Origin of the sequence: Colwellia sp. 12G3, assembly GCF_002836775.1 — a bacterium.
GTDB lineage: Bacteria > Pseudomonadota > Gammaproteobacteria > Enterobacterales > Alteromonadaceae > Colwellia.
In genome coordinates this window covers 57,672-165,062 of sequence record NZ_PJAQ01000006.1, presented here as the reverse complement: position 1 = coordinate 165,062, position 107,391 = coordinate 57,672, and the positions used below count along the sequence as shown (strand labels likewise).

The 107,391-nt window shown below is 38.2% G+C and carries 81 protein-coding genes, 1 tRNA gene and 2 pseudogenes (1 of these 84 cut by a window edge); 45 read left to right on the top strand and 39 right to left on the bottom strand.

All coding sequences use genetic code 11. The features are described 5' to 3' along the window. Positions 1-259: 259 nt before the first annotated feature. Positions 260-1,165 carry a transcriptional activator NhaR gene (gene nhaR / locus CXF71_RS02410; protein ID WP_101231398.1) on the bottom strand — a complete coding sequence of 302 codons (906 nt, stop codon included), beginning with the start codon at positions 1,163-1,165 and terminating at the stop codon, positions 260-262. 234 nt (positions 1,166-1,399) lie between these two features. On the opposite strand from nhaR, the gene CXF71_RS02405 reads away from it, so the two are divergent. The 3 genes and pseudogenes from CXF71_RS02405 (at position 1,400) to CXF71_RS02395 (ending at position 5,206) form a co-directional block, all read left to right on the top strand. Next, entirely contained in the window at positions 1,400-1,837 is a 438-nt protein-coding gene (locus CXF71_RS02405) for a phosphate-starvation-inducible PsiE family protein (protein WP_101231397.1), read from the top strand. A 437-nt stretch (positions 1,838-2,274) separates the two neighbouring features. Next, positions 2,275-3,216 carry a universal stress protein gene (locus CXF71_RS02400; RefSeq protein ID WP_101231396.1) on the top strand — a complete coding sequence of 314 codons (942 nt, stop codon included), beginning with the start codon at positions 2,275-2,277 and terminating at the stop codon, positions 3,214-3,216. Between the two features lie 378 nt (positions 3,217-3,594). Further along, positions 3,595-5,206 (top strand): annotated as a pseudogene (locus tag CXF71_RS02395) (SulP family inorganic anion transporter). A gap of 305 nt (positions 5,207-5,511) precedes the next feature. On the opposite strand, the gene CXF71_RS02390 reads toward CXF71_RS02395, so the two are convergent. Further along, positions 5,512-5,961, bottom strand: a complete 450-nt coding sequence (locus CXF71_RS02390) for a hypothetical protein (protein ID WP_101231395.1) — start codon at positions 5,959-5,961, stop codon at positions 5,512-5,514. Positions 5,962-6,595: 634 nt separating this feature from the next. Between CXF71_RS02390 and CXF71_RS02385 the strand changes: the two genes are divergently transcribed. Then, on the top strand, positions 6,596-7,243 hold the full coding sequence (locus CXF71_RS02385; RefSeq protein ID WP_101231394.1) for a tetratricopeptide repeat protein: 648 nt from the start codon (positions 6,596-6,598) through the stop codon (positions 7,241-7,243). A gap of 431 nt (positions 7,244-7,674) precedes the next feature. On the opposite strand, the gene CXF71_RS02380 is transcribed toward CXF71_RS02385, so the two are convergent. Next, on the bottom strand, positions 7,675-8,073 hold the full coding sequence (locus CXF71_RS02380; RefSeq protein WP_101231393.1) for a hypothetical protein: 399 nt from the start codon (positions 8,071-8,073) through the stop codon (positions 7,675-7,677). A gap of 516 nt (positions 8,074-8,589) precedes the next feature. Between CXF71_RS02380 and CXF71_RS02375 the strand changes: the two genes are divergently transcribed. Together CXF71_RS02375 and CXF71_RS02370 are read left to right on the top strand one after the other, a co-directional pair. After that, on the top strand, positions 8,590-10,740 hold the full coding sequence (locus CXF71_RS02375) for a response regulator (RefSeq protein ID WP_198559811.1): 2,151 nt from the start codon (positions 8,590-8,592) through the stop codon (positions 10,738-10,740). A gap of 487 nt (positions 10,741-11,227) precedes the next feature. Then, positions 11,228-12,058 carry an SDR family NAD(P)-dependent oxidoreductase gene (locus CXF71_RS02370; protein WP_101231391.1) on the top strand — a complete coding sequence of 277 codons (831 nt, stop codon included), beginning with the start codon at positions 11,228-11,230 and terminating at the stop codon, positions 12,056-12,058. Between the two features lie 300 nt (positions 12,059-12,358). Here CXF71_RS02370 and CXF71_RS02365 read toward each other — a convergent pair whose 3' ends face one another. The 5 genes from CXF71_RS02365 to CXF71_RS02345 form a co-directional block, all read right to left on the bottom strand. Further along, positions 12,359-13,930: a tetratricopeptide repeat-containing sulfotransferase family protein gene (locus CXF71_RS02365; protein WP_101231390.1), complete on the bottom strand. Its 1,572-nt coding sequence runs from the start codon at positions 13,928-13,930 to the stop codon at positions 12,359-12,361. Between the two features lie 343 nt (positions 13,931-14,273). Further along, on the bottom strand, positions 14,274-16,670 hold the full coding sequence (locus CXF71_RS02360) for a TonB-dependent receptor (protein WP_101231389.1): 2,397 nt from the start codon (positions 16,668-16,670) through the stop codon (positions 14,274-14,276). A gap of 377 nt (positions 16,671-17,047) precedes the next feature. After that, entirely contained in the window at positions 17,048-18,460 is a 1,413-nt protein-coding gene (locus tag CXF71_RS02355; protein WP_101231388.1) for a YfcC family protein, read from the bottom strand. 34 nt (positions 18,461-18,494) lie between these two features. After that, complete coding sequence (locus CXF71_RS02350; protein WP_232771349.1) at positions 18,495-19,625, bottom strand: NAD/NADP octopine/nopaline dehydrogenase family protein; 1,131 nt, start codon at positions 19,623-19,625, stop codon at positions 18,495-18,497. A 212-nt stretch (positions 19,626-19,837) separates the two neighbouring features. Continuing rightward, positions 19,838-20,746 (bottom strand): LysR substrate-binding domain-containing protein, encoded by a 909-nt coding sequence (locus CXF71_RS02345; protein WP_101231387.1) that lies wholly within the window; start codon positions 20,744-20,746, stop codon positions 19,838-19,840. A gap of 409 nt (positions 20,747-21,155) precedes the next feature. Between CXF71_RS02345 and nhaC the strand changes: the two genes are divergently transcribed. Continuing rightward, a complete protein-coding gene (gene nhaC, locus CXF71_RS02340; RefSeq protein WP_101231405.1) occupies positions 21,156-22,655 on the top strand; it encodes a Na+/H+ antiporter NhaC in 1,500 nt (499 codons plus the stop codon). Between the two features lie 399 nt (positions 22,656-23,054). Further along, the gene (locus tag CXF71_RS02335) at positions 23,055-24,911 is read left to right on the top strand and encodes a TonB-dependent receptor (protein WP_198559810.1); all 1,857 of its coding nucleotides are present in this window, start codon (positions 23,055-23,057) and stop codon (positions 24,909-24,911) included. A 12-nt stretch (positions 24,912-24,923) separates the two neighbouring features. On the opposite strand, the gene CXF71_RS02330 is transcribed toward CXF71_RS02335, so the two are convergent. After that, the gene (locus tag CXF71_RS02330) at positions 24,924-25,940 is read right to left on the bottom strand and encodes an AraC family transcriptional regulator (RefSeq protein ID WP_101231385.1); all 1,017 of its coding nucleotides are present in this window, start codon (positions 25,938-25,940) and stop codon (positions 24,924-24,926) included. A 244-nt stretch (positions 25,941-26,184) separates the two neighbouring features. Between CXF71_RS02330 and CXF71_RS02325 the strand changes: the two genes are divergently transcribed. The 6 genes from CXF71_RS02325 to ggt all read left to right on the top strand — a co-directional run bounded on the left by CXF71_RS02325 (position 26,185) and on the right by ggt (position 33,527). Beyond that, a complete protein-coding gene (locus CXF71_RS02325; RefSeq protein WP_101231384.1) occupies positions 26,185-27,783 on the top strand; it encodes a parallel beta-helix domain-containing protein in 1,599 nt (532 codons plus the stop codon). A gap of 90 nt (positions 27,784-27,873) precedes the next feature. Then, positions 27,874-29,169 carry an SO2930 family diheme c-type cytochrome gene (locus CXF71_RS02320; protein ID WP_101231383.1) on the top strand — a complete coding sequence of 432 codons (1,296 nt, stop codon included), beginning with the start codon at positions 27,874-27,876 and terminating at the stop codon, positions 29,167-29,169. Positions 29,170-29,562: 393 nt separating this feature from the next. Then, complete coding sequence (locus CXF71_RS02315) at positions 29,563-29,799, top strand: hypothetical protein (protein WP_101231382.1); 237 nt, start codon at positions 29,563-29,565, stop codon at positions 29,797-29,799. A gap of 148 nt (positions 29,800-29,947) precedes the next feature. Continuing rightward, positions 29,948-30,724 (top strand): substrate-binding periplasmic protein, encoded by a 777-nt coding sequence (locus CXF71_RS02310; RefSeq protein ID WP_101231381.1) that lies wholly within the window; start codon positions 29,948-29,950, stop codon positions 30,722-30,724. Between the two features lie 215 nt (positions 30,725-30,939). Then, positions 30,940-31,410, top strand: coding sequence for a hotdog fold domain-containing protein (locus CXF71_RS02305; RefSeq protein WP_101231380.1), 471 nt, complete (start codon positions 30,940-30,942; stop codon positions 31,408-31,410). 305 nt (positions 31,411-31,715) lie between these two features. After that, complete coding sequence (ggt, locus tag CXF71_RS02300; RefSeq protein ID WP_232771348.1) at positions 31,716-33,527, top strand: gamma-glutamyltransferase; 1,812 nt, start codon at positions 31,716-31,718, stop codon at positions 33,525-33,527. A gap of 163 nt (positions 33,528-33,690) precedes the next feature. Here ggt and CXF71_RS02295 read toward each other — a convergent pair whose 3' ends face one another. Next, the gene (locus CXF71_RS02295; RefSeq protein WP_101231378.1) at positions 33,691-34,239 is read right to left on the bottom strand and encodes a hypothetical protein; all 549 of its coding nucleotides are present in this window, start codon (positions 34,237-34,239) and stop codon (positions 33,691-33,693) included. Positions 34,240-34,803: 564 nt separating this feature from the next. Here CXF71_RS02295 and CXF71_RS02290 point away from each other — a divergent pair. Together CXF71_RS02290 and CXF71_RS02285 are read left to right on the top strand one after the other, a co-directional pair. Continuing rightward, positions 34,804-35,487: a 2OG-Fe(II) oxygenase gene (locus CXF71_RS02290; RefSeq protein ID WP_101231377.1), complete on the top strand. Its 684-nt coding sequence runs from the start codon at positions 34,804-34,806 to the stop codon at positions 35,485-35,487. 44 nt (positions 35,488-35,531) lie between these two features. Then, a complete protein-coding gene (locus CXF71_RS02285) occupies positions 35,532-35,996 on the top strand; it encodes a hypothetical protein (RefSeq protein WP_232771351.1) in 465 nt (154 codons plus the stop codon). 22 nt (positions 35,997-36,018) lie between these two features. Here CXF71_RS02285 and CXF71_RS02280 read toward each other — a convergent pair whose 3' ends face one another. Further along, the gene (locus CXF71_RS02280; protein WP_198559809.1) at positions 36,019-36,894 is read right to left on the bottom strand and encodes a LysR family transcriptional regulator; all 876 of its coding nucleotides are present in this window, start codon (positions 36,892-36,894) and stop codon (positions 36,019-36,021) included. A gap of 127 nt (positions 36,895-37,021) precedes the next feature. Here CXF71_RS02280 and CXF71_RS02275 point away from each other — a divergent pair, with 127 nt between their 5' ends. Then, a complete protein-coding gene (locus CXF71_RS02275) occupies positions 37,022-37,999 on the top strand; it encodes an aldo/keto reductase (RefSeq protein ID WP_101231375.1) in 978 nt (325 codons plus the stop codon). A gap of 70 nt (positions 38,000-38,069) precedes the next feature. On the opposite strand, the gene CXF71_RS02270 is transcribed toward CXF71_RS02275, so the two are convergent. Genes CXF71_RS02270 through CXF71_RS02250 form a run of 5 tightly spaced genes read right to left on the bottom strand, consistent with a single transcriptional unit; the run spans position 38,070 to position 42,472 of the window. After that, positions 38,070-38,729 (bottom strand): tetratricopeptide repeat protein, encoded by a 660-nt coding sequence (locus tag CXF71_RS02270; RefSeq protein WP_101231374.1) that lies wholly within the window; start codon positions 38,727-38,729, stop codon positions 38,070-38,072. A gap of 2 nt (positions 38,730-38,731) precedes the next feature. After that, the gene (locus tag CXF71_RS02265) at positions 38,732-39,529 is read right to left on the bottom strand and encodes an SDR family oxidoreductase (protein WP_101231373.1); all 798 of its coding nucleotides are present in this window, start codon (positions 39,527-39,529) and stop codon (positions 38,732-38,734) included. 3 nt (positions 39,530-39,532) lie between these two features. Beyond that, a complete protein-coding gene (locus tag CXF71_RS02260; RefSeq protein WP_101231372.1) occupies positions 39,533-40,216 on the bottom strand; it encodes a TenA family transcriptional regulator in 684 nt (227 codons plus the stop codon). A gap of 25 nt (positions 40,217-40,241) precedes the next feature. After that, positions 40,242-41,774 (bottom strand): AMP-binding protein, encoded by a 1,533-nt coding sequence (locus CXF71_RS02255; protein WP_101231371.1) that lies wholly within the window; start codon positions 41,772-41,774, stop codon positions 40,242-40,244. Continuing rightward, positions 41,771-42,472: a thermostable hemolysin gene (locus tag CXF71_RS02250; RefSeq protein WP_101231370.1), complete on the bottom strand. Its 702-nt coding sequence runs from the start codon at positions 42,470-42,472 to the stop codon at positions 41,771-41,773. Before CXF71_RS02250 ends, CXF71_RS02255 begins: the two co-directional genes overlap by 4 nt. 243 nt (positions 42,473-42,715) lie before the next feature. Between CXF71_RS02250 and CXF71_RS02245 the strand changes: the two genes are divergently transcribed. The 3 genes from CXF71_RS02245 to CXF71_RS02235 all read left to right on the top strand — a co-directional run bounded on the left by CXF71_RS02245 (position 42,716) and on the right by CXF71_RS02235 (position 45,487). After that, positions 42,716-43,558 carry a DUF417 family protein gene (locus CXF71_RS02245; RefSeq protein ID WP_101231369.1) on the top strand — a complete coding sequence of 281 codons (843 nt, stop codon included), beginning with the start codon at positions 42,716-42,718 and terminating at the stop codon, positions 43,556-43,558. Between the two features lie 150 nt (positions 43,559-43,708). Next, entirely contained in the window at positions 43,709-44,686 is a 978-nt protein-coding gene (locus tag CXF71_RS02240; RefSeq protein ID WP_101231368.1) for a hypothetical protein, read from the top strand. A 93-nt stretch (positions 44,687-44,779) separates the two neighbouring features. Beyond that, entirely contained in the window at positions 44,780-45,487 is a 708-nt protein-coding gene (locus CXF71_RS02235; RefSeq protein WP_101231367.1) for an MOSC domain-containing protein, read from the top strand. 57 nt (positions 45,488-45,544) lie between these two features. On the opposite strand, the gene CXF71_RS02230 is transcribed toward CXF71_RS02235, so the two are convergent. Further along, the gene (locus tag CXF71_RS02230; protein ID WP_101231366.1) at positions 45,545-45,967 is read right to left on the bottom strand and encodes a rhodanese-like domain-containing protein; all 423 of its coding nucleotides are present in this window, start codon (positions 45,965-45,967) and stop codon (positions 45,545-45,547) included. Positions 45,968-46,131: 164 nt separating this feature from the next. Here CXF71_RS02230 and CXF71_RS02225 point away from each other — a divergent pair, with 164 nt between their 5' ends. Beyond that, positions 46,132-47,001 carry a LysR family transcriptional regulator gene (locus CXF71_RS02225; RefSeq protein ID WP_101231365.1) on the top strand — a complete coding sequence of 290 codons (870 nt, stop codon included), beginning with the start codon at positions 46,132-46,134 and terminating at the stop codon, positions 46,999-47,001. Positions 47,002-47,369: 368 nt separating this feature from the next. Next, positions 47,370-48,083: pseudogene (blaOXA, locus tag CXF71_RS02220) on the top strand (class D beta-lactamase); the annotation flags it as partial. Between the two features lie 95 nt (positions 48,084-48,178). Here blaOXA and CXF71_RS02215 read toward each other — a convergent pair. Further along, positions 48,179-50,116 carry an ATP-binding protein gene (locus CXF71_RS02215; RefSeq protein ID WP_101231363.1) on the bottom strand — a complete coding sequence of 646 codons (1,938 nt, stop codon included), beginning with the start codon at positions 50,114-50,116 and terminating at the stop codon, positions 48,179-48,181. 795 nt (positions 50,117-50,911) lie between these two features. Here CXF71_RS02215 and CXF71_RS02210 point away from each other — a divergent pair. Continuing rightward, positions 50,912-52,099, top strand: a complete 1,188-nt coding sequence (locus CXF71_RS02210) for a YbfB/YjiJ family MFS transporter (protein ID WP_101231362.1) — start codon at positions 50,912-50,914, stop codon at positions 52,097-52,099. Between the two features lie 445 nt (positions 52,100-52,544). Here the strand turns inward: CXF71_RS02210 and CXF71_RS02205 are convergent, their stop codons facing one another. The 3 genes from CXF71_RS02205 to CXF71_RS02195 form a co-directional block, all read right to left on the bottom strand. Beyond that, on the bottom strand, positions 52,545-53,231 hold the full coding sequence (locus CXF71_RS02205) for a glucosaminidase domain-containing protein (RefSeq protein ID WP_198559808.1): 687 nt from the start codon (positions 53,229-53,231) through the stop codon (positions 52,545-52,547). A gap of 214 nt (positions 53,232-53,445) precedes the next feature. Further along, on the bottom strand, positions 53,446-53,877 hold the full coding sequence (locus CXF71_RS02200) for a GlcG/HbpS family heme-binding protein (RefSeq protein WP_101231361.1): 432 nt from the start codon (positions 53,875-53,877) through the stop codon (positions 53,446-53,448). 86 nt (positions 53,878-53,963) lie between these two features. Continuing rightward, positions 53,964-54,752, bottom strand: coding sequence for an IclR family transcriptional regulator (locus CXF71_RS02195; RefSeq protein ID WP_101231360.1), 789 nt, complete (start codon positions 54,750-54,752; stop codon positions 53,964-53,966). 391 nt (positions 54,753-55,143) lie between these two features. Here CXF71_RS02195 and bhcB point away from each other — a divergent pair, with 391 nt between their 5' ends. The 11 genes from bhcB (at position 55,144) to CXF71_RS02145 (ending at position 65,770) form a co-directional block, all read left to right on the top strand. After that, a complete protein-coding gene (gene bhcB / locus CXF71_RS02190) occupies positions 55,144-56,121 on the top strand; it encodes a beta-hydroxyaspartate dehydratase BhcB (protein WP_101231359.1) in 978 nt (325 codons plus the stop codon). A gap of 70 nt (positions 56,122-56,191) precedes the next feature. Further along, on the top strand, positions 56,192-57,340 hold the full coding sequence (gene bhcC / locus CXF71_RS02185) for a 3-hydroxy-D-aspartate aldolase BhcC (protein ID WP_101231358.1): 1,149 nt from the start codon (positions 56,192-56,194) through the stop codon (positions 57,338-57,340). 88 nt (positions 57,341-57,428) lie between these two features. Then, positions 57,429-58,448 carry an iminosuccinate reductase BhcD gene (gene bhcD, locus CXF71_RS02180; RefSeq protein ID WP_101231357.1) on the top strand — a complete coding sequence of 340 codons (1,020 nt, stop codon included), beginning with the start codon at positions 57,429-57,431 and terminating at the stop codon, positions 58,446-58,448. Positions 58,449-58,638: 190 nt separating this feature from the next. After that, a complete protein-coding gene (locus tag CXF71_RS02175) occupies positions 58,639-59,025 on the top strand; it encodes a hypothetical protein (RefSeq protein ID WP_101231356.1) in 387 nt (128 codons plus the stop codon). 164 nt (positions 59,026-59,189) lie between these two features. Then, positions 59,190-59,747, top strand: a complete 558-nt coding sequence (locus tag CXF71_RS02170; protein ID WP_101231355.1) for a GNAT family N-acetyltransferase — start codon at positions 59,190-59,192, stop codon at positions 59,745-59,747. After that, positions 59,744-59,920, top strand: coding sequence for a hypothetical protein (locus CXF71_RS21480; protein WP_198559807.1), 177 nt, complete (start codon positions 59,744-59,746; stop codon positions 59,918-59,920). Before CXF71_RS02170 ends, CXF71_RS21480 begins: the two co-directional genes overlap by 4 nt. A 101-nt stretch (positions 59,921-60,021) precedes the next feature. Next, entirely contained in the window at positions 60,022-61,233 is a 1,212-nt protein-coding gene (locus tag CXF71_RS02165) for an ABC transporter substrate-binding protein (RefSeq protein ID WP_101231354.1), read from the top strand. Between the two features lie 2 nt (positions 61,234-61,235). Beyond that, the gene (locus CXF71_RS02160; protein WP_101231353.1) at positions 61,236-63,641 is read left to right on the top strand and encodes a PAS domain-containing hybrid sensor histidine kinase/response regulator; all 2,406 of its coding nucleotides are present in this window, start codon (positions 61,236-61,238) and stop codon (positions 63,639-63,641) included. A 103-nt stretch (positions 63,642-63,744) separates the two neighbouring features. Then, the gene (locus CXF71_RS02155) at positions 63,745-64,176 is read left to right on the top strand and encodes a GNAT family N-acetyltransferase (protein ID WP_101231352.1); all 432 of its coding nucleotides are present in this window, start codon (positions 63,745-63,747) and stop codon (positions 64,174-64,176) included. A gap of 67 nt (positions 64,177-64,243) precedes the next feature. Continuing rightward, positions 64,244-65,089 carry a helix-turn-helix transcriptional regulator gene (locus tag CXF71_RS02150; protein ID WP_232771346.1) on the top strand — a complete coding sequence of 282 codons (846 nt, stop codon included), beginning with the start codon at positions 64,244-64,246 and terminating at the stop codon, positions 65,087-65,089. A gap of 123 nt (positions 65,090-65,212) precedes the next feature. Next, positions 65,213-65,770 (top strand): YbhB/YbcL family Raf kinase inhibitor-like protein, encoded by a 558-nt coding sequence (locus CXF71_RS02145; RefSeq protein ID WP_101231351.1) that lies wholly within the window; start codon positions 65,213-65,215, stop codon positions 65,768-65,770. Between the two features lie 149 nt (positions 65,771-65,919). Here the strand turns inward: CXF71_RS02145 and CXF71_RS02140 are convergent, their stop codons facing one another. From CXF71_RS02140 to CXF71_RS02130, 3 genes are all read right to left on the bottom strand, one after another. Beyond that, the gene (locus CXF71_RS02140) at positions 65,920-67,107 is read right to left on the bottom strand and encodes a PepSY-associated TM helix domain-containing protein (RefSeq protein ID WP_101231350.1); all 1,188 of its coding nucleotides are present in this window, start codon (positions 67,105-67,107) and stop codon (positions 65,920-65,922) included. A 296-nt stretch (positions 67,108-67,403) separates the two neighbouring features. Continuing rightward, positions 67,404-68,651 carry a malic enzyme-like NAD(P)-binding protein gene (locus tag CXF71_RS02135; RefSeq protein WP_101231349.1) on the bottom strand — a complete coding sequence of 416 codons (1,248 nt, stop codon included), beginning with the start codon at positions 68,649-68,651 and terminating at the stop codon, positions 67,404-67,406. A 332-nt stretch (positions 68,652-68,983) separates the two neighbouring features. Next, the gene (locus tag CXF71_RS02130) at positions 68,984-69,814 is read right to left on the bottom strand and encodes a hypothetical protein (protein ID WP_101231348.1); all 831 of its coding nucleotides are present in this window, start codon (positions 69,812-69,814) and stop codon (positions 68,984-68,986) included. A gap of 194 nt (positions 69,815-70,008) precedes the next feature. Here CXF71_RS02130 and CXF71_RS02125 point away from each other — a divergent pair, with 194 nt between their 5' ends. Together CXF71_RS02125 and CXF71_RS02120 are read left to right on the top strand one after the other, a co-directional pair. After that, positions 70,009-71,130 carry a pyridoxal-phosphate-dependent aminotransferase family protein gene (locus CXF71_RS02125; RefSeq protein ID WP_101231347.1) on the top strand — a complete coding sequence of 374 codons (1,122 nt, stop codon included), beginning with the start codon at positions 70,009-70,011 and terminating at the stop codon, positions 71,128-71,130. 315 nt (positions 71,131-71,445) lie between these two features. Then, complete coding sequence (locus CXF71_RS02120) at positions 71,446-72,378, top strand: alpha/beta hydrolase (RefSeq protein WP_101231346.1); 933 nt, start codon at positions 71,446-71,448, stop codon at positions 72,376-72,378. Positions 72,379-72,416: 38 nt separating this feature from the next. Here the strand turns inward: CXF71_RS02120 and CXF71_RS02115 are convergent, their stop codons facing one another. The 3 genes from CXF71_RS02115 to CXF71_RS02105 form a co-directional block, all read right to left on the bottom strand. Beyond that, positions 72,417-74,756, bottom strand: coding sequence for a response regulator (locus CXF71_RS02115; RefSeq protein ID WP_101231345.1), 2,340 nt, complete (start codon positions 74,754-74,756; stop codon positions 72,417-72,419). Beyond that, entirely contained in the window at positions 74,743-75,765 is a 1,023-nt protein-coding gene (locus CXF71_RS02110) for a cytochrome-c peroxidase (RefSeq protein ID WP_101231344.1), read from the bottom strand. Before CXF71_RS02110 ends, CXF71_RS02115 begins: the two co-directional genes overlap by 14 nt. 190 nt (positions 75,766-75,955) lie before the next feature. Then, a complete protein-coding gene (locus CXF71_RS02105; protein WP_101231343.1) occupies positions 75,956-76,582 on the bottom strand; it encodes a TetR/AcrR family transcriptional regulator in 627 nt (208 codons plus the stop codon). Positions 76,583-77,073: 491 nt separating this feature from the next. Between CXF71_RS02105 and CXF71_RS02100 the strand changes: the two genes are divergently transcribed. Continuing rightward, positions 77,074-77,859: a sel1 repeat family protein gene (locus CXF71_RS02100; RefSeq protein WP_101231342.1), complete on the top strand. Its 786-nt coding sequence runs from the start codon at positions 77,074-77,076 to the stop codon at positions 77,857-77,859. Positions 77,860-78,120: 261 nt separating this feature from the next. Here CXF71_RS02100 and CXF71_RS21600 read toward each other — a convergent pair whose 3' ends face one another. Beyond that, positions 78,121-78,366 carry a PEP-CTERM sorting domain-containing protein gene (locus CXF71_RS21600; protein WP_232771345.1) on the bottom strand — a complete coding sequence of 82 codons (246 nt, stop codon included), beginning with the start codon at positions 78,364-78,366 and terminating at the stop codon, positions 78,121-78,123. Between the two features lie 485 nt (positions 78,367-78,851). Continuing rightward, on the bottom strand, positions 78,852-78,971 hold the full coding sequence (locus CXF71_RS02085; RefSeq protein WP_157826681.1) for a reverse transcriptase N-terminal domain-containing protein: 120 nt from the start codon (positions 78,969-78,971) through the stop codon (positions 78,852-78,854). Positions 78,972-79,966: 995 nt separating this feature from the next. Between CXF71_RS02085 and CXF71_RS02080 the strand changes: the two genes are divergently transcribed. Together CXF71_RS02080 and CXF71_RS02075 are read left to right on the top strand one after the other, a co-directional pair. Beyond that, positions 79,967-80,755, top strand: coding sequence for a DsbA family protein (locus CXF71_RS02080; RefSeq protein ID WP_101231341.1), 789 nt, complete (start codon positions 79,967-79,969; stop codon positions 80,753-80,755). Positions 80,756-81,619: 864 nt separating this feature from the next. Next, positions 81,620-83,698 carry a hypothetical protein gene (locus CXF71_RS02075; RefSeq protein WP_232771344.1) on the top strand — a complete coding sequence of 693 codons (2,079 nt, stop codon included), beginning with the start codon at positions 81,620-81,622 and terminating at the stop codon, positions 83,696-83,698. A 124-nt stretch (positions 83,699-83,822) separates the two neighbouring features. On the opposite strand, the gene CXF71_RS02070 is transcribed toward CXF71_RS02075, so the two are convergent. From CXF71_RS02070 to CXF71_RS02055, 4 genes are all read right to left on the bottom strand, one after another. Then, the gene (locus CXF71_RS02070) at positions 83,823-86,882 is read right to left on the bottom strand and encodes an Ig-like domain-containing protein (protein WP_232771343.1); all 3,060 of its coding nucleotides are present in this window, start codon (positions 86,880-86,882) and stop codon (positions 83,823-83,825) included. Positions 86,883-87,269: 387 nt separating this feature from the next. Next, positions 87,270-88,631, bottom strand: a complete 1,362-nt coding sequence (locus CXF71_RS02065) for a sigma-54 interaction domain-containing protein (RefSeq protein ID WP_101231340.1) — start codon at positions 88,629-88,631, stop codon at positions 87,270-87,272. Positions 88,632-89,456: 825 nt separating this feature from the next. Further along, positions 89,457-90,308 carry a TIGR02285 family protein gene (locus CXF71_RS02060; protein WP_157826680.1) on the bottom strand — a complete coding sequence of 284 codons (852 nt, stop codon included), beginning with the start codon at positions 90,306-90,308 and terminating at the stop codon, positions 89,457-89,459. A gap of 148 nt (positions 90,309-90,456) precedes the next feature. Beyond that, a complete protein-coding gene (locus CXF71_RS02055; RefSeq protein WP_101231338.1) occupies positions 90,457-91,242 on the bottom strand; it encodes a tetratricopeptide repeat protein in 786 nt (261 codons plus the stop codon). 538 nt (positions 91,243-91,780) lie between these two features. Between CXF71_RS02055 and CXF71_RS02050 the strand changes: the two genes are divergently transcribed. Together CXF71_RS02050 and CXF71_RS02045 are read left to right on the top strand one after the other, a co-directional pair. After that, positions 91,781-91,844: transfer RNA gene (locus CXF71_RS02050), tRNA-Pro, on the top strand. 690 nt (positions 91,845-92,534) lie between these two features. Continuing rightward, the gene (locus CXF71_RS02045; RefSeq protein ID WP_101231337.1) at positions 92,535-93,845 is read left to right on the top strand and encodes a diguanylate cyclase; all 1,311 of its coding nucleotides are present in this window, start codon (positions 92,535-92,537) and stop codon (positions 93,843-93,845) included. Positions 93,846-93,947: 102 nt separating this feature from the next. Here CXF71_RS02045 and fghA read toward each other — a convergent pair whose 3' ends face one another. The 3 genes from fghA to CXF71_RS02030 form a co-directional block, all read right to left on the bottom strand. Further along, positions 93,948-94,799, bottom strand: coding sequence for an S-formylglutathione hydrolase (gene fghA / locus CXF71_RS02040; protein ID WP_101231336.1), 852 nt, complete (start codon positions 94,797-94,799; stop codon positions 93,948-93,950). A 97-nt stretch (positions 94,800-94,896) separates the two neighbouring features. Further along, entirely contained in the window at positions 94,897-96,027 is a 1,131-nt protein-coding gene (locus tag CXF71_RS02035; protein WP_101231335.1) for an S-(hydroxymethyl)glutathione dehydrogenase/class III alcohol dehydrogenase, read from the bottom strand. Between the two features lie 214 nt (positions 96,028-96,241). Further along, entirely contained in the window at positions 96,242-96,568 is a 327-nt protein-coding gene (locus tag CXF71_RS02030; protein ID WP_101231334.1) for a DMT family transporter, read from the bottom strand. 171 nt (positions 96,569-96,739) lie between these two features. Between CXF71_RS02030 and CXF71_RS02025 the strand changes: the two genes are divergently transcribed. Continuing rightward, positions 96,740-97,606, top strand: coding sequence for a LysR family transcriptional regulator (locus CXF71_RS02025; RefSeq protein ID WP_101231333.1), 867 nt, complete (start codon positions 96,740-96,742; stop codon positions 97,604-97,606). A 79-nt stretch (positions 97,607-97,685) separates the two neighbouring features. Here the strand turns inward: CXF71_RS02025 and CXF71_RS02020 are convergent, their stop codons facing one another. Then, positions 97,686-98,747 (bottom strand): SPFH domain-containing protein, encoded by a 1,062-nt coding sequence (locus tag CXF71_RS02020; RefSeq protein ID WP_101231332.1) that lies wholly within the window; start codon positions 98,745-98,747, stop codon positions 97,686-97,688. A 60-nt stretch (positions 98,748-98,807) separates the two neighbouring features. Beyond that, positions 98,808-100,529 (bottom strand): TIM44-like domain-containing protein, encoded by a 1,722-nt coding sequence (locus CXF71_RS02015; protein ID WP_101231331.1) that lies wholly within the window; start codon positions 100,527-100,529, stop codon positions 98,808-98,810. 297 nt (positions 100,530-100,826) lie between these two features. Here CXF71_RS02015 and CXF71_RS02010 point away from each other — a divergent pair, with 297 nt between their 5' ends. Further along, the gene (locus tag CXF71_RS02010; protein WP_101231330.1) at positions 100,827-101,231 is read left to right on the top strand and encodes a hypothetical protein; all 405 of its coding nucleotides are present in this window, start codon (positions 100,827-100,829) and stop codon (positions 101,229-101,231) included. Positions 101,232-101,994: 763 nt separating this feature from the next. Further along, positions 101,995-105,249, top strand: a complete 3,255-nt coding sequence (locus CXF71_RS02005) for a collagenase (RefSeq protein ID WP_198559805.1) — start codon at positions 101,995-101,997, stop codon at positions 105,247-105,249. 121 nt (positions 105,250-105,370) lie between these two features. Here the strand turns inward: CXF71_RS02005 and CXF71_RS02000 are convergent, their stop codons facing one another. Beyond that, positions 105,371-106,132, bottom strand: a complete 762-nt coding sequence (locus tag CXF71_RS02000) for an MBL fold metallo-hydrolase (RefSeq protein WP_101231328.1) — start codon at positions 106,130-106,132, stop codon at positions 105,371-105,373. Between the two features lie 202 nt (positions 106,133-106,334). On the opposite strand from CXF71_RS02000, the gene CXF71_RS01995 reads away from it, so the two are divergent. Then, positions 106,335-107,391, top strand: the 5' portion of a protein-coding gene (locus CXF71_RS01995; RefSeq protein WP_101231327.1) for an HDOD domain-containing protein. 44 nt of this gene lie beyond the right edge of the window; the window shows 1,057 of its 1,101 coding nt (coding positions 1-1,057); the start codon lies at positions 106,335-106,337; the stop codon falls past the right edge of the window.

Here is a 107,391-nt window from a genome sequence, read left to right as displayed (position 1 = left end):
AAAACGGACATTAGCCTTGGCTTATCTAGCGACATTCGAACCGACACAAATTAGCTCTGCGTTGAATAATAGAATTGTTCTAAATTTCATCAAAAGCCTGTGAAGTCAAAAATTCTAATTTGATTAAAAACACCAAAAGCTGACATTAGATTAATATGATTTTAGGTATTAAAATTTTTATGATTCTATGGTGCTCAGGGGCATAAAGTGAGACAGCGTTCATGCTTGTTTTATTATATTTTTTGCCTTGACTCAAATTTTAGTCATTGTAGCTAAACAGTTTTTTTCCTTCTTTTAAAAGGTGCTGAACCGCAGGGTGTTTGACTTTTCGTTCAGGTGAAATTAAGTAGTAGTATTCAGTGATTTCGGTTGTTCTGCCAATTAATTTAACGCCAAATTGCTCCATCACATGTTCGTCGATTATCGTTGGTGCACAGAATACGCCATACCCAGCTTGACCAAAGTATTTTGTTAAAACGGAGTCATCAAACTCCCCAATGATTAAAGGCGAAATATTGATGTGCTCGAACCATGACAGTACGCTTAAGCGTTGATTTGAACCTTCACCAGCGATAAAAAATGGCTTGTTATCTAATGATTCTGGGAAGTTGTCTTTTAATTTATCTGCTATGTCTTTATGAGCAAAGAAACTAAGTCCACATGTCCCTACTAAATGATTATATGCTTTTAATGGGGAGCCAGCCGGTAGCGATTTATCACTTAACACCGCATCTAATTTATTTGTTGCTAACTCGCCTAGTAATACCTCTAAACTACTTTCTTTACACACCAATTTAATTGAATCATCCATGTTGTAAATTGTTTTTAGAAAGTTGAATGAAAAAACTTTAGCAATAACATCAGTCACGCCGACAGAAAATTTAAATGCAAAGTCAGTTGAATGATTTTTAAGCGAGTGTAACAACTCATCCCCTAAACTAAATATTTCTTGGGAATAGCGGAAAGTGATGTGTCCCATTTCGTTCAATATGAGTCGCTTTCCTTTTCTCTCAAAAAGTTTATAGCCTAATTGATCTTCTAATAAACTAAGCTGAGCGCTTAATGTTTGTGGTGTAATATGAATAACACTAGAAGCTTTAGCAATACTTCCATGCGTAGCAATCGCGTGAAAATACTGTAAGTGATGATAATTTAACTTTGCCATAGTGACTTCTTTAATTGAATGTTTGTAGATTATAGAAAACTTGTTATCAACGTTAAGTTGATAGCAAGGTAAGTATATACGACTTTTATTGTTTTTATGGTTCAGTTATAAGTTACGTTTTATAAAGTATGTGGTAGTGCTAGCAATGGATGTAGCTCTCATTGATATTTATAAATGACAGTAAACCCTTATTTAAACTACCTATAAAAAACTCACACTCGTTTAAGGAACTTGATGACTAAGCATGATGAATTACCCGAAGATCACGATGACCCCCTGATTTCTTTTTTACATAAGTCTATTAAAGTTGCGATAAGAATATTAGCTATTTTAATGGTCGCCGTGATTTTTTTTGGCGTCGCTGATGTCGTCTATGTATTTTATCAGCAGCTAATACAGCCACCGTTCATGCTATTAATGCTTTCCGACATTTTTAAAGTATTTGCTGCATTTTTAGCGGTTTTAATAGCTATCGAAATATTTCAAAACATTGTTTTATATTTAAGAACCGATGTGATTCCCTTAAAGTTGGTTGTAGCAACCGCTTTAATGGCAATGGCACGAAAAATTATTATTATCGATTTTAATGAAGTCATGCCTATGCATATATTTGCAGTTGGCTTTGTTGTACTGGCACTAGGCGTTACTTATTACCTTGTAGGTAAAAAATAAATTTAGTTATTTAATACTTCACCATAAATTAGGGGGATATTCTAATATCTCCCTAATATTAAACACCTACCTATCGTTTCAATCAGCTTTATGCAGATAAACCCTCAATATATTTAAATAGGTCTTTGATAGTTTCCTCTATTCAAAATTTTTAATGTTATCTCTTGTGATAAAAGCTAATTGTCAATTTAAAGTTGATAAAGATGAAGGTTTATACTGCTTTTGTTGTTATTAAGGTTTAGGTATAACTTCATCTACGGATTTGGTTTTTAGAAAAATCACTACATTAATTCTTATTAAAATTACAATTTTTTGATAATTAGTAGTGAGATTTACAATCCGACCTTTTCTAAACTTGAGTCGCAATAAATCTGCAGTAAATATTAATTTTACGGTGTGGAATCAAGGGTAGATTTTTGTAAAAATTTAGGAGATAGATGATGGATATTTTCAAAAAAATATTGGTTGCGACCTCTGCAAATTCAATTAAACCCTCTGTTATTTCACAGTCAAATAGGATCGCTAAAAAACAACATTCACACGTGACATTTTTTAGCGTTACAGAGGAAATTCCTAAAGATCAACTTGCATGGGGTAGTAAGTTGCCACTAGAAGCGTTGATGGCTAACTTACATGAAGAGCAACAAGTCTCATTACGTAAAATAGTTGAAAAATTCCAACGTGACTTCACTTCAATCGATACATTCAACGCCGTTGGCTTACCCTTTATAGAAGTGGCGAAGAAAGTACAGAAAGATAATTATGATCTTGTTATTTTAGCCGCGAAGGCTAATAGCCACCGACGTAAAAGGTTTTTTGGTAGCACTGCAGTTCATCTTATGAGGAAATGTCCATGCCCTGTATTAGCGCTTGGTTCAAATAAATCAAAGCCATTAAAACGTATAGTTGCTGCTATTGATGCCTATGCACCAACAGAAGAAGGCCATAAGCTTAACGAGAGTATTTTACGTATGGCTTCTAATATAGCAGAGATAGAAAATGCAGAACTACATGTCATTCATGCCTGGAAGCTTCCTGATGAAACCTATTTGAAAGGGTGGGGGGCAACGTCAGAGTTTGAACGCCTCGAATTAGTGATGAAAAAACAGCAGAGTATACAAAAGTATATTGATGAAGTAATTGAAAAGACAATATTTCATATTAATCCTCCAATCATTAAACTTCTCGAGGGGGATGCTCAAGAAGAGATACCACTGTATGTCCAGGAAAACGAAATTGACCTTGTTGTAATGGGGACTGTCTGTCGAGTTGGTATACCAGGGAATTTTATCGGCAATACAGCTGAATCTATCTTAAGTGAAGTTTCATGTTCAGTATTAACACTAAAACCGGAAGGGTTTGTTTCACCTGTTGCGTAGTAATGACCGAGATTAGTTCTATGACATAACCTCATTCATGTCACCTATATTAGGAGTATTAAGAGATTATTTAATGTTAAATTAAATGTCGATATTATCAAAAGCCGATAAGCGAAAAAATCGTCATTGAGAATCTATTCTTATAGCTATCAGTGGGTAAGTCAAAAATGTATTAACAAAAGAGTTAAAGCGCAATAAGGTGCGTGGTTTTAATTTTATGGGTAAAAGTCAAAACAATATTTGCTAACGAATAGCCTTTTTTGAATGAATACAGCAAATTTTAACCGCCAGTATTAAAAGGGCAATGATATACTTAAACGCGGTTTAATTAATATTTATACAGGAGTTCCTTTCTTGCTTGGAAATCGTTTTGATAATATGAATTTAAAGGGTGATATCTTTGGTGGTGTTACCACTGCGATCATTTCTTTACCTTTAGCGCTTGCCTTTGGTGTTGCTTCTGGTGCAGGGGCTGAAGCTGGCCTTTGGGGCGCCATCATGGTTGGTTTTTTTGCCGCTCTTTTTGGTGGGTCAACCTCTTTAATTTCAGAGCCAACCGGTCCAATGACCGTGATTATGACGGCTGTGTTAACCAGTATGATGGCTAAATACCCAGAAACAGGTATGGCAATGTCATTTACAGTGGTAATGATGGCTGGCGCTTTTCAGATACTTCTGGGCACATTAAAACTTGGAAAGTATGTAACTTTAATGCCATACAGTGTTATTTCAGGCTTCATGTCAGGCATTGGTGTCATATTAATCATCCTACAGTTATCACCCTTGCTAGGACATTCAGCGCCCTCCGGTGGTGTTTTAGGTACAATTTCAGCGCTTCCTGATACTTTGTCTAATATAAAGTTTAGTGAGTTACTGCTAGGTTTATTGACTTTAGGGGTATTATTTTATTTTCCTAAACAATATCGAAAATATGTGCCAGCTCAATTGGTCGCACTGGTCGCTGTAACACTACTATCAATGTTGTTGTTTGATACTGACAGCATTCGTCGAATCGGTGAAATACCTGCGGGATTACCGTCTATTGTCATCCCTCATTTCAACGCTGATATGTTTACCACTATGGTAATAGATGCTTTAGTTCTAGGTACTTTAGGCTGTATCGATACTTTACTCACTGCTGTTATTGGAGACTCATTAACACGTAAAGAGCATGATTCAGATAAAGAATTACGAGGGCAAGGATTAGCCAATATGATCTCAGGCTTGTTTGGTGCATTACCTGGCGCAGGTGCAACAATGGGTACAGTCACAAATATACAAGTAGGAGCCCGATCTCCGCTGTCAGGTATGATTCGAGCTTTGGTGCTTGCCTTGGTTGTTTTAGTTGCGTGAGCCTATTCCAATGGCTGTATTAGCAGGTATTGCAGTGTACGTGGGTCTAAATATTTTAGATTGGAGTTTTATTCAACGAGCGCACAAAGTCAGTATTCAGGGCATGGTCATAATGTATGGTGTAATGCTACTTACTGTTTTTGTTGATTTAATTGCCGCAGTTGGGTTAGGTGTCTTTATTTCGAATATCATCATCATAGACAAACTCAGTAAGGTACAAGCACGAAAAGTGAAAGCAATAAGTGATGGAGATGATAACGTTGTTCCACTTAGTATTAGTGAGCGTGAAATATTAGATAAAGCGGAGGGTAAAGTTCTATTTTTCTATTTATCAGGTCCCATGATATTTAGTGTATCCAAAGCGATATCACGCCAACATGCGAGTATTTCTGATTATCAAGTCATGATTTTAGATTTAACCGATGTACCTATGATTGATGTAACCGTAGGTCTTGCACTTGAGAATGCAATAAAAGATGCATTAGATGCTCATTGTGAAGTGCTACTAATATGCCCAAATACTGAAACCAGACAACAATTGGATAAATTCCAAGTATTAACTTTGGTTACAATAGAGAACAATTATTTAGATAGAGAACAAGCTTTACAAGCAGCGCTTATCTATGTTTCAACGTAAAATTATCAAATGGTAAGTCTAACGTATTGTTAATAAAAATGAAGTTAGCAAACAATGGGACGATCACTTACTTTTACATGGCAACTAACTGGTAATAGTAAACCTACGTCTATCTCACAATGGGGCACAAAGCGCCTTAGGATCTTTAACCCCATTTTGTTCCGCTCCTAGCCAAAGAAGACGTTATAAAATTGATTGATTACGACAAATTCATTTGATAAAACGAGATATTGAAGTGACTTGAAATTGCTATAACCAGATACAGTTTCTATATAAGAAATTAGTTATAGCAAAATTAAAAGTTGTTATTTAAAAATTATTTTTCTTAATCGATACTCACCGGTTAACTCTCTCACTTCAGGATATTTTGCGGAGGTTTCTTGGGATATTTTTTGATTTTCTTCCCCCCATTTTTTCATGAATTTATCATATTTCGCTTTATTGGGATCTAAATCTTGGGAGCTTGCAAATGTGACTGTCAATACCAAATTAAAATCGCCACTTTGCGGTAATTCACTAGCCCATATATTCCAGTCTTTTATGTGGCCTAACTCCTTTTGAATTTTTACTGCCTTTATCCAACTTTTTGTTAAACCGGCTAAATAAACATCTTCCATATTGGGATCAACTTTGACTGTAGTTACAGAAAGTACTTCTTTACTTAGGTCATAGTCTTGAAATATTTCCAATCGGTCTTTAGCAAAAACATTTAAACTGATTAATAGCGTTAATATATAAATACTAATTTTTTTCATTGTTATTTCTCCTTGGATTAGTTTCCCTAATACACAACATAAATCGCATTAAGCTCAGCAAGTATAGAACAACACATGTATTTTGCTCGTTTGAGAAAAATACATAATAGATATGAAAACAAGTAGGCACCTCAAATATAATGGTTTTATGAATGGTTTTTAATTAAATATTCTTCATGTCAGTTTTTACTTATACATTACATATAATTATCTACACTTGAGTTTGAATAACAATGTCAACTAACGTATCAAAGCTGCCTGCGGTGTATCATCTCTAAATACTAAATTTTACAATAAAGTCTTCATGTCTAGAAACGTATCTCGATTCAAATCTATTGTTTACTGCGGCAACTTTACGGTCGTTAACATAACTCCAACCTGAATTGCTGCTGTATGAAGTAAAGCTGACATCGAATATTAAATATAAGCTGTTCTGATAAAAAATTGGGAAAAAAAACTAGTTTACGTTAATTTATTTATAAAAATAATAAGTATATTTTTGGGTTAGTAGTAGATTCTTGCTCTAAATATTTTATATCGCAGAGATAATGTGATGTTACAGTTTAATTGTGTTGATCTTGTACCTATGTTGTCGTAGATTATTTATTCATAACAAAAATAAGGATGATTTTTAATGCGTTTACTCACCCTCTTTTTATTTATACTTTTGACTTTTTCTTCAGTTGCTAATGATGACTTTGACAAAGGGAAGACTGCATATAAAAATAATAATTACGCCGAAGCTATCACTCTTTTTAAATTAGCCGCAGAACAAGGTAATGCAGGGGCTCAAAGTTACCTTGGCTTTATGTATACTAAAGGACGTGGGGTTACACAAGATTACCAGCAGGCTGTTGTCTGGTATAGAAAAGCTGCTGAACAGGGTAATGCAGGGCATCAATACAGCCTTGCTATCATGTATGAAAAAGGAAAAGGGGTCGCTCAGGATTTTATACAAGCGATTGAGTGGCATACTAAAGCAGCTGAACAAGGTAATGCAAGATCTCAGTATCACCTTGCACTTATATATTATAATGGGAAGGGGATTGCACAAGACTACAAGCAAGCTTTTAAGTGGTATAGCAAAGCTGCTGAGGACGGAAATGCTGGGGTTCAATATAGCCTTGGGCTTATGTATGAAAAAGGGCAAGGTGTTGCTCAGGATTATAAGCAAGCTCTTGGTTGGTATACAAAAGCAGCCGAACAAGGTGATGAAAATGCTAAAAGAAACCTTGGTTTAATTTATGCCGATGGAAAAGAAATTACACAAGTTCAAAAATAGGCCATTGTCTGATACTGAAAAACCGCTGAGCAAGATTATGTAAGCGCTTAAAAAGAATGTTTTTATTTTTATACACTAATTCATGTCCGCTGGCCTGCGCTTTGTTATCATGATTGTAAGAGTTTTCGTTATCGAGGAAGGTCAACTAAATGGTAAACGTGTCGATAACCTAGTGTAGAATTTTTTGTTGTTCACTTCTGTTTAACAAAGCCGTCCTTTTGAGGCGGCTTTTTAGTATCTGACGTATGTCTTTGGTGGCTTTGTTCTCATTCAGTCTTAACAGGTTATTGGCAAAAAGTTATCATCAATAGACCATGTTTTTATCTTTTGGGAGCGTCCGCTATCGTATCTTTGTTAACATAGAACCAGTGAGAATTAGAGCATTCTTTAGCTACCGAGAAATGTACAAAATATCTAGATGATTCGGTTGCTTAATTGTCTTGAGATTCATTAACTTCTTCAAATGTTACAACATAATAACCGTCAATTAGAACATTCTTCAACTCAGTGCAAACATTAAACCGCTTAACACCATTGTGCTTTGTTTTAATATTAACCGTCATACTAACAAAACTATCGTTGTCAGAGTCTAAGGACTCCATACTCAATTCCCATAAGCTCTCAACAACTTTTTGATACTGTACATCTGGGTAGACCTTTTGCCACCAATGATCCTTATCTGGTATTTCTTTAAGACTCCAGCCAATAATGCTATTAAACTTATTATTTAAAAAGATAAAAGTATGATTAAGTGTCTCCTCAGTAAATTCTACCACTATAACAGGCAACGGTAACATATCTAAAAACTTAGTTGGAATTGGCTGAGACAAGATGGACCTCCTTAACATCATACTTTTCATATTTATAGCACACATTTAATTCAAACTTTACGTTATGTAGCGGTTAAATAATTTTGTCCACGGATTTGTATTCAGTATTTAGTGGTCAACTTTAACGGAAATGTCATCATCCTTGCAGTTCAATCATGTCAGCTATCGTCTCTTTGTTAACATTGAGCTAGTGATTATTAGTGACTTCTTCAACTAGCCATAAGTTGACCTTATCCATATAATAAAAGTCTTTCGGGAGTATGTTACCGAAATGGCTCTATAGCCAAATTATTTACAGAACTTTCATAGTGAAATATTTGATTATATTCTTTTTATTGTCAGCAAGTTTTTGTACTATCTTAATGTGCTTTATTTTATAAACAGTATCTACATAGAATAAACACTAGGGGTTAGCATGATATGTTTAAAAATCCATTTAATTAAATCCCCTAATAAATTGGAAAGTGAAATAGTAATGTTATTGTCATTTATATGTTAATTTTTAAGGACAGAAGAATGAATCCCTCTACTAATGCAAATAACGTTGAAGTGCAAAAAACACACGGTCAATTTCGTTCATTAGTTGCTTCTTTACCCTTTTGTGTACATGAAATAGACCTTGATGGTAATTTAATATCAATGAACCCAACAGGACTCCGTATGGTTAACGAGACGGAAGAGAGTGCCGTTTATCTAAAGCCTTACCTTGATTTTGTCGCAGAGAGAGATAAACCAAGAATTTCCGCATTGCTAGATAAAGCCTTCAATGGAGAAGGCTCTACTTTTGAATTTGAGGTTATGTCAGAATTACCAATTTTTTATTCATCCTGCTTTATCCCATTGTATGATGCAGCAGGCTCTCAACAGAGTGTTTTGGGTTATACACAGGAAATCACCAAGAATAAAAGTAAGGAAAAAGAGTTAAAGCAAGAAAAAAAACGACTAGCTAAACAACGAGATGCACAGGTCACTTTTTCAAAACTTAGTTATTCAAAAAAGAACCCTGCTTTCGATATTATTAAAAATATTCTTCAAATCAGCGCATCAACTTTAGATGTTGCGCGAATCAGTTTATGGGAAGTAGTTGATAATACATCTTTAAGTTGTGTTGCTTTGTACCATAGAACTTCAGGAGAATTTGAGTATGATATAAATTTAAGTGCTGATAATTATCCTAAATATTTTAACGCCTTATCAATCAGTCAAGTAATTGATGCTAGTGATGCCCATTCGGATCCAAGAACCTCTGAGTTTAGTGAAAATTACCTTTTGCCATTAGGTATAACTTCAATGTTGGATACTATCGTTACTTCAGGCGAACACTTTACTGGCGTTTTATGTTCAGAGCACATTGGAAAGAAAAGAGAATGGCAAGTTGATGAGATTTCATTTTCTTCTTCTGCTTCCTACCATATTGCTCGTTGTCTTACAGAAGAAAGAAAAGAGCAACTTGCTTTTGAAAACCAAGAGCAAGCTCAAAAAATGCATCACACTCAAAAGTTAGAAAGTTTAGGTTTATTGGCTGGGGGAATAGCTCATGATTTTAATAATATATTGACGACGATCATGGGGAATGCTGATTTAGCTTTGAGAACTCTACCAGAACATTCTAATGCTACAGCTTTAATTGAATCAGTTAAAAAAAGTACGGTACTAGCTGCTGAATTAGCTCAACAAATGTTAGCATATTCAGGTAAAAGCCCTTTTACTAAAACTCCCATTCATATCAACCCATTTATTGAAGATATGATACATTTATTAAGAATATCTATTTCTAAAAATGCCGTCATTAAGTTGAATTTAGCCGAGTCACTGCCTGTTATTGACGTTGATAAAACTCAATTGCGACAAATTATAATGAATTTAGTAATCAATGCTTCTGATGCAATATCGAAGAAAAGCGGCGTTATCGCAATCTCTACTGGTTTGATGTATTGTGACAAAGAATATTTTGATTCGACTGAATTATCTAGTTGGAAGTCGCCTACCACTAATCAGCCTAATAGTGACGCATATCTTTTTATAGAGGTATCAGATTCTGGATGTGGAATTAACAAAAATAGCTTAAATCAAATTTTCGATCCCTTCTTCACTACAAAGTTTACAGGAAGAGGGTTAGGTTTAGCCGCAGTATTAGGAATTATCAGGGCACATAAAGGTACAATTAAAGTTTATAGTGAAGAAAATATAGGAACTACATTTAAGATTTTATTACCACAATCAGAAACAAGTGCCAACGTAAAATTACATAGGATCACGGACGAAGATGTTCTCACTGAATGTCAGTTTAGTGGCACAGTCTTAATCGTTGATGATGAAGAAATAATCAGAAGTATGACGCGTGCAATGTTAGAAACTGTTGGTTATCAGGTGCTTGAAGCTGCAGATGGTCTAGAGTCACTATCTGTCTATAAAGAGCATCAGCAAAGCATTGATGCTGTTTTAATGGATCTAACTATGCCTCATATGGACGGAGAAGAAGCTTTTCGAGAACTACGTCGAATTAACAAGAATGTTAAATTGATATTGTGTAGTGGGTTTAGTAAACATGACATTCAAGAAAAATTTTACGGTAAAGGGGTTGCGGGATATCTTCAAAAACCCTTTCAAATGAATAAAATGTTAAAATTGGTATCTGAAACTATTAAACTGAACGTATTGGAATAATCAATCATCTAAACGTCATATCGTATTTAAGTGAACATAAAACAGGATTATTTCAATCGATTATTTAGGTCAGCAAAGTGGTATTAGTGAAAATTTAAGTACATAACTCTTATGGACAAACCTTAATATCCCCCCACTAAAGACAAACTTTATTGTTATTATAAAACGGGTTATATCTTGCTATTAACTTGTGCTATTCAGCATTGAGTTTAGCTCATCGGCTAATGCTCAGGCGGCTATATCGTCATCGGTGATTGAATTTGATGTTGATGCAAATATTTAGTCGTTCTTTCCAGTACTTAAACTCATATAGAAAGAATTCGCTATATCCATATCAATAGTGTTGAGCTTTTCTGTAAGGTTATATGCAACATAAACGATGTGTTTTTAGATAGTTTTAAAGACCCGTTTTCTGGCATACTGACTTCTAATTCAACAATAAAAAAACCTTGTCGACATTATCTGTAAACCACATAGGAAGCATTAAATGACAACTTATTTTCAAGGGAAAACTGTCATCATCACTGGTGCGTCAGCGGGTGTCGGTGCAGAAACCGCTAAAGCATTTGCGAAAATGAACGCAAATCTTGTTTTATTAGCTAGGGGGCAAAAAGCACTCGATGAAATTAGCAAAGAACTTTCAATTAGCACTTCAGTGTTAACCATAGCAATGGATGTGTCTAGCTCTTCAGATTGTCAAAAAATGTTGGTAAGTGCCGAGAAAAAGTTTGGCGCTATTCATTACCTCATTAATAATGCTGGCTACCATAAACGAGGTGAAGTTGAAAACAATTCGCCAGAACAATTAGCTAAGATGGTGGATGTTAATTTACGTGCTCCTATAGAATTAACCGCATTAATATTACCGTATATCAGAAGGAGTATTGCTAAAGGGGGAGTGGGAGGAATAGTTAATGTAGGCTCTTTAGCTGGCCGTACCCCATTGCAAGGTGCGGCAACTTACTCAGCAACTAAGTCAGGCTTGCGTGCTTTTAGTTACGCACTTGCTGATGAATTAAAAGGCTCTGGTATTAGCGTAGGTGTAGTTTCTCCAGGGCCAATTAATACCGGTTTTATTATGTCTGAAATAGATGAAGTAGAAGACATTGTCTTTTCCCAGCCGATGAGCAGCCCGCAACAAGTTACTAATGCCATCATTAGCGTAGCTAAAGGAGAGAAAATAGAAATATCACTGCCCAATTCAAGTGGTTGGCTAACGACTATTTCTTACTTGTTTCCTACATTGAGACGCCTTTTGAGACCATTACTTTACGAAAAAGGGCGAAAAGCTAAAGAGCGTTACAGAAACAAAGCATAAAAAACCAAGTATTAAGTCAATTCATGTGAATAAATAACTAGGACAAGGCGCTCGATTGACCGATAGCTGGCTATCGGGAATGAGAGCAACGCAGTTGTGGAGTATTTTTGCCAGCACAAGTGAGCAATAATTTAACATGCCTATGCACATGGTTCAGGATTGTCATCCCCGTAGTGTCTTAATTGGGGATCCAGTCTTTAAAGAGCAATGGATCTTCGATCAGTGACTTCGAAGATGACGTTTACAATGATGGCCTGAGTTAACTACATAGCCATGTAATTTAATGAAATTGGTATAAGATTAGCGCGATGTTTTAGAGGCTAATATCTCTTTTACACGAGTGAGGTAAGCGTCGTATTTTTTCCAGTTACCTACCGAGCGGTTATTAATAGGACTACGTACCTGCAGCGCGCTGGCTGTGGCAACGGGGGCTGAATTTTGATGAATATTTACACATTGCTCTTGCCAAGGAAGATTGCAAAATTCAATCAGCTGTCGAGCTTCATTTACAGGGTCATTAACTAATTTTTCATAATTAATGAAATAGAAATTTTCGGGATAAAGTTTTAGCCACAAGGTCGCTAATTGTTTAAATAATAAATAAAATTCAGTGGTACTTTCTAAATCATATGAATAGCTGTAATACGATTGGTTAACGGCAAAAAGCTGTCGAAAATTACTCACAATGGTATCGAGTGGATTTCTATCTAGACAAACAATTTTAGCTTTTGGTAAAGCCTGTAAGATAAAGCCAACATAAAGTACATTTAGCGGCATTTTATCTACAAATTTTGCTGTTTTCCCTGTTATAGCCCGTGTACTTTCAATATAAGCGCTACCTAATTCTGCAAAGTTTATATGCTTTGTCGCTGTTATCGTTTCTGCATCAATGACGCGGTTACTGGTAGTTTTCGCCATTTTTTTCAGTAGTAAACCAAAGTGTTGCAATTCTCCAGCACTGGTTACTTCAGAATGCTGTGAAATAATTCTCTCAACTAAGGTTGTTCCTGATCTTGGCATACCAACAACGAATATTGGTTCATCAGTCTCAAAGCCTTTTGTCGGTGCACGATCGTCATTTTGAAAATATATTTCAAGGCTTTTAAATAACTCTTTGTCTTCATCTATGCTGTATTTAAACTGCTCTAGCTTTAACTTTTTTGCCGAATTTAAGTAGTAAAATGCTTTATCAAAGTCTTTTAATGATTCATATTCTCGCGCTAGAGCATGACCTATATATAATCTGTCATCTGCCTTTTGTGCTTGGCTAAACAGTTGCTCAAGTTGGGGAATATGATTTGAATCAGCAGATATATTACCTAAGCCGGTCAATGCCGCATGTGCTTTGTAATAATTAGGCACCATTGAAATAGTTTTTTCATAGGCATTTTTAGCACCGTCAAAATCACCGGTAAACTTTAATGAGGCGCCTAAATTAAAAAAATAATTTGGATTATTGTTGTTAATGGCAACGGCTTTTTTGAAAAAACCAACCGCTTTTTCATGTAAACCCATTTGGCTATATGCCACGCCAAGGGTATCTAAAGTTAATGATGATTGAGAGGTTAACTGAGCTGCTAGCTCGGCAAAGTGCACCGCTTGCACATGATCGTTTTCCAACGCATAGTGCTTGGCAAGTTGTGATAAATATTCGGCATTGTTAGGCGCAAGCAAATTGGCTTGTTTAATCAATTCAATGGCTTTTACTAAATTATTATGTGCACTGGCTATCATGGCTAACAAAAAATAAGCATCAGCAAAAAATTTATCTTGCTGTAAAATCAAAATCAACTGCTGATGTGCCTGTTGATACAAGCCTTGATTTAATGCTTTTTGCGCTTGTTGATGCAAGGTTTTTATTTTGTTGGACATACGTTATACCAATTCTATTAAATTTATTTACACCTCAGAACTATGTCAGAGGTTCAATAACAAATTACATTTTTTAGATCTCGTCATTCTACATCAAATGCGTTTTTGCGGTTAGTGGCTCTCTGACAAACTCCAGAAGAGCGAGTTTAAAAGGCTTAAATGCTGTGTTATTGATTTCGATAAGGGGTGTTCATTCATCTTGCCATTTTCATCACAAAAACAACATATTCTAAAGTGTTAATTATTACTTAAGGTTATGATTAAAATAGATATTAAAAAGGCACGGTATTATTAAACTTAAAATAATGCCGTGCCTTTTTTATGCTATCTGTTAAGTAAAAACTTACATATCAAACAAGTATTCGAAGCGTACACCTACTTTACGCGGCGTAATTAAATAATGTCCGTAGTTACGTTGTATTGCTGGGTCATTCGAGGTGGTTATATCACCAACATCACGACGAACCGAGCTATAAGCATACTTATCAAACATATTATCAACGTATAAGGTTACCGACCATACATCATCAGAAAATCGTGCCGATGTATTGCTTAATGAATAGCTAGGTAAAGCTTCACCATTATCACGTAGTCCTACTTTAGAATAGACATCACTTTGATAAGTTAAACCATAGTTAATATCTAAACCGATACCATCAAATACCTCAGTGGAATAAGTTGCACCGAGTGAAAATTGTTGCTCAGGTGAGCCAGGTAATCGATCACCACTTTCTGCACCAATCCCAGGCGCATCAGTGGTTAATTCAGCGTTAGTATAAGCATAAGTTGCATAGGCCATTAGGCTATCACTTAACATCGCGCGTGATGATATTTCAATACCAGATGCTTCAGCTTCTCCTGCATTAGAAGTATAAGGTTGTTGACCCACTTCCGTTGCGCCTGCTATTTGGGCATTTTGCCATTCAACCATAAATAGTGCGGCATTAAAATGTAGTTGGTTACTAAACCAAGTACTCTTAAAACCTAGCTCATAGTTAGTGGTGGTATCTGGCTCATACAATATCTCGTCTGGTTGAGCACAAATATTTTGCTGCTGGCCAAGATCTTCGGCACATGCAGGGATCCCGTTAGAACCACCAATGCGGAAGCCTTCACTCACTGTTACGTAGGCCATTATGTCATCACTGAATTGATAACTCGTGTTAATTTTAAATAAACTACCGTCATCGTCAGCTGAAGACTCAACCAGATTTAAATCAATTAATGTTGGATCATAACTCGCGTCATATATAGTGTTTAATAAAGGTAAATCAGAATCAGATCGGGCGACTACATCGTATTGATAGAATCGTGCTCCCAACATCAAGGTTAATTTATCAGTCACGCTATAAGTGATCTCACCGAAAAGAGCTGATTCTGTCGTTTCGGTTTTATCTACCGAAACATACTCTAATGAATCTGGACGTAATTGCTCTGCCCCCCAGTTATCAACAGCATATTGATCGAAGCCTGGTGTATATTCACGACTATCACCAAAGCTTTCATTTTTGTTGTAATAAGCGCCGACAATCCAAGATAATGCTGAATCACCCGTTGATACTAAGCGGATTTCTTGGGTGAAGTTTTCAGATTCATCTACTTCTCGGGTAAAGGCTGAGAAGCCAGGGAATTCTTCATAGCTATAATCTAAGCGAATAAGTAAATCGGTTTGATCTCGTTGCCCAAGCGCTTCAAATTCTGAATAGCCCGTTGCTGACGTTAATTCTGCAAAACCTAAATCAATAGACATCTCTAAGCTCAGTAAAGTGTCTTCCTTATCTCTTGGTTCTTGATAACGATAAGCTGATTCATATTCTCCCATGACAGCAGATAATGGGTTGCTCTCACTTAAGCTGTTATTATGAACAATAGAGCGACCACCAATTTCTTGTTTTTGATAAAAGTACGATAAGGTTGCATCAAAAGTGTCATTAGGCTGCCAGCGAATCATCGCTTTGGCAGTAGTTGTTTGCTCGAAGTTAGCGTCTTTAACTTGTTTTAGATTCGCATTTACGTCGTCTGCATCAGACCAATCAGGATCAGGTAATGAAACACCACCTTCGCGAACCACATAGTTGTAATCAACATAGCCAGGTTCATCAAGATAATTAACAGCAAAACGCACAGCTAATTCGTCGTCAATCAGTGGTGCGTTAAAAACAAAGCCGGCTTCACCACCGATATCATCACTTTCAGATAAAGTAAAAACATCGCCGTAAAGTGAACCAGAGGTTTCGTCTAATATCGGTTTATTGGGTAAATAGCGGATAGCGCCACCTAATGTGCCCGCACCATATAAAGTACCTTGTGGACCAATCAATACTTCAACTCGTTCAACATCGATGAGCTTCATATCAACCACAAGTGGGATTTCACCAAGGTAAGTCGCAACAGTTCCACCATCAGAGCCTGGGCCTGATGAATTAGTATTTAACCCACGAACAATAATAGGAGAGCCACTTCGACCACCTTGATCGGCAACACTCAAACCAGGCACCCAACGAGCGACGTCAGATAACTGTGATATGTTTTGGTCTTTCATCACATCAGCATCAAGTGCGGTAATATTTAACGGTGCTTCTTGCACTGTTGATGCACGGCGAGAGGCAGTAACTTGAATCTTTTCAATGCCTTGTATCGCGCTTTCTTCTGCGTAACTATAAGTCGGTACAGCCAATGCCGAGCTAAGTGCTATGCATAAAGCTGACTTTTTAAATACCTGCGAATTTTTTCTCTTCATGTGTAGTTCCTTAAATGCAATTTATATGGCTAATGACCATTTTTATTATTGCTTCTTAATGTTATGTGCAAATAGCATGTCATAAATAAAGATAACTGTCTTCATTAAATCCCTTTAAATAAAGGGCTGCATGGATTTATGTGTTTTTATTGAATAACTATTAACGCTTAACTATCAAATAAAAAAGGTAACTGTTATTAAGTTATCAAGCGCTCAATTAATATTACGGCTCAAATTAAGAACTAAATCTTTAAAGTCAAAAAACCATAAATAAGCAAAAATAAGTTAATATTTTTACAGTTTTCTCCCCCATTTTTATTAAAATCTCTTTTTTATCCTTCTGTTTAATTAAAAAATTCATTTATTTGCTAGATTATTTAGCTCAATACAACGCCAACACTAAGCATGATCATCACCAGCAGAATTATCATCGCTAATAAGGGCGCAATAAATTTTAACCAAGTGCTATATGAAACGCGCCCTAGAGCCAGACCTCCCATGACAATAGCGGAAGTAGGAGTAACTAAATTTGGTAAACCAGATGCTGCTTGATATGCCGTAACAACAAGTTCTCTAGGTACGTTTGAAAAATCAGCAAGTGGCGCTAAAACAGGCATAGATAATACCGCTAACCCTGAGGACGAAGGGATCAGCAACGATAAAAACGATTCAACCCCGTATATTGCGTTGATAAAAACAATAGGTGAAAGGTCACTTAGCAAATTTTCAGCATAAAATAAAAAGGTATGAGTAATATTGCCTTCATCCATTACCACAACCAATCCCCGTGCTAAGGTGATAATGAAGGCGACACCTAATAATTCTTTGGCACCATCAATAAAGCTAACGGTTAATGTTTGCTCATTTATTTTGGCAACCACAGCTACCACTAATGTCGCGGCAATAAATAGCGCTGAAATTTCTGCCATCCACCAATTACTATATGAAACGCCAATCACCATAACGACAAACACTAAGAGTAAAACCGTTAACACTAGCTTCTGTTGTATGGATAAAGATTTATCTGTTGTACTTATTGAGTGATGCAAAAAATATTTTTCGTTAGCTAATTTATGGTTGGCAACTAGTGATAGTTCGGGATTTTCTTTGATTTTTTTTGCATACCTCATGACATAAACAACACAAAGTAACCAAGCGAGAATCAAGATAACAATCCTCAATGCTAAGCCATCAGTAAAGCTAACTTGTGCTGCATTTGAGGCGATGATGGTAGCAAAAGGATTGACTGTTGAACCCAAAGCGCCCACTCCTGCGCCAATCATAACAACGGCAACGCCGGTAATACTGTCATATCCTGCAGCGATCATGACCGGGATCACTAAGGTATAAAAAGGCAATGTTTCTTCCGCCATACCAAAAATGGTGCCACCTAAAGCAAAAAAGCCCATTAGTGTTGGTATCATCCAGATTTCTCTGCCTTTAAGTTTTTTAGTAATTTGAAAAATACCACTTTCAATCGCTTTAGTTTTATTGACGACACCAAAAAAACCACCAATGATTAATACAAATAAAGCGACATCGATTGCTCTAGCTTGATTGGTTACAGGATCGTAGAAACCTTTAATGGGCGCTAATAAAATATCGGTAAAACTCTGTGGGCTGCTTTCAACTTGGTGGTATGAGCCTGAAACAGGTACTAATTTGCCTAATAATTCATTATTGACCATTTTATATTGGCCAGCCGGTATTATCCAAGTTAGCGCAGCTACCAATATGATGAGTAAAAATAATATTGTATAAACAGAAGGTAGTGTGATTTTAAGTTTCATAATTTGAACCTAACTCATTGGTCATTTAGTTTATTTAACTGACTGCCGTAGTGATTTCAGACATAGTCATATTGCTCAGACCCATTTTTTCAAGCGTTCGCCCCTGACTAAAATAATCGGTCTCGTTAAAGGCATTAGTTAAATGTAATACCGCTGTTACAATTGGCGTGTCAATATTCATTAACTTGGCAAACTCAACACAAGGCACCAGTAAATAAGGTGCATCTTCAGTAATATAACGATTTTTTGATGAATCAGGAGCACTATTTACATTGCCATGAGTTTCAGAGGTTTTATTTAACTCATAAACACTCTGTGCATCCATATTATATAACTCATTCATGGCCTGTAATTCGGACTTAAGTGTTAAACCCATTGCGTCTCCAACAGCCAACCGCTCTTTATCCATTTTTGCACAGGCTTTCGCCGTGGCTGGTGAGCAACAATCGGTATAGTAGTTAAACTTGCCAGGAAAATTTTCCAACAAACCAATATTTAACGTGGTCATTAACGGGTGACCACCAAAATTGATGTTTTCTAAGCCCACAGCAATAACATTGGCAAGTGCTGTTAGCTTTAATGGAAATATAGGTTGTAGTAATGCTAGCACCTCATCGGTTTTACTCGCTGGTAATGCCGCGATAGGTAAAAATGACTTCATTCCCAAAATAGCAATTTCTGCATTTCCTGTAATACGCGTAGCCCAAGGAATTGAGATAGCATCAACAAAGGTAAGTTTCAGTGCTTGATAACCTAAATCTTTTTTTAATTGGTTAAGCACTAATGAACCATAATTTCCAGGCATTAACACAATAGTTTGATTGTCAGTTAAATGCGGTAGCATTTCTTTAAATAACGGCACCTGCGCAAAAGAAGGCACAGGTAAAATAAGAATATCTGAATAGGCGATTGCTTGTTTAATATCAGTCGTTAGGCAATCGACAAATTCAAAGCCTGGGTAATCTAATGAAACGCCATGGTATTGGGATAAAGACGTTATGCCGCCATCAACAGAAATAGCATGAATTTGTTCATCAAAACCTGCAGACCCATACAAAGCAACCTGACAACCTTGCTGAGTAAAATGATAAGCCGCAGTTAAACCTGCATTACCTGCGCCAAATACGGCTACTTTTTGAGTTACTTTGGTATTATCTATAGTCACTTTATTTAATCAAATTAGTATAATGATGATTTAAACTTTAATGAGCAGAGACAAAGTTGTCTAATGCTTGTACAAACAAGACCTATGTTTAAATGTTATATGACGCCTTGCGTTGTAATATTTAATTGTTAATAAACAAGTGAGTATGAATATGTGTGTTTGACGGTAAAAAATGGTAAATGCTTATTTATTATATCGTGGCTGTTTTTTTGTTATTTTGAGCGTATTAGTTCAATGCCGGAATTTTTAGCTTCTTGAAAGAAAAGCTCAATAAATTGGTCAACAATTTCAGATGTTGCTCGTAATGAGGGCAATAAGATAAAAAATCTAAAAGGTATTGAAGGTTCAAATTCTTTAATCAATATACCGGCACTATTACTTGTTGTATATTTTGCAGAGAAAGGGTCAACAATTGAAGCACCAACGCCCTCAGACACTAAACTGACTATGGCTATCGCTAACGACACCTCGGCAACTTCATTACGTTTTATCTTAGCTTTTTTAAACGCTTTATCGACCTGTTGCTGAGTATGATCTTTTTCGCAACTAATAATCGCATGCCCTTCAAGATCGCTAGGTGTAATAACAGAGTGTGCAGCAAGTGGGCTATCTTGGGGTAAAATACACACACAATTGCATTCAACTTTAATACTTGTTACTCCTTCAGTGATTTCAGGTAACAAAGCAAAGCCGATATCACATGACTGTAATGCTGTTCGTCTTAGCACTTCTTCAGAGCGGTAAGTTTTTAATGAAGAATGTAAATTTTTATTATTTGAAAGAAATTTACCTAAAAGTTTAGGTAAAAAATTACTCGATAACATTGGGAATGCAGCAATATGGAGGCTGCCAAAGCTGCTATTTTTAATATCTGAAGCACTGTCAGAAAGTGATTCGAGAGCACCATAAGCTTTTGATACTTCGATATAAAAAGCTTTGCCTTTTTCTGAAGGTAATAAGCGACCTTTTACTCGTTGAAAAAGCTCAAAGCCTATATTTCTCTCTAAGCTAGCGATTAAACGGCTAACTGCTGGCTGAGTGATATGAATATAATCGGCAGCCGCAGTCACTGTTCCTAATTCATAAACCGCTTTAAATGCATTAAGTTGTTGAAATTGCATACTTAGATAATCCGCTAAATTGTGGAAGCTTAATATTGCAAAATTAATTAAGCATTACAATAGCCAAAAAATACCGAAGTCTATAGTCCATATCGAGTAAAGAATGTATTTAACCGCAGAGTATTATCAATGACAATCAGAGCAAAAATATTTTCACTTTTATCATATGGGTAGTTTGTCAGTTAAGCTGAAAGCACCATTGTTACTGATATCCATGCGAATAAGTGGCTAGCGATTGATTACGAAAATTATGGTTAAACAATTAATATGCATAACTATCCACAATTGATAATTAAGTTATGATAAATCCCTATCAAACGAAATAATTTTCACTTGCACTGAAACTAAATTACCTGCATGTTTAGCCACAATCTTGTAGTTAAAGAGCCTGTTTAGGTATAAAAAAATGATGAAAAATCTCAATGAAACAAAGTTACCCACTATGCTCGACGCTACAATTCCCGTCATTTTATTGATTGTATTACTTACCGCTTCGGTAAGTACTTTTGGTGACAATTCATCTTATGGACCTAATCAAATAGCGTTGTTACTTAGTATGGGTCTAGCCATCGTTATTGGTTTAAAGAATGGCTTTACCTGGCATTCAATTGAAAAAGCGATTGTTCATGGTATCTCTCTTTCGCTCGGTGCAATATTAATTCTTCTTGCCGTTGGCTCTTTAATTGGTACATGGCTGCTGTCGGGTACTGTACCCACCATGATTTATTATGGATTACAGATCCTATCGCCCGAGTGGTTTTATGCGGCCACCTGCATAATTTGCGGTATTGTCGCGATGAGTATTGGTAGTTCTTGGACAACAGCGGCCACGATCGGTGTTGCCTTACTGGGAATTGCTCAGGGCTTAGGGTTATCTCCAGAAATAGCCGCAGGTGCGGTCATTTCAGGTGCCTACTTTGGCGATAAAATATCACCATTGTCTGAAACAACAAATTTAGCACCTGCAATTGCCGGAAGTGAACTTTTTGCCCATATTCGCTACATGCTTTGGACTACAATCCCATCTATTTCGATCGCTTTAATTTTATTTTTACTGCTTGGTTTTTCAGAATCAGCAACGGTATCGAGCCAAGCAATTACTGAATTAAACGAACAATTGGCCAAAAATTTCTCCATCAGTCCTGTTAACTTAATACCATTATTCGTCTTGTTGACTCTGGCGATAAGGAAGGTTCCAGCTTTTCCTGCGGTTTCAATAGGCGCTATCGTGGGTGCCATCTGCGCAATGATTTTTCAGCAAGAGCTTATTCTTAATTTAGCTAAGAATACTGATTCAGTATTCTTAGCTAACTTAACCGTGGTTTGGACTACTTTGTTTGATGGCGTTGCTATTGCTACCGGCGATTTAAAGCTCAATGCTCTACTGAGTGGTGGCGGCATGTCGAGTATGCTTAATACCGTGTGGTTAATTATCTGTGCATTAAGTTTTGGCTCGGTACTTGAACATTTGGGTATGCTGAGAAAATTTCTAGATGTGATATTAAAAGCTGCAAAAACGACGGGAAGTTTAATTGCCAGTACAGTGGTAACTTGTATCGGTACTAATTTAGTTACTGCGGATCAATATATGGCAATTGTTATGCCGGGACGAATGTATAAAGAAGAATATCAGCGCAGAGGATTACATCCAGTGGTGTTAAGCCGCACGTTGGAAGATGCCGGTACCATCACTTCACCATTAATTCCATGGAATACCTGTGGTGCCTATATGTACAGTGTCTTGTTAGTGAATCCTTTAGATTATATCTTTTATTGTTTCTTTAATTTGATCAATCCTATATTAGCCATAATTTATGGGTTTATTGGTTTCAAAATTAAAAAACTCATCAGTGTAGATACTCAAGACAAACCTGCAAGTGAAGCATGTACCGTTATAAAGTCATGTTAAGCCATTATACGAGTAAAAGAAAAATAGAATGATATTGAAAAACCTTATACATATTGAGGGTCTACAATTTTTAATAAAATACTCACTGGAAAACCGCTTGCAGCAACAACAGACAAATATCAAAGGGACTTAAACAAGTCTTTTAGGCTTGTTTCATGTGTTGATGGGACATCATCAACACATAACATTAATATCTGATTTTTATTGCTAACTTATGCATAGGTTTACCTTCGCTCCAAACGCCAAAGACTCATCTATACTCATGGTACATGGAACAACATAGAGTGAACTCCTTTGCGATTACACTACCTCTTCAGCGCAGGTTTACTAATATCACCCATGCTCTATGGTGCCGATCAGGTAACTGACCAGTTATTTTCCATGTCACTGGAGGAGTTGATGGAGATAAACGTAACCTCTGCAACCCTATCCGATCAAACGCTGCAAACCGTGCCCGCTTCAATAACAGTCTTCACCCGTAAGCAAATTCAACAACTCGGTGTCAGCACGTTGGAAGCATTGATGAGTCATGTGCCGGGTTATCAAAATTATAACTCCGATGGTAATTCTCAGTCTTACTCAAGCCGAAGTCGTCGTCTAGCCGCTAATTCGCGCGAAGTTTTGGTATTACTTGATGGCATACGCCTTAATCATGACTTGTTTGGTAGTGTTGGTGTTACTGAGTTAACTGTGTCAATGAAAAATGTTGAAAGGGTGGAGTTTTTACGTGGCCCAGGATCGGCGATTTATGGTGCTAATGCATTTCTTGGGGTAGTTAATGTGATAACTGCTAGTGGTCTAAATGAAGCTGATGTCAGTGCTGGCAGCTTTGGGCAACGACAAGCCAGTATGAATATCAGTGCAGAGATCGGCAACTTTGACAGTAATCTATCGGTTGAATCACATACCATCGACGGCGAGGATCGCAGTATTTATGATCCGGTTACGGCCAGCTTTATTAACAGCCAGCAAAAAATAGAACAACAGAGTCTTTATTGGCGTGGCCACTGGAGTGATGATGTTGGCGGTGGCTTGGGCTTACAAGTCCGTTTAGTGAAGCAATCCACGGATGGTGGTTATTTTGCGGGTATTGCCAGCGATACCTTCAATAGGTTTGAAAGCAACAGCCATTTTTTTTCCTTGCATTACCAGCATGTATTCAATGAAAACTGGGAATTAAGTAGCCGGCTTTATAATTCGCCTTACCTTTACCAGCCGTCCCAATATTTGGCGGCCAAAGAGCCATTGGTTTTGGTGCATGCGTCCATCAAGGGCAATGATAGCGGCATTGATAATCAACTGCTGTGGCATCAGGGCAGCGCAAGTGCCTTACTCGGTTTTGATCACACACGTAACAGCATGGACCAGGTTGATTTGAGCTTACAATTTTTTCCTGCCCCGTCCAATCCTCCTGTGGAAGCTTTCAGTACCGAGACTCGACGGGTGAACGCTTGGTACATGCAGTGGCAAGATGAACTGTCTCAAGACTTGACCTATATCCTAGGCGTACGCAAAGATAGTTATTCAGACGTGGAAGGCCATGTCAGCCCGCGCTTAGGCTTGATCTGGCAGGCTGATGCCAACAATAGTTTAAAACTGTTGTATGGTGAAGCGTTTCGCGCGCCCTCGCGCAATGAGTTAAGCATTAAAAACAATGCCGTGCAGCTCGGTAATCCAAATTTAACCCCTGAAATATCCAAAACATTTGAGCTAGTTTGGTCTCAAACAGGAACCCAGTATTACAGCAGTGTCAGTTTGTTTAATACTGAAATTATCGACGCAGTGGAATATTACAATACAGTGGGACCCAGTACCTTTGTTAATGGTAAAACACAATACATGAATGGAGTCGAAGTGGAGTGGCAGTGGTTTTTTTTAGTCGATTGGCAGTTGCGCGCTGATCTCAGCCACTTATTTAAATCACCACTGGTAAATAATAACGATGCAGAAGAATTGTTGGGTGTAAGTCTTATCTACGAGGCTCAACAAGTTACCGCCAGTTTAAGTGGTCGTTACCACGGTAGCCGTCGTGACTCTAACACTACGGTAGAGGGCTATAAAGACTGGGGTGGTTACAGCTTGTTCAATGCGCATATCCATTACCAAATCAACCCAGAATTTCAGCTGTATAGTAACTTACGTAATATCACCGACAAAGAGTACACCACACCTGCTATTCAAAATGCTAACAACTTTTACGGTGTGCCTGGCACAGGAAGAGAAATAGAAGTAGGTCTACGCTGGAGTTTTAAATAACTATCCCATATATTAGCGTCTATAACTTCCAGGCGCTTTTCCTGTCCAGCGTTTAAATGCGTGTTGGAACGCGGTTGGAGAACCAAAACCCAACAAATAGGTGATTTCTCCTAGCGATAACTTAGTTCTACTCATGTAACTTATTGCCAAGTCGCGTCGCGTCTCATTTAGTAATTTTTGAAAACTTCCCCCTTCGTCAATTAATTTACGACGTATAGTCCAGGGGGCAACATTGAGCTGTTCAGCTACCTGGTCGAGAGTAGGAATTGATTTGTTGAGTAAAGGTGTGATTGCCCGAGTCACTTTTTCTGTAAAGCTTAGTCCCAGCTGCACATTAGCAAGTTCACTATCAGCCTGACGTTTGAGCAACTGGTAAACTGACTGACAGCTATTGAGGCAAGTCCGGTTAAGCCAATCCCCATTGATCACTAATTTGTTAGCGGGCTGATTAAACAACACCTCACAATCAAAAAACTCGCAATATTTATAACTGTAAATCGGTTCTGGGAATTCAAAACAAACCTTTTTTACCGCACTATTAGAACCTACGAGGCTGGCAATAATATACATCCAGCCCGACAGCACCGAATCGACCACAAAGTAGTTATATTCATTGTAGGGACTGAGCGAATAAAATTCGAGTATGCCATCGTTGAGGCCTTCGCCTTGATCGAGGTAAAATTTCGATTGACCACGCACGTTAAAACTACTTAATACTTCGTAGTCGGCAATCGCGCTACATGCTTGCCTAAGATCATGTGCGGATATAGCTATTAATCCAGACATGCCTAAATTGGTTGGTGCAGTCATCCGCCCCATTTCTAGCCCCAGCCAAGGAATCCCTGTTAGGCGAATGCAGGCATGACCAATATGCATAAGCTTGGGAATACTGATGCGTGCATCGGGGGATGCAATAACTACAGGGCTTAATAAATATTGCGTGAAAATATCTGACACATCAAAATCTAATCGTGCCATCGTCTTAGCAATAATCTCGAGATATGAAACCGAAATATCACCCAACTTCATTCATTATCCTTTGTTGTTACAAGTAAGTAACAATCATAATATTGTAATAGTTAGTCATTTAAAAAGTATAGCATTAGGGCTATTGTGATTGCAATTAAGTTGTAAATAGGATTTGAATCAACAGAAATAATGGAGAAGGACAAGGATATAACCCCATCCTGCTCTGATTTTTTTTGGTCTGTTCTATGTTTATTTAATCCCAAAAATAAGAACATAAATTCATAATAATAATAGAGATAATACTATGATTAATAACTGCATTATTGACAAAAAGCATTGGAAGAAATCTTTGGTTTTCTCCGCTATTTTAGCAAGTATGACACTAGCAGGATGCGGTGGCGACGATGGAGTTAATGGTGCAAACGGTATCGATGGCATAAATGGGGCAGCAGGCACAGTCGGGGCAGATGGTGCCGATGGAACTACAGATGCATCTATGGTTACCAGCTCTGGATTCGCCTTTCCAGCCGACGCTATTTTTGTACAACCCTATGCTGTAGACGGCGAGGATATAACAGATGAGCTAGTGCTGGCCTTATTTGAAGTACCCGCAGGCTCAACTGTTGTACTGCCTCAAGGAAATTTCATAGTATCTGAAACCATCGCGATTGCAGCAACAGAAAACTTTACCCTAACCGGTTACGGGATCAATGAAACAATCTTAGATTTTACTGATTCAACAGGTGATGATGCCATTCGATTCGAAGGTGGTGTTGACATATCGATTAGAGATTTTAGTGTGCTCGAGGCAAATAAAAATGGCATTAAGGTAGTCAGTGCTAATGGTGTTTACATTGCTTATACCGGCACTGTATGGAATGGGGCACTAGAAGAAAATAATGGCGCCTATGGTCTTTATCCGCTGCAAAGCCAAAACGTTATTATTGAGCACAATTATGCTTATGGTTCAGCCGATGCTGGAATTTATGTCGGTCAATCTAATAATATCGTTATTCGAGATAATGTAGCAAAAAATAATGTTGCGGGAATCGAAATTGAAAACTCTACCATGGCTGATGTTTATGACAATGTTGCGATAGGAAATACTGGCGGTATTCTTGCCTTTGACCTGCCTGGTTTGACTCAAGCATATGGCGGTAATATTCGTATTTTTCATAATGATGTTATCGCTAACAATGCAGAAAATGTTGGTTCAGGCGCCGTTGGCATCGTACCGCCAGGCACGGGTACATTAATATTTTCAGTCAGTGATGTCGAAATTTACAATAATAAGTTCACTAACAATGAAACCTCCTCTATTGAAGTCGCTAGCTATTTCTTAGCCAATGATGATGTTGCTTCTTACCCGACTACCTATGGTGCAACTATGGCCAATGGTTGGTCACCACTCACTAAGAATATTAATATACACGACAACAGTATTTCACGATCTGGCGCTAACCCACGCGGTGATTTGATTACCGATATCGTTGCTGGTTATACCTTGATGTTAGGACAAACTATGCCAGCTATTCTTTATGGTGGTATAGGTGAATCGTTAGCTAACTCAGGATTTATTGGCGGATTTAACGCTATCGTTGGAACCGATGCTTTAGCCGATGGTGTTAATTACGACCCTTATACTGCTCAGGATCTTGTTTGTGCCAGTGATAATATTGATAGTAACTCTGCTGCATCGTCACTAGAATTCGCTGATGTAAATATCGGCGTTGTTTTCACCACCGACCCTACTACACCTACTCTCGATTTTGATAAGGTACAAGGAAATAGCAATCTCCTTAACTGTACGCAACCGAGACTTTCACCTGCAGTTGTCACTTTCAGAGGGAAAAAATACGGCTGTAATGGGGATGATATTGCCACACTGGCTTGTGCTTTATAACACTAAGCAATTAGTTAACATTAAGCACTAAATATAAAACCAGCTGGCGTAAACAACATAACGCCAGCTTTAAATAAAGTGGTAATTACTATGATAAATATAAATAAATATCAGCAGTCACGTAATTTATTATTCGCTGGTATCACCGGCTTATTTCTGTCTGCTTGTGGTGGTGGTGAAAGTAATGAAATTCCAGACCCTATTGAAACGATCCCTGCTGTTATTAATGTTATAAACACTGATGCAGGTGGCCCCAACGACACTCAGGGCGACTGTGATATAGAAACTGAAGGGGTTAATTGGAATGCATTGATGACAGAAACTTGTCGCAACTTATCTGATTACAACTTATTTCAAGACAGTATGAATCCAACTGAAAATCCAACAAATGGTGGTGTTGCTTTCAATCTCGCCGTACCACTATTTACTGATTACGCGTCAAAATATCGATTTGCTTTTATTCCAGAAGGAAAGCAAATTAATTATACACAGGATGAAGTTCTCGACTTTCCTGTTGGTAGTGTTTTGGTCAAAACATTTACCATGCCAGTAGATACCGCTAATCGCGATGGTGAAGAACTCATTATTGAAACTAGGTTATTGATCCACCGAGAGAGTGGTTGGGTAGCTCGCCCTTATTACTGGGCAGACACTTCAGATGCAAAGATTGCCATAACCGGTAAAATTATCGAGAATATGACCACAACGCACAAAGGTGAAGTAAAAAACTTTAGCTATTCAGTACCCAAAGCTTCTGCCTGTACCAGTTGTCATTCAGTAGTACCGTTAATTCAAGATCAGGATGATACTCGACAGCCAATATTTAAACCTATTGGTCCTAAGGCACGTAATCTTAACATTGACCACGTCTACGATGACAGTACGGCAAATCAACTACAATATTTGGCTGATAATCAGGTATTAATTGGTTTACCTTCGGATCTATCCACAGTCGATAAAATAGATCTGTTTAACGATGATCTTGATATTGAGACACTACCTCATGAACAGGTGATGGATACAGCAAGAGCTTATCTTGATGTTAACTGTGCTCATTGTCATCGTTCTGAATTAACACTTCCTGAAGAAAACTACGCAGGGCCTGCTGGCGGTAGTGGTTTACAAGTGGAATACAACCGTGACTATGCCGAAAATCCACAACGTTTTGGTGTTTGTAAGGTAGCTGTTGCTGGTGGTCACGCAGACTATCCTGCTGATGTTATCCCAGGAAGTCCTGATAAATCGTACTTATTATTTAGAATGAGTACCAATGAACAGCGACATCGTATGCCTGAACTGGGCAGAAGTACTATCCATACAGAAGGTGTCACTTTAATTAATTACTGGATAAAATACCTTTCTTTGGCTGATTGTTCGAACCCTTAATAGTTGTTGTAAATATATTCAAGTTTATCAAGCAGAGTGATGTTAATTGCTCTGCTTTTTTTTCTGAAAAATCTAGTCAGCAGTACCAAGCTTCTTTAGATAACTCTCAAAAGAGTGTTGTACCAAAAAACCGGCTGACGTTATTGTTATCTTGGAGCAGGTTGTTGATATGGCCATAGGCTTACCAGGATTTGATGCAAGGATAAAAATGTACTTAATTTTTTCAATGTCGTAGGTTGTTTTTAGCTATTATTATTGAAAAAATATAGCTGAGTAAGTCGAAATTATATTTATTGAACAATTATTTCATCTGATTAAAATGGATTCATTTACTTATCCAATTAAACACCCTATATTCACATCACTAAATGGAATTAATATAGGGATGTTATTATGGATAATACAACTTTAGATAGACGTCACTCATCACCCAGTAGATCGGCGCTATGGAATCAGTTAACAATTCCACAGCAGTTTGCCTCAGCTAGTTTAAATAATTTCGGTTATGACCTAGCTTATATTAGAGACAGCAATACAAATCCTATGGCTATCTTACTATGTGACAGTAAAGTGGCTGTGATTGATGCCGACGGTGATATAAACACAGACCCTAGTATTACTATTAGATAACGTGCAAATATTCATCTGATAGTGTGAAAAAAGCGACTTACTCTTAGAATAGTCGCTTTTTTTTGTCGGGTGCAAGACACCCCTAAATGATTTATTAAGGCTTGTAAGCTATAGTTTGCAATACGATAGAGCAGGTAGCATAGTATTTATGATGCAAATAAAGGACACCTTCACTGTAGGTTTGGTCGTCTTCCTTGGGTTTTTTAGTGGGCAAGTATTGTCAGCTAAGCTCAACATACTTACCGAGCATTTAGCGCCTTATCAAATTGTTAGTGGGGATTCCATAACAGGGTTTTCAACAGAAATAGTTGAGGCAACGTTAAAAGAATCTCAGTATACATATGAGATATCGGCCTACCCATGGGCATTGTCTTTTAGTAGAGCGAAACACGAAAAAAACACCTGCATATATTCCCTTGCCCGAATCCCTCAGCGTGAGTCATTGTTTAAGTGGGTCGGACATATTGCTTCAAGTACAATCTCTCTTTATTCACTTAAAAATAGCCAGATAGTTATTCCTACTATACAAGCCGCTAAAAAATATAATATTGCGGTGATACGCGATGATGTAACTCACCATTTTTTATTAGCCAAAGGCTTTGTAGAAAACGAAAATCTTTACGTGGTAAATAACTATGATGCGTTATTAAAATTATTGGACTTACCTAGTCGCCATATAGATTTAGTGGTTCTTAATGATGATTTACTCAAACATAGATTAAAGGCTTTAGAAGATAAATCAAAATATATAAATGTATTTCAATTCAAAGAATTGACGTTGAACTTTCATTTCGCTTGTAGTTTGAACACAGAGCAAAAAATTGTAGATAATCTTATTCATGCAATGAAAGTGTTGGAGAAGCGCGGTGTATTGTTCGGTATTAGGGATAAATGGAAAAAAAATATGGTGAGTTTAATCCATTAGGTACAAGATCATCATCTGATTAAACATTTTTATAAGTATTTAACGTGGTAATCATTGATATTAATTTAACGGGGTATCATCGAGCGTTAACTCACAGTACTCATATTCACAGCAAGAATAGTAAATACAAGGGTATTTGTTTGTGGATAATTCAAGCTAATGCTAAGTTAACCCAGCCATTAAATATATCCTTAAAATAACGTTAAAAGCCTATTATGAACCCAAGTAATAAAACACTCTCGCTATATCATAAACTTGAAAAGTACCCTTTTGGCAAGAAAATATTTTCGATTATGGTCAGCCGGATAGCGCCTTATTTTGCAACGATTAGCCCTAAAATTTCAGAGTTAGTGCCTAACCAGTGCACCTGTATTATCAAAAAAAGAAAAAAGGTTTTTAATCATATAAAAACGGTTCATGTGATCGCAATTTGTAATGGGTTAGAAATGGCAATGGGGGTAATGGCGGAAGCGTCTGTTCCTAAACATCTACGTTGGATCCCAAAAGGCATGACGGTTGATTACACCGCAAAAGCGGGTAGTGATATTCGATGCGTAGCAGAGGTTAATCCAGATGATTGGCAGCCAGGCGATATGTTCGTAAACATCACCGCTTATGATGACAACAATGTGGTCGTGGTTAAGGGCAATATTAAGCTTTGGATATCTGAAAAGCCTAAAGTATAAATTTAGTCTTATTCCTCGAATTATCGCCTCGACACGTAATGATACCAAGCAGATATACTTAATTTTCTAGAAATGTTTTACAATCCTAGCAATCATCATTTACAAGCAGAGTGTTATCTACTCAGTTTGCTAAAGCTAATTTTCTGAATTACATACTGTTTAGTTAATACTAGGCAGTCCATTCAATCATTTTCCTTCATGGAAAGTCCGATGAAAAAGAAATAACTATGCATAATAATTTTATTCGCCGACTTCATAATTGTTTGTTCTTCTGTGCTTTTTTTAAAAGAAAACAACGGTGTAGGGTGTCAAAATCAAGCATTGTTTTATTAGCTTTCATCGCCACAAATAGCGCAGCCAATACACCAACTGAGCAAGTTAGAAACGTTGAGGTTCCCCGTCTATGGCAATTGGTTGATTATCATGATGTCTCTCATCCTGTTATCGGTAGAAAAGGCATGGTGGTTAGTCAAAAGCGTATTGCTAGTGAGGTGGGGGCCGATATTTTACGACAAGGTGGTAATGCCGTTGATGCTGCCGTAGCCGTTGGCTTTGCGTTATCCGTAGTTTTACCTCGAGCCGGAAATTTAGCGGGCGGAGGCTTTATGCTGGTTCATTTAGCGGATAAAAAGAAAACAATCGCTATAGATTATCGAGAAACGGCACCAGCGGCAGCATACAGAGATGTTTTTCTTGATAAGCATGGTAATCCTATAGTGAACAAGTCACTGAAAACATTATCGGCTTCAGGTGTACCCGGCACAGTGGCAGGTTTACATTATGCCCTTGAAAAATATGGTTCAATGTCTTGGTCTGAGGTAATTCAACCGGCAGAGAAACTCGCTAGAAATGGCATCGTTGTTGATGATGATATGGCGCGATTTTTTTACAAAGAACAAATGTTTTTATCACGTAGTGCAGAAACATGCCGCGTATTTTTAAAAGAAAATTGCCTACCTTATGTCGCCGGTGATGTTTGGGTACAAGAAGATCTCGCGGATAGTTTTGTCTATTTACAAGAGCATGGCAGGGCTGGTTTTTATCAAGGAGATATTGCAAAAAGCCTTGTCGCTGCAATGGAAAAGGGTGATGGTCTTATTACCGCACAAGATTTAGCGGATTATAAAGTCAATGAAGTGGCGCCTATTCGCGGCACATTTCGAGGGTATGAAATTTTAACCATGCCACCACCAAGCTCAGGTGGTGTACACCTTATCCAGATGTTAAATATGCTTGAAACTCTCGACTTAGAAGGTATTCAGCAAGGCTCTGCAGCCATGATACATCTGCAAGCTGAAATCTTTAAACGCGCTTATGCCGACAGAAGTACCTTTTTAGGCGACCCCGCTTTTGTCGCTGTTCCAAGTGAAGGCCTAACAAGTAAGGCATACGCACAAGCACTCAGTAAAAATATTAAGCGAAATACAATTACCCCTTCAAGTGATATTAAAGCCGGCGAGCCAAGCAAATATGAAAGCCCTGATACAACGCATTTTTCGGTGATGGATGCTGCTGGTAATGTGGTGAGTAGTACCTATACCCTAAATCACAACTACGGTAGTGGCATTATTATTCCGGGTACAGGAATTTTACTTAATAACACCATGGATGATTTTTCGGTAAAAGCAGGTAGCCCAAATAGTTATGGTTTAATTGGCGGTACCGCTAATGCTATTGAAGCAAAAAAACGTCCACTAAGCTCGATGACGCCAACTATCGTCTTAAAGGATGGTGAGCCGTATATTGCCACGGGCACACCGGGCGGTAGTAAAATTATCACCTCGGTTTTTCAACAATTGGTTAATACGTTATATTTCGAAATGAATATTGCTGAGGCGACTAATGCACCAAGGGTTCATCATCAATGGCAACCCGATGTTCTATCAGTTGAAAGAAATACCCCTGCAGATACTGTCGATATTTTAAAGGCGAAGGGTTATACCGTAAACATCTCTAGTTCACTGGGGAGTTTGCAAAGTATCATGAAACATAATGGCGTATTTTTAGGGGCAGCAGATCCTCGCAGACCAGGTTCAGCGGCTATTGCAGTTGATGTTATCGAGCAGCCAACTAAATCTGCACAAAAAATAATCGCTAAACCAGTGACAGTTGAATAATGATGACCGATTAGTTGTAAATTGTAGAAGTTGCATAAGTCAAAAAACAGTCTTTATAGACTGTTTTTTACTTGGAAAGGTTACTGTGTTGGTATTGCCGTTATCTAAACGTGCAAGGCATTATTTTTTTAGGTACTAAAGGTACTAAAGGTACTAAAGGTACTTAAGCCGTTAACCTTCGTTGCTCTTCGAATTCATCAAAAGGAAAAATAAAACTACTACCTTCACCTTTGTCGATAACTGGCTGTTTTTCTAAGGCTATCTTGATTATTTCAAGTTCATTTGAATCGACAAACATTAAAAATTTACCGGTTGTTAGGTCGTCTTTGAATCGAAAAATTTTATAATTAACATGAAGTAAACCAATGAATGAACCTATAAAGCCACCTAACATCAAGGAACTTAATAAGGTAAATGCCATCACAGCTTGCTTGGTCAGTTCACTCACCCCCCAGAAGGGCATGCTCATAATAAGGATAGCGCAACCGGTTATCCCAGCCACTATTCCCAATAGTGCGCCGTGCTCTCCACCGCGTACTAAATCTGATTTTTCTAGAATGCTTCCTTCATGCAAATTATGTTGTTTAATACCTTTGCTATCATTACAGATCACATGAATATTGTTTTCATTAATATGTAATTGGTCATGTAATATTGATGCTGCTTTATCTACATCTTCTAAAGACTCAGCAAGAAAGTACTCGCGTCTCATGTTTTCTCTCCTTATTTGGTTATGCTACCAACATAAAAACTGAGCAATGAGTAAGTAAATACGCGAACTGAAGATATTCAACGATTAATTAGATGGGACCATGCCCTCTTATAACATTCAAATAACTTGCTTAGGCTACTTTTTTGCTACCTGTAAATAGCTTGATTTTTAATCTACATAAATAAGCCTAGTCCTGACTTATCGAGAAGACTAATGATTTTTATTATGAGTGTGCCTTTATTTGTAACGATATATAAGCGAATACATAACTTGACACAAAACTCACGCTAGCATTGAATAGTCGACTCTCTTTTTGCCGTTGTGAGCCATGCACTTATTAGATTTTTGATCTAAATATACCAATTACATTAAGTGTGTGACCTTGTTGTGCGCAGGGAAAATAAGTCAGCTAAGGCTGGGCTAAATACATAAGGAACATAATGTTAGCTATTGATAAAAACAGCGTCTAATTAGACGGCTTTATAGCAGGCAAAGTGCTATTATGGCCTATATACCCTTTTATTAAATTATCAATTAAATGTTAGTTTTACCTGCTAAGACAGGATGTCGTTGAGCCTAGCCCAAACGACACATTCTGGCGATGATACATCACTGTTTGAGTCAATATCCAACGACATTGTTGAAAAGGGTTACAGTATTCGCCCTTACGCTTTGCCTGAAGACTTAACCGTCTTGTTATCGCAACATATCATCGAGCTGCCAGCTGAAAATTTTAAACGTGCGGGCATAGGTCGAAGCAAAGATCATATTGTTAATGACTTTATTCGTACCGATGAAATAAGTTGGATAAACCATGACAGTGAGGCGGGATGTGCTTGGATGAACTGGGCAGAGTCACTACAAGCTTATTTAAATAGACGTTTGTTTCTTGGCTTATTTTCTTTTGAAAGTCATTTTGCTCATTATGCCAAAGGCGATTTTTATAAGAAGCATAAAGATGCGTTCAAAGGTGAAGGCAATCGAGTGTTATCCGTTGTGGTGTATCTTAATCAACATTGGGCTGCGTCTGATGGTGGTGAGTTAGTGATTTATGACAAAAATACGCCAGACTCTGTCGTAGTTGATAACAGCAAAATTACCGTAACACCTAATTTTGGTACCATAGTGGTATTTTTAAGTGAAGAATTTCCCCATGAAGTATTACCCGCGAAACGAGATAGATACTCTATCGCAGGCTGGTTTCGCTTAAACAATAGTATTGCTAATAATATTGATCCCCCAAGTTAATGAGAAACTAATGAACATTTACGAGAGCGCAGCAATTGTCTAAAGTGGCCCCTAAGCTACATAATATCAGTGAATTACATGATATTAATGAGCAAATCATGCCTTTAAAAGTACTCGCAGATAGAGAACGCAGAGCTATTTATGGCTTAACCGGTATGGTTTATACCCCACATATAGATGATTATATGCAAGCGAGTATTAAGAAAGCTGAGATACTTGCTTGTTTAAAGGTACAAGGTTTATTGCCGCTGTCTGAGGTCGAGGTAATTACCATCGCCTTAGATTTTCAGCATAAAAGAGCCAGAAATAATGCGATTGTTGAGTATGACGGTAACGCTTATCAACGTAAATTCTCTCCGCTGAAGTTAAGCAAGTCAGGTAAAGTTGTTCGCACATGGGCAAAATATTGGTTTTTACAATTACCCAGTGGCAGAGCTGATCCTGAATGGGAAGCTCAAGTTCGTGAGATTTGGCCAACGTATTTCTTAATCAGAACGATAGATATTTAGCCCAGTAATAAGTAGATAAATGCTATTTATCAAAGTACTGTTGAGTAAATCCTAGGAAGGTTGATATTCGTTTTGACTGATGAATACGTTGTGGGTGTATCATATAAATCATTGAACCGCTTGGCATGTGTTCTTCAAATATCATCTGAAGTTTTCCTGATCCCACTTCTTTATCGACTAAATATTTAGGCACTCGAATAATACCTTCACCCGTTAAAGCGAGTCCTTTTAACATAGTGTTATCGTTAACTTCTAACCAACCATGTGTTGGCACATCATTTTGCTGAAATTGCCAAGTAGCTTGATCTTGCCCTTTAAGACATTCATGATTTATTAAGTCAGTAGGGGTTTTAGGTATGCCTTTCCTGGCAAAATACTCAGGGGATGCACAACAACAATGTTGATAAGACATTAAATGTTTAGCAACCATGTTTTGCGGTGGTTCACTGGTTGCTCTGAACGCTAAATCAAAATCACTTCTGTTTAAATCAAATCGGGTATAGCTACAATTAATGGAAAACTCGATTGCTGGGTGTAATTGTTTAAATTTTGAAAAAATATCAAATAAAAATCGTTCAGCGAATCCTCCTGGCGCAGTAATTTTTATTCGACCTTCTATTTTATTACCTTCATGTTCAGCGCTTCTTTCTAACTCTAATAAATCATGACGGATCTTATTCATACCGGTAAGAACACGTTCACCTTCAGGTGTTAAGCGCACACTTCTTGTTGAGCGAATCAGCAGAATCATCGCCATGTCTTGCTCTAAACGCTTAATTTGCGTAGAAAGGTGTCCGCGAGAAATATTTAATTTTTCGGCCGCCGCGGTAAAACTTAAATGTTCTGCGACTTCACTAAATAGCATTAAACGCTCAAGTTTTTTATGTTCTTTCATCATGAGAGTAGATCAATTATCGATTATTGTTTTTTATACTAAACAATGAATATTTTTTTGTCATATTTTATTTGCTAATGTTTTAGTGAACAATGTATAAATATGAAAAGTAGTCTCCATAGGAATTTAAATGAAGTGTAATAAATACCCGTTATCTCGCTCACTAAAAAACAATAGCGCTGTTGTCTTTGGTTGTATGGGATTAGGCGGTAGTTGGGATAAAAATCCTATTAGCGCAGTCGATATAAAAAAAGCACATGAGGTTGTTGATACCGCAATTGATTCAGGTATTAAGGTCTTTGACCATGCCGACATTTATACTTTTGGTAAAGCAGAACAAGTTTTTGGTGAAGTATTAAAAACACGTCCCGAATTACGATCGTTAATCTCTATTCAATCAAAATGCGCTATTAGATTTGAAGATAACTTAGGACCGCAACGTTATGATTTCTCACCTGAGTGGATTATAAGCTCGGTTGAAAATAGCCTGTCTCGCTTAAACATAGAGCAGTTAGATATTTTAATGCTTCATCGTCCCGATCCTCTGATGGAGCCTGAGTTAGTTGCTCAAGCTTTTGATACCTTAACGGCTAGCGGGAAGGTTAAACATTTTGGTGTCTCTAATATGCAGCATCATCAAATGTCATTTTTATCGTCAGCATTATCGCAGCCTTTAGTGGTCAATCAAGTTGAGCTCAGCCTCAGTCATTTGGCTTGGCTAGAGGAAGGTGTAACGTCAGGCAACTCTGGCGAGCCGTCGGTAAATTATGGTGCAGGTACCATTGAATATTGCCGTCAAAACAATGTTCAGTTGCAATCTTGGGGTTGCTTAAGCCAAGGGCTATTTACCGGACGTGATATTGCTAAAGAACCTGCTCATATTCAGAAAACGGCAGCGCTAATCAGTCAATTGGCAGCTGAGTATCAGGTGAGTAAAGAAGCGGTAGTATTATCGTGGTTAAAACGTCACCCTGCAAATATTCAACCGGTTATTGGCACAACAAATGTTGAACGTATTAAAGCCTGTGCAGAAGTTGATAACATTAACCTAACGAGAGAACATTGGTACGCATTATGGCTTTGTGCGCGAGGCCATGCGTTACCTTAGAGCCTTCTAAAAAGCTAAGTGAATTACGCATCACTTAGCTTTTTAAGTATTGCCGAGGGGAAAGGTGATATTAGTGCTTGTTCTTGGCTAATTTTTTATCAACCTTACTGATGAGTAAGTCTATATCAGCCTTTCTGAATTCATCCGCTGAATATTTTACCGGCGAGTTTTTTGCGATGAACAAGTACTCTTTTGCTTTAGCGTATTGGCGTTTGTCGTATAATAATTCACCATAAAAATAATTGGAATCTATGCCATTAGGATCTAAGGTTAATGCTTTTCTTAAATAGTTTTTTGCCTCATCATCATCGCCAAAACTAATTGGCCAACTAGGCACTTTATGATAAAGAATACCCAGGCTAGTATAAGCCGAGCCTGATAATACATTACCATCTATCAATATCGCTTTTTCTAAGGACTTTTTTGCTTGCTTAACTAATGATAAAGCACCAAAACCCCCTTTAGCACCAGCAAAGCTCGATTGCACAATGCCTCGCCATGTCCATACTTCTGCTTTATGTGAAAAGTTCTCAGTAAAAGCTATCGATTGTTTATCCAGCTGTTCAAAGGCTTTTTCTTGTTGCTCACCACTTAAGGTGTAATTTACAATGCCCCATTGCTGGTGAAGTGCCAGTAGTGATTGAGCAAAGTCTTCTTCTGTTGTTTTCCCAAAAGCTATTACAGCAATGAAGTAGCTTAACAATACGCCGTATTTTAATAGAAAATTCATAATCATTTTCCTTCTGTAAATTGTAAAATGGTAGACAGGCTTTTCTTGAGAGATGAATCAACCAGCTCTGGCAATAAGCCATTAATTCGGGCAAATAATTTCTCTGGCCAGCCAATAGATTTTCTATTGCTGTTGCTCTTAAGTAAGTTGACTAAGGCGTTAGCAACCATTTCTGGTGGGTCAATTTTACTGCCCATCGCCTTATTCATAGCGACAACTTCCGCGCCATTACTCTGGGTGTTGGTCGCTCTTGGTGCTAAATAGCAAACACGAATATCACGGTTAGCGTATTCTCTATTTAAAGATTCGGTAAATCCCCGCAAGCCAAATTTACTCGCACAATAAGCACTGTAACCAGGGAAACCTATGGCCCCTAGAGCGGAGCCCATATTGACTATTGTTGCTTTACTTAGTTCTTTAACATTTAAAAAACCCTGTGTTAATTGCATAGTCGCAATAAGGTTTACAGTGATTATTTCGTTGATTTCTTGGTTACTGATATTTATAAAATTATTAAAGGAAGAAACCCCAGCGTTATTGATCAATAAGGTAACAGGAGCGTTTAAAAACGCTTGTTCAAGAATATAGTTTCTATCATCTGTCTGGGTAATATCACCGGTGACGATCTCATGAGAGCTAGCGTCACCAAGAAAAGGAAGTCGATCACGCAGTGTAATAAGTTTTTCTTCATTTCGACCATGAAGCACCAGTGTGTAGCCTTGCTTAGCTAATTCAAACGCAATAGCCTCACCAATGCCTCCAGTAGCGCCTGTTAATAAACACTTAGCTAAGACTTTCATTGTTTATCCCTCCTGAATTTGAAGTGAAGCGAGTTGATTATCACTTGCTAAACCACGGAAGATATTGGCATAGAGTAAAAAGAAAATTTTACAACTTTTCACTATGGCGTCTTGCTCTGTTTTATCCGTTATTTTTTCCATCAGAGATTTAAAAAACTTCACATGTTCGATGTCAAGAGAGCCGTGTGAAGTCAGGTAACTAAAGGCTTGATTAGGGAGCGACAACACCTTTTTTATTGAACTTGCGGCATTATCTGCCATCGCGATACTGGTACCTTCTAGTACATGTACCATGCCAAAAAAGCCAAGCGGGTTAACACGGTTTACCATGTCATAGGCGTATGAAACCATTAGCTCTGTTGCGTAAGCCGGTTGACTGGCTCTGACCGCTTCTTTGTCTGCACCACAAGCGGCAATGTCATTAAGGATCCATTCTTGATGACCTAATTCTTCTTCAATATACTCAGCAACCGCTTCGCGTAACCACTCTTTACTTTCAGGTAATCTCGCACCAACTGACATCAGTAAAGGCACCGTATGTTTAACGTGATGGTATGCCTGCGTTAAAAAAGCCACATAATCACTGAGCTCAATATCACCGGTAAAGCAGCGTTGAATTATAGGAGATGACAGCAAGTAATCTCTTTCTTGTGTCGTTTCAGTTAATAAGCGTTGATATAAATTCATAGTAAGTACCTTAAGTGTGATTCACTCATGTTTTGTAAACAGTGACTGCTAAATGGTCCTCTTGTATATGAGAGGCATAAACGTGTTTAATTTCCTGATGGTAGTATTGAGCAATAACATCCCTTTTGGGACGACCATTGGACGTTGTCAGTCCATCTGCGAATGACATCATCTTGTTAAGTTGAATGAAGTCTTTAATTTGTGCGTATTCAGGTAGACCAGTATTAACTTGATCGAGCACTGCTTGGATCGTGGCAGCGGGTGTTGATGCAGCTGTTTCTATTGAAAAGGGCACTAATAAAGCAATGCAAAAGGGTTTGCTGTCTCCAAGCACAACGACTTGTTGAAAAATGCCACTTGCCATCAGTTCTGCTTCAGGCCATTCGGGCGATATATTTCGACCATAAGAATTAATTAAAATATTCTTTTTTCTACCGCTAATAACAAGGTTATTATCTTCTAGACTGACTAAATCTCCGGTAAATATTTGTGTGGGGTACCAAGATTCAGGCCTGTTCAAGTAGCCTAAAAAGGCATTACCCCTGAGTACCAGTTCGCCATTAATTACTTCCGCGACTAGATGTGGCAGTATTTCACCCGCACCAATATTGGTTGGCTTTAGCGAGCTTGAATTTGATTTGCTGTTAATACTGACCACTGAAGAACATTCAGACAGCCCATATCCTTGATAAACAGGTAAACCAAGCGCTTTTGCTTTGTACCATAATTTTGTCGATACGCGACTACCACCAACAGCAATGAATTCAAGCTCAGTAGGAGGTCGCCATCCTTGGCTTATAGCAAGTAATAGTACTTGTAATAACTCAGGCACTAATATCATGGTTTGCGGTTTACTGGCGCTGACAAAAGACAGTAACGACTTCAAATCAGTTAATTGCGCGCCGTTAAAACCTCGATTTTTATCGGTGGCAATACATAGAGTACCGCCTGCTAATAAGGGGGCATAAAGTCCGGCAACATTTTCTAGTAGAGTAGAAAACGATAACAGACACAGGTGTCTTGGCGTTGTTACTGCTATTTTATCGACTAAAGCTAACGCGACATTTAATTGGTTTTCAGTACTTAAACAAACACCTTTCGGCTCGCCAGTAGAGCCAGAGGTAAAGGTGATTTTACTGGTATTATTGGGTACATTAGCAACGCAATTATCATTGAATTTAATCGCATTTAACCTAGGTAGTGGCGAGTCTATTGTGGAAAATTCGCAATCTAAAGGGAGTGATACATCATTTTCTGAAAATAGCAGCGTAGCTTTCACTGAACTGAGTAGATGATGAATTTGTTTAACTGAAAAAAAAGCAGGAATAGGCGTCAAAATAATATTGGCACTTTGACAGGCTAAATCGATAATTATCCACTGAGGACTGTTATCGCACATTAATGCCACAGACTTAATCTCATTAACGACTAACCAGCTTTGCAGTTGCTTTACCTGCTTAATTAATACGCCATAGGTAATACTTTCTTTGTTAGTATCACTAAACACTTCAATGGCAACATTGTGAGTAGGAAAAGTACTGATCCGCTCAAGCATCATGAGTGTTCTGCCAATTGTTGACAGACATCCGCTATTTTTTTCTCTAACGATTTAAATAAATTTTGATACTTAACTTGTTTGTCGATAACTTGTAAAACACTGGCTAAAGACACCACTACAACTTTAGGGTTTGTTTCATAATAGCTGCCCCAATCATCACTTGATGGCGTAAGGGCATGCTTTTTTGCATCACAAAGTGTTGAATATTCAACACCTGCTTTACTGAGAATATTTAATACATGGCTGGTGCCAGCAAAAGTAAGATATTGATAATTTTTATAAAACAAAGACACGGCAGTGACTAGAAAAAGCGGTAAGGTAAAACGGATAGCATTACTATATAAGCTACCTATCTCAACAATGTTACTGCGAGTAATATTTTCCTTTATAAGCGCATGAGTTTGCTCAATGGGCGTGTTTAGGTATTGTTCAATGAATAAAGGTTCTTTGGCACTGCGAATACCTAATGCCGCTTTAAAATTGCCATTTTTGACGGTGAGTATTTGCGGCATTGAAATAGAAATATTTGCGCCATAGGCCTTACTAAAACCTTGTTTAATAAAATTTTCAGCATCAATCCGGCCAACACTATTTTTGTGAAAGACTTGCATTGAAAATAAGTCAGGCGATTTTTTTACTCTTACGCCAACGGCTTCGCTGATTTCTTTTTTTACATCAATTGTGGGGTACATCATCATAAATCTCCTCCAAGTCTTATGATGTCACTATATTTAATTAATCTTAATGTAAACTTAACGGTTAAAAAATAACCTGTTTGTTTATGTTAACTCGCTGAATTAAAATATTTATTTATAATTGTCTTAGCGCTAATTTCGAATTGAATTACTGTTAATGACTCGATTTATTTAATTGAAAGTGAAATGAAATTGGCCTAATCAGGTCTTATTGTCACTTACCTTTGTAACAATTTCAGGACACCTATGAAGCCTCTACATGCAAAAATTTCTTTACTCTTACTGGGTATTTCTGCGGCATTGCTGGGGTTAAGTATTTTGCTGTTGGGACCTCATAAACATATAACCCTAACAACTGATTTTTATCTTCTTTCCGATTTATTACCGGCCAAAATATTTAATTTCATTGCCGCTTTTAGTTTTATTGTTAGTGCAATTGTTGCCTTTTTATCGATAAAGCAAAGTAACTTACGGCCAATATTAGGATACTTACTTATCTCGATAAGCATAATACCTTTAGGTTCGTTGCTAAGTGATTCTATGTGGATAGCATCCATGGGCGGCTTTCCTGTTATTGGCTCTGGCCAAGGTGTAATTAAGTATTTCGCTTTATTATCGATAGGAATACTACTGATAAAACGCAGCTTTTCTCCGCTGGTGTCTGCATGGATCAGCATAATGCCAGTACTAGTCGTTTTACTGTGGATTGGTGGTATGAAGTTCACTTTACTCGAAGCACAAGGTATTGAAGCCTTAGTAAAAAGCTCACCATTTATGGGTTGGTTGTATAATTTTTTTAGTCTGCAAGCAACGTCAAATATCATCGGGATTTATGATTTAATCGCCGTAGTTTTTTTAATTTTGGCGATGTATTCTGCCAAATTAATGCTGCCGGCAATACTCATGTCAGCGATGGTTTTTGTGGTAACTCAAAGCTTTTTAGTCACTTTCACTGGTTCATTATCAAGCGAGACAATCTTATCAACGACAGGGCATTTTCTTATTAAAGATTTGTGGTTTTTGGTTTGTTTGTTTTTTTATTATTCAGCGTTAACTAGTCGTTATCATGCAATTAAATCAACAAGGTAGAGCAAGCTTTTCTTAACTGGTTCAAAGGGTGATATTTATAGCGTTGGTCATGAGAAATATATCTTCATGCCTATATTTCTTTTATACCAGTGAACCGTTTTTTATTGGCTAGCGTATTAGTGATTTAATAGTAAAAATAAGGATTCTCATATGTGGAAAGAAGTGCCACTACGTTTAGGCGAAAAGAGGATGCCCAAAGCACCTTTGGTGCAATTAAGTAACGGTGAATATTGTGTTCCTCAACACTATTTAACCTATCACCATACCTTGCAGAGTGTAGAAGCACTTATTTGTGATATTGACTATGACCCTAGATATGTTGTGTTTGCGACGCAAGATGCGGGTGGAATTTATATCCAAGTTGGCGTAGTAGGTCACGATAATTACCATAACAAGCCAAGTCAGAGTGAATTAAAGTTATTATTTGGCCGTAAGTGGCGTGTAGAGTCTGAGCTACCTACATCAGAAATAATTCAAAGCGTATTTTTAGCTATTAAAAAGTCTCGAGAGCATGAAATACGCGAACTGTTTAAACTCAGCCTCAATAACAGTACAACCACTCCTTTTAATACCCATATTGATTTACCGTTAATGGCTGAGTTTTATGAAGAACCTCAATGTCATAAAGCGCCAATCGTTGCGCAAAGTGCCGAGCAACAAATTGAAAATACCTTAAGCCGTATCAGTTACGATCAAAGCAAGTTATGCCTCAAACATGTTGAACAACGCAGTAATGGTTTATGGTTAGTTGATATCGTATTAGAAAGAACAGCAGGCAGTTGCTTACCAGAAACGGGGGCTACCACGTTATATTTACAAGTGCCTGACCTCTCAATGAATACTTTAAGTCGTGCTTTGATGCAGGAATTTCTACGAGTGAGTGATTTACATGTTGATGAACATTTCAGTTATCGTGGTTTTCATCGCTTTGATCCTAATATTGATATTGCAGATATAGCTGACCTGTCGCAACAAAGCCGTAAACATGAACTTGCTGCACATTTTGCTCATGAATTCAGTAAAACTAATTATGAAATTGACCAGAGGCGAATCCCACCCATTCAAGCAGGTCCCTTAGCGCAGAAGAATAGGGCTATTATTGACTACTTTCAAATGGCGACAATTTAACACTCCCTATTATCCATATCTTGCACTGACTTGGGTATGTGCTATTAATACATTCAGTATTTATCACTACACCAATTTAGCAAGGATTGGCACATGCAAAGTAAACATTACCTAATGACTATTTACTGCGGAAAAGTGGCAGAGCGCTATGGCATGGAAACCGCGATAGATAAACATCCGGTCAAGACTAACCTGTATTTATCGTTTGAAGGATTGGCTGGAGATGAGTGCGCCGATAAACTTTATCATGGTGGGTTTGAACGCGCATTACACCAATATCCATCAGAGCATTATACCTATTGGCAAGAAAAGTACGGTGCTATTTATAGTGAACAACGTGCTGAGAAGACTCATGAAAAAATTGCTGGTATGGGCGAAAATTTAAGTTCAACAGGCATGACAGAACATAATGTTTGCTTAGGCGATCGCTATCAATGGGGAGAAGCTATTATTGAAGTGAGTCAGCCTCGCTCTCCTTGTTTTAAGCTCAATAAACGTTGGGGCATTAAAAGTTTATCGGTAGATATGCAGGAGGTAAGTCGCTGTGGTTGGCTATATCGTGTCATTCAGCCAGGCATAGTGAGTGTAAATGAACCACTAGAATTAATGGCCAGAGTGGATAATGCCATGACCATTAATGCAGTATGTGAGACATATTTCGGTGACCCACTCAATAAAGAAAAGCTGTTAAGGTTAAGCCAACAAAGTACGTTATCTGATAGTTGGATGGATAGAGTGCTGCAACGCTTAGCCACTAACGAAGTAGAATCTTGGGATTTTAGATTGTTAGGACCTGCTTAATACGACCACTTTTGTCCAGACTCAAATTTAGATTAAACGAATAGATGTTTCTCAACGTTATGCCTGTGCTTTATGCACTCGACGATTCACCGGATATCGTTCAAAGTCTTCCCAGTAATGAATACCACCAAGCATTTCTTTTACACCATAACCTAAGGCTGAAATTTTAAAAGCGGCCTTCGCAGCGCCATTGCAACCAGGGCCCCAGCAATAAACGACAAACAAAGTGTCTTGAGTATACTTTGCAAAAGATTCAGTATTAATTTCACTGTGGGGCATATTTACAGCAGTGATGGCGTGACTTTTTTCAAAGGCTTCTTTAGCGCGCACATCTAATAATATATAGTTTTTGCTGCCTTGAGTAATGTCAGCATATACATCTGAACAATCGGTTTCACTGGCAAGCTTAACTGCAAAAAAGTCATTCACTTGTTGTGCAGGGGTTATTTGTTGAAAAAGTGTATTATTATGGTTAGGCATAAATGCTCCTAGGTTGCTGGTAATAAGCTCACTGTAGCGTGATTTTATTTCCTGCTATATTCATCAGTTTTGAAGACAATGTTCGGTATATCTGAAGGGTATAAAATCTGCTAGTGAGTATAATTAGCATCATCTGTTTAGCGTAAAGTGAAAGGAAATTATCCGTGGAATTTTATCACCTTCGATCCTTTGTTGCGGTTGCCCAAACCGGGAATTTGACCCAAGCAGCAAAACGTTTATATAGCACACCACCTGCAATAAGTGCGCACATAAAAAGTCTTGAAGAAGAGCTGGCAACAGCCTTATTTACCCGTTCCAGTAAGGGCATGGCCTTAACGGAGAAAGGTCAACTGTTGTTAACAAAAGCGCAAGCCACCTTAGATAGTGCGGTAGATTTAGTGAATCTTGCTGCGGATAATCAGCATGAAATTATCGGCAGTTTTCGATTAGGTAACAACCTTAGTGTTGAGCAGGTTAAGCTGGCGGAATTGGCGATAAATATACAAGAAAATTGTCCAGGCATTAGCTTGGCCATTCATCAACAATCCAGCGGTAAAACTCTGCAAGACATTAGAGCTCATCAACTGGACGGTGGTTATATTTTTGGTGAGATCCCCGATGACTTTGTTGGTATAACGGTGCTGGCTCAGCAAATAACCACCATAGCTCCGTTAACTTTTGATTGCCGTAATGCATTAACATCAGCCGAGCTTAGTCAGCAACCATGGATAATGATGGGTGAGTATTGTCCTTTTGATGACATGCTCAGAGAAAAGCTGGGCAGTGATATTCAATCGGTATTAAAGTCCAGTGATGATGGTACTCGCTTAGAGCTGGTGAAAAATAACTTTGGTTTGAGCTTTGTTACGCTAGAAGAAGCGCATGTAGCTGAAGAAAATAAAACGGTGCAGATTATTCCTACACTTGATTTTACTACGCCTCTGCACTTTGTTATCGCTAAAAGTCGCGTAAAAGAGCCAGTGATTAAAGCACTATTACAAGAAATTCGTATCTTGTGGGCACTATCAGACTAGCCAAAAAAGAGTAAATAATTAGCGAATGTTATGCGGGAGTAGAGTGATATCGAGTCCCCGTTGTTAGATTGCATAGCTATTGTTAGCAAGCTTTACCGTAGCCCTGTTAAAGTATGGTTGGAAAAGTAACAAGTTACAGTAAGCTAGGCACAGGAAAAATAATCGATAATAACGTTGTTACATATTATAGGTTGTTGTTCTTTTAGATTAATCTCTATGATCGACAGTTAGTAACACTCACCCTCAATAATAAGTGATTTATGAAAAACTCATCAATATTTCAAGGCATAGCAGCTACAATTCTTGTCGCTAGCTTAGTCATCAGCCCTATCAGTCAGGCGGAAACCAAACAAACGCAAGGGGCGGAGTGGGCTAAGTATTTTAATAAATATAATGCCAAGGGTACCATTGTAGTACTGGATAAACGTGACAAAAAAGAAACTACCTGGGTGTATAATCAAAGTAGAGCAGCACAGCGTTATTCTCCAGCGTCAACTTACAAAATTCCACATACCCTTTTTGCGCTAGATGCTGGTTTAGTTAACGATGAGTTTCAAGTGTTCCCTTGGGATGGCGTGAAAAGAGGTTACTCACCGCATAATCAAGATCAAAACTTACGTTCGGCCATGCGGAACTCGGCGGTTTGGGTCTATGATATTTTTGCTAAGCAGCTAGGTGAGCAAAAATCAGGTGACTACTTGACGAAAATTGCTTATGGCAATGCTGATCCAAGCACCCCGGAAGGCAGCTATTGGATTGACGGTAAACTTGCCATTTCAGCACACGAACAAATTGAATTCCTTGAACGGCTTTATAAAAATGAATTGCCTTTTAAAGTAGAACATCAATTATTAGTGAAAGACATCATGGTGGTTGAAGCACAAAAAGAATGGATTTTACGGGCTAAAACGGGCTGGCAAGGTCGTCATGGCTGGTGGGTAGGTTGGGTTGAATGGCCAACAGGACCCGTATTTTTTGCCTTGAATATAGATACCCCAGAACGAATGAAAGATGTATATAAAAGACAGGCCATAGTGCGAGAGATATTGCAGTCGATAAAGGCTTTGCCAAGTAAAAATTAACGACTAGTTCAACCCCGAGAAAAGTGCTTGAGCAACCTCACTTCATTGCAGCGACTTTGATTGAAAATAGTTCAAGCACTTTGAAAAAGGCAAGGTTACTGCTTTAATAATTCGGCTAACTTTTCAATTAAAATCATATGGTCTATCGGTTTTGAAAGATAATCATTCATGCCTGTAGCTAAGCATTTTTGTTCATCACCTTCCATAACACCAGCAGTAATGGCAATTATATGGGTTGATTGATGCTGTTCGCCTGCTTCGCCCTGTCTGATGAGCTTAGTGGCTGTTAAACCGTCCATTACAGGCATTTGGCAATCCATTAGAATGACAGCATATAAATTGTCTGCAGACGTTTCTTTTAATTTATCAATCGCCAGCTGACCATTGCCAACAATATCATGTTCAATAGAGAATTTATTCAAAATGCTGTTCATCACTCGTTGGTTAATGCGATTATCCTCAACAACGAGCACTTTGAAATCATCAGGAAATGATAGTTTTTCGATATCTGTTTCAGGGGAGATTTCTCCACTCGTGGTCAGTTCGTTAACGACTGTTTCGATAGGTATAGATACTTTAAAGCACGAACCTTTGGCTAATTCACTCTCAACGGTTAATGTGCCGCCCATTAACTCGACCAGCTGTTTTGTAATACTTAATCCTAAACCAGTACCGCCAAAATTACGTGTGGAAGATGAGTCTGCTTGGGTAAATTGATCACAAAGATAGGACAATTTTTCCGTTTCTAACCCGATACCAGTGTCTTTAACACTTATTGCAAGCATGGCGGTTTGAGTCTCGTCGATGCTCACGTTAACTGCAATTGAGACCCCTCCATGTAAAGTAAATTTAAGTGCGTTACTCACTAAGTTATATAAGATTTGCCTTAATTTAGTTTCATCGGTTTTTATGATATTAAAAGCGACATCAGTGCAATTTATCATTAAAGTAAGGTTTTTATTTTTAGCCTCCACACTCATTAAATGGGCAACGCTAGTCACTAAATTAACGACATCGAATGCGGCTAATTCTAGTGTCATGTTCTTTGCTTCTAATTTTGAAAAGTCGAGAATGCCATTAATAATATGCAATAAATTTTGTGCGCTTAAGGAAGCCGTTGCTATTTGAGACTTCTGTTCAGCGGTCAAGTTTTCAGGTTCTATTAAGGTTAACATGCCAATAATACCATTCATTGGAGTACGAATTTCATGACTCATGGTGGCTAAAAAGTTACTTTTTATCTCACTTGCTTCAATCGCTTTTTTAGTTTCAAGGCTTAATTTTTCAGTACGTTCTTCAACGGCTAAAATTAATTTAACTCGACTTTTTAGGAGAAAAATAATCAGTATTAAGATGGAAATAACGACTAAGCATAGTGTTAATAATTGGGTGTTTTTAATCGTTTGAATATTATTTTCTGCGGCTTTTTTTATTGGGTCAAGCATGATGTTAACCACTAAAACGCCACGTAAATCATTTATCTGCCAATCAGTTTTAGGTGAATCTGGGTAGGTGTTATGGCAATTTACACAAGCAGCAACCATACGTTCAGCTACAGCATATTTAAATAATCCGTCATCACTGACTTCCGAAAAATCTTCGCGCGAACTGTTTTTTAATGCCTCCCACGCTCTGTTCTCAAAAGCCGTTAATGACCTATTCCGCCAAGGAAATGGGTATGGACTGACTAAATCAACTTTTACCCCTAAGTCTTTAACATTAATGTTTTGGCCTAACTCTAAGCTAGCACTGGCAGGTAAAGGAATGGTATTGGGCTTTCCGTGGTATTCATGGCTAACTTTTATACCATATGCTTGAACTTTTTGAACAACATCTACTGTATAGGCTTTTCGAAACTCACGAATGATTGAAGCGATAATTTTTGCGTTTTGTGACGCTGACTGTAAAACAGTATTGTTGATCGATTGTTCAAAACCTTTTAAGGATAAGTTGATCAAAACACTTAAAATAGCGAAGGCAGTGATAATGCTAACTAGCTGAATTTTGTTTGTTTTTAAGCGATATTTGTTCATGGTAAGATAAAGATTCCTGAGGAATTAATAAACGCTATCACGTGGGAATAATTAGGATTAATCACTCCATTTTAAAAAGTTGCTGACATCTTATTGTTCGATAATAACTATAGTTAACAATACACTTAACGCGAATATTATTAAGGTATTAACGAGAGTCATCGCTAAAAAAATCAACTGACTGAGTTTACATTGGATTTTTATTATCAACTTATTAAAGCGTTCTACTCTAACGGCATCTGAGCCTGCTACTAGTAGTCTAAACAAATATGCGATCTGCTATCTTTGCGCACATAATCGATATTTGGTTATTAAAGGTAGTTAATATCCCATAATTTCATGATATTAGAAACAAAACAAAACAAAACAAAACAAAGAGAATTTTGTACGAACAGCAAAAGACAGTGGCTTTAGCGCTTGTTGTCTTGAATAGAGCCTCCTGAGTTCATGATTCAAAGGGGCATAAATAACCTGAACTTTGGATAAGCGAATTTGCCCAATAACGCTATTTAAGCGCCTATCAGCGTTATTTTTACTCCCAATAACCAGTTATTGGTTTGTAAAAATATCTTAATAGACACTTAAATTTCGTCACTGGAACTTTAAGTTAATTTGTTCACCTAACTTCAATAAGTTACAAAACTCTTATCCAAACCTCAGGTTAAATAAAAAAGTCAGTCTGTTTTTATTCCTATCTCTACTTTACATATCACTCATCATTATTGGTGATTTACTTATCTATGCCTGTTAGTTATACACTACGGGATATTACCAAGAAGAACTTTATGGAAAAGCATGCCGAGATTTAATCGAGAGAGTAATAATGCCATTTTATTAGCAGGTATATTAGCGCTAGTGGTCGGCGTTGGGGTTGCTCGTTTTGTTTTTACTTCACTTTTGCCTGCAATGTTGGAAGACTCAATCAGCATAGCTTTTGCTGGAGTACTTGCATCAATAAACTATCTCGGCTATTTATCCGGATCTATTTTTTCTATTTTTATTAAAGATATACATACCAAAGTGAAATATTTCAGGATCGGGTTATTGCTTTGTGTGATTTCGTCTTTTGTTTTAGGTATTACTGAAAATAGCATTCTGTGGATATTTGCAAGACTATTTGCAGGCTTTGGTGCTGCAATGGCACTTGTTGTAGGATCCGCGGTGGTGATGCTAAAACTTCAGTCGACCAATAAAACTAAAGCAATGGGTATACATTTTAGCGGCTTAGGTTTTTCAATAGTCATTACTGATCTTGTAATGCGCGCTGTATTTTATTATGGCGGAGACTGGAAAGATGCATGGCTTATCTTAGCGATAATAGGGGCTTTTTTATCCTGTTATCCAGCTTACATTTTACGATTTGATAAACAACCAACCGATGAAGTGGTTAAACACAATTTTGATAAATCACTCTTTTCCCCAATGGTTATCATGCTAATTTTGGCCTACTTTACCGAAGGCGTTGGCATGGTGGTACAAGCAACATTCCTGCCTGATATAGTAAATTCGTTAGATGGATTAGATGGCTATGGCGGTTACGTGTGGCTAGCGGTAGGTATTGCCGGAATTCCGTCTTGTATAATCTGGATGCGTTTAGCACATCGCTTTGGCAGTATTAATATTATGATAGTCGCTATGCTCTTGCAGATTGTCGGTATTTTAATCCCTACTTTTTCTAGTAATATTGTTATGAATCTTATCAGTGGACTGCTTTTCGGCGCGACATTTATAGGTTTAGTGGCTTTGTTTATGAATTTTGGCGGTCAGCTTTCAAAGAAAAATCCAGTATTTATCATGGGGGCAATCACATCGGCCTACGGTATAGGGCAAATTATCGCCCCCTTATATTGTGTGGCATTGATCAAACAATTTAATACTTATAATCAGGCCTTATATCTAACCGCTATTATCGTTGCGTGTGGCGTGTTGATGCTAACGTATGCCAAAGTTAATTTTAAAGACGCAAAACAAAATATGCAGTAGCTTTAATGCTACTCTGCGTTATTATACCAAGTTGATTAAGTTCTTTCCCACTCAGCGAGAATTAAAAGGCTTAGAGACAAGGCATTGATTGATGAGAATGGTTATTCAGGAGAATATGCTCCTGCATTCTCTAAGAAGCTACATCCATGTAGCGTCCTTCTCAAAATCAATAACGATGTGTATAAGCCTTTTAAACTGGCCCTTGGGAGCTTACTCGATGCCCATTAACTTCGTTAAATTAATTTGATTTAGAGTGACTAAACCGAAATGAATTTTCCTTGTTATTGAGCATCGAGTATAGCTCTGAGTTGGGAAGAAATTCAATCAAATTGGTATTACGTTGTGAACCTGACCGTGATAGCGTTTAAATTGCATCAAAAATGTCACAAAAAAAAAGCCAACTTACTAAGTGTAAGCTGGCTTTTCATTGATAAATTACACTGACTTAATTCGCGTCATAATTATCAAACTTATTGAATTTGATAATTGAAGTAAGCTCCTCACCATAAAGGCTGCCTTTTTCAGAGTAACGATCTAATTTAGTTACCAGAATAAAAGGGTCGTTTGTTTCCATTCTCGTTTTCCTAAACTCAGCGAACGCGCTGCTACGTCCTAATGTGCGATAATAATCGTATATAGCAGCCTCAATAGAGTCGTATTTTTTTACCCAAATGGTTTTATCACCACGTTTCTTCAGTGCAGCAACTCTAGGTTCATCTTCGTCAAAAGACCAAACACCAAATATATTATTAGCCACGCTGAAAAAGCGGGAAGTAGCCCAAGAACTTTCCATGGCCGCTTGTGCGATGGCAATACTTTTAGGATGAGGTTTAAGCGCCATAAGTAGCTCGGCATCAGAAGTCGCTTTATATTCATCTTTTAACTTGTCAATATCAGCATTACTTTCACCTGCATCAAGGGTAGCTTTAACGGTTTCATATCGGGTCATTAACTGAGCGTAAACCGTGTTAACGGCAGGAACAATTAACGCTTTAAATCGGGCTTTTTTCTCTTGTACTGTCATTTTAGGAAGTTCAACTTCCTTTTGAGTGACTGTGTAGATAACTGAAGCAATAATAATAAGTAAAACAATCGCTACAATGATTTTGATTTTATTTGAAAGGTGTTGCACTAATATATTTCCGAAGTGTTTGTTGATTTACGGTGTTGAGGATAAATTGTAGGGGTTATCAGCGGTAAAACAAAGTTATATCTATCAGGGGATCGGACAATTCGATGGCTATCATCATTACTACATCATTCATTATTGCAGGTATGTGATTGGCGAAAGTGAATTTTACTAGGACATAAGCCTCAAAGCGTAAGATTCATTTTCGCCTGAACAGTTAGCCATAGACATGAGTAAAGCTATCAACGCCTGCTTGCGCGCAGCCTAAATCTTGCTCTGGTGAGCCTGAACTAACGCCAATACCACCCACAACATCGCCATTGAAAGTTATAGGCAAACCACCGCCAACAATACACATACGCCCACCTAAAGCGGTATGAATACCGAATAAGTTATTTTTATGGCCTGGAATACAGGCTTTATTAAATTCATGAGTCCCTTTACGCGCCGATGCGGCAGTAAAGGCTTTATCTTGCGAAATGGTAATACTGTGAACTTTGCCTCCGTCCATACGTTCAAAGGCAATTAAATTACCTGATTCATCGACAACGGCAATACACATGGGCACGCCAAGGGTATTGGCTTTGTTCACCGCCCCGTCAATTATCGTTTTTGCTTCCGTTTGGTTTAGTCTATTTATGGTCAACATAGTTTCTACTCTTTAATTTTAAAACGGGTACAGCACCATGAGGGTTGACTAAGCTCTCGGCTGTTAAATTTTGCATGGCTGATTATTTAACTGGCTTCTTTGAGCGGTTGTTGGTTTTTAACATATCCAAGTTCAATGGAGATTGATTTACCTGCTTTGACTAAGTCTTTAATCCATTCATCTTTACGTCGCGCAATCGGGGCGGATACCGATAATCCGGCGACAACTTCACCGTATCTGTCATATAACAATACGCCAATACAACCTACGCCGATCTCGGCTTCTTCGTTATCATAGGCAAAGCCTTGTTCGACACAGCGCATACATTCACGCTCTAAGCTTTCGATCTCTGAAAATGTTTTACGGGTATAGGTTGGCAAGTTTGTGCGATGCGCATAACCCACAATACCTTCATGGCCTTCCATGCCCAGCATCATCTTACCCACGCCAGTGACATGCAGCGGCGCACGGCTGCCAATAATTTGCTGAACATGCATCATTCTATTGGGAATGGCTTTTTCTACGTAAATAACCACATCGCCTTCACGCGCAGTAAGGTTAATGGTTTCACCAAATTTATCACGCAGCTTTTCCATGTAGGGAATGGCCACTTTACGAAAATCAACGTTTTGATATTGGTAATTACTTAGCCTAATCAGTCGGCCACTTAACTGGTACTTACCTGAATTGTCGCGGTCAACAAAATGATTATCGATAAGCGAATGTAATATACGAAAAGCCGTAGAGGGCGCCAAAGTAGTATCTGCACTAAGCGCTTTTAATGTTACCGGCATGGTATAGCGTGATATCGCATCGAGTAACATCGCTGCTCTATCGATCACTTGAATTTTAGATTCTGGTTTTTCTCTTTTCATAAAATCTCTACTCAATGGCTTAGTCGCGGAATACGTTTCTTGACTCTTGTGTCAACTTTGTTCTTTCAATATAGAACTAAACACCACAGAACACCATCACTAAATTGACATTCAATGATTTCATATTGTGAAACTTACCGGTTCCTATTGTCTTTGTGGAAATAATTGCGAATAAATTCAGCTTGTTATGTTTTTCACTTGGTGAAAAAGAACCTTTATCTCACATAGTGAAATCCAACTAGATTGCTCTGTGATGTTGTTCTCCCTAGAGTGATTTTAACGTTTACGTGGCGTGATAACGCACAAAACCAGTGCAATTTAGTGCCAATCTAATGATGCACCTTAGCTAGCAAAAGGTTAGCAAAGATTAATTTAAGAAGAAGAGGAACATATGAGCAGTTCAACCAAACCGACCATGATCATTCCAAGTTACGAAGATGTACTCGTTGCCCATGAACGTATTAAACCCTTTATTCATGAAACACCGGTATTAACCTCACGTTTCCTGAATGAATTAACCGGGGCCGAGTTGTTTTTTAAATGTGAAAACTTGCAAAAGGCAGCGGCTTTTAAAGTACGCGGTGCCTGTAATGCTGTTTTTGGTTTAACCGATGCAGAAGCAAAAATTGGTGTTGCCACACATTCATCAGGCAATCATGCCTTATCACTCTCTTACGCTGCAGGACGACGTGGAATTCCCGTTACCGTAGTCATGCCACGTACAGCGCCACAAGCGAAGAAAGATGCGGTAATTGGTTATGGCGGCATTATTGTCGAATGTGAACCTTCTACCAGTTCTCGTGAAGCGGTATTTGCTGATGTTGTTGCCGCATCAGGTGCTGACTTCGTTCATCCATACAACGACCCACGTGTAATTGCAGGGCAAGCAACATGTTCAAAAGAGTTGGTTAGTCAGGTGCAAGGTTTAGATATCGTGGTTGCGCCAATTGGTGGTGGCGGCATGATTTCAGGTACTTGCCTGACCTTATCAACCATTGCCCCAGAGATAAAAGTTTATGCCGCTGAGCCACTTAATGCTGACGATGCAGCACGTTCTTTCAAAGCCGGTTATATCATTGCTGATGATGCACCGGATACGGTTGCGGATGGCCTGAAAGTTCCTTTAAAAGACTTAACTTGGCATTTTGTTAAAAACCATGTCACCGATATTTTAACGGCAACGGAAGACGAAATTGTTGCGGCAATGAAGCTTATTTGGATCCGCATGAAAATCGTTGTGGAGCCAAGCAGTGCGGTAACACTGGCCATTATTTTGAAAAATCCTGAGGTGTTTAAAGGCAAACGTATCGGCGTCATTTTGACGGGCGGAAATGTCGATTTAGACAAACTGCCGTGGATGACTAAATAAGCCGACAAGCAGAGTAACAAATAAAATTAAGTCTACAGCAAAAAATATAACTAAAATTTTGGAGAATAAAATGACAAAAGTAAACGATTTAGAAGTAGGTTATGACGTTCCAGCACTTGTGGGTATGGACGAAGCTGATATTCAAACACCTTGTTTGATAGTCGATTTAGACGCGTTAGAGCGTAACATTATTAAAATGGGTGGCTACGCGAAAGAGATGGGCGTTCGCCATCGTGTGCATGGAAAAATGCATAAATCGGTAGATATCGCGCTTTTACAAGAAAAGTTGGGTGATAGCTGTGGCGTATGTTGTCAAAAAGTATCTGAAGCAGAAGTCTTTGCTCGCGGTGGTATTAAAGACGTTTTAGTGTCAAACCAAGTACGTGATCCAGCAAAACTTGATCGTTTAGCACGCCTACCTAAGTTGGGTGCTCGTACTATTGTGTGTGTTGATGATTTGGAAAACGTTGCTGAATTAGCGGCAGCGGTTAATAAGCATGATACGCAAATTGAATGTTTAGTTGAAATTGACTGTGGCGCAGGTCGTTGTGGTGTAAGCGAAGGTCAACCTGTTGTTGATATCGCTAAAGCGATTGCAGCTACACCGGGACTAACTTTCTCAGGCATTCAAGCATATCAAGGCGCTATGCAGCATTTAGAAAGTTTCCAAGAGCGTAAAGAAAAAATCGACATTGCAATTGGCATGGTTGCTCGCACGGTTGACATGCTGAAAGCGGAAGGACTTGAGTGTGACATCGTTGGCGGTGGTGGTACGGGTTCATACTACTTTGAAGGTAACTCAGGTGTTTTCAATGAATTACAGTGTGGTTCTTACGCCTTTATGGATGCGGATTACCAACGTATTCATGATGAAAATGGCAAGAGAATATCAGAATTCGAAAACTCATTATTCATCTTAACGTCTGTTATGAGCCATACCAAAGCTGACAAAGCTATCTGTGATGCGGGTCTTAAGGCGCAATCAGTAGATAGTGGTTTGCCGTACATCTTTGGTCGTGACGATGTTGAATACATCAAGTGTTCTGATGAACATGGTGTTATTTCAGACGCTAACGGCGCATTAAAAATTAATGAAAAACTTAAACTAGTGCCCGGTCATTGTGATCCAACATGTAACGTACATGATTACTATGTTGGTGTACGTAATGGCAAGGTTGAAACCTTATGGCCAGTGTCTGCACGTGGTAAAGCTTTTTAATAGCAGCTTTATTGTAACCCTTCACCTTCGGCAGTCGTCGAGGGTTTAGCAAATTTATTGGCTGTACCACTTTCCTAGGATAATAATTATGAGTAATTCACAAAGCAGTTCAGCAACAATCTCGTTACCAGAAAAAAAGGGCGTATCCGTTGTTTCTGAAGAAATTTGCCAAGAAGTCATTGGTCGTGCAGATGCCTTTACCGCGGTAGAAAGCGTATTTTCCGCCATGGCTAAAAATACCGCATACAACTTCCCGGTAATTCGTGAAGATATTGGTCATGCGGGTGCACTTTATGGTTTTAAATCAGGTTTTGACCGTGACGGCATGGTGTTAGGTTTAAAATCTGGCGGTTACTGGCCAGATAACATGGCACAAGGATTAACTAACCATCAGTCTACTGTTATTTTATTTGATCCCGATACCGGTAAGCTAAAATCACTGGTTGGTGGCAACTATTTAACCGCGGTACGTACTGCTGCTTCCTCTGCTGTTTCTATCGCGCATTTAGCGCGTAAAGATGCAAAAGTATTAGGTATGGTCGGTGCAGGTCACCAGTCTACTTTCCAATTACGTGCTGCAGTTGAGCAACGTGATTTTGAAAAAGTGGTCGCGTGGAACTTCCACCCTGACATGCTTCCTAACCTGGCAGCGGTAGCTAAAGAATTAGGTTTGCCATTTGAGTCAGTCACTCGCGAAGAGTTAGGTGCTCAAGCGGATGTAATTATTACCATTACCTCTGCTTTTGAATCGTTAATAGAAAAAGATTGGATCAAGCCTGGCACTCACATCGCTTGTATGGGGACTGATACCAAAGGTAAACAAGAAGTTGATGCCGATTTATTAGCGACTGCTACAGTATTTACCGATGAGATTGCTCAGTCTATTACCATAGGTGAAGCGCAACACGCTGTTGCTGCTGGTTTGATCAAAGCGTCTGATATCACGCCAATTGGTGATGTAATTAACGGTACTAAACCGGGACGAACTTCTGATGAAGAAATTACCTTGTTTGATGGTACTGGTGTGGGTTTACAAGATTTAGCGGTTGCTTCGGTTGCGGCACAATTGGCTGAAGCTAAAGGTCTAGCTACTTACTTCAGTTTATAAGGCTGAGCGTTAGGGCATTTATCATAGGCGCTAATTAAAAATTAATAACTCCTAATGGCTGTTTATTCATTTAAACAGCCATTTTTTTGTTTGTAAAAAATAACGCAGGTAAATGGTATTTATGCTGTTAACTCAGTGTTGTTCACGTTAAATTGGTCAATCAATCAATAACGATAAACTTTCAAATATTATGCGTTTTATACTTACCTTTTCATTGTTGCTATTATCACTCACGATTAATGCGGAAGAAATCAAGCCTTTTACCTCTGATGGCTGTAGTTCCTTCCCCGACGGGACCTTTACGCAGCAAGAATTATGGTTAAATTGCTGTACTGCCCATGACTATGCTTATTGGCAAGGAGGCACCTATGATGAACGACTTATCGCTGATAAAGCGCTTCAACAATGTGTGGCTAAAGTCGGGCAGCCGGAAATAGCCGCGCTAATGCTTGCAGGTGTTCGTGTTGGCGGAACCCCCTTATTCCCTACAACATTTCGGTGGGGTTATGGTTGGTCCTATCCTCGTTGGTATCAAACATTAACAGCAGAAGAAAAAAACCAAATTGAGTCGCAATAGCTGATAGCAAAGGAACTGTTTAGACATGACCAAGACCATAGGGAATAGGGTAGTAAACTAGTAATGATAATTTTATTAAATAGTTACCTTGTTCACCTTGCAGCGTATTTTACGGGGTTATAGTCTTTTAATATGTATTTGTTAGACAGTGGGAGAATAATCAAATGCTAGTACTTAGAGAAGCGAGCTTAGATGACCTTGCAAATATTGCCGAATTACATGCACAAAGCTGGCGTGATAATTACCATTCAGTACTTTCTGCTGATTATCTGCATGATAAGGTTTTTGCTGAAAGAGCAGCCGTGTGGACAATGCGATTAACAACACCACCGAGTAATCAATTGGTGTTAGTTGCTGAAATCGATAGCACCTTTTGCGGATTTATTTGTGTATTGGGTGCTAATCACCCTAAGTTTGGCACTATCATTGATAATCTTCATGTAAAGCTTGGTAGTAAAGGCCAGGGTACGGGGTCTTGTTTATTAGCGGCCGCAGCATCATGGTCTATTGAAAACTATAGTGACCATGAATTATACCTCGAGGTTTTAGCGTGCAATAGCAATGCGATAGGATTTTATGAGGCTAAAGGGGGTAAAAATATTAAGACTGCTTATTGGCATACTCCTTGTGATAACAAGGTAAAAGAGTTTCTTTATAGCTGGGGTTCACCAGAAAACTTAATGAAGGGTTTAGCTAAGAATAGTGTGGAGAAGGTGTCATGAAAGAATCGATAGATGAAGTGAAAAATGAGCTGAAAGCTAAGTTATTGTATTGGAATAACCTTAAAAGTAGAAAAATAAAAGCGGGAGTTATCCTTTTATTTATTGGGGTCATTGCACTAAAAATATTCACTACGGTATTAACTTTTGATTGGGTTAGTGGCTTATTTAAGTAAAAATCACAATAGCTACCCATTTAAAGGGGTTGGTCATAGCAAAATAGACCAAGTTAGGCTAAGTTTAGTATCAATGTATTAACCACTTAAGAACCTTTGATATGCTAACTCGATTTATTATATTTTACTTCTTGCTAGCGTCATATGCAGCTTTAGCTGAACCAACTAAAAAGTTGGTTATCTATCATGATGCCGATTACTCATTAAATCAGTTATCGGCTAACGCGATGAAAATGGGATTGCTTACCGCATTTGATGAAATAGACAATGAAATACAAGGCTTTAGTTTAGAAGTGAAAGAGAAAAATCATCGAGGTAATATTAAACGTAGTTTGCTAAGCATGAAAGATTTCCTTAACGATGAAAAAGCATTATTTATCTTGGGTGGCTTGCACTCTCCTCCGTACATAAAAAATCGTACCTTTATCAATGAAAATAAAATTCCACTCTTAGTGCCTTGGGCTGCAGGCGGGCCGATAACACGTTATCCAAGCCCAGATAACTGGGTATTTCGCTTATCTGTTGATGATACCAAAGCAGGTATTCGCATCAGTGAATTTGCACTTGATAAACTCTCCTGTAAAAACCCTCATTTGTTATTAGAAGATACCCCTTGGGGCAAATCTAATCAAAGCACTATGTCGTCTTATTTAAAAGAGAAAGTACCTTTTGGTGTAAGCTTATTCGGTTGGAACATTAAAGAAAATTCAGCGCGTATAATGATCAGAAATATAGTTTCAAACGATTATGACTGTGTCTTTCTAGTGGGTAACTTTAATGAAACTCATCAATTTGTCAATGCGATGGCGGCGATGGAAAAAGAGCAAAGAATTCCTATCATCAGTCACTGGGGAGCCACGGGAGGTGATGTCGATATGATATTTAATAAACAAGTTAAAGAAGCCGTATCTTTTCACTTTATTCAGAGTTGTTATTCTCTTGCTTCGTCAAAGCAATCTTCATTTCAACGTTCAGTCATGGCAAGGGCAAAAAAGCTATTTCCAGAAGAGTTTAGCTCTCCAGAAACAGTTAAAGCGCCAGCAGGCTTTATACATGCCTACGATCTTGGTCGACTGGCTATTTCGGCATTACAACAAATAGAATTAACTGGAAATATGAAACAGGACCGTTCTTTATTCAAACAGGCCTTGGAGTCATTGCAACAACCCGTTCAAGGACTTATTAAAGAATATAACAAGCCGTTTTCTAAGTGGAATGAACAACAACAAGATGCGCACGAAGCGTTAAGGCTTGAAAACTTCTGTATGGCAACTTTTGGTGAGCATAATGAAATTAACGTAACGGCTAATTAAGCATGATGGCTCTTTTAAAAAAACTGAAAAGCAAAGCGGGTCTTACCTATTTACTGTTATTGCTCGGATTCTTATTTTCACTGTTAATAAATATTAACTTTGTGTCAGAGCGTGCCGTTTCTTCCTTAACACAACTGCAAGAAAATCATACCAAACTTCAAGCACAGTCTACGTTTGATAATATTCAGCAGTTTCTTGAGAATCGCGTCAAACTGCTCGCTGAACTCGGTGAATCGCCCATGGTAACTTCAAGTGTTATGGGGGTTGAACTTGCCTCGGCAAACTTAACTGATTTGCTTAATGATCGAAAGATTTTGGGTGCTAAAGAAAATATTTATATTACCGATTTTACCGGTGAATTAATTTATCCTAAACCAACGGTAAACTTTTCACGCCCGCCATTCATTGAAAAAACAATTGAAAAGATAATTGACCATGAAGCACCGCTTGTTTTAACCATCATTAAAGACGGACAGCAGCATTATTTTAGTGTCGCCATGCCAGTGAAATATAATAATGATGTAGAAGGTATCATTAGCTTTGATATCGTCAGTCAGTCCATTGAAAAACTTTTCGCCGAGTTAACAAAAGATAATCATTATGCGGTCAGCTTTGTTAATAAAAGCGACGTAATTTTCCAAACGGCCCCCTTAAATAATTATTCATTGGTATCTAAATATCCTCTAGCTAATACCATAATGGAATTAAATTTTTATACCTCAACAAGTAAACTACAAGAGGAAAAAGAGCAGTATGTTTGGCAAATAGGTAGCACGTTGGCTATGACTACCTTGTTATCTTTTGTACTTTTAGCCTTTTTAATTCGTTCATTATTGATCAAGCCCTTAAAAAAATTGGCAATTTCTGAACGAAAAATTAAACAAAGTGAAGAACGATATCAATTCGCTATAGAGGGTAGTAATGATGGGATTTGGGATTGGAATATTGCAGAAAAGACTCTGTATTGGTCTCCGAAATTATGCAGCATGCTGGGCTATGGAGAGGGGTTCGAGAAGAAGTTAGTGGTTGAGGAAAGTTTGTTTCTGGAAAATATCCATCCTGACGACGAAGGAAAAGCAAAGCATGCCTTGCAAGAACTCTTTAAGAAAGATATTCCTTTAGATGTAGATTTCAGGATGCGAGTCGCTGATGGTAATTATCGTTATTTTAGACTTAAAGGCACTGCACAAAAAGGAGCTAATGGCAGAGCGATACGCCTGTCAGGCTCTTTGTCTGATATTTCAGAATTAAAAGAGCAAAGTTTAGCACTTGAAAAGGCGCTTGAGGACGCGGAAGGGGCAAACATTGCAAAAAGTGACTTTTTAGCCAATATGAGCCATGAAATCCGTACACCAATGAATGGTGTATTAGGTTCACTGCAAATATTGAAACGAGATAACTTGTCTGAGTCTTCCAAAGAAATGGTTGAAATGGGTATTACCTCTTCAAAAAATCTACTTGCAATCATTAATGATATTTTAGATTTGTCTAAAATTGAATCGAATAACATTAGCTTAGAGTCATTACCTACCAACATAATTGAACTGTTCAAGTCTATAATTGCCGAACTTTCCTTTTTAGCGGAGCAAAAAAAAATTGGCTTAACCTTTACTATCAAAGAAGGCATGCATGCCTATTGGTTGGCTGATCCGGTAAGATTGCGACAAATTATTTTAAATTTAATTTCTAATGCAATTAAATTTACCCCTAAAGGGGAAGTTAATATTAGTCTTAGAGAGCAAAATGAAAAAGTAGTTTTTGAGGTAAAAGACACAGGTATTGGTATCTCTGAAACTCAAATTAGTAAGTTATTTCATCGCTTTGAACAAGCTGATGCTACAACCACTAGAAATTTTGGCGGCACAGGCCTAGGTTTACCTATTGCTAAACAATTGGCAAACCTAATGGGGGGCGAAATTACCGTAACCAGTGAAGAAAATATAGGCTCTATTTTTAGTGTTGTCTTGCCATTACATAAAACTGAGTTGAACAGTGATGACGCGTTGGAATTGACGCAAGTACCAGCACCACAAGCAGAGCAGCTGAATATTCTACTAGCAGAAGATAATAGAATAAATCAGAAGATTTTTAGTGCAGTGCTTCGCCCTACCAAAGCAACCATTCGTATTGCTAATGACGGTATAGAGGCAATCGATGAGGTGGGTAAGTTATTACCTGATTTGATTTTTATGGATATTCAAATGCCAAATATGGACGGTGTTCAGGCTTGTGAAATTATTAAAATTTCCCATCCAACTATTCCAATTATTGCATTAACAGCCAATGTGATGACACGCGATGTTGATAAATATAAGCAGGCAGGATTTGATCACTGTTTAGGTAAACCTATTGATGTAGATGAAATCTATACCCTATTACTAAACTATACAGACTTATTCGATGGCTAATAAAAATAGATAATAATCGTGGTTAGCGGTTAAAACTAAAAATTAGTCTCAATTAGTCTCTGAACATCTTAATTATGGTGTGTATTCACCATCGTTAGCACAAATGGAGAGGCAAGTGTTAGCAGAGAAGTATTGCTTAAAATTAGAAAACCCAACGGTGCAAGATTTTTTACTCTTACGTAGTAAAATAGGTTGGGGTGAGCTTGATGCTAACCTCGCTGAAATGAGCTTAAACAACGGATTATTTCAGGTAACTATTTATCATGACGGACAACTTATTGGCATGGGACGTGTCGTTGGTGATGGCGCCATGTACTTTTACATTCAAGATGTGATTGTTGATCCAAGTTATCAAAAACAAGGCCTCGGCACTGTGTTAATGGATACAATAGAGGGTTATTTACGTTATACCGCGCGTAAAGGTTCTACCATAGGTTTATTAGCGGCAGCAGGAAGAGAAAGCTTTTATGCTCGCTATGGCTATATTCAAAGACCTAACCAGACTATGGGTCATGGTATGTGCAGATTTGTATAATTCGTACCACCAACGTTGAAAACATCCCTATGGTTGAAGTGACACATAAGGCAGTAAGTAGTACTTAATGGCTTTCACAAAAATGATTACACATACATCAGTGACCATGAATAATCTTATTAATACCATTAAGGCGATCAACACTGAAGACCACACGCTACCTTTTGCGGTTTACTCCTCGATAAAAGAACAGCACCTATTAAATGTCCCGATAGTGAAACCGTTATTTATCGCAGTCCTTGATGGTGATAAAAAATTGGGCAAGCACGGGGAAATAGTTTGTCATGCCGGTGACTTCATTTTTTTATCTGATAGCCCCGCGATAAATATGCGTAATATTCCGAAAGAAAAAGAATACTTTGCGCTACTGATTGAATTTGAATATGAAGATTTTATCGGTATAGGCCCCCATACTGTTAGTGAACAATCTTTTAGTATTGGTGAAATATCCACGCCTTTAGCAAAGTGCTTACAGCAATTTGTGGAGTGGTCGTTATTTTCGCCGCAAGCCATGTGGTCCTTACGCAGAAAAGAAATTCTACAATTACTCTATCACTTGGGATATAAAGACATTTTATCGATGGCCGCACCCCATAAATTAGGGCAAAAAATACATGCCATTTTAAGTGAGCAACCCTCAGTAGATTTGGCACTAGCCACTATTTGCCAAAAAGTTGCTATGAGCGAGTCGACCCTTAGACGCAGGTTAACGGCAGAAGGCACCACGATTCAAGAAATAAAAGATCAGGTCAAGTTAGGACTTGGTTTGCACTTATTGCAAACGAGCAGTCATTCCATCGTCTATATCGCGGAGCAATGTGGTTATCAATCTCAATCTCGATTTACCAGCCGCTTTAAAGAGCGATTTGGTCTGACACCTTCAGCTTTACGTAAAACTAAAGAGAAAAACTAAAGTGACGGATTAGGGCGAAAACTTGACGGTATCGAGACTATAAATAATATGGCGTATCGCTAAAATACATACCTATAGTTATTACACCCCCCATAAAAAACACATTAAATAAGGAACATGATTATGTTTAGGTCGTTCACAGTCGTTGCTTTACTCACCTTAAGTCTTTCATCAACCGTTTTCGCTGAGTCGCTTAAATTGTCTAGTCAGGATATTGCTGACGGAGAGTTCATGTCTAAAGCACAAGAATTCACTGGTTTTGGTTGTAGTGGAGGTGATTTATCACCTCAGCTAACATGGTCCGGTGTACCTGAAGGCACGAAGAGTTTTGCCATTACTGCTTATGATCCTGACGCGCCGACAGGCAGTGGTTGGTGGCATTGGCAAATTGTTAATATTCCGCTGAACGTTACTGAGTTAACCGCAGGCGCAGGTAGCACTAAAAAAGACTTAGCACCGACAGGAAGCATGCAAATAACCAATGATTACGGGAACCGAGGTTTTGGTGGCGCTTGTCCTCCAGCAGGCCATGGTATTCATCATTATCGCTTTACCGTGCATGCACTATCAGTTGAGAAGCTTGAATTGCCTGAAGGTGCATCAGGTGCGTTAGCAGGCTATATGATTAATGCCAACACTATCGAAACAAGCACGATAGAGTCCTTATATAAACGAGACTAAGGTAAACGTGATTGTTTTGCTCTTTCAAATGCTGAAATCCTGCACTTTGATTGGTAATAGGTAATAGGTAATAGGTATAAGGCATTCGTTTAAAATAAAAAGTTGATGCGTGATAGAGCATTACACTCATCAACTTTATTGTTTGTATGTTAAGTCGCGTATACCGGAGTATTGACCTTTACTTTTCGGCTGTCGCGCCAACGCCGCCACGAAAGCATCGCTCCGGTGTAAACCAACAAACAAGCTAGTAGTGACGCTAAGCCAGCAAGGGTTTGTCCAAAAGGTCCAAAAATCTCTCCCGTATGCAAAAACCGAATATAGCTGCGCAATTTACTGTAAGTAGATAAGTGCTCAAATTTCTGTTCCTGTACCACATCACCCGTTGTTTTGTTTAGCAGTACTTTAAGCCGTTTTTGTGGCTCGCCACCATTGCCCTGATCGACTTGATATACTTTGTTATTGGTCGGGATATTCTCTAATAAATTGTCTAGTGAAGAGTCTAATGATGAGTCGAGTGAAGTGCCTAAAGAAAATTGAATGGTTTGCCACTGCGGATAACGCGCTTTGACCTTTAATAATTGCTGTTCTACAGGCAGTTGTAATAAGGCCTGTTGAGCTGAAACCTGTACAGGTTTTTCGAGAGAGAATGACTCCGTTGATACTAGGTTTTTAAGGGTATTGCCAGGCCATTTAAACGAAAAGAATAGCGCGGTAACCACCAAAACAAAAAGTACGGGTGCCATATAAACACCAAACACATTATGCCATTGGTAATTTCTAGCACTTTTATTGGGGTAATTACCCGATAAGGTCAATCTTTGTTTAAATGCTCTTGAGTTAAATCGTTTAGGTAGCCATAAATACAGCCCAGAAAGGATTAACACTAGAAAGATAATATTTGCACTGCCATTGACCCATCGACCCGTTTCACTGAATTTTCCATCAAATGTTAACCAACGATGAAAAGCACGTAATTTACTGAAAAAAGTTTTAGTGTCTTGACCCGGCACGGCTAATTCAGCACCAGTGTAAGGATTAAGATAAGCGACTTTCTTTCGACCATCTTTGACTATAATCGGCGCATTAGGCTGATTTTCTATCACAATTTCAGCGATCTTTTTCGTAGGATAACCTTTGGCAATAATCAAGAGTTCTGACAGTGGTAAAACTTGGGTCGAACTGGTTGTCGCAATAGGGTAATCAGTTCGCTCGGCTGCTTTAATCATCTGACGTTCATAGGTTAATGCAACACCTGTGATAGACATTAAAAAAATAAAAATAGCGGCGCTACAGCCGAGGATCAAATGCAGCCAAAAAAAAGTTTTTCTTATATTCATCTATTTACCTTGAGCCAACACAGATAAGTGTGGGTATTAAACTTCCTTAAATTCGAAAAAGGCGAGCGTCGTGCAGACCTAAAATACGTTTTCTTAAATTTAGCAGAGGTAACTTTGCGGATACTTAAGTGACGTTTAGGCGATTGTAATACATTTACATCAACTTAAATACGAATGATTCGTTATTGTATGTAGTTTTATCTATTTATGATCGGTCATAAGAAGTAGCAATAAAAAAGCCGCTATTGATAGCGACTTTTTGTGGAGGTAAAATTGATTAAAGCGCGGGGTATTAGCTAGGGTTCATTCATATAGTTATCAGGTAAAGGTAACGCAGCAACACCTGAGTCGACAGCGGCCTTAGCCACTGCTAGGGCAACATTTTTGCATAATCTGGGATCCATAGGGCGAGGAATAATATAGCCCTTACCAAAAGATAATTGCTTTTCACCGCTTGCCTGTAAAACGCTCTCAGGCACGTCTTTTTTGGCAAGCTCTCTAATTGCATGTACCGCAGCTATTTTCATTTCGTTATTAATTTTACGCGCTCGCACATCTAAAGCGCCGCGGAAAATAAAGGGGAAACATAACACATTGTTTACTTGATTTGGATAATCTGAACGACCGGTCGCCATAATTAAATCACTTCTAACGCTGTGTGCTAACTCAGGTTTTATCTCAGGATCTGGGTTAGAACAAGCAAACACCACAGGGTTATCTGCCATTTTCTTTAATTGCTCAGTACTAAGTAAGTTAGGACCAGAAACACCCAGAAAAACATCAGCGCCTTCAATAACATCATCCAAAGTTCTTTTGTCGGTGTTATTGGCAAAACGTGTTTTATATTCAGATAAATCACTACGGCGGGTATGAATGACACCTTTAGTATCTAACATGTAGATTTTTTCACGCATTGCGCCACATTGAATCAGTAGTTCCATACAAGCAATCGCGGCAGCACCAGCACCTAAACAAACGATATTAGCTTGTTCAATTTTCTTATTTTGAATTTCTAAGGCGTTGATCATAGCGGCAGCAGTTACAATGGCAGTACCGTGTTGGTCATCATGAAATACGGGTATTTTACAACGCTCATTGAGGGCTTTTTCAATAACAAAACATTCAGGTGCTTTGATATCTTCTAAGTTAATACCACCAAAGCTATCAGCAATACAGGCAACCGTATTGATAAATTCTTCGGTTGTTTTATGGGTTACTTCAATATCGAAAGAGTTAATGTCGGCAAAACGTTTAAACAATAAAGCTTTACCTTCCATTACTGGCTTGGAGGCCATTGGGCCTAAGTTACCTAATCCTAATACCGCAGTACCATTTGAGATAACGGCAACGGTATTACCTTTGCCGGTGTACTTGTAAACATCGTCAGGATTTTTGGCTATTTCTCGACAAGGCTCGGCGACACCGGGACTATAGGCTAGCGATAAATCGGCACTTGTTTCCGCGGCGGTGGTGATGGCAATGGCAATCTTGCCTGGTGTTGGCAAGGCGTGATAATCCAGTGCTGCTTGTTTAAAATCAGACATGAGTGACCTATTTTTTAGTGTTATAAGATTAAAAATATATAAATTAAGGGGCAGTACTCAACGTGCCGGTTGGGGTAGCATGTTGAATACCAAGAGTTGTTGTTAATAAAATTAAATCGTTGTCTTCAGGGTAATAAGCTTATGATTAATCGGCTAAATGCAGGGTTGATGAATGCAAAATACCGTCGATTACTTCGAAACCTACTACGGTGTTTAAAGACGTTTTTTGAAGATGAACGGTCAAAAAGTACGAACGATGAAAACTCTGCCAATAACACAATGATATTGGCAGGTTGTTTTTAATTTACTTGTATAAACAGTTTGTTAGGCTATTAAAAACGCCATACTGCTAAGAACTGCACGGTATTATCATCAACACCTTTAGCACCTAGTTTATTTTTCCAGTATTGGTACTCAATACCCGCGAATAAACGGTTAGATGGCGTGCCAATCAATTCACCAACATCTAGGCGAACTTGTGGTTGAATTAGGATCCAAGATTCTAGCTCGGTAGTGCCGAAGTTATTAACTTGAGTACGACCGTCGATATACTCTGCGTGGCCCTCAAAACTCCAACTGGTTGAACCTACTTTAAAAGGTAAAGCCCAGGCAAAATCGACCATAAAACTAGTGTCTTCATCAATAATTGAGAAGGGCGCACCGAAGTTACCCGCTAAAGATGAGTCAGCACCGCTTGCATGGATAAATGCGGTAATATCAAATTGTGCAAAAGCAAAACCGGGTAAATCTAAGGCTAAGCGCACACCGGGTAATACCCAAGAGCTATCTACTTCGGGGGCGTAGTTAAAACCAGCAACTAAGCCAATGTCTTTCACCGGACCAAAAGATAAATCATTACCTGTCATGGCCCCTAAACTAAAGTTTGAATACCATTCGCCGTAAAATTCAGCTGAATCATTTAAGCCATTCTTGCCCGAATACTGGGAATGATCTACGAAGAAAAAATTATCGCCGTATTCCCAACCACCAGCATGCTGGAAGGTGGTAATTGTACCGGTAGATTTTCCTGGAGCGCCTGCACTTTCAAATTCACCACCTGCTTGTAGTTGAACTTCGGTATTGCTCCAGATTTCTGCTGATGCCATCGGGGCATTTAACGCAGCGGTTAATGCAAGTGCGATAAGTGATGCTGAAATTTTCATAGTGTCTCTCTTAATGTTATTTAATTTTAATTATTTTAGTTTTAATTATTTTAGTTTTAATTTTTTAAATATGTTCATGTTTTCACTATTTTTCGTAACTTGACACCTGTGTCAGGTTACGGTTTACTAAGATACATCAGGTTGTTTTATAAACACAACTAAAAATTAAAACTAAAATAGAAGGTAAAGCAATTATGACATTTAAATCATTTAATCCACCACAAAGAATTTTAATGGGCCCTGGCCCTTCTGATGTAAGTGCACGAGTACTCTCTGCATTGGCTAGACCTACTATAGGTCATCTTGATCCTTTATTTATCAATATGATGGATGAAGTAAAAACCTTGCTGCAATATGCGTTTCAAACAAAAAATGAATTTACCATTGCTTTATCAGCACCGGGTTCAGCAGGTATGGAAGCTTGTTTTGTAAACTTAGTCGAAGCGGGTGATAAAGTCATTGTTTGTCGCAATGGTGTTTTTGGTGACCGTATGATTCAAAACGTTACCAGAATAGGCGCAGAGGCCATTATTGTTGACTCTCCATGGGGGCGAGCTGTTGAAACACACAAGGTAAAAGCCGCGTTACATGACCATCCGGATGCTAAATTTTTAGCCTTTGTTCATGCAGAAACCTCAACAGGTGCCGTTTCAGATGCTAAAGCTCTTTGTAAAATGGCCCAAGAGCATGATTGTTTGACGATTGTTGATGCAGTGACATCATTAGGTGGTATTGAGCTTAAAGTGGATGAATGGGGCATTGACGCCATCTATTCAGGTACGCAGAAGTGTATGTCTTGTGTACCCGGTATATCACCCATCTCATTTAGCCCTAAGGCTGTAGCCGTGGTGCAAAATCGTAAAACGCAGATACAAAGCTGGTTCTTAGATCAAACCTTAGTAATGGGTTATTGGTCAGGTAAAGGCAAGCGTAGTTACCACCATACTGCACCGGTAAACTCCTTATATGCACTTCATGAAGCCTTAGTTATTTTACATGATGAAGGTCTAGAAAATAGCTGGGCGCGCCATAGAGAGCAGCACGAAGTGTTAGCTAAGGGTCTGAAAGAATTAGGTATTGAGTTTATCGTACCGGAAGAAGAGCGCTTACCTCAGTTGAATGCTATTTACATCCCAGATGGTGCTGATGATGCGAAAGTAAGAAATTACTTACTAGAACATTACAACCTTGAAATTGGTGCTGGTTTAGGTGCTTTTGCCGGTAAAGCATGGCGTATTGGACTGATGGGACATGCGGCTAAAAGTGAAAATGTTGCCCTATGTTTGACCGCATTGAAAGATGCTTTACATCAATAATCAGCAAGGAATATCCCTTATGATGAAAAAAGACCACTTTTTAGTGGTCTTTTTTTTTGCATTGTGAAATCTAAACGGTTTTTTTTCGTCGATTCAACCGCTTAATATTCCACAATATGAAATAGAAATAACTTTATTGAGGACCAATTAAGGCATTTTTATGAGGTGAAATATTATACCAAGTCCATTAAGTTAGTTCCCACTCTCGCTGAGTGGGAAGAAACTTATTGGAATGGGTATTACATACGTATTCAAGTAGGGCTTATAGACAATTTTTGACAAACTACTATCTATCCATAATTAGATGTAACACTCATGAAAAAAGCGGTTCTATTTACACTATCGTTAGTTGTTTTGTCACTTTCATCACTGGCGACAGAAAATTTACCTTCGGTATCTAAAGGAAAAATTGAGCGAGTTAGTCCTTTTAACTCCGAACTAATAGAGTCACGTTTTCTTGATGTCTGGTTACCACCAGGGTATTCACAGGAACAAAAATATGATGTTCTGTACATGCATGACGGACGTATGCTATTTGATGCGAAAACAACATGGAATCAGCAAGAATGGATGGTTGATGAGGTTTCTGCTTCCTTAATAGAACAAAATAAAGTACGGCCTTTTATTGTTGTGGCAATTCCCAATGCGGGGGCAAACCGTCATAGTGAATTCTTCCCCCAAAAGCCATTTGAACAATTCACACAACAAACACAAAAGACCATGTATCAACTGGAAAGAAGTCCTGGTGATCTTTTATTTAAAAGTAAGGTCTATTCTGATCGTTACTTAGAGTTTATTGTAACGGAAGTAGTGCCTTACATCGAAGCACACTATGCTGTTAATGCAGGATCTGAGCATCGATATTTAGCAGGTTCTAGTATGGGCGGGTTAATTTCTTGGTACGGATTAATGCAGTACCCTAATGAGTTTGCCGGAGCAATTTGCATGTCGACTCATTGGCCGGGTACATTTGAGACTGACAAGTTAGCATTTCAAATTTTTCTAGCCTATATCAAAAATCGTTTACCCACTCTTACTACGCAAAAGTTATATTTTGACCATGGCGATAAAACCTTAGACGCTATGTATCCTCAATTACAGAAACAAATTGATAAGGTGTTTGAACAACAGCAATACCCTACAACACAATGGCGCAGTCAGTTTTTTCCAGGCGAAAATCATAGTGAAAAATCGTGGGCTAAGAGGTTACATATACCCCTTGAGTTTATGTTTGCTCGTCAGAAATAAAAATCATCCCGGAAATGGCTGTGCCATTAAGACTACTGCTATTCATCACTTAACGGATAAAAGCCGGATAATATCTCACGTATTTTTTCTAATTCGTAAGGCTTACCTAAATGTCCATTCATACCTATTCCACGATAATAATTAATTTCGTCTTCGGTTATATTGGCGGTAAGCGCAATAATAGTTAACTGATCAGTTGGGTATGTTTTACGTAGCTCTATTGTCGCTTCTTTTCCATCCATGATAGGCATCTGTATATCCATTAATACAACGGGATAGTGATTTTTATTTATCATTTCAATCGCCACTATGCCATTTTCCGCTACATCAACATTTAACCCTAAACTTGATAATAATTTAGTGGCGACTAGTTGGTTAATTTTATTGTCTTCCACCAATAGAATTGTGTGCTCATGACTTAACTGCGTTTTTTCGTTTTGTGGCTTTATTTTTTCTGTTTCTATGGCTTGATGCTTTAACGATATATTTGAAGAAATGTCGGTGCTTTCATTATTTTCAACGTTTAATATTTCGCTTAATGAGGTAATGGTAAGGGGTTTAGCTAAGTAGTGAAGGTCACTATTTATCGTTGAGCTTTTTTCTATAAAACTTTGACTATAGGCACTACAAATAACAAGTCTGGTGGGACAACATGATTCGTTTTTAATAGCCTCTATAAAATCTAAACCCGTTTCACCGTCGAGATTCCAATCAACTAATGCGATATCAAACTGATCTTGCAGGCAAAGTGCTTTGGCTTGTGCAACGGTTGAGGTTACCTTTATCTTCACATCCAGATATTTCGCCATTTTTTCAATCACATGTTGTGTTACTTTATTATCTTCAAGTAACAATAAACGCATACCTTTTTGTTTAATTATTTGTGCAGGCGGTACTGCTGATTTAGCTGTTAATAACGGAAGATTGAGGGTGAAAATAGACCCTTTACCTAATTCACTACTTACGCTAATTTCTCCGTCCATTAAGTCAACAAGTAACTTACTAATGGCTAAGCCTAATCCGGTGCCACCATATTTTCTGGTTGTTGATTCATCTGCTTGAGTAAATCGCTGAAAGAGTTTTGTTTGTTGCTCTGCAGATAAACCAATGCCAGTATCTTGTATTTGATATAAAATTCGCTCAGAAAAATTATCGCGTACATCCTTAATTATTGATGTTTTTAAAATGACATGGCCTTGCTCGGTAAACTTAATTGCATTAGAGAGTAAGTTTAATAAAATTTGATTAACTCTGACCGGATCGCCCACCATTTCAGTGGGTATGTTGGGATCAAAATCAAAAATCAATTCAATGTTTTTCTCTTCAGCCACTTTGCCTAGCATCATGGTGATATTATCGATTAATTTATCATGTCGCCAAATAATACTTTCAATGGGGAGTTGTCCTGATTCTATTTTTGAAAAATCGAGGATGTCATTGATAATGACTAATAAGGAAGCCGCTGAAAATTCAACTTTTTCTAGATAACTGCGTTGTTCTTCATCTAGTTTAGTTTTTAATATCAACTCAACCAAACCTATAATACCGGTCATTGGTGTACGAATTTCATGTGACATGTTTGCTAAGAATTGGGTTTTTACTTCCACCGCTTTTTGATGTGCTAATGACGTTTCTTTTAACGCATATTGGTGGCGCTTTAATATCACCATAAAAAGAAGTAACAACGCAAAAATAGCACCAAAAAGGCCCGTTAATTGCCGAGTAGTTGTTTGTTCTATCTCAATATGCAATTGCTCACTTGCTTTGAAAATTGACTCAACTACCGCCGATTTTATCAGTTTTTGCCGATAGGTCGCCGTTAATTCATGATTATTTACTATAAACAAGCTGTGTAACTTAATGAGTTGTAAATATGGCCAATTAACTTGCTCTCTATTACTTATGTCAATGCTGTTGAGTAATTCAATAATACGTTCTTTTTCTTTTTTATTAGGGGTGGTTATGAATGAAAATAGCAGTAAACGAATAGTATCAATTGTTTTTTTATCTTCAAATTGGACTGTGCTGGTAATTAAGCGTTGCGATGTTTTCAACATACTAATGAGTTGAATATAGTTTAACGAGGTTCGTTGATAGTCTTTAAGTAGTTGTTCTGATTGGGGTGAAATAGTGATGTGAAATAGCAGGCTTTCAATTTCAGACTGTAATTGGGACAATCTATCGTAATGAAGTTGATCACTAAAATTAGCATTAAGTAATTGTACTTTATGCTGAGGTAATAATAACTCAAGTGTTAATAATGGCGCAAGTCGCATCGTTTTTTTTCTATTCTCTTCAATTGAATAAACCCATAAAGAGGAAAAAAAAGTAAATAACAATAAACATATAATTTCAGGAGAGTATTTAAAGAGCTTCAATTTTTTGCACCTCAATTACTTTCGAACTGAATGCATGTAACAAAGCAACAATATCGTCTACCTCATCATGGGTTAATTCTCTGCCTAACTGAGTACTTGCCATAATACGGACAGCATCGGGTAAATTATCGATAGCACCATTATGGAAATAGGGCGCCGTATCGGCAATGTTACGTAATGTCGGCACCTTGAATACAAATTTGTCTTTTTCTAACTTGGTCACATTATACTTTCCCTCATCTAAGGTCAGTATGGGTGGAATATCATTAATCCTGCCAAGTTTTTGATAGATATTACCGCCAATATTTCTGCCCTGATGACAAGTCGTACAACCATAATTTATAAACAAATCTAACCCGCGTTTTTGTTGCGCAGATAACGCCGAATTATCGCCTAATAAATATTGGTCAATGGGTGAATTTGGGGTAATGAGTGACTCTTCATAGATAGTGATGGCTTTAACAATATTTTCAGCGGTTATTCCATCAGGAGTTAATTGCAGAAAATTTTTGCTGAAATAACTGTCATTGTTAAGTTTAGTGATGATTTCCGGCCAAGAAGATGCCATTTCAATAGGGTTATGAATTGGGCCAGATGCTTGTTCACTTAACGTGCTTACTCGACCATCCCAGAATTGTCTAAAATTAAAAACCGCATTAAGTACTGTGGGGGAATTTCGGACACCTTTGGCATTATCGACACCGGTTGAAACAGGAAAACCATCGTCGCCACCAAAATCGACCATGTGGCATGAAGAACATGAAATAGTATTACTTTTTGATAATAAAGGGCTGTGAAAAAGTGCTTTACCTAAGATTAACCAATTATTATCTAAATCGACCTTGCGAGGAATGGGTTGAATAGGGCCATCAACTATTTCAAAATAATATTTAGTTTTTTGAGATGTTGGCCCAATCAATTTTTCTGCAGATAAATAATAAAGCGTTATAGGTACAATAGAACAAAGCAAAACCCCTAAAGCTAGTGAGATATAATATCTTGTATACATTAATAGTATTTGATTTTATTAGAATATGTATACAGCATAGTTCAATATTTTTATGTTAGCTTAACCATTTTATTTATCTTACCTACGCTTTTTAATTATTATAACGTCTACATCGATGTGAGTGCGCATAATGATTGAGGTTACCCGGCTTTACGCTCATTTTTGGTTAGATTATTACGTTAAATTCAGCTTAAGCTAAACCACAGCCTTTTAAGATGATTTTGGTCAGTGACTTTATCACATCATCAAAATCATCATCATTCATCGCTTCTTTACCAAAACCAGCCAATACCTGCACATTAAAATCAGCATAATGCTGGGTTGAACTCCAAATAAGGAATAACAAGTGATGCGGGTTGATTGCATCTATTTGGCCTTGTTCAATCCAAGTTTCGATGACAGTAATTTTTTCATCTAACCATTGCTTAAATTCGGTATGCAAATAGTCTTTAAGAATGGGAGCGCCATGTATGACTTCACTGGCAAAAATTTTAGAACCATCGGGATCATGCTTAGCATGCATGATTTTTTCATGGATATAAGCAGTAAGAATCGTTTTAGGGTCATCATCAATACTTAAAGTATCAAAGCTGGTATTCCAGCTGACAATAATCTCGGTGAGTAATTGTTGGTAAAGGTCAGTTTTATCATCGAAATAATAATGAATGTTTGCTCTTGGGATACTTGCTCGTTCGGCAATACGCTTAATGGATGCGCCTTTAAAACCGTGGGTTACAAATTCTGTTTTAGCCGCAGTTAAAATAAGCGCCACATTCTTTTGGCGAATTTGTCCGACTGATTCTTTCTTTTCCTGCACAGATACCTCATAACTTCATTTTTAGTTGAGAAAAGAACTGTATAACAAGTCTTAGCCTACAGCTATAGCTTTCTGGTAAATGGAATCAATAATTGCGATAAATCAAAAGTATGACGAGTAATACTAAGTGGATAATGGCGAGTGTTTGCTTTTAGCCATATAGGTGTAGGGGGTAATAATAAAAAAATTATTAACAATTTTGTGATTATTTAGCATCTTCAAATTGTGCAAATGTTTGCGCAAAGCCATCAGATCTGTTTTTAAAAATGTCCTATAGTTCACTTATTAAATCTGAATTGTAATTGAGCCTATTCGTCTCTTAATAGTACAAATATCCAGCATACTTTAAATAAATTAATCAATATACGGAATTAACACCGAACAATTTATTTTAATAGGTTGATTTATTAATGAGCAATTATTATTGTTAGAGTACAAGAATAAACAGAGCATAAATTTTGCTTGCAGATAATCATAAGGTAGCAAATATAATGTTTAGCTGGTTTAAGAGTAAAAAAAGAAATAATGAAGAAAATATTCAAGTAGAACTTAGCCGTTTTGAACAATATACTGAAAAACAACAAACCCGACTCGATCAAGCTAACCAAGCGCTTATATCTAGCTTAAACCAAGCACAATTAAACCATTCATCGATACAAGACAATCAAATTGAGCAGCTAAAAAATGACGTAGAATACTATCGTCAACAAATAACTAAACAACAAACAACCATAGATCAATTAAGCGGTCGTTATGATGCTGTAATGGTTCGTCTTCTTGAAGAAAAACGCAGAGATATCAAAGATATTTTTTCTGATGACAATTTTATAAGTATTCAGTCCGCCGAATTAATCTCTGAACCTGTAATAAGTGAAGGTAACGATATCGTACAAACACTGATAATTAATACCGAAGATGCACCTGTTTCCGTTAAAACAAGTAAAAGTACTAACACAACTAACAGCAAAGCTTCTTTTAAAGAAGACGACCTCTTATTTGAACAAGCTATTTTGCAAAGGAAAAATGGTGATAGTGAACAGGCTTTTTTATTATTTGAACAAGCAGCAAAACAAGGCCACATAAAAGCCATGGGCGCTATGGGTCGCTCTTTTTTCTTAGGTGAAGGAACAGTAGAAGATCATCCGTTAGGCTTAGCTTGGTTAATTAATGCTGCAAACCACAATCTTCCGCAAGCCCTAGACAGAGTGAAACATTTTCAAGAAAAAAGCCCTGAACTTTATCAAGAAGCACTCGAGATCTCAGAAGAATTGGCATAGACAGTTGCTATATTAAGTAACACCTTAAATGTCACATATCGTATTCTTACTATTTATTATGACATAACTCCTGATATCAAAATAACAGTTTCAAATCGAACATTAGAAAATCACATTCGTCGAATAACGCAGCTTTATGAGCAAAAAAAGCATCTACCAAACTGGAAGATGCTTCTTGATGATTATCGACAACATTGGGTTACATGGGTTTATTCAGGCATACCGTCGTCGATAATTAATTTCGATTATGAATCAGTTAAATTAAGATCGTTTCTTAAATCGACGTGATGCTAAACCAATTATGCCTAATGCAAAAATAGCAAGTGTTGATGGCTCAGGAACAGCTTCAACACTTCGCACTCTAACAAGATCATTTATACCACCTTCATTAAAATTACCACCGACGCCCATAAAGACACTAGCATACTTAAAGCTAGTATTATTAAGCGCAAAATAATCATACTTACCAGGAAGTGTGCAGTGACAATGAAGTGTAATACTCAACAAAAAAGAATCATACTTTACAGTAAACCATCATACTTTCGAGCTGTTGCTCTCGGTAGAAATAGCTTAGTCCCTCACTATAAGTGCAACAAGCTTTAGCAATTTTCGTTCAAGAGCTGACCTAAATTAGTCCTCAAAATGAGGTAAGTTTATGATCACTTAGATACGAAACCAGACGTTAGCCTAGGCTTATCTATCGATGAATAATCTAACGCAAAACAGCCATGCGTTAGATATTAAAATTGTTTAAAATTCCATCAAGAATCTGTCAAATCAAAAATTCTAATTTGGTTAAAATACCAAAAGCGGACATTCGATTAACAGTATTTTAGGTATTAAATTTTATGAGTCTATGGCGCTTTGGGTCGGATAGGCGACACCTGTTACCAGGTGTCGCCCTCCTAAGAACCATACGTGCAACTTTCACTGCATATGGCTCAAGCCTCCACTAAGGCGTACTATGTTACCCAGCTACCTTATAAAGTTTCTCAGGTTGCTTTTGCAATGCGTATCTGAAGCTTTAATACTTGCTGCTCGACGGTTTTCCAGTTGATGGATTGCCACTGAGTGCCGTAAGAAGTGGCACTAACTTCATTCGAAGTTATCATTTGCGTTTCTTCTTAAATAAAGTTCTTCAAATTTTCTTGCAACGGGAGACCAGCTGGAAGTGGGCTCACTTTCGTGTCAGACATCAGCCTGTATCTGCATCATTACAATGCAGCATTAGCTTTCTCCAGCCTCCTTTACCTGCACCACTATCGGCTTTCTTCGCAGACAGCTTTTCCTATTGGGAGTAATACAGGCTTACCGTGTTCCGTATGGAACGCAATGTCAGTTTAGATGCCTACTCTAATGCGAAGGGATTCTCGATCACGAAAGAGTATATGCCAACCTCTTTCCTTCCCTCGTTGCCGTTTTGGCCACAGCGTATTAACCACTTCCGCTGCTTCTCGCATTACGCATCTTACATGGGTTCACTTACATTCATCATACTGACTCCCTAGCACTTACCCGACTTGTGGTTGTCAGGAGGAACTTCCTCTCGCGATTCATTTCCCGTCCAGCGGACTTTGTTACATTGTCAGACTCGCTACTTTATTCAGAGTCCTAGGGTCATCTGGTGATACAGATGGTTCACTCTTATCGCGGTGAACAGCGTTACATACGACTTCACGTCGCACGGCACATAGTGAGATAGATTTTACGGCAAGTCTGTGTAGGTTTGAATACTTTAGCAAAGTGAAATTTAAACACTTTCTTAATGATAGCTGACTGAGCTTACCCTAATTTCGTGGACACACTATAATTGTTTAATATCAAGTTTTCACCTTGTAGTCTTTAGCTCCGGATAAAGAGCATACTTAATCTGTATAGGTAAGTACCTATTTCATAATAATATTGTACGCTAATTATTTTGATGATTTTCTTCATCTTATGAATTAGCTAAGTATTGATCTATGCTGTAGATAGCAATAAGCAGAATATTTAAGTGGCAGCCGAAACGCTAGCTGTTTTCAGTACGAATTTTTATCGATTGATAAAAAAACACCAAATAAGGGTTAAGCTATAGGTAGTTAATATTTACTCAATGAGGAGTTAGATAATGTCTAAATATATGATACAAATCGTATTTTCTCTGCTAACACTGCAGTTTATCATTGCTTGTCAGCCACATAATGAGGACAAATTACAGCAAGACATCAACGAACTAAAGCAGGATGTAAAACAGTTGACCGTGGCACTCACCACCATAGGCAGCCAAGTTAAAGACATTCACGTGATCGCAACTAACGCGAAAAAACCTCAGTTTAAAACGCTGCCAACCCAAGCTAACTATGATGAAAATGGTCAGCTTCCTGTGATAGGTGATAATCAAGCACAGCTTGCTATAATTGAAATTTCCGATTACCAATGTCCGTATTGTAAACGCTTTATCGATCAGACCTTCACAAAATTAAAAACCAACTACGTCGACAGTGGGAAAGTTAAATACCTGACCCGAGACTTTCCATTAGGTTTTCACAAACAAGCACAAGGCGCAGCGATTGCTGCCAATTGCAGCTTACAACAGAATGCCTACTGGCCTATGCGTGCAGCATTGTTCAATAATATGAAACAACTCGGGCATGCTTTATATCAAAAAACGGCTGAAGCGTTATCATTAGATATGGGGAAATTTTCAGAGTGTCTTGTAGATAAAAAAATTGTCGATAAAATTGCACAAGATATCGCTTATGTGAAGTCTTTAGGGGTTGGCGGCACACCCAGTTTTGTGGTTGGCCGCATTGAAAATAATAAGCTGATCACGCCTAAACTTTTAGTAGGAGCACAGAGTTATGAGACTTTTGCGTTGCTGTTAGATGAGTTACTTGCTAAACAGTCGAAGCACTAAGCTAGTAATGATTTTAAGGAACCCTAACTAATAACGAATGCTCAAGCGTAGTAACCAATCAATAGTATTGGGTTAAGCATATATAAAAAACAGCAAGATTTTAGCTGTTATTTTTCATTGGCTTAACCCTTTACTCCTTCTCTAAAACAAAATAATCACTATTTTTCCTCTTATCTTCAGCCGTTCCTTTGCTGTAAAATGCTTATTTACACTGTGGACAGTACAAACTGTTACCTGACGGACACCATAGGATAATAAGGATAATTACTATAGTTACAGTGACTTAGGTTTAGTTGTTCAAAAGCACTGTTTCAACTACGTAACACTCACCCTTAACAAATGTGAATTTGTAATTAACTTTTTATTATATTTCAGTTGGTTAACTTACTGGCGTTAACATTGCACTAAAGCAAAGGTTCAACGAAGTACTTACCGGTGTTCGGTTTCAGTCTGTTTTCCAAATAAGCTAAACGCATTTCGGCAAGTCTCAAAGTCGACGGTTAACTCTTACCGCCAACAATGAATTAAATAATTATTATTTAACTCTGCAATAGGATGGTATATATAATGAAAAAATTACTATTTAAACTCAAACGGCTTATCAAAACGCTCAGTATTGCGCTGATAAGCACCGCATGCATCTATGGTGTGACAGGTCTGACGCCAGTCAATGCTGGTGTTTTTACAGGCTTAGATACAGAAGTTTGTATGGCCGATGCATATTTGTTGAAACCGGGCAATAAACTGGCGCAAGATGCGCTTAACTGTACCGCCAATGATGTCGAGATCACCCAAGTAACACCAGTAAACGCCGAGGAGGAATGTTCCTTAGGTGAGACATTTACCTTTCCTGCCGATGTCACTGTGCGTACCAATGCCAACGAACGCTGGGACACCACCTTCTATTTGCCGTTAACAGAACTGAGTCCGCAGGTTGTCCACGGTCCAAATAAACAAGATTGTAGCATCATCTTGCCGATCCCTGATGACAGCGGTGAACTTGCAGATGTTGATCTCGATGACGATGCTTGTGGTGATATCACTAAGGCAAATGGACCTGATGAATACGTGCTAAATAATGTACCGATTACCATGATTTGTCTCGACGCCGATAATGACAACCGCGCTGATTTCAACTATTGTGCCGCATGGGATAATATTGAGCGTGACAACTGTAGCGCAGAAGCAGACCCTTATCCGGGCCAAATCCCGAATAACAAGTCCAAATGTAACTGTGATACCTTTAATATTGACGTCTTTATCAAGCCTAATCCACCGACAGTTCTCAAGACTCTTACCAGCACTAATACACGTACTGAGCCAGGAGGTACATATAACTTTACTGCTAGCTTTACCAACCCCAATAGTAATACTTCAATCTTCCTTACTTCACTAAGTGATGAGATCGATATCTTCTCTGATGACAGCTACAATGTTTCACTCGATCTATGGGGAGCAACTACTGTCGTCAATGCCGCGACTGCAAATGGAGTCTATTTGATCGCGACTAACTGTGCCCAGCCACCAGATTTAGGTAATGGACTCGGTGAAATAGTAGCAAGTGATACATACAGCTGTATATTCACTGTGCATATTGTCGACTCGGATTTACCCGATGATCAGAGTCCAGAACTCTATGATGATGTGATCCAATTAAGTTTGGTGGACAAGAATAATGATCCTGTCACCAACGGTGAAACCTGCCCAGCAGCGCTAGCCGGAACACCCGGTAACTTCTGTAGTAACCTGAAACAGGTTCAAGTGACCAACTTGCCACCGACTATTACGGTAGTGAAGACGGCCAACCCAACACAGGTTCCAGAGTCAGGCGCAAATGTCACTTATACCGTCAGAGTAAACAATACTTCTGCCGCTTATGATTCACCAATGCAGTTAACCAGTTTGGAGGATAATATGTTTGGTAATCTAGCCGGTGAGGGCGACTGTGCCACAGGCGGCTCCATCGCCTTCAACGACTTCTATCAATGTAGCTTTACTAAGTTCATTAGCGCCGCGGGTGCTGGCTCTCATACCAACACAGCCACAGCCAAAGCGATAGATAATGAGGCCGGCGAAGCCACGAACGCTAACTCGGCTACTGTGCAGATCAACGATATTCCGTCGGCGATAGAACTAAGTAAAACGGCAAATCCAACCTCGGTATTAGAAACAGGTGATGATCCTTCAATAAGCCGCTCAGTCAACTATACTTTCTTGTTCTCAGTTAAAACCACTGTCGGTGGTGATACTGCGGTCGATACCGTTACCTTCAGCAGCTTAACCGATGATATCTTTGGTAGCTTAACTGCTGGTTGTATGGTCACTATGAAAAATGGTGCTGCTCATGGACCGGTTGCACTGTTAGGATTTACCTTAGATCCTGGTGAAAACGCCAGCTGTATTATCCAAAAACAGCTCAGGGGTGATAATGGTGACACTCATACTAATGAAGCCACTATTGACGGAACAGATGAGGATGGCCAGGCAGTTCAAGCAATGAACAGTGCCACGGTAACCTTCACACCATCAGCTCCGGCGTCCGACATGGCGTTTGCTACCAGCATGCTGGTGGTACTGGAAATGCACAACGCAGGCATAAAAGACTTAACGTTAACGGCACTAAGCGTTTTAAATAATTCGGTTGTTAATGATGCCGATTACGGCTCTTTTGTCATTCGCAACGCGGTCGGCGGTTTCCACGCCAATGTATTCTATCCAGCATGTAATATTACCGAAGTGCTCGGTTACAATGGTTCTGGTACAGATACTTACAGTTGCGCCTTTACTATCGAACTCAAACCAGGAATTGAGAATGCTACTGATATTAATTTCCTTTCTCAAGGGGTATTAAATGGCATTACTGCAACCTTAACCGATGGTGATGGTGATGGTCAGTCCGATAAGAACTCTGTTTCTATCCAAGTTGTAACAGATGAACCATAAGTTGAGGCGATATAACAATTAAGAGGAACTCATGTTAAAAAGCAAAGGGGCGATGATTAATATCATCGCCCCTTTTATTTTAGCAAGTTACTTGCTCAAGCAGATATAAATGTTAATAACACGATTAGCCTTTGCCCTTGCCTTTGCCACCACCGGTACTTTTCAAACTGAGAGTAACCGTAGCACTGGCGGTTTTTTCCCCATCACTGATGGTATAGCTGAAGCTATCACTACTCTTAAAGCTCTTTGCCGGCGTATATAATAATTGCCCATCGGCAGTAATTTGTACACTACCCTTAGCCCCTTGAGTTACGGTGCTGATAGTTAAACTATCATTTTCTGCATCCCAGTCATTGGCCAATACAGGGATGATAATCACTTCTTTCGATGTCATTATTACGCTATCGTTCACTGCGACAGGTGCCGTATTAATTTTGACGGGTGTCGAAATCTCATAGCTCACTATATCAGTGTTGCTATAACGACTGTCCGCTGAATTTTCGGCATGAATGGTAATGTTATAACTACCATCAGTAGCATTGCTGTTTGAAGTTACGCTTAAAGTAACTGTAGTACTCGCGCCCGGTGTCAAATTAACACTTGGGGTGCTGGCACTCCAGCCAGCAGGCACATCGGCAAATACGGCAACGTTTGCTGCGGTGCACTCGGCGCTATCAAGGTTAGTCACGGTAGCGCTGTAATTAACTGTGCTACCCGCAATCACAGTTCCACCTAGTCCAGACAATGAAATGATAGGATTGGCAGCAACACAAACGGGGGGCGGCGTTGTTACATGGTAACTGGCCACTGCGCTGCTACTATAGCTGGTGTTCGCACTGTCTTGGGCATTTATCGAAAAGTCATATGCACCATCACTGGCGCTAGTGGCCGACGTTACATTAAGGTTAACGGTGGCACTACTGCCTGAGGTCAAAACAACATTACTAGCGCTAGCACCCCAGCCAGTCGGAACATTGGCGACAATATTAAAATCTGCGACCGCGCAACTTTCATTATTTTGATTGGTTACCGTGGCAGTATAGGTCACAGTGCTACCGGCGGTTACTTCGCCGCCTTGGCTGTTAATTAATGATAACAGCGGGTTAGCAACGACACAGACCGGAGCTGGCGTAGCCACCACATAACTGACGACAGCACTGGTATTATAATTATTGTCACTGCTGTTTTGCGCGTTAATCGTAATATCGTAAAACCCATCAACAGCCGTGCTGGCCGAGGTGACATCGATGGGCACAGCGCCGCTGGCACTCGGAGCAAGGTTAAGGGAGTTACTGCTCGCAACCCAACCAGCAGGTAGGCTAGCTGCGACGCTGAAGTCTGAACTTGCACAAGCAGCACTGTCCAGATTGGTTACTGTTGCACTATAGGCTAGTGTAGTGCCTGGTGCGACCCAAGCACTTTCATTAGGAGACAGTGATAAATTAGGATTACCTTTAACACAGCTCTGCGCTGAATAAATGACGTTGACACTAACACCGTTACTATCTGCCCATTCTGTAGTGATCGTTACCCCTGCTTCAATATCGTTGTAGCTTACTCCCAGCAGCAATGCAGCTTTATCTAGATCACTCAGGCCGCTATTCGGGATCATATCCAATAACAAATTGCTCTGAATATCTTTCTCAGTTGCAAGGTGTAGCACAACGCCATCGGTGATCCCTGTTTTTCCTTCAAGAAAACTATCAAAGCCTAAGGCCTGACGATATTCTATGTAATACCATACTGGCTGTCCTGTTGTGGTATCGGTACCACGACGTACTTTGAGTCCCTTCGCCACCCCATCAAATGTGGTTTCATAGGCGGACAGCATATAGCTACCATCCACATCGGCAATCACTATGCTACCCAAATCAGAGGTTAGCCAACCAAGTTGTTCCTTATTAAAAGCGTTAGAATGGCCGGTTGACTTGCCCATAATATCCAAATTATCACCATAGGCTGCCGATGCGCAGTTGTCACCTATAATATCAGCGCCACAATCAAGATCTTTTGCATGATGCAAACCAAAATTATGCCCAAGTTCATGGCCAATAGTAAGTAGATTGAATTCACCATTAATCCATGCTCTAGAAGGAGTACCACCAACGGTGCCTTGACCTCGCCACCCACAGTCATTATTTTTAGGGAATAAGTAAACTAATCGCATATAGCTACTTACATCAATACCATTATCAGTTGCAGCTTGTTGCGCATAGTCATCAATAGTTCCGAAATCACATGTTGCATTAATCGGTAACGTTAAATAGCCTTCCACATCGCCACTTAGCCAAGTTTGACCATAGGAGTTTTCTTGATAAAAACCATTGACGGTACCAAACACCATGTCTTGAACTTGTGCAACTGTCCACGGCTGCTCGTTAGCATTATCCTGAAAATTAACCAGCAGCACTAAGGTGTGTTGTTCACCAAGCGTGTTAGGCAATGTAGCCTGAGTTGTACTTGCTGTACTGGTCGTGCTTGTCGTAGTGGTGCTGCTGTCTAGGGCTAATACCAGTAAGCCATCTTGTTCATCGCTTACAGCAAGCGAATCAATTGTCTCACCGCCATGTTTAAATAACCAACCATGAACTTGCACTTTGGCACCACTTTGCAGTGCATTGGCTTTGGCATTTTTAGGCAAATTCAGCTCGACCCGACCGTTTTCGGTTTTGAGTACATGGTGCAAACGGCTTAGGCTGGGATCTTCATAATCTTCATAAAAAACTTCCAATTCACCTTTAAGCGCTTGCTTCTCTGTTAGCATGGCCAGCACTTCATCCGGCATGCCTTTACGCACTGATGCTGGCAGAATGGTGCGTACAGCTGCCGCCGGATCGGTTTGTATCAATTCGGCCAATAGCGCCTGACGCTCTTTTGCCAGTGCCAGCACTTGGGTCAGGAACTTGGCTTTATTTGACTTATCGGCACGGCGGTAATTGGCCATCAACTTGGCCAGCGCTAGAGTCTGATTTTGAGCACGCTGTCTTGGGTCTTCAGTCGCAGGACCTGCCGCTGTTGGAAATGACTCGGTCGTTTTATTGATTTCATAGATTAGATATTCTTGCCACGCTTTGTAGCCAATAAAAGCGAGTAATAAAACGATCACTCCAGTCAACACCATAAACTTTGGCGACATTATCTTGGTGGTGAGCTTTGCTGTGAAAATTTCCCGTAGTTTAAACATAATAAATCCCCTTACTACAATATTTATGGTGATTATCGCTAACTTTACAATCACCCAAGGGCCCATGCATATTCAATATAAAGGATTTACAATGAAAGTGTGACGCAGTTAATTTGACTTTTTTTGTAAATGGCTCTATTAGGGCGTTTGTGCTATTAATAATAGTCAATACTCGAGCTAATACAACGTCAAAAACGTTTGTCAAGCCAGATCAATGACAGCTCTGTTGTAGCAATAATAGAAAAGTGTTCGATACATTGTATAGGATACTGAAAAGGTTGAATTTGCTATTAGCTAACAGATTAATGGCTTCAATATCGACGATCAATGATGGGAAAATGCAAGTGTTTTAGGACATATATGGTGAAGGTAAAGTGATAAGCTCATTTACAGATTAATTTTACATTTTTTAATCAAGCGATAACAGGTGGTTCTGGAGATATTCAATTGCCGAGACGCGGCAGAGATATTATAGTTATTTTGTTTTATTGCATCGAGCAGAACTTCGGTGTTAATTTCTACTTGTTGATTGGCAACATCAGCTACGGGCTTGAAATTGCTCTTTGCATTGAGACCCAGTTCTTCTGTCGTTATTTGCTCTGCTTCGGCCATAATAACCGCTCTGAGTATTCGGTTTTTTAGTTCTCTGACATTACCCGGCCAGTCATATAAAAGCATCGACTGCAATGCTGATTCTGATAAATGCAGTTTGTGATCCGAGTGGCAGTATTGCTCAAGGTAATCACGCGCTATTAACTCAATATCTTCACGATATTTCCTAAGGCTAGGCACATGAATTCGCAATATATTGAGGCGATGATATAAATCTTCACGAAACTTGCCTTCGGCGACAGCATTTTCAAGATTGACATTTGAGGCCAGTATAATTCGACAGTCTATTTTTATGGGCTGATTACCGCCGACTCTTTGAATCGTGTAGTCATCGAGAAATTTCAACAAGTTTACTTGTAGCTCTAACGGTAGGTCGCCAATCTCATCGAGAAATAAGGTTCCTTTATCGGCCCGCTCAATATGCCCTATATATTGGCTTTGCGCACCGGTGAACGAACCTTTTTCATAACCAAAAAGCTCTGAGTGAATTAATGAAGCAGGCAAAGCGCCGCAATTAACTGTCACTAGTGGCTCCCCTTTGCGTTCCGATAAAAAGTGGATTAGTTGTGCACAAAGTCCTTTTCCAGTGCCTGTTTCTCCACTAATCAATATTGAACAGTCTGAGCGAGCCATTTTTTTTAATTTATACTTAAGGTCTTTAATTATCTTAGAGCGGCCGACCATAATATGATTTTGTGCGCTAGGTAATTGCACCTTATTAACGTTTTTATAAAGTTTTGTCATACCCCATGCATGGCCCAAAGTATGTGAAAACTGTATCCAGTCGACAGGACAATGGAAGTAATCTATGAAGTAAGTTGATAAATTTTTTGAATAAGCTGCCGATGTGACGGGGTATTGCAATGAGATAGCCAACCACTTTACATTTGGCGCAATATTTTGAATTTTACTCATGAAGTCAAAATTATTTTTTTGTTTATTTGATGAAATAAGTGCGATAGCGACGTTTATATTTTTTTGTTGAATAAGATGTATTGCAGCGGAAGTGGAAGAAGTCGTGATTGGTAGCCAGTTTTTTTCACGTAGCTTTGAATCTAATTCATTCAACTCATTATTAAAATCAAGGATCAAAACTGGTCGTTGAGTCACTAAGTTAGACTTTTTTGGTTTGATCATGCTTCTTCCCTCCTTAGTGGCTTCCATAATATAGTCTAGGATAAACTCATGAATATTTCAAAATCAATTCTCTCGTTGAACAGAATACAAAAAGCATGCTTTCATCTGCCCAATTAATAGTTATATGAGCAGTAAATTCAGTAGTGAACGCCTTAATATTGACCCTTTAACATTAAGGCGTTCAGTCAGTATGCTCAGCTCTTCAAAAGCAATATAACCAGTACGAAATGGTACAAGTTGTGGCAAAAGTGATGGTTCACTCTAACTCGTTATGGGGCGAAATCGCCTTAGACTTAATACTCTAATTTGTATGGTTATTTTGTCCGCTTTGGGGATTTAAGATCTAACGCCATGGAGAAGTTTTATTCATAATTTTAGTTGTGAATGGATGTGAGGTTTTATATAAAAGCGATAACTTTAGGATCCCTGAACTGCCGTTTTTTACTTAAAAGCTAATGTCAGCTTATGGCTAGTTGAAGAAGTCACTAATGATCACTCGCTCAATGTTAACAAAGATACGATAGCGGACGTTCTCCACAGATGTAAACATGGATTGTTTGGACTATAAATATTACCAATTAATCGAAAGTCTGACTGGCAAAAATGCCACCAGAGCGGTCGTTGACATATTGTCATACTGAATAGTGCTATAAAAGGAGGTGAATTAGAAAGGCATATGCTCATTCTATACGCTAAACGGATATTAAGAGCGGCTACAATCAACTTAGAAACTAGTATTTTATAATACAATTAGCCATATTTTTCTATGGCATAGTAACCATCGAAAGCAATCATTTAACTTTACTTTGAATCCACCTATAACATTCAATTTTTAGGGGATTGTGGAAATAGAAATTCCTGATAATAAAATTTAATAAAATCCTCACGATCAGATAGGTTACTTGACCACGAGAGTAACGCATCAAGGTAGGCTTTTGTGTTTTTTTCTTTCTTTAACGCAATATTAATAGCCGAAATAGCACGGTATCCCCATTCTGTTTTGCTACAACCTACACTACTTTCTATATAAGAAGGTATGCCATTTATTTTAAGCAATACATAGTCATCCGACTTAAGTAACTTAGATTTAAATGCGTAGGCTGCTGTGCTTGGGTAATCAATCAAGAAATCAAAGCGATTGAGTGCTAACATTTTATATAGCTGTGAATTTGATTGAGAAGAGCGTGAAAGTACATTTTCTAAATTCTTGTTAAGAATATTATCTAGCATATTTCCATAGGATCGCCCCTGAATGACAATGGTAGATAAGTTATGCTTCTGCAATAATTCAGCTAAATCCAAGGGACTAGTTAACTTAAAATGTTGAGCCTTTTTTTTAGATATAAGTACATGTAAACCTCGATGCATCAAAGCGTTATCAGAGTACAATATATACTTTTCACGTTCTGGCGTTTTATAGAGGCCCAAAACACAAGCATTTTCTTTCAGTCTTAACTGGTGTAAAAATCGGCCAACGGTAACTTGTTCTGTATTATGATGATATTGAGTTAATGTTTTAATTAAAATTTCTTGTGTTAAATTAATGAAGCCTTGGTTTTTAAATTTTCCTTCAAATATATAGGCAGGCGGTTGATTATACGCGTACCAAGTCATTTGCTCTTTAGCCGTACATAAAAAAGAAAAAAACACAAAAACAACAAAGAGTATTAATTTCATATAAACCTTAAAGATCATTTGATAAAAAATAAATTTAAAATTCTAGTAGTTGATTGATACCAACGTATTCAAGCGCAGAGGTATAGTCATAATAAATAGTAAGCATACGATATGTGACATTTAAGGTGTTACTTAATATAGCAACTGACTATGCCAATTCTTCTGAGATCTCGAGTGCTTCTTGATAAAGTTCAGGGCTTTTTTCTTGAAAATGTTTCACTCTGTCTAGGGCTTGCGGAAGATTGTGGTTTGCAGCATTAATTAACCAAGCTAAGCCTAACGGATGATCTTCTACTGTTCCTTCACCTAAGAAAAAAGAGCGACCCATAGCGCCCATAGCTTTTATGTGACCTTGTTTTGCTGCTTGTTCAAATAATAAAAAAGCCTGTTCACTATCACCATTTTTCCTTTGCAAAATCGCTTGTTCAAATAAGAGGTCATCTTCTTTAAAAGAAGCTTTGCTGTTAGTTGTGTTAGTACTTTTACTTGTTTTAACGGAAACAGGTGCATCTTCGGTATTAATTATCGGTGTTTGTACGCTATCGTTATCTTCACTTATTACAGGTTCAGAGATTAATTCGTCGGACTGAATACTTATAAAATTGTCATCAGAAAAAATATCTTTGATATCTCTGCGTTTTTCTTCAAGAAGACGAACCATTACAGCATCATAACGACCGCTTAATTGCTCTATGGTTGTTTGTTGTTTAGTTATTTGTTGACGATAGTATTCTACGTCATTTTTCAGCTGCTCAATTTGATTGTCTTGTATCGATGAATGGTTTAATTGTGCTTGGTTTAAGCTAGATATAAGCGCTTGGTTAGCTTGATCGAGTCGGGTTTGTTGTTTTTCAGTATATTGTTCAAAACGGCTAAGTTCTACTTGAATATTTTCTTCATTATTTCTTTTTTTACTCTTAAACCAGCTAAACATTATATTTGGTACCTTATGATTATCTGCAAGCAAAATTTATGCTCTGTTTATTCTTGTACTTTAACAATAATAATTGCTCATTAATAAATCAACCTATTAAAATAAATTGTTCGGTGTTAATTCCGTATATTGATTAATTTATTTAAATTATGCTGGATATTTGCACTATTAAGAGACGAATAGGCTCAATTACAATTCAGATTTAATAAGTGAACTATAGGACATTTTTAAAAACAGATATGATGGCTTTGCGCAAACATTTGAACAATTTGAAGATGCTAAATAATCACAAAATTGTTAATAATTTTTTTGATTATTACTGTGTTACTATTCTGTGAGTTTTCACAGGTACGACATTATACATTAATCTAGATTGAGCAAAATTAGCTCAATAAATTATCTACGTTATTGCGCTTAAATCTGGCTAAAGGCTATACCGACAAAGTGATTGTGATTCCGGTTGTCGAGGGTTAAAATCCCTTTAGCCACCTCATTTTTCCCTTCTCCCTGAAGTAGAAAATAAAAAGTTATAAAATGTCGGTGATTAGCGCACTTGGTTTGGGTCCAAGGGGTCGCAAGTTCGAATCTTGCATCACCGACCACTTTTTAAATCTTCCCCCTGAAAAAAAACACACAATAAATTTCCACATCATAAACTTCTCCTGTGCATATTCTGTGAGTATTTAGGGCTAATTACGTCTAATTAGTTACACGACTATCCAACTTCCAACTCATATTCTCAACATCGACAGAAACTGATTCACTTTGCCTATTTAGGGGATTTACTGTCTAGTTCCTATGCTTTTTACTATTAAGTAAAACTACAATCAGTAATAGAAACGTCAGGTAAGATACTTAGTTGCCATTATTTTCTTGTGATTTGTGAAGTTTTTTATAATTTTCTCACTACTTTTGATGCAAGAACTTTAATTCTATTTACCAATCTAGCTACGGCCCAGAAAATACGATTCAAGAATTCTCATAAGTTGTGAATATCCACATACAATTGTGGGTTGTCACAAATAACGAAAAATAAATCACGGGATGAGCAAATCACCCTGTGGATACCTACATTTATGTAGAGTAGGGAAATTAATGTAGGTATCCTACAACTTGAGTAATAATATGAAACTAACCCCCATCAATCTATTCGCCTTTATCATCTGATTTTATTTTTACTGATAAATAAGATAAGAATTAAAGCCATCGAGTTTGTAGTGATGTACTAGAAAACTTTAATTATTCTGCTAGTTTTAGTAGTGAGTGGGTATTTCAAATAAAGAAATGGTTGTATGAGAGCACTATATAGATTTATTTTTAAGCATACGATAGCGGTATTATTCATAATATTTACCGCAGGCTTAACTATTACTATTATTCACTTAAAAGAACTTGCAGACGAACAAGTAAAAGAGACCGCGATACAAAGCGCCCGTGCTTTTACCAAAGTGTTAAGTGAATTTCGTTCATTATATACTTCAGAAGTTGTCCTAACGGCACAAAAGAATGGTTTGGTTATTAGCCATGACTATAAAGAAAAGTTAAATGCTATACCATTGCCTGCTACGTTAACAATACTAGTTGCTGACCGTTTACATACTAAAAAATTAGGTATAGAAAGCAAATTATATAGCCCATTTCCTTTTCCATGGCGATCAGTTACTGGTGGCCTTAGTGATGAATTCTCTCAAGATGCATGGCAAGCATTACAAAAAAATGCGGAACGACCTTACTTCAGGGTAGAGGTTATTGGAAAAAGTAAATTTCTACGTTTTGCCTCAGCTGATTTAATGAAAAATGATTGTGTTCATTGCCATAACCATCATCCTAGCACGCCCAAAAATGATTGGAAGGTAGGTGATTTACGTGGCATTCTTGAAGTTATTGTACCAATTGAAGCTTCTACTCTTCTTGCTAATAACATGGTATCTCGGACAGCCTATCTTTTGATATGCACTTTACTCATTAGCTTACTCTGTATTGCTTTTGTTTTACAAGGTTTACGCAGAAGTCATAAACAGTCTGCAAGGGTTAATGAAATTTTGAGTTTGGAAGTTTCTCATCGTAAAAACATGCAAGAGGAATTATTAAAACTTGCGACTATTGATCCTTTAACCGGTATTGCTAATCGAAGACAGTTTACACAGTTTTATGATACTCAATGGTTAAGCGCCATACGAAACCAAAAACATATATCAATCATAATGATTGATATTGATTATTTTAAACCCTATAACGATAACTACGGGCATCAGCTTGGAGATGAAACCTTACAAGCCATCGCAAAGGTCATTAGCGAGAGCCTATCGCGACCTAATGATTTAGTGGCAAGGTACGGCGGAGAAGAATTTATCTTATTATTACCTGACACGGATAGGCAAGGTGCTTTGCATATAGGAGAAGAGTTACTTGCTCGAATTAAAGCCAAGCGTATTCCTCATGCATTTTCTAGTGCGAGTAATATCATAACGGTAAGTGCAGGTGTTGCATGTGTAATACCCAACCAAACACTCAATCAAGCGAGTTTGATTAAAAATGCTGATGACGCTATGTATTTGGCAAAAGATGCAGGGCGTGATTGTATAAAATCATACATAGAATAACGATTACCACTTTATTTTCCGCTTAAGATCGACAACGATGATTGGAATTTATAATAAGTCTGTACAAAAAACTGCCGTCTAATAGTTAGACGGCAGTTGTCATTACTTACTTAAGTGCTCGGCGTGAAAGCGCAGATGCTCTTCAATAAATGCTGAGATAAAATAGTAGCTGTGGTCATAACCATCATGCAGGCGAAGATCTAATGGATAGTTGCTGGCTTTTGCTGCCACTTCTAAAGATTCAGGTTTTAACTGCTCAGTTAGAAAGTCATCAGCTAGACCTTGGTCAACTTTCGCTGGAACAAGCACGGTTGCTTGTCGCATTAACTCACTTGCATCATGATTAAGCCAAGTTGCTTTGTCTTTACCTAGGTAAGCGCTAAAAGCCTTTTTACCCCAAGGCGCATTCACAGGATTACAAATTGGGCTAAACGCCGACATTGAGCTATAGCGTTCAGGATTTAACATGGCAATAGTCAATGCGCCATGTCCGCCCATCGAATGTCCGCTAATGGCGCGTTTATCTGATACCGGGAACGTCGCTTCAATTATCTGCGGCAATTCATTAACCACGTAATCGTACATGTGGAAATGACGATTCCAAGGGGCTTGCGTAGCATTCACATAAAAGCCTGCACCTTGACCTAAATCATAACCGTCATCATTAGCGACCTCTTCACCTCTAGGGCTAGTATCAGGTGCAACAATGGCAATACCTAACTCGGCAGCCATACGCAGTGCGCCTGCTTTTTGCATAAAATTTTCATCGGTGCAGGTAAGGCCTGAAAGCCAATACAATACCGGAACTTTTTCTCCAGTTGATACGTGTGGAGGCAAGTAAATAGCAAAGCGCATAGCGCAATTTAACGTTGTGGATTGGTGGCTATATTGCTTATGCCAGCCACCAAAACTTTTGTTCATGCTTACATTTTCAATTAAAGGAGCAATTGTCATGGTAAAACCTCAAGATGTTACCCCTGTTCATTTATGGTATGAAAGGGGTAACGGACTACTTATTACGATGGAATAGTGTTATTGATTGAAATGGATGCTATTTATCGAAGTGAATAACAGAACGAATACTTTCGCCTTTATGCATCAATTCAAATGCTTCATTAACATCTTCAAGCCCCATGGTATGGGTAATAAAGTCACTTAATTTGAATTCACCCGCTAAATAACGTTCAACATAATCAGGCAACTCAGTACGACCTTTAACACCACCAAATGCTGAACCTCTCCATACACGACCAGTCACTAGTTGGAACGGACGGGTTGATATTTCTTGTCCTGCACCAGCAACACCAATAATAATTGATTCGCCCCAGCCTTTATGACAACACTCTAACGCGGAACGCATTAGGTTTACGTTGCCAATACATTCAAAAGAATAATCAACACCGCCATCAGTCATCTCAACAATCACATCTTGAATCGGCTTGTCGTAGTCTTTCGGGTTGATAAAGTCAGTAGCACCTAATTTTTTGGCTAATTCAAATTTACTTTCGTTGATATCAATAGCAATAATACGGCTTGCTTTTGCCATGGTTGCACCGATAACTGCAGATAAACCAATACCGCCAAGACCAAAAATAGCAACGGTGGCACCTTCTTCAACTTTTGCTGTATTCATTACAGCGCCCATACCCGTGGTAACACCACAACCGAGTAGGCATACCTCTTCTAACGGTGCGTCTTTATTTACTTTCGCTAGCGAAATTTCTGGTAATACCGTGTACTCAGAAAATGTTGAACAGCCCATGTAATGGAAAATTGGCTGACCGTCTTTATAGAAACGGGTAGTGCCATCTGGCATTAAGCCTTTACCTTGAGTTTCACGAATTTTCTGACAAAGGTTAGTTTTACCTGACAAACAAAATTTACACTCTCCACACTCTGGAGTGTATAAAGGAATAACATGATCGCCCACTTGTACACTGGTAACGCCTTCACCAATTTGTTCGACAATACCGCCACCTTCATGACCTAAGATAACCGGAAAAATTCCTTCTGGATCGTCGCCTGATAAGGTGAATGCATCGGTATGACATACGCCTGAGGCAATAACTTTAACTAAAACTTCACCTTTACGCGGTAACATTACATCGACTTCTTCGATTGATAATGGCTGATTAGGTCCCCAAGCAATGGCGGCTTTTGATTTAATAAATTTATCTGACATATTCATTCTCACTTTCAATTGATAGATATTTTATGGGTTTATAGCGCAGACAACCATGCTACATTTTAGCCTAGTCTACGTTATTTATTTAAACATGATAATACGTCTAATACGTAATTCACTTTTACTGCTTGGTAATAATCGTAATTGAATTATTACCAGTAAATTCATTTGGTTATGATTTTTTAAACGATTATACGTTAAGTCATTCACGTTAATGGTTATGCCCTTGAGAAAGGTTAATGGTGGCAATTCCTATTGCAACCAATCCCATGCCAAGCCATGTGGTTAAATCAAGGTGCTGGCGGTAAATAACGGCAGACAATAAAGTCACAGTAATAATAGCTAGTCCTGCCCAAAGTGCATGGACGATACCAATAGGCATGCCTTTCATTGCTTGTCCTAAAAACATGAATGCGGCTAAATGCCCGAGTAATACTAAAGCGCTTGCTAGGGGTTTAGTAAAACCATCAGTTTCTTTTAATGCTACATGAGACATTGCTTCTGCAGCGACACCTAAAAAAAGGAATAACCAACTCATATTTACTTCCTATACTGTTATGCAAACTATTGCTGCCTGCCAATGCTGAGTGAGTCATACATGGCTTGACTTACTCGCAGCGCGTTTTCTTGATGGATGCTATTATATTTGTTTCTAAATAAATGATAATATACTGATTTGGAAAATCACTTGTACATATAGGTAATAATCATGCAGTGGGATGGTATTAGCGAATTTGTTTACGTTGCTGAAAATGAGAGCTTTACCTTAGCCTCAAAAAAAATGGCGATTTCAACAGCCCAAGTCAGTCGTCAGGTAAGTGCGCTAGAAAAACGGCTTAATATCAAATTATTTTATCGTACCACACGCAAAGTCTCCTTAACGGAAGAGGGGCGTGTTTTTTATCAACACTGTCGCAGCGTGCTCGATGGTCTGGATGCGGCAGAGCGTGCAATTACGAATTTACAATCTAAACCTCAAGGCAAAATTAAGTTAACAGCCCCTGTCGCTTACGGTGAGAAGCAAATATTACCCTTAGTAAATAATTTCATAAAGCAATATAGCGATGTTGAAGTATCCGCTTACTTAAGTAATCGACAGGTTGACATAGTGGAAGATGGTTATGATTTAGCTATTCGTCTTGGTAAGTTAAGTGACTCTACCATGATGGCAAAAAAGCTCGGTAAAAGAGCAAACTATGTTTGTGCATCGCCAGATTATCTAAACAAGCATGGTATACCCCATTCAATATCAGAGCTTAATAAGCACAGTTGTTTGTTGGGCACGTTAGACTATTGGCACTTTAGGGAGTCAGGCCGAGAAAAAAGTCTCCGCGTAACGGGTAGGTTGCGATACAACAATGGCTACAGTTTGACCGATGCGGCTCTGAAAGGCTTAGGTATAGTGCAATTACCTGATTATTATGTAGAGCAATATATACAAAGTGGTGACCTGGTGACGGTATTAGATAATTATCGTGCGCCTGATGAAGGTATATGGGCAGTTTATCCTCAAAATCGCCATTTATCGCCCAAAATAAGACTACTTGTGGACTATTTGGCTGAACAGTTACTTTAATCTGAGAGGGTTTTCCGTGCTGGTTGAAAAAAATCTTTCAACCAGCATAAGTCTTTAATGGATTATTGATGAGGATAATTTATTGTTTTTTGCCACAATCAGGGCAAAAATTTGCAGATTCAGGTGTGTTACACCCACAACCTGTACAATATTGACGTTTTTTAACCTGCTCGGTACCACAATCAGGACAAAATTTAACACCTGCAGCTAATGTTTTCTGACATGAACAACACGTACTGGTGTCGTTTGTATGCAACGGTTTAGTGGCTTTGCCACTGTCCATCATATCAGCATTCATATTCATCATTTGATTGCCAATACCCATACCAACTCCCATACCTACGCCGGCGCCAGCAACATTACCTTCAGATTCATTGGATGCCGCTTTTTCGGCAACATCGAAAGTTTTCACGGTATTGTAATCTTCACCATAAAGATCAAACTCGGCTTTTTTAGCTAACATTTCTTTTAATCTGACCACACTATCATCGTCTTGTGGCACATTGATTGAGCTTAAATAAAAGTTAACAATTTCAATACCAAAACGGTTAAATTCAGCACTAATATCATGTTTCAATGCTGCTGACATTTCATTAAGTTGGCTGCTTATCGTTAAAATAGAAACTCCGTCGTTAATAATTTTAGCGGAAATGAAGTCTTTAATACGACTCATTAAATGGCCACGAAAATAATCGCAAACTTGCTGAGCATCAAATTCATCAACGGTGCCAACTAGCTCTGCAACGAACTTTTTAGCATCAATGATTTTCATACCAAATTGGCCGAAAGCTCTCACGGGTACTAGCACTTTATAAACAGGGTCTAAAACAGGTATCGGCTCTTGCGTACCCCATTTCATATCTAAGTTTACTGCTTTATTAACAAAGTATATTTCGGCGGCAAAAGGGGTTTGATTACCAAAGGGAATATTGACGATATGTTCAAGCAGCGGAATATTCGCAGACTTTAAGGTATGGCGACCAGGCTCTAATACGTCTAGCGCTTTACCATCTTTGTAAAATACCGCTTGTTGAGCTTGATTAACAATAACTTGAGTGCCCCAAACTAAGCCATCATGAGGCCAACGCCAAGCAAAAACATCACTGGGACCATCGTATTTTACGCGATCAATTATATCCATAGGTACTCCGAGTATTTATCACTGTTGAGTTAACTTATACCAATTCTTCTAAGAAAGTGCTCACTTATTTATGCTAGATGGTATTGCATTGTTATCTGGTGCTAAGACTCGTTGAGCGTCGAGGTATAACTTTGTCCGTGTTTCTTTAATTCTTATATCTATCTCTATAGCTAAAATATTAAACTTTTTACCAAATAATAGTAACAATTCATGTTCTTTCTTTGATATTTCTCCGTCTATCAAACACATTTCAATCATTTTAATGAGCCATGCTGAAGCATCTAGTGCCTCATCGGGGGCTAACATTTTTAATTCGCCATTCTCACCGGCAAGCATGACTTCGTCTAAAACATGCTGAGGTATTTTACGTTTTCTGGAAAATTCATTTAATAAGGCTATTTCTTTGGGATGTGCCTTACCATCAGCAAGTAAAATAAGTACCAAGCCTGAAAGCAACGAAATGGGATCGAATATTTTACCTTGAGATTTACCCGGCCCTGACTCTATAGAGAATGACTGCCCTTTTAACTTAACAACCCGATTTATATGGGGAGTAAAGTCGTTTAAAACCCAATCAAGTTCGCCATGGTTAAAAGCTGTATGACAGTATTGGCAACTATCGTGATAGCTTTCAGATTGAGGAGCCCCACAACTATAACAATGCAGCGAATGTAATCCTCTTTTGATGTTACTCAGTACACCATTTTTTCTAATTAGGGTTAAGTGGTGAGCATAATAACCGGCAATTTGTTTTGCCTTATTATCAAAAAAAACTTTGTTCGCTTTCCATTTAACCAAAATAAAAACTTTATCAAATTCATCACCAAACTCAACGCTACTTACTTCGCACAGACCTAATTCAACGTTATCAAAATAATAATTTTTCAATTCGTTACTATTAAAATAATCGACATAGTTGGAATGAGCAACTGATTGTATCGGCGCTGAATTCTGTGATAACCATGCTTTTTGTAAACGCCAAAATATGACGCTAACCCTATCTTCGATAACGGGTAAATTAAAGGCGGCATCAACCACTTGATATTCAGCAACGCCTTTAATCTGTCTTTTAGCATTTTGAAAACGCCATTCTTCTTCCTGAGTAATTTTAGCTAATATCCAGTCATATTCTCCAGAGGTTACTAATGAATTACAGGCTTGGCATTGTTCAAATTTACTGAGTAATAAAGTCGATCCACAATTAGGGCAGATACCTTCTATCAAGCCAGGTTGTGAACGCGTTTTAACGCCGGGTAAACGGATATAAGTCCAGTATTCAACTGAGTGAGTATAAGGAGGTAATTTATGATGCTGTTTAGCATGATTGCTTTTTTCTGTGATTAGACGAGCCTGACTTGAAATTTTAAAGTGTAAGGTTTCAAAAAACTTGTCAGCTTCAATACCGACTAGTTCACAATCATTTATCGATAAATCGGCTATTTTTCGATGACGTTGGTGTTTTTTTTGAATAGTAAACTGAATAATATATCGTTGATAAATGCCGTCGGTTATAAATCCTCTAGCTGAGCTCATGTCATGTTTAGACCAAGCCTGTTTGATAATAAAAAAAGCTTTTTCAACACGACTTATCATGTGATTTTTATCAAAGTCAGGGTCGAGCGCAATTATTTTATTATGCTGTGTTTGTTGTTTATTTATATTCTGCTTTTTTACGCCACGGGTAATGACTCTATGGATAACTTTACGTTGCTTTTTTTCGCTTGATTGGTAGGTTTTATAGATAAAAAACGATAATGAGAGTATGACAAAAAAAGTAAACATAGCATTCTTCTATTTAAAATTCAGATAAAAACCTGCCCGATAGAGTAGGGGATTTTAGACATAACAGACAGTTTATTATTTAATAAATTTATTTTTTCAAAGGGTGATTATTATATTCTTATAATGAATAATGTTATTGAATACAATATACTTTTTTTGATTTTCGATGTTAATTAAGAGAGTAATTCTATATATATTATGGCCTTATTGACAATGTAATTACCATGTATGAACTTGAGGTAGCTTAAAAATAGTGTTAGCGTCGCTGTAAATTCGTACTACTTTAGGTAACTTCTTATGACAAAATTACAACTGTCAGCGGTTTCATTAATTATCATCACAACAGCTGGCCTGACAATACTTAATCTTTCAAATGAGGATGCCAATCAGGCAGAAAAGATTTTAACAATAGATCCGAGCCAAAGTGAAATAAGCACTTTGCAAGATGAGAAGTCTCCCGTTAATGTAGCGACAATAGATCGCAGTGCATTACCTGTTGCTCACGGCATTGCCGATGAAAACGGGCAACAAATACATGCAGAGGATCAACCTAGGAGGTTACCACCACCTCCGCTATCAGCACCAGACAGCCAATATAATAAAAAGCAAAGTGATACAGCGTCCCATCATGGTCACGAAAAAATTTATTCAACAGCAGATGAAAAAAGTCCACCGCCACCTGTTGGAGCAGTGAAGAAATAATTTACTAAATAAAGCCTCGTTATTGAGGCTTTGTTCTAGCAAAACTAACAAATGTCTTATTGGTATTTGTTAGTTTTTTACATGATGAAAAAAATAAGAAAGTTAATATTGCCAGAAAATTATCTAACTGTTTAAAGGTGCGGTGTAAGTAAATCTCAAAGCCCATCGTGTGACTCTCTCGTCCTTGTTATGATATTTATCTTACTATCATAATCATTCGGTATTTTGTAATACCTCCCAGAAATTCAAAATCATTCAAATCAGTACCTATTCATCATAACCCCAATAAAATGTAAAAATAATGTAATTTATTTGTAATTTTCTTGGCTGTTTTATTTTTATAAAAACAGATACTTATGAGATAAAAGAGGGTGATTTCTCCACTTAACTGACTATCCAGCAGATCAAATCTTGTTTCTTTTGTGTACAATACAAATCGAGTGAAGTATATTGCATACAATATACTAGTGTGTCAGGTTACATTTTTGGTATTTAAAACAAGTTTTCGGTATTAAATACAACTAGCAAAATAAGGATGTTAATAGATTTTAGCTTGGTAGGTCACTATGCATTTCTCTTCAGATACTTCTCCGACCAAACCAAAAGCTGGGCTAATAATTTTTTAAGAAAAAATGCAATGCTAGCGCTTTTCTAGCAAGTAGAGATAACGTTATTTCTACTAAAGAGGTAATTCAAAAAAGTAAATAAAAACAATAAAAACGGGTAAACATTGCATAGTTTACTACGTCAAATGGGAAATCGAATGAAACATTCTGTCAGTAAAACGTTACTTGGCTTAGCTATTTTTGGTGCTTTTGCAGCAAACAATGCTAACGCGAGTGACTGTGGTAGCATTACCGCATCAAGCGGTGCATTAACGGTAAATCAAACTGAGTGTATCTCAGGTAATGGTTTATATTATTATATTGATGTTGAAGATGATAACACTGCACTTGAAATTCAAACTTCTGGTGGCACAGGTGAAGCAGATATTTTAGTTAATACCGCTTCTTGGGCAACTGATGCTAGTTATACGCAAAGAACAAATAACGCGGGTACGGAAGAAACACTTGCTGTTACAGCGAATGCTGGTCGTTTATACGTGAGTGTTTTTGGCATTCACCAAGGCGTTACGCTAGATGTTATAGGCGCAAATGATGGTGGAACTGATACTGGAGGTGATACTACACCTCTGCCAAGTATGTGTGGTACAAACACCTTGTCAGGCTATGCGTTAACGTTAAATGCACAAGAATGTATTTCAGGTAATGGTCTATATTACTATATCGACGTTGAAGCAGATAATACCCCGTTAGTTATCGAAACTGAAAACGGCTCAGGTCAAGCTGACATTTATGTGAATACGGGTAATTGGGCGACTCGAAGTAACAATATTGCTTCTGCAGTTAGTGATGGTACTGACGAAACACTGAAAATTACAGCCAATACAGGTCGTTTATATATCAGCGTCTTTGGACTTAATAATGAAGTGAGCTTCAAAGTTAGCGCTGATAGCGGTACTGATCCCGCTCCAGATCCAGATCCAGATACAAATCCAAATGTGCCAACACTACCCACTAATCCTGGTTTATGTGGCGCTGAAACTGCTGAAGAAGGCCGATTAACATTTAACCAAGTCGGATGTGTTAATTCTGGTTCTTATTCTATTCATGTTGATACTGACGATATTGAGATAACAGTCTCAACAGCTGGCGGTACAGGTGAATTTGATTTATTAGTAAGCCAGCAAGGTTGGGCTACAACTACTAGTTATGATCACATGTCTAATAATGTCGGTACATCTGAGTCAATTACCTTTACGGCTAAAAAAGGCTGGTTATATATAGCGCTTGATGCTGAAAACCAAACCGCATCAGAAGTGAGTATATTAGTAGCGATTGACCCTGCGGATATTCCGACTACAGGTGGCGGTAATCAGATCCCTGATGATGGCTTCCCAACAGATGCCACACGTTTCCTTGGGTTAAATGGCGCTGCTTTAGTTGAGCGTATTGCACTATCACACCCACAAAATGTTAGTCCTATTTACAACATTAGTGGTACTGATGCTACGCAGATCTACTCTGAAGCCAACATGCTTGCTATTGCGAATGCAATTAACAGTCGTGCTCCTGGTTATACTGGGGAAGATACTACTGGTTTAGAAGCTTTATTTTACTTCTTACGAGGTTCATTCTACGTATCGTTTGCACACCCAGATGATGTGCCTGTTTATAGTAATGCAGTAAAAGCGACTATTAAAACAGCATTACGCGCTTTCTTTAATAACAGCAGTAGTTGGGTGGCGAGTGAATCAAACGGTAGTGTTTTAAAAGAGGCGCTAATTACTGTTGACTCTGCCGGTTTAGGTGCTGATTTTAACGATATTACTATTCGCGTGTTAACTGATTACAACGCTGATTGGAAAACTAGCTTTAATATGAATGCTGCAGCTAATGCTGTTTTCAGTACCTTATTCCGTGCGCAATGGGATGATGCAATGAAAGCACTATTTATTGCAGACGATAATATTTTAGATGTTTTATATGACTTCCAAAATGCACATCGTGACTTAATTGGTACTAATGCTGAATATGTATTGCAAAATGCAGTCAATGAAATGGCGCGTTTATACCATATAGATGCTCTATTCCCTCGCGTTAAAACATTAGTTAAAGCGGTACTTGATACGACTAGCAAAAACGATGAGACAAAAGCGTTATGGATTAAAGCCGCAAGTATGTCTGATTACTACGACCGTGCTGATTGTGGTTACTACGACATTTGTGGTTTTGCCTATACGCTAGAAGCTGACACATTAACTTTTAACTATAAATGTTCAGACAGCTTAAAAATTCGTGCGCAAGATCTGTATAACGACCAAGCTGCATGGATTTGTCAGGTGTTAGGTAACCAAGAAACAAACTTCCATACAATCTTAGGTACAGGTTACCAGCCTGTTGCTGACGATAGTAACGCAGCATTAGAGTTAGTTATTTTCAATTCAGCCACTGATTACAAAACTTATGCTGGTCAGTTCTTCGGTATCGATACCAACAATGGTGGTATGTATTTAGAAGGCGCGCCTATTAATGAGAAAAACCAAGCGCGTTTTATTGCTTATGAAGCTCAGTGGATGCGACCTGATTTTCATGTGTGGAACTTACAGCATGAATATGTGCATTACTTAGATGCTCGTTTCGACTTGTATGGCGATTTTGGTCAAGGTATGACGGTTAGTACTGTTTGGTGGACTGAAGGTTTAGCTGAATATATTGCCCAAGGTGACGGTAACGAATCTGCTATTACTGTAGGTCAATCTCAGGAGTTTTCATTATCTGAAATCTTTAAAAATACCTACGACTCTGGTCAAACACGTGTTTATCGTTGGGGTTATTTAGCGGTTCGTTTCATGTTTGAGAATCATAAAGGTGATGTGAATGAAATGTTGAACTTAACGCGTACCGGCCAATACCCTGCATTTCAAACTTATTTGGATAATCTCGGTACGGGTTACGATGCAGAGTTTAATGAATGGTTAGTCAATGGTGTTGTATTAGGCGATAGTAATATTGTTGCCATTGGCCCGAACGATACTGATGCAGCAAGTTCAGGTACTGCGGGTAATTGGGCAGGTGAGCCAGTAACAATTAGTACTGACTTCTCTCCATGTATTGTTGAGATCCCAGCCAATGCTCATGATAAAGATAACAATTACCTGGTTGCAAACCAAATAGTTGAATGTGTTAATTCATCAAGTGGTGGTGCATCATTCGTTATTCGCAATGATGGTGCTTTAGCGACTCGTTTTGAATTAAGCACAACGGGCGGTTGGGGTAATGCAGATATACTGTTTAAAGCAGGTGGCTGGCCAACAGCGCAAGATAATGACGGCTATGCAAATGGTGACGGAAACTGGGATAGTTTAATTATTGAATTAAAACCAGAGGCTTACTGGCACTACATTACACTGGACGGTGAGTTTGGTGCCGTGAAAGTAACGATGAATAAGCAATAGTTGTTAATATTTAACACGTTAGTTAACTGTTAACTGTTAACTGTTAACTGTTAACTGTTAAAAGTAAAGCCTAGAGTAATAAAATACTCTGGGCTTTTTATTTATTATGACTTAAAAAATACTAGCGTTTATTCGAGATTAAGGTTCTTGGACTTTTTAGTCTTTCTTTAACCGCACGCCAATGTGTTTTAGGTATGGTCGGCGCCAGCTGTAATAAGTGCTGGTAATCATGCTCTGTTAAACTTACTTCTCCGCCATGCGCTAAAATGATGCTTTGCGGTTTTAATGTGATGATTTTATGGAGTGAAGCACGATAACGATTAGGATAAAAAATGGGGAAAGGTGGAATGTATTTATTTTTCACTTTGACTATTAAATCGGCAACATAGACTTTATTGCTAGGTAAGTGATGTAAGGATAAATCTCTGTCGGTATGACCTTGAGTCGCTAAAGCAACCCACTCGGAAAATCCCGGTAATTTCTCGCCATCATTAAGCTTATAATCAGGGGTTAACTGACTAGAGTACCAAAAGTTAAGGCGAGGTTTTTTCATACGTTTTGCTACCCACTTAGCTAATAATATGTCGGTAAGGTGCATGACTCGGCCTTCGATCCCTGAGTACCATTGTCCACTGACATTAGCGGTGGCGATTTTACAGCCTGTTATTTTTCGCAATTTATTGGCAGCACCCGCATGATCAGGATGCATATGTGTTACCACCACCAAGGTTAAATCACTGAACGGGCGTTGTAGGGTTTGGGTAATAAAAAGCTTTAACATAGCAACGTCTGAGCGACAGCAACCATCAAGCAATAGCAGTTTATCAGGATACTCTGCTAGCAAGATTGTTTGGATGTGTCCGTCTATATGGTGTAGTTTCATAATCATAAAGCCGTTCAGTGAATATTTAATGAGAACATTAAAGGGTAATGGGTATACAGTAAAAGAAAATCCTCAGGGGTGCACTAGTATAATTAATTATGCCTAACATCATGATTAATTATAGTAGTTTTATAGATTGACCTTAAAACAGTGAATTTAACATAAATGATGAAAACAAAGATCTCCTAGGAAAAAAATTTATATGTTTAAAACTATGTTGAAGCACCTTTTTCCCAGTATTAAAAGCAAGAAACAACCCAATTACTTATATTTCGAAAAAGATAAAGTGCCAGTAGAGGAAATGCAGCAACAAGCGTTTGAAGAGCCTAAAAATGCGAGTCCTGTAAAGCCGTTGCGTTTGGCAAGTATTGAAGAAACACATCGTCAAGATTTCTATGATTTTTTATTTGGCCAATCACCAGCGACAACACAACACGATGAGTTATCGCATTATGTTGCTGACAAAATTGAAGCTGTGTTACGTAAACCTAATACAATAATTGAAGCAATGCCGGTATTACCTGCTTCGCTCAGTCAGGTCATTGATCAGCTGACTGACGAGAACTTTGATACCCAAGCATTACTTGATTTGATTCAGCAAGAACCTTCTATTGCCGCTAAAGTGATTGAGTTATCCAATTCATCTTTTTATAACCGTACAGGTAAAGAAATAGCTGATCTTAAATCAGCTTTTATGTTACTGGGCAGTAATGGGCTTATAGAAGGGGTGATCAATGGTTTTGTGAGTAAATTGACTCCTCAATCTCAAATATACTTTAAACAGTATGGTAATAAAATTTGGCATCATAGCTTGACCACCGGTGTTATTTCTAAAGAATTAATAAATAGATCGCTTTATAAAAAAGAGGCAGCTCAAGGCTATCTTATTGGTCTTATTTGTAACTTGGGCGATATGATTATTTACCAATTATTGATGGAAGCTTTTTCTTTTATTCATCCTGATTGCCAACCGAATTCTTATGCCTTTAAAGAATTGATGCAGCAGAAATCAAAAAAATTAACCTATCACATTGCTAAACATTGGCAGTTCCCTCAGTCGATTTTAGACGCACTCGCGCTACAAGTTAAAGTGACTAATGCTTCGATGTTATCCGCCGCTTTTAGCAAGCATCCAATTGCTTGTTTTGCCTATGAAGGCAATATCATTAGTGAACTTATCATGATGCTTGAACACAATGATAAAACTGAAGGCGAGATCAAAGAGGCTGCTGAAGTTTTACTCTGTAGTGGCGAAGCAA

Excerpts from the sequence above, each read along its gene's own strand:
- CXF71_RS02150 (WP_232771346.1), top strand. The coding sequence starts at position 64,244 with ATGGCTTTCACAAAAATGATTACACATACATCAGTGACCATGAATAAT.
- CXF71_RS02015 (WP_101231331.1), bottom strand. The coding sequence starts at position 100,529 with ATGTTTACTTTTTTTGTCATACTCTCATTATCGTTTTTTATCTATAAA.
- CXF71_RS02275 (WP_101231375.1), top strand. The coding sequence starts at position 37,022 with ATGAAGTGTAATAAATACCCGTTATCTCGCTCACTAAAAAACAATAGC.
- CXF71_RS02310 (WP_101231381.1), top strand. The coding sequence starts at position 29,948 with ATGATGCAAATAAAGGACACCTTCACTGTAGGTTTGGTCGTCTTCCTT.
- CXF71_RS02085 (WP_157826681.1), bottom strand. The coding sequence starts at position 78,971 with ATGATAACTTCGAATGAAGTTAGTGCCACTTCTTACGGCACTCAGTGG.
- CXF71_RS02175 (WP_101231356.1), top strand. The coding sequence starts at position 58,639 with ATGCGTTTTATACTTACCTTTTCATTGTTGCTATTATCACTCACGATT.
- CXF71_RS02295 (WP_101231378.1), bottom strand. The coding sequence starts at position 34,239 with ATGAGACGCGAGTACTTTCTTGCTGAGTCTTTAGAAGATGTAGATAAA.
- CXF71_RS02010 (WP_101231330.1), top strand. The coding sequence starts at position 100,827 with ATGACAAAATTACAACTGTCAGCGGTTTCATTAATTATCATCACAACA.
- CXF71_RS02260 (WP_101231372.1), bottom strand. The coding sequence starts at position 40,216 with ATGAATTTATATCAACGCTTATTAACTGAAACGACACAAGAAAGAGAT.
- CXF71_RS02060 (WP_157826680.1), bottom strand. The coding sequence starts at position 90,308 with ATGAAATTAATACTCTTTGTTGTTTTTGTGTTTTTTTCTTTTTTATGT.
- CXF71_RS02290 (WP_101231377.1), top strand. The coding sequence starts at position 34,804 with ATGTCGTTGAGCCTAGCCCAAACGACACATTCTGGCGATGATACATCA.
- CXF71_RS02265 (WP_101231373.1), bottom strand. The coding sequence starts at position 39,529 with ATGAAAGTCTTAGCTAAGTGTTTATTAACAGGCGCTACTGGAGGCATT.
- CXF71_RS02270 (WP_101231374.1), bottom strand. The coding sequence starts at position 38,729 with ATGAATTTTCTATTAAAATACGGCGTATTGTTAAGCTACTTCATTGCT.
- CXF71_RS02365 (WP_101231390.1), bottom strand. The coding sequence starts at position 13,930 with ATGTCCAACAAAATAAAAACCTTGCATCAACAAGCGCAAAAAGCATTA.
- CXF71_RS02360 (WP_101231389.1), bottom strand. The coding sequence starts at position 16,670 with ATGAAGAGAAAAAATTCGCAGGTATTTAAAAAGTCAGCTTTATGCATA.
- bhcB (WP_101231359.1), top strand. The coding sequence starts at position 55,144 with ATGAGCAGTTCAACCAAACCGACCATGATCATTCCAAGTTACGAAGAT.
- CXF71_RS02235 (WP_101231367.1), top strand. The coding sequence starts at position 44,780 with ATGCAAAGTAAACATTACCTAATGACTATTTACTGCGGAAAAGTGGCA.
- CXF71_RS02250 (WP_101231370.1), bottom strand. The coding sequence starts at position 42,472 with ATGATGATGTACCCCACAATTGATGTAAAAAAAGAAATCAGCGAAGCC.
- CXF71_RS02280 (WP_198559809.1), bottom strand. The coding sequence starts at position 36,894 with ATGATGAAAGAACATAAAAAACTTGAGCGTTTAATGCTATTTAGTGAA.
- CXF71_RS02400 (WP_101231396.1), top strand. The coding sequence starts at position 2,275 with ATGATGGATATTTTCAAAAAAATATTGGTTGCGACCTCTGCAAATTCA.
- CXF71_RS02110 (WP_101231344.1), bottom strand. The coding sequence starts at position 75,765 with ATGTATACAAGATATTATATCTCACTAGCTTTAGGGGTTTTGCTTTGT.
- CXF71_RS02255 (WP_101231371.1), bottom strand. The coding sequence starts at position 41,774 with ATGATGCTTGAGCGGATCAGTACTTTTCCTACTCACAATGTTGCCATT.
- CXF71_RS02390 (WP_101231395.1), bottom strand. The coding sequence starts at position 5,961 with ATGAAAAAAATTAGTATTTATATATTAACGCTATTAATCAGTTTAAAT.
- CXF71_RS02140 (WP_101231350.1), bottom strand. The coding sequence starts at position 67,107 with ATGAATATAAGAAAAACTTTTTTTTGGCTGCATTTGATCCTCGGCTGT.
- CXF71_RS02145 (WP_101231351.1), top strand. The coding sequence starts at position 65,213 with ATGTTTAGGTCGTTCACAGTCGTTGCTTTACTCACCTTAAGTCTTTCA.
- CXF71_RS02305 (WP_101231380.1), top strand. The coding sequence starts at position 30,940 with ATGAACCCAAGTAATAAAACACTCTCGCTATATCATAAACTTGAAAAG.
- CXF71_RS02030 (WP_101231334.1), bottom strand. The coding sequence starts at position 96,568 with ATGAGTTGGTTATTCCTTTTTTTAGGTGTCGCTGCAGAAGCAATGTCT.
- CXF71_RS02005 (WP_198559805.1), top strand. The coding sequence starts at position 101,995 with ATGAAACATTCTGTCAGTAAAACGTTACTTGGCTTAGCTATTTTTGGT.
- CXF71_RS02170 (WP_101231355.1), top strand. The coding sequence starts at position 59,190 with ATGCTAGTACTTAGAGAAGCGAGCTTAGATGACCTTGCAAATATTGCC.
- bhcC (WP_101231358.1), top strand. The coding sequence starts at position 56,192 with ATGACAAAAGTAAACGATTTAGAAGTAGGTTATGACGTTCCAGCACTT.
- CXF71_RS02055 (WP_101231338.1), bottom strand. The coding sequence starts at position 91,242 with ATGTTTAGCTGGTTTAAGAGTAAAAAAAGAAATAATGAAGAAAATATT.
- nhaR (WP_101231398.1), bottom strand. The coding sequence starts at position 1,165 with ATGGCAAAGTTAAATTATCATCACTTACAGTATTTTCACGCGATTGCT.
- CXF71_RS02130 (WP_101231348.1), bottom strand. The coding sequence starts at position 69,814 with ATGAAAATTTCAGCATCACTTATCGCACTTGCATTAACCGCTGCGTTA.
- CXF71_RS02065 (WP_101231340.1), bottom strand. The coding sequence starts at position 88,631 with ATGATCAAACCAAAAAAGTCTAACTTAGTGACTCAACGACCAGTTTTG.
- CXF71_RS02020 (WP_101231332.1), bottom strand. The coding sequence starts at position 98,747 with ATGGATATAATTGATCGCGTAAAATACGATGGTCCCAGTGATGTTTTT.
- CXF71_RS02155 (WP_101231352.1), top strand. The coding sequence starts at position 63,745 with ATGGAGAGGCAAGTGTTAGCAGAGAAGTATTGCTTAAAATTAGAAAAC.
- CXF71_RS02025 (WP_101231333.1), top strand. The coding sequence starts at position 96,740 with ATGCAGTGGGATGGTATTAGCGAATTTGTTTACGTTGCTGAAAATGAG.
- CXF71_RS02100 (WP_101231342.1), top strand. The coding sequence starts at position 77,074 with ATGTTTAGCTGGTTTAAGAGTAAAAAAAGAAATAATGAAGAAAATATT.
- CXF71_RS02035 (WP_101231335.1), bottom strand. The coding sequence starts at position 96,027 with ATGTCAGATAAATTTATTAAATCAAAAGCCGCCATTGCTTGGGGACCT.
- CXF71_RS02240 (WP_101231368.1), top strand. The coding sequence starts at position 43,709 with ATGTGGAAAGAAGTGCCACTACGTTTAGGCGAAAAGAGGATGCCCAAA.
- nhaC (WP_101231405.1), top strand. The coding sequence starts at position 21,156 with ATGAAAAATCTCAATGAAACAAAGTTACCCACTATGCTCGACGCTACA.
- CXF71_RS02405 (WP_101231397.1), top strand. The coding sequence starts at position 1,400 with ATGACTAAGCATGATGAATTACCCGAAGATCACGATGACCCCCTGATT.
- CXF71_RS02245 (WP_101231369.1), top strand. The coding sequence starts at position 42,716 with ATGAAGCCTCTACATGCAAAAATTTCTTTACTCTTACTGGGTATTTCT.
- CXF71_RS02370 (WP_101231391.1), top strand. The coding sequence starts at position 11,228 with ATGACAACTTATTTTCAAGGGAAAACTGTCATCATCACTGGTGCGTCA.
- CXF71_RS02160 (WP_101231353.1), top strand. The coding sequence starts at position 61,236 with ATGATGGCTCTTTTAAAAAAACTGAAAAGCAAAGCGGGTCTTACCTAT.
- CXF71_RS02120 (WP_101231346.1), top strand. The coding sequence starts at position 71,446 with ATGAAAAAAGCGGTTCTATTTACACTATCGTTAGTTGTTTTGTCACTT.
- CXF71_RS02000 (WP_101231328.1), bottom strand. The coding sequence starts at position 106,132 with ATGAAACTACACCATATAGACGGACACATCCAAACAATCTTGCTAGCA.
- fghA (WP_101231336.1), bottom strand. The coding sequence starts at position 94,799 with ATGACAATTGCTCCTTTAATTGAAAATGTAAGCATGAACAAAAGTTTT.
- CXF71_RS02320 (WP_101231383.1), top strand. The coding sequence starts at position 27,874 with ATGATAAATATAAATAAATATCAGCAGTCACGTAATTTATTATTCGCT.
- CXF71_RS02385 (WP_101231394.1), top strand. The coding sequence starts at position 6,596 with ATGCGTTTACTCACCCTCTTTTTATTTATACTTTTGACTTTTTCTTCA.
- CXF71_RS02315 (WP_101231382.1), top strand. The coding sequence starts at position 29,563 with ATGGATAATACAACTTTAGATAGACGTCACTCATCACCCAGTAGATCG.
- CXF71_RS02355 (WP_101231388.1), bottom strand. The coding sequence starts at position 18,460 with ATGAAACTTAAAATCACACTACCTTCTGTTTATACAATATTATTTTTA.
- CXF71_RS02080 (WP_101231341.1), top strand. The coding sequence starts at position 79,967 with ATGTCTAAATATATGATACAAATCGTATTTTCTCTGCTAACACTGCAG.
- CXF71_RS02230 (WP_101231366.1), bottom strand. The coding sequence starts at position 45,967 with ATGCCTAACCATAATAATACACTTTTTCAACAAATAACCCCTGCACAA.
- CXF71_RS02070 (WP_232771343.1), bottom strand. The coding sequence starts at position 86,882 with ATGTTTAAACTACGGGAAATTTTCACAGCAAAGCTCACCACCAAGATA.
- CXF71_RS02335 (WP_198559810.1), top strand. The coding sequence starts at position 23,055 with ATGGAGATAAACGTAACCTCTGCAACCCTATCCGATCAAACGCTGCAA.
- CXF71_RS02325 (WP_101231384.1), top strand. The coding sequence starts at position 26,185 with ATGATTAATAACTGCATTATTGACAAAAAGCATTGGAAGAAATCTTTG.
- CXF71_RS02135 (WP_101231349.1), bottom strand. The coding sequence starts at position 68,651 with ATGTCTGATTTTAAACAAGCAGCACTGGATTATCACGCCTTGCCAACA.
- bhcD (WP_101231357.1), top strand. The coding sequence starts at position 57,429 with ATGAGTAATTCACAAAGCAGTTCAGCAACAATCTCGTTACCAGAAAAA.
- CXF71_RS02200 (WP_101231361.1), bottom strand. The coding sequence starts at position 53,877 with ATGTTGACCATAAATAGACTAAACCAAACGGAAGCAAAAACGATAATT.
- CXF71_RS02165 (WP_101231354.1), top strand. The coding sequence starts at position 60,022 with ATGCTAACTCGATTTATTATATTTTACTTCTTGCTAGCGTCATATGCA.
- CXF71_RS02345 (WP_101231387.1), bottom strand. The coding sequence starts at position 20,746 with ATGCAATTTCAACAACTTAATGCATTTAAAGCGGTTTATGAATTAGGA.
- CXF71_RS02210 (WP_101231362.1), top strand. The coding sequence starts at position 50,912 with ATGCCGAGATTTAATCGAGAGAGTAATAATGCCATTTTATTAGCAGGT.
- CXF71_RS21480 (WP_198559807.1), top strand. The coding sequence starts at position 59,744 with ATGAAAGAATCGATAGATGAAGTGAAAAATGAGCTGAAAGCTAAGTTA.
- CXF71_RS02125 (WP_101231347.1), top strand. The coding sequence starts at position 70,009 with ATGACATTTAAATCATTTAATCCACCACAAAGAATTTTAATGGGCCCT.
- CXF71_RS02195 (WP_101231360.1), bottom strand. The coding sequence starts at position 54,752 with ATGAAAAGAGAAAAACCAGAATCTAAAATTCAAGTGATCGATAGAGCA.
- CXF71_RS02375 (WP_198559811.1), top strand. The coding sequence starts at position 8,590 with ATGAATCCCTCTACTAATGCAAATAACGTTGAAGTGCAAAAAACACAC.
- CXF71_RS02045 (WP_101231337.1), top strand. The coding sequence starts at position 92,535 with ATGAGAGCACTATATAGATTTATTTTTAAGCATACGATAGCGGTATTA.
- CXF71_RS02215 (WP_101231363.1), bottom strand. The coding sequence starts at position 50,116 with ATGAACAAATATCGCTTAAAAACAAACAAAATTCAGCTAGTTAGCATT.
- CXF71_RS02330 (WP_101231385.1), bottom strand. The coding sequence starts at position 25,940 with ATGAAGTTGGGTGATATTTCGGTTTCATATCTCGAGATTATTGCTAAG.